The sequence below is a fragment of the Subtercola sp. YIM 133946 genome (assembly GCF_036553535.1).
Classification (GTDB): domain Bacteria; phylum Actinomycetota; class Actinomycetes; order Actinomycetales; family Microbacteriaceae; genus Subtercola.
This window is the reverse complement of record NZ_JAZHPE010000045.1, coordinates 112,061-224,572: the sequence shown is the minus strand read 5'-3', so window position 1 is coordinate 224,572 and position 112,512 is coordinate 112,061. Positions and strand designations below refer to the sequence as shown.

The window sequence follows — 112,512 nt, the reverse complement described above, 5'->3', positions numbered from 1 at the left end:
GCGCGGCATCGACCCAGAGCACGATGCTCGGGCCACCGCCCTCGCTCTTGATGGCCCAGTTGACGACACCGTCGGGGCCGGGGAAGTCGAAGTCGCGTTCATATCCGAACACGTCGTGCCAGAAGGCAAAGCTGCGCTCGAGATTCGACACCGCGATGCGAACATGGTGAATGTTGTCATTTTCGAGAAAAGTGTGGAAGGTTTTCATGAGATGTCTAATATATTGAGACAGCAATTTTCCTGTCAACGATTCCGTCTCGACGAAGAGGCCCCCATGCACGTGTTCGCACCAGGCAGTACCCGATGAACGACTCGACCTTCGCCGAGGGCTACAACGATCTGGCCCGCGTCGCCGCCCGGCGCATGTTTCCCGGTGTGGACCTCGACGCGATGGAGCTGGGCTTCAACCTGATCCGTGCGGCCAACAAGCTGCAGCAAGACCTCGAGAATCACGTGCACCGGCCCGCCGGAGTGACCTGGGCCGCCTTCCGGGTGCTGTTCACCATCGGCGTCTCGGGGGAGATCTCGCCACACCAGATCGCGCGGCTGTCGAGCATCTCACCGGCAAGCGCCACCAGCGTTCTCAACACGCTCGAGAAGTACGGGTACATCCATCGCGTTCCGCATTCTGAAGACGGCCGCTCGAAGGTGTGCACGCTCACCGAACGGGGCGCCGAGGTCGTTGCGCAGCTTTTCGAACGCAACAACCACCGCGAGGCTGAGTGGCGCGCCGCTTTGACAGACCATGAACTGCGCGAGACCGCGCACGGCCTCAAGAAGCTGATCGCATACCACCCGGCCGATCCCGACCCCGACCAGGCGACGGCGTGGGAGAAGATCAGATGAACGAATCGCTCGTCGAGTCGCCCCTCGACACCGTGCTGGCGCTCTACGAGAAAGACGATCTCGTGCGAGGTCTCGGCATCACTATCGTGAGTGTCGATGCGGGCCGTGTCGAACTGGCACTCGAGCCGGGCGCGCACAGCATCAACAGCCACAGGATGGTGCACGGCGGGGTGCTGTTCATTCTGGCCGACACTGCGTTCGCCTACGCCTTCGCAAGTCACGGGCGGGCCGGAGTCACCACACAGGCGGATATTGCCTTTCTCTCACCGGCGACACCGGGTACGCGGCTCTGCGCCGTCGCCACGGAAGTGCACCGCCACGGTTCGCTCGGCATCTACGACGTGCTCGTCAGCGACGCCTCCGGGCGGGGTATCGCCTCGTTCCGCGGCCAGGGGCGAATACCTCGTCAGGCCGCGGCCTGAGACCAACGAGCATCCGCCGCGCCCGGCCGGCACCAGGCTCGGCCGCAACACACCGATACATGACAAACCCGACACGGAGGAGTAACCATGACACTGCTCGACGCAGAAACCTGGCAGGGCAAGATCTATCTCGACGGCTGGATAAGCCCGACCGGCGGCACGCGAGCTGTCGTCTCGCCGTCGACCGGAGCTGAACTCGGCGTCGTCGGCGTTGCCAGCGTCGACGACGTACTGCGGGCCTCCACCCGAGCGGCCGAGGCCCAGAAGGACTGGGCCAGGCGCACCCCTGAAGACCGCGCGGCGGTGCTGCGCCGGGCCGGTGATCTGTGGAACATGCATGCAGCCGAGATCGAGCTGTGGAGCGTGCGCGAGGCGGGATCGATCGCAGCGAAGGCCGCCCTCGAAGTGCACACTGCCGCGAACGAATGCTACGAGGCCGCAGCATTGCCCACCCACCCGAGCGGCTCTGTTCTGCCGTCGAATGACGAACGCTGGAGCTTCGCCCGGCAGCGGCCCGTCGGCGTGGTCAGTGTGATCGCGCCGTTCAACTTTCCGCTCATCCTGTCAATCCGCTCGGTAGCGCCGGCCCTCGCCCTCGGCAACGCCGTGCTGCTGAAGCCCGACCCCCGAACGGCGGTCTCCGGCGGAGTCGCCCTGGTGCGCGTGTTCGAGGAGGCCGGACTGCCCGCCGGCGTACTGCAGCTCGTCAATGGCGGGGTCGACGTCGGCGAGGCCGTCGTGTCGGCTCCCGAGGTGCGGGTGGTTTCGTTCACCGGGTCGACGGCTGCCGGCCGCAAGGTCGGCGAACTCGGCGCCCGTCATCTGAAGCGCACCCACCTCGAGCTCGGCGGCAACAATGCACTCATCGTGCTGCCTGGCGCCGACCTCGCACTGGCGGCATCGGCCGGCGCCTTCGGTTCGTTCATGCACCAGGGTCAGATCTGCATGACGACGGGCCGGCACCTGGTGCACGAGAGCCTGCACGACGACTACGTAGCCGCTCTGGCCGAGAAGGCTCACCATCTGCCGGTCGGCGACCCTGAGACAGGGCAGGTCGCGCTCGGCCCCCTCATCGATGCCGGGCAGCTGCAGCGCGTCGATGCAATCGTGCACGACACCGTCGCGGCCGGGGCGACCCTGGCGGCGGGTGGTAGCTACACCGACCTGTATTACAGCCCAACCGTGCTCGCCGACGTACACACCGACCAGCGGGCCTGGGCCGAAGAGATCTTCGGGCCGGTCGCCCCCGTCCTCGCGTTCGCGTCGGTCGACGAGGCCATCGAGGTGGCACGGGGCGTCGAGTACGGCCTGTCGCTCGGAATCCTCGGCGACGTCGGCGCGGCCATGCGAGTGGCTGATGCCGTGCCCAGCGGCATCGTTCACATCAACGAGCAGACGGTCTCTGACGAGGCCAACGCTCCCTTTGGCGGGGTCGCTGCCTCAGGCACGGGGTCGAGGTTCGGCGGCGCTGCCGCGAACATCGACGCCTTCACCGAGACGCAGTGGCTGACGGTGCGACCCGAGATCGCGACCTACCCGTTCTGAGCGGGAGCCAGCCGTTCAGGCCAGCTCGTAGTCGAGGTCGAAGATCGCGGTGCCGTCGCCCTGGAACGCGATGGTTCCGCTGCCCGAGATGCCCGCGAGCTGCCCCGTGCCGCTGTCGGGAACGATCTTCCAGCTGCCCTCGGACCAGTCGACGGTGCGCATCGCGCAGTGCCGAAGCACGAAGCCCCCAGTTCGCCCTGCCACCGTGACAGCCAACCGTTCGAACGCCAGGTAGGCCTCGGACGTGACGATCGCCGTCTTGTAGCCGAGCATCTGCACGGCCGACTCCCCCGCGATGTCGCCCCAGAACCGCTTGGCCATGACGACACTCTTGAGAATGGTGCCGTCTGTCTGGTCGAGCGGCAGCTCGGTGCGAGTGACGATCTCGAAAGTGCATGTAGCGTTCATGACTCGCTCCTCCGGTGCAATGAGCATCACATTAGTTTTGGTCGTAACGATTGTGTCACATGTTTGACGAACGCACTGGAGGCGCTCGCACACAAGCCCTACTCGCCGACCGTCGGGGTACGTAGCCTGTGCAGGTGCGATGGATCGTGGGCCTCACCGAGTACGCCGGCCTGACCGACTACACCGGCGGAATCGGCACGCACTACGCCGCCCTGCTGCCCGCCTTGGCCGCCCGCGGCGTCGAGATCGACCTGGTGCTGTTCGCCGCCGGGGTCGCGGGGGCGCCCGGCGTGGCACAACCCGGCACTCCCGGCCTGGCACTGCCCGGCACGCCCGGCCGAGCACTGCCTGGCATGGCACTGCCCGGCGTGCCCGGCGCAGGGGCGACGGATGCCCGGGCCGCCGCCGTGCGCCTCGTCGCCGTGCACGACCTCAGCCGTCTGCCGGTGGCCGGGCAGCTCGTGGCGCGGGCGATGCTCTTCCGTCGGTACGTCGCGCGGGCGCGGTACGACGCGGTGTTCCTGCCCGAGTGGGGTGGAATCGGGGCGCTGCTGCCGCGATCTGCGGCGCTGGTCACGAACCTGGCAACGGGCATCCGTCTCGGCGACTGGATCGCGGTGCGGCGCACGCGCGACTTTCCGCTGCGGCTGCGGTTCGGGCGCTGGCTGCAGCATCGCCTCGAAACACGCCAGATCAGGAGCTCGCGCGGTGTGGTGCCGATCTCGCGGGCGGTGCTGGCCTGGAACGAACGGGCGATCCAGGGGCTGCCGCCGGCCCGGGTGGTGCGCAACTGTGTCGACATCGAGGCGGTTCGGCGGCAGGCCACCCATGCGCCGCTGCCGGCGGAGTGGCCGGTTGACGGCCACAGGCCGCTGCGGGCGGGGTGGCCGATTCGAGTCGTAGGGCCGCCGCCCGAGGCATCGCCGGTTGGCGGCGAGGAGCCGCTGCCCGAAGGATCGCTGCGAGGCCGGGAAGCCGGGCCTGCCGAGGTGCGGGCAGCGGGCGGCGAGGGTGCGATCATCCTGTTCGTGGGCCGGCTCGAGCGCCGCAAGGGCGTCATCGCCGCCATGCAGGCCTTCGCGATCGTGGCTGCGTCGCAGCCGACCGCTCGGCTCGTGCTGGCCGGAGCGTCGGGTGACGAGCGGTTCGAGCCCACGCGGTCGCAGCTGCTCGCCCACCTCACACCTGGGCAACGCGAGCGGGTCGTCTTTCTCGGGCACGTGCCGGGCGACCGGCTCGCCGCGGCGATGGCACGTGCGGCGCTGGTGATCTGCCCGTCGCTCTGGGAGGGGTTCGGCAATGTGGCACTCGAGGCGAAGGCGGCCGGGGCGCCGCTGGTCGTCACGACGGGCAGCGGGTTCGACGACTTCTGCCGCGACGGCGAGGATGCCCTGATGGTGCCGCCCGGAGATTCCGCCGCGCTGGCCGGGGCCGCGCTGCGGCTGCTCGAGCATCCCGAGCTCGGTGAGCGGCTCGTCGCGGCGGCAACGGCCTCGCTCGAGCGGTTCACCGTCGGGTCGGTGGCCGCCGATCTCGAGCACGCGGTGCTGGCGCTGGCGCGGTCGCTGCCGAGGCCTGGAGCGCGGCCGGCGAGCGCACCCATCGCCCCTCGCGCCAGCTGATCGCGCCGGCCTCGGCGAAGGCGCTCAGCCAGCCCTCCATCGGCCACCGGCCCCAGCGCCTGAAGTACAGCTCGGCGTTGCGCAGAATATCGTCGAGGTGCTGCCAGGGCGGCGACGAGGTCGGGTGGTACTGGTGGTAGGCGTGGGCTCCGCCGACCCACACGAGGGGTATGCCGCGCTCGGCCAGCGTCGACCCGAAGTCGGTGTCTTCGCCGCCGTAGCCCTCGTAGCCCTCGAAGAAGGCGCCCGTGCGCTGCCAGGTGTAGGCGGTGACCGCGAACGACAGCGACCAGAACAGACGGTAGTCGAGCTCGCCCGCGACGACGGTCTCGCCGGCCGGTGGCGCGGGGCGCGCCGGGTGCGGGGCGGTCGCGGCGGCGAGGCCGGCGGGCCCGGTGTAGTCGAAGCCCTCGGGCAGATACGTGACGGGGCCGCAGAGTACGGCGTCGGGGTGGTCGAGCGAGGCGGCGAAGTACCGGGCGAAGAGGTCGCGGCCGGCAATGCAGTCGGCGTCGAGGAAGACGAGCAGATCGGCTCCGTCGGCGATGGCCGCCGCGGCTCCCGCGTTTCGCCCGGCGGCCAGCCGCAGCCCGTCGTGGCCGGGTGGCACGTGCAGCACGGTCGCGCGGCGCCCCATGGTGGCGGGGGACGTCGCGGGTCTGGCGTCGGGCGCGGCGGCGAGCTCGGCGGGCTCGACGAGGTCGGCGGGCTCCATCAGGTCGGCGGCCTCGGTCAGCTCGGCGGGCTCGACGAGGTCGGCGGGCGGAGCATCCACGTCGAGCCAGACGGCGTACACCGCAGCGTCACCCGCACCGGCGGCGTCGAGGGCCGCCCATTGGGCGCGCGCCCGGTCGAGCCTCGCACCCGAGACGAGCGTCACCACGGCCACCCGGATGCCCGGCGCCCCGGCCGACTCGACGTCGCCCGCGCTCACGCCCACGTTCGCGTTCACGGGGTGCCACCCGGCGCGACTGCGAACGACTCCGCCCCCGCGACCGCGACCGACACCGCCCCCGTGACCGCGACCGTGACCGCGGCCGCCGCCCGAGCCACCCGCACGGCCGTCATGACGCCGCCACCTCGGCGATCGCGTCGGCTGCGCGCCGGGCGGCACCCTCCACGCGCCACTGCGACCAGTCGGGCTGCAGTTCGCGAGCACGATCGAGCAGCTGCGGCCACTCGGCACGGGCGGGCCAGGCCGGGTGGGTGACCGCGAGTCCGGCCGCGGCGAGCACCTGGGCGGTGGCCTCCTGCTCACCGAACGGGCGGCCCTGGGCGATGACGACGGCCGCGGCGTCGACGGCCGCCAGGTCTGCCACGCTGCCGAGCCCCGCCCATGCCACCACGGTTTCGGCCGAACTCAGCGCCTCGAACGGGTCGTCGTGCCAGAGCGGATGCCCGGCGGCGGGCTCAGGGCGGGCGCTGCCGAGCATCCGCCAGTTCGTGCCGGGTGTCGAGGCGACGGCGAGGTCGATGTCGGCGGCAGTGACGCTCGAGCCGCCTGCGCCCATCATCAGCACCACAGAATCGCACTCACGCCGGGCGGTTCGGGGCAGGCCGTCGAAGCGGGAGATTCCGCCCGTGAACCGAACACGGTCGTCGGCCGCGGCCAGCCAGTCGGGGCGGTAGAGCCGCTCGGGCCAGGGCGCGACGACCCGCTCGGCGGCGGCATAGGCCAGCTGGTGGGGGCGGTCACCGCGGCGACCCGGTTGGGCGAAGACTACGGCGCGAACGCCGAGCAGTCGTACGAGCATCGTCACCTCGACCGACACGTCGACCACGAACGCATCGAAGGTGCGCTGGGCGAGCGCCTGCGCGACCGTCGCGAGCCGCCGGGCGTGCCCGCGATGCCCGAGCGGGGCCCAGTGCAGCAGGCCGCCGGCGTCGGGCTCGGCCTCCGCGGGATCGAGCGGTGCGGCATCCGCCGTCTCGACCTCATCGTCACGGGTCAGCTCGACCCACTCGGTGTCAGGCGGCAGCACGGCGGGCCGGCGAGCGCTCGAGAACACCACCACGTCGGCGTCGAGCTGGCGGCGCACCGCCTCGAACCGGCTGGTGTGACCTGCCCCCTGGTGGTGGATGTACCAGCCGACCAGCCGCCGGCGCCCGGTCATGCGGCGAGCTCGCGGTACAGCACCTCGAGCTCGGAGATGCGCGCCTCGAGGGCGAACCGGGCGACGGCCGCCGCGCGGATGTCTTCGCGCCGCAGCGCGCCGGCCCCGATGGCGGCGATGAGGCTCTCGGCCGTGTCGGCGAGCGCCTCGCACTGCCCGATCTCGACCAGGCCGGTTCCGGGCAGGCCCGACACGACCTCGCGGATACCGCCGGCGTCGAAAGAGGCGACCGGTGTTCCGGTCATCAGAGCCTCGGCGATGATGAGGCCGAACGGCTCCTGCCAGGTGGGGGTGACCAGGGCGCAGGCGCTCGCCCCGACGAGGGCGGCGAGCGCGTCGTGTCGCAGGTCGCCCGCGTACACGACATCGTCGCTGAGCCGGGGCCACACCTCGGCGGCGGCGTAGGCGGGGTCGCCGACGCGCCCGGCCAGCACGAGCCGCCGGCCCGAACGGCGTGCCGCGTCGATGGCCAAGTGAGCGCCCTTCTCCACGACGATGCGGCCGAACCACACCAGATCGTCGCCGCCGGGCCCGAGCGGCCAGCGGTCGCTGTCGACGGCGTTCGGCATCACCCGGGAACCGATGCCCGCCCGGCGCCACTCGTTCGACGTGTGAGTGCTGACCGCGACGAACCGGCTGCGTGGCCCGGCGGCGCCGTCGTGCGACGACACGAGTTCGGGAAGAACGGGCGTGTGCAGGGTGGAGATCATCGGGATGCCCAGCGAACCGGCGCGCGCCAGCGGCAGCCCGTGCAGGCTGTGGTTGTGCACGACGTCGAACGAGGCGGCGTTCGCAGCCAGGTAGTCGAGCGCCCGGTCGAGGGCCGGCAGGGCGACCTCGAGGTAGCCGCCCGGATAGTCGACGTCGTTGCCGTCGACCCCCGGCGCCCACACGGCGGCGGGCATGGTGAACTCGGGCGGACTCGACTGCATGAAGTCAGAACCCTCGACCGCGCACAGCACCACGTGGTGTCCGCGTCGACGCAGATGGTTGACCTGGTGCCAGATCGACGACTCGAGTCCGCCGGCGTGCGGTTCGGCGATGGGGTACCGCAGCGGGGCGATGACCGCGATGCGCAGCCGACGGTGTGGGGGCACCGTGCCGGCGGGCAGGGCGGCCGCGGCGGCGGCGGCAGCAGCAGCCTGCCGGGCGTTCGGCGGCGTCATGCGGCCACTCGCGCGAGGGCGCGGCGGTACACGGCGAGCTGCGCGGCCGAGATCTGGCGCGACTGGTGCTGCCGGGCATCCATTCGCTCGTGTGAGAGGGCGCGCCGGCGCGCACGGCGCACCGCAGCGGGTTCGAGCGCGCCGTCGGCGCCCGCGAGCGAACCGACGAGGCCCGTCAGCGCCCTGCAGAACGAGTCGCTCGATCCCGGCACGAAGCTCGTCACCGCGCCCGGCTCGTCGTGCTGCTCGCGGTAGAAGCCGATGGCGGGCGCGAGCACGCGCACGCCGAGATCCCAGCAGAGTTCGAGCCAGCCCGAGTGCGTGCCGTGCCGGTAGGGCAGCACGCTGATGTCGAGGCCGCTGAGCGACTCGGCGAGCTCGTCGTCGGAGAACCGGGAATGCTCGTTCCAGCGCGCGAAGGGGCAGCCGTCGACGAGACGGCGTAGCTGCCGCTTCACCTGCTCGTCGCGCACGTTCTCGTTCACGTCGATCACCGCCTCGATCGCAGTGCCGGCGCCTGCGACGGCCGTTACCCCCTCGAGCAGGCTCTGCACGATGGCCACGGCGTCGATGTTCGGCCGCAGATCGCGCAGATGGATGCCCACCCGCAGCGCCTCGGGTACGCTGGCCCGGTCGGCTCCAGCCGCATCGTCACCCCCACGCACAGTGCTCCCCGCCGCCATCCACGGGTGCGGAATCACCGTCGCCTCCCGCCCCCAGCGCGACCGGATCTCGGCGGCCGCCCCCGGGGTGAGCGTGATGAGTTCGTCGGCGCCGCGCACCAGAACGTCGAGCTGCAGCCCGTACTCGCCCTGATCGAGAAGCTGCGGGTTCTCGAGGTCGTGCACCGTCAGCACGATCGGCCGGCCCAGCCGCTTCAGCACGGCGACGCGGTCGGCAAGTTCTGCCACTGCGAACGACTCGAACCCGAAGTGCACGTGCAGCAGGTCGAACTGGCCGGCGTTGGCCTCGATCCACTGCGCGCCCAGAATGACGGGGGGCCACCACTGCCCGGCCGGCGCTCCCAGGGGTCGGGGGTCGGCCAGCACGTCGACGTACCCGCGGGCGCGCGCGGCGGCCGTGCTGTTCTGCACATAGGTGTGCTGAGCCGGAACACTCGCAACGCGCACTGCGGTGGTGACGCGATCGGTCTGCTGAACTGCCTGTTGCACCACGAGTCGACACCTCCAGATCTGCGGGTCTGCGGGGCGCGCCGGGATCTCCCTCGCGCGAGTAAGGGGTTTCAGCGTATGCCCTCGCTGGGCCGCGCGCGCAGGGCTTGACGGATGCCCGGGCGCCTGTGCATGGTGAAGCAGTGACAGCGCGCCGACGGCCCCCTCTGCAGCTCATCGTGGGAAGCCCGGCGCACGCGGTCGTCGCCTGCGCCACCGGCATCGCCCGGCAGGTTTCTGCGCGGGTCTCCGCAGAGACGGCGCTGCACATCGATGCGCTGCCCGCGCTGTCGCTGCCGGGCCTGTCGCTGCCGGGCCTGTCGCTGCCGGGCCTGCCGATGCCGCCGTCTCCGCCCGGCCTGCCGTCGCCGGTGCCGCTGTCGGCCCGGAGCGCGCACGTGCACTTCACCGACAAGCTGTTCGGCGCGAGCCCAGAAGACGCCGCGGCGCAGTTCGAGCGCCTGGCCGGGCGGATGCCCGTCACGGTGACCCTGCACGATGTTCCCCAACCCTCGAACGGCACCGCGCTCGCACGGCGGGTCGCGGCCTACCTGCGTGTGGTGTCGGCTGCGCGGGGTGTGGTGTGCAACAGCGAATACGAGCGCCAGCTGCTCACCGAGCACACCTGGCCGCGCGGTGGCGCCGGAGTGCACGTCATTCCGCTGCCGGTCGACCCGGCGCACCAGCCGCCGCGACCGGAGGGCTCGAGGCCGGTGGGGGCCGGTCACGGCCTGCCGGGCATCCCTCGCCGGCGCGGCGAGGTCGCGCTGCTCGGCTACTTCTATCCGGGCAAGGGGCACGCAGAGGTGGTCGACGCCGTGAGCCGGCTGCGCATCGGGCTGACCGTGACGGCCATCGGCGGCGCGGCGCCCGGGCACGAACACGACCTGAACGCAGCGCTCGAGAACGCCGGGCGCGCAGGGGTCGACTTCAGAGCGACCGGGCACCTGGGCGACGACGACCTGCTGCAGCGCTGCCGGGAGGCGACGGTTCCGGTGGCGGCGCACCAGCACTTCTCTGCCTCTGCCTCGATCAACACCTGGCTCGCCGTGGGCCGCCGCCCTCTCGTGCCCGACACGGCCTACACCCGCGAGATGCAGCGGCTGCGCCCCGGCACCCTGACGCTCTACGAGCGGCCGCAGCTGTCGCACGCCATCGAGAACGCCGTGCTCGACCCGGCCTCGACGTGGCTGGAGCCCGGCACGGCGCTGGGGCCCGACTCTGGCGCAGTCGCCGACGCCTACCTTCAGTGGTGGGGCGGCGCGCGATGACGGCCGTCGACGATCGCCGCCCGGCGACAGCGGTCGCGGGGCGGCGCGCGCTGCCCGGCAACCGGTGGGACCTGCTCGACGGCCAGGTGCCTGCCGAGCCGCCCACGGTATCGGTGATCGTCGCCCACTATCGCCAGCAGGCGGAGCTCGACCGCACGCTGCTCGCGCTCGGCCGCCAGACCCACCCCGCCGACCGGCTGCAGATCATCGTGGTCGACGACGGATCGCCCGTGGCGCCGACGGTCGCCCCGGGCATCCGGCTGCTTGTGCAGCCCGACCTCGGCTTTCGGCTGGCCGCCGCCCGCAACCTCGGGGCCTCGGCGGCGACCGGCGAGCTGCTGTGTTTCCTCGACGCCGACACCACCCCCGAGCCCGGCTACATCGCGGCGCTCTGCCGTCTGCCGGCCCTGGCACCCGACGTGGTGACGGTGGGTCGGCGGCGGCACACCGACCTCGGCGGCGTGCCGGCCGGCAGCCCGATCGAAGTTGCCGGGCCGCCGCGCGAGTTGCCCGAACCGGGGTGGCTCGTCGACGCCTACCGAGGCAGTCACGATCTGCTCGAGGCGGACGACCGGTCGTACCGCTACGTCATCGGCGCGGTGATCTGCTGCTCCCGCGCGCTGTTCGACGCAGCGGGCGGCTTCGACGAGACGTTCAGCTCCTACGGCGGCGAAGACTGGGAGTGGGCCTACCGGGCCTGGCTGCACGGAGCACTGTTCGCTCACGTCCGGGCCGCTGTGGCTTGGCACGACGGGCCCGCGTGGGAGCAGGGGCCCGGGCGCCGTGACGACGCTCGGCGGCTGAAGAACGCCGAGACGCTACAGCTGGCGCAGCGCGTGGCGGTGCCCGGCGGGCGCGGCGCCGCTCTGCGCACGGCGAGTGCCGATGTGGTGGTGCGCATCCGGGCCGCAGCGAGCCTGGCCGCGCTGGTGGTGTGCGTCGACCGGGTGCTGCTCGCGGCGCCCTCGGTGACGGTGGTGCTGCCGTTGCCCGAACTCTGCGCCTTCGACGAGGCCGACGACCTGCTCGGCGCGGCGTTCGCCGACGACCCGCGGGTGGTCGGCGCGCTGACCGCCGCGGCACCGGCCGAGCACGACCGGCCCGGCGGCCGGCTGCTCGTCGACATCGACGCGCCCGTGCAGTTCGAGGCGCAGGAGCTACAGGCGGCGCTCGACCGCGTCGGTCGCGACGGGCTCGGCCGGCTGCGGGTGAACGACGCGGCGGGCCAGCACATGCTCGATGTGGTCGCACTGCGGGCCGCGCGGCGCGAGCAGCGCTGGGGGCGCCGGCTGTTCGAGCGCGCAGAGACCAGCTGGGCATCCGGCGCCCGCATCACGGCCGAGCCCGACCTCGCCGCCTACTTCGCGGCCGTCTCGGCAGCGCCGTCCGCCGCCGCGGCGCCAACCGAACCACCGAACGCCACCCCGAACGGAGCCTGAGATGACCGACCACACCGCGCCCACCGAGCTCTGGCTGGTGCGGCACGGCGAGAGCGTGGCGAACGTCGCCGCGGCGGCGGCGGAACGCGCCGGCCACGACCGCATTGTCGTCGACTTCCGAGACGCCGATGTGCCGCTCTCCGCCCTCGGCGAGCAGCAGGCCGAGGCGCTCGGCACCTGGCTCGCCGAGCACTCCGCCGCGAATCCGCCGCCCGCGGTGTGGGTCTCGCCCTACCTGCGCGCCCGCCAGACCGTCTCGATCGCCCTCGACCGGGCCGGCCAATCGGCCACCCCACGGGTCGACGAGCGCCTGCGCGACCGGGAGCTCGGCATTCTCGACCTGCTCACGTCGCGCGGCGTCGACGCCCTGCTGCCCGACGAGGCGGCCAGGCGCCGCTGGCTCGGCAAGTTCTACTACCGGCCGCCGGGCGGCGAGTCGTGGGCCGACGTCGCTCTGCGGGTGCGCTCGGTGCTGCATGACATCGACTCTGCACGCGGCCCCATCCTGATCGCCGCCCACGACGCCGTCGTCATGGTGTTCATCTACGTCTGCCTGGGCCTCACCGAGGCCGATCTGGCCGAGTTCGCCCTCACCCACACGGTCAGCAACGCCTCGGTCACCAAACTGGTTCGGGCACCTGGTTCGACCGAGTGGATGCTCGACCTCTTCTCACACGACGAACACCTCGAGGCGAGCGGCGTGACCGTCACAGAACACTCCGGAGACACCCATGACGACGTCCACTGACCCGCAGGGCGCAACGCCCGTCACCCCCGAGCTGTTGCGCGGCTGGCCGCTGCCGCCCGTCGCCGACTCGAAGTACGGCCGCGGCCAGGTCGTCGTTGTGGGCGGACCCCTGCGCTCCCCCGGTGCCGCCATGCTCGCCGGGGTGGCAGCCCTGCGCGTCGGGGCCGGGCGCCTCACGCTTGCAGTGGGCCGCTCGGTCGCCGCCGCGGTGGCCACCAGCATCATGGAGGCGGGCGTGGTGCCGCTCGACGAGACCCCTGACGGCCACGTCGACGGAGCGGGCATCCGTGCCGCAGAGACAGACCTCGCCGGCGCCGACGTGGTTCTGGCCGGCCCTGGCCTCGACGACGCCGACCAGGCCGAGCGCCTGCTGTCGGCGCTGCCCCCGCTCATCGGCGACGACACGCTGGTCGCTCTCGACGCGTTCGCGCTCGGGGTGCTGCCCCGGGTGCCCGCGGTGACGGATGCCCTGCGAGGCCGCCTCGTGCTGACCCCGAACGCGGGCGAGGCCGCTCGCCTGCTCGAACGCGACGACGACGACGAGCTGACCGTGGCCGACATCGTCGGGATCGCCCGGCGCTACGGCGCCACGGTCTCGTGCCAGGGCATCATCGCCGAACCCGGCGGCGACGCCTGGGTGATCGGCACCGGAACGGGCGGCCTGGCCACCTCGGGCAGCGGCGACGTTCTGGCCGGCGCGATCACCGGCCTGCTGGCGCGCGGGGCGACCGGCCCGCAGGCGGCGGTGTGGGGAACCCACGCGCACGCCGTCGCGGGCGACCGGCTCGCGGTCGACGTGGGGCCGCTCGGCTACCTCGCCGGCGAACTGATGCACGAGCTGCCCCGGGTGCTCGTCGAGATCCGCGCCTAGCCGGCTGGCGCAACCCCTACCGCGGGCCACCCCGGCGGCGCAGGATGATCAGACACATCGCGCCCGAAAGGATCACATCATGACCGACTCACCGTCGAAACCGAACCTCGGAGGCGACTCCACCATTCCGAACACCGATGACGGCATCGCGGTCGGCCACGACCCCGAGGGCTCGCACTTCAACCCCGAAGAAGACAACACCGGCGGCGACACCGCGGGCCACGACGCAGGCTCGGCCGACGGGTCTGGCACCACGGGCGGCTCCGACGGCGACCCCGAAGAAGACACCGCTTCGGGCGGCCCGGCCTGACGCTCGCCGCGCGGCTCTGAATTACTTCTCGCCCTCTTTCTTCGGCAGCGCGTCGAATGATTCCTCGAAGATGTGGCGCGGGTGCTGTGTCGCCGCCAGCGACACCGTCTCGCGCCCCGTCAGCACCTCGACCGCCCAGCCCGCGATCACCCTGATCTTGCGCCGCACCGTCGGAATCACGGCCCCGTGGTACGCCCGGTGCGCCAGCCAGGCCGGCGCGTTGCGCAGCTTGACCCCGCGCAGCGGCCCGAGGTTCAGCAGCGCGGCCCCGTGGCCGACCCCGTACCCCGCAACGGTGCCGAGAGACGCGTGCCGGTACTCCTGCAGCTGGTCGCCCCGGATGCTCGCCAGAATGTTCTTCGCCAGAAGCACCCCCTGGCGCAGCGCGTTCTGGGCGTTCGGCGGGTAGTACGCCGGCTGCTCGGCCGCGGTCAGGTCGGGGATCTGCGCGTTGTCGCCCACCGCCCACGCGCCCTCGACGGCCGAACCGTCGTCGCGCACCACCTGCAGCAGCGCGTTGGCCACCACGTGCTTCTTCGGTCCCCGCGGAGCGTTCGTGAGGTCGAGGGCCGGGTTCGGCTGCACCCCCGCTGTCCAGATGATCGTGTCGGCCGGCACGATCTCGCCGGTGCTCAACTCGAGCCGGCCGTCGACTGCCGAGGTGATCGTGGTCTTCAGCCGCACGTCGATGCCGCGATCGCGCAGCTGGTCGAGCGTGAACTTCGACAGCTCGGGCCCGACCTCGGGGGCGACCCGGTCGAGCGCCTCGATGAGCACCCAGCGCAGCTCTGACTCGTCGAGCGCGGCGTTCGCACGCACCGCGAGCTTGCTCAGGTCGCTCAGTTCGCTGAGTGCCTCGACGCCGGTGTATCCCCCGCCGACGACCACGAAGGTCAGGGCTCTGGCCCGGGCATCCGCGTCGCTGCTGGCCGCCGCGAGCGCGACCTGCTCGAGCACCCGGTTGTGCGTGTACACCGCCTCTTCGATGGTCTTGAAGCCCACGGCATTGTCGTGCAGCCCCGGCGTCGGAAAGACCCGTGTGACGGCACCGAGGGCGAAGACGACGTGGTCGTAGTCGAGCTGGATGACCGACCCGTCGACCTGCGTGACCGACGCGGTCTTCGCATCGATGTCGACGCCCGCGACCGACCCCCGCACGACCCGCGAGCCGCGCAGCGTACGCCGCAGCGAGATCGCAACGTCGCTCGGCGCCACGTGGCCGCCGGCCACCTCGGGCAGCAGCGGTTGGTAGGTCATGTAGGCGTTGCGATCGACCACGACGATGTCGAGCGGCGTCTCGCCGCGCTGCCGCTGCAGCCCGAGGGCGACGTAGAGGCCGGCGTAACCGCCGCCGAGAATGAGTACACGCTGCTGGCGAGGAGGCATGCTACGACGCTAGACGCGGCAGGCATCCGGTGCCAGTGCTGGCGTTCGCCGCCCGCAGCGGCGACAATGCGGAGCGGCCGGCGACCGGTTTCTGGCGTGCGCCCTCGCGCGTAGGCCGCCGATCGTGTTCTGTCAATCACTGAATGGCCAGAATCTTTCGACCTACCGTTACCGGCAGAGGAGCGGCACCCAGCACTCGTTCCCCCCGAACCGGCAGTCGGGCATCCGCCTGAGCGCGGTGCCCGACTCGGTCACGACAGAAGGAGACACCGTGTCAACCGAGTACCCCGAAGCAGTAGCGTATCCGCCCGAAGCGTTCGAACCGCTCACCGAAACCGGCGTCGGACAGACCACCACCCCCGGCACCGACGGGGCCTCCGCCTCGGGCGGCGCCGTCGACACCGCGAAGGAGCAGGCCGGCCAGGTTGCCGGAACCGCCGCCGACGCGGGCGCCCAGGTCGCCTCGACAGCCAAGGAGCAGGCGGGCAACGTCGCCGCCGAAGCCAAGACCCAGGCGAAAGACCTCATCGGCCAGGCGCAGAGCGAACTCAAGGAGCAGGCCGCGAGCCAGCAGAAGCGTGTCGCTTCGGGGCTGCGCGCGCTGAGCGACGAGCTCGGCTCGATGGCGCAGGGTTCGGAGTCGGGCGGCGTGGCCACCGACCTGGTGAACCAGGCCGCAAGCAGGTCAGGCGCGATCGCCGCCTGGCTCGACGATCGCGACCCGGGATCGCTGCTCGAAGACGTCAAGCAGTTCGCACGCCAGCGCCCCGGCGTGTTCATCGGAGCGGCGGCGGTCGCGGGCATCCTCGCCGGTCGTCTCACCCGTTCGCTCGCCAGCGCGGCCAAAGACGAGGCAGCGGCCTCCGCCCCGGCCGAGGGCACCTCGGCTCCGACGGTTCCGGAGCCCGACGCCTACGTCGCCCCGACCGCTTTCGTCGAACCCGCCACCTACGTCGAGCCGACCTACGCCGAGACGACCGCGTACGCCGAGCCCGCCACCTACACCGAGCCCACCACGTACACCGAGACGACCACCTACGCCGACGGCGATGTTCTGGCAGACGACACCCTCGACAAGGGCTACCAGTCATGAGCATCCCGACACCGGCCGAAGACAAGGCCGCCAACACGTCGCTTGGCGATCTGCTGGGCGAAGTGACGCGCGACATCTCGACGCTGATGCGCCAGGAGGTCGAGCTCGCCAAAGCCGAAGTGAAGCAGTCGGCCAGCCGCGCCGGAAAGGGCGCCGGCCTGCTCGGTGGCGCCGGCTACGCGGGGCTGATGGCGGTGCTCTTCCTCTCCATCGCTCTGTGGTGGGGGCTCGGGCACCTGATCGACAACGGCTGGTCGGCCGTCGTCGTCGCGGTGCTGTGGGCCATCGTGGGCCTGATTCTGTACCTGGTCGGCCGCAAGCAGCTCAAAGAAGTGAACGGGGCGCCCCAGACCGTGGACTCCCTGAAGAAGATTCCCGAGACACTCAAGAAGAATGAGGAAAACCGATGAGCGACAACCCGGATGAGATCCGCGCACAGATCGAGCGCACCCGCTCAGAGCTCGGCAGTGATGTCGACGCCCTGGCCGACAAGGTGACACCGTCGAAGATCGTGCAGCGCCAGACCGACAAGGTGAAGGGCGCCTTCGGGGGCGTTCGCGACGCCGTCATGGGCGCTGCCTCCGACGCCTCCGACTCGGCGCTCGACCGCGCCGGCTCTGTTGCCGATGGCGCCACCGCCGTCAAAGCCAAGGCCAGTGGTAACCCCGTCGCCGTCGGCCTCATCGCCTTCGGCGTCGGTCTGCTCGCTGCGTCGCTGATTCCGGTCAGTTCGAAGGAGAAGCAGGTCGCCGGCCAGGTGAAAGACGCCGCGCAGCCCCTGGTCAGCCAGGTCACCGACGCCGCCAAAGAGGTCGCCGGCAACCTGAAGGAGCCGGCCCAGGATGCCGCGTCGGCCGTCAAAGACACCGCCACCGACGCGGTCGACGCGGTCAAGTCCGATGCGAGCTCGGCCGCCGACGATGTGAAGTCGCAGGCCAACGAAGCCAAGCACGCCATTCAGGATCAGTGACAGATCGACCAAGCGCAACAGTGTCAAGGGGGCTGTCCTGCGGGCAGCCCCCCGGCCTGTCGCCCGACGCACGCGAATACACTTCTGGCCATGAGACGTCTCTATTTCTCTAGCGGGTACGTCATGGTTGCCGACGTGACGTGCAAAGCGGTTCTCCGCTACGCTCGCGCCCTCGCCAACCACGGCACCGCTGACATCGTCACCATTCCCGTCATCACCGAGGGCGGCAGCCAGGCCGATGCCCATCTGCTGCTCGGCCCGACCAGCCAGCTGTTCTCGACTCCCATCGAGCAGAGCCAGGATGAGCCGATCGACTCGGCGGTCATCGAGGAGCTCGAGCGACTCACCCGCGAGCTGCAGCCCTCGCGGCCCGCGTGGCCGCAGGAGATGACCGACATTCCGAACCTCAGCGACTACGACCTCGACTACCTCGACGCCATCTGACGCCGGTCGCGCGGGTGCCTGACGCGCCGTGAACCATGCCGCCCACGGTACCCTCAGCTGGCCCCGACGCCGGTTTAGGCTGGATCGCATGATCACCCTCGGCACCCTCAGCGGCGTTCCCGCCTCAACTCGCACCGACCTGCTCGCCGCCCCCACCCTGGCTGCGCTCGACGGGCTCGGCCTGCTCGACGAGGTGGCCGTCGTCGAGATCGACCCCGGCATCTCAGACACCGCTGCCACACGCGACGCGTTCGCGCTCGAGCCGAACTGGCTGGCGAACTGCGTCGTGGTCGGCGGGCGACGCGACGGCCTCGAGAAGATCGCCGCCTGCGTCGTGCTGGCCAGCACCCGGGCCGACGTGAACACCGCGGTGCGCAAGCTGCTCGACGTGCGCAAGGCGTCGTTCCTGCCGATGGAACAGGCCGTCGACCTGACCGGCATGGAGTACGGCGGAATCACCCCGGTCGGCCTGCCCGCGGCCTGGCCGATCTTCGTCGACAGCCGGGTGATCGCCGAACCCGCGGTCATCATCGGGTCGGGCGTTCGCCGGTCGAAGATCCTGCTGCCGGGCCGGCTGCTCGAGCGCCTGCCCGGCGTGCAGGTCGTCGAGGGCCTGGCCACCGGTATCTCCCCCGCCTGACACCGGCCTTGGAGTCCCCGACAGCCGGGAAGACCCAGTGCTGTGACGCCCGACAAGAGATCGTCTGCGACGGATTACTACAGTGACGGAAAGGGACCCCGCCAGACGAAGGACACCATGCTCGACACCATCGAAAGACTGCCCGATCTGACGTGCGACATTCTGTTCGTCGGCGGGCGGGTGATCGACCCCGAGACGGGGCTCGACGGCACCCGGAATGTCGGCGTGCGCGGGGGCACCATCACCTACATCGGCCGGCAGCGGCCGCTCGCAGACACGATCGTCGACGTCACCGGACTGGTGGTCTCACCCGGCTTCATCGACCTGCACTCGCACGCGCAGTCGCCGCTCGGGCAGCGCCTTCAGGCTCAAGACGGCGTCACGACGTCGATGGACCTGGAGGCGGGAACCCTTCCGGTCGGGTTGTACTACGAGCGCGCAGAGGCGGAGGGCCGACCGATCAACTTCGGCTTCTCGTCATCGTGGGCGCTGGCCCGCATGAGCGTCGTCGACCACGTGCGGCTGGAGTCGGAGGCATCCACTGATCCCCTCGTCAACGGCGTCGAGATCTTCGAAGACAACCAGACCCTTCCTCGCTGGAACAGCCTGGCGAGCGACTACGAGACCCAGCAGATTCTCGAACTCGTCGAGCAGGGTGTGCACGAGGGCGGCATCGGTATCGGCGTGCTGCTGGGCTACTCTCCCCTGTCGGGCCGCGACGAATACTACCGAACCGCGAAACTCGCTGAACGGCTCGGCGTGCCGGCCTTCACGCACTCACGGCAGATGTCGAACATCGAACCAGGATCGTCGCTCGACGGAGCCCTCGAGATTCTGGCCGCGGCTGCCGGAACGGGGGCCGCCATGCACATCTGTCATATCAACAGCACCTCGCTGCGCCGCATCGACGACGTCTCTGAGGCCGTCGCCCGGTCGCAGGCACAGGGCAACCGGGTCACGACCGAGGCGTATCCGTACGCTCGCTCGTCGACGGGCATCGGCGCAGCCTTCTTCGAGCCCGACAAACTCGACCGCATGGGCATCACTCCCGCGTCGATCGAGTATCTGCCGACGGGCGAGCGGATCGCCGACGTCGAGCGGCTGGTGCACCTGCGCGCCACCGATCCGGGCGGGCTCTGCATCATCGACTACCTCGACGCCGACGACCCCGACGACCTCGCCAAGCTGCTGAGGGGGCTGACACTTCCGGGCGGCGTCATCGCCTCCGACGCCATGCCGCTGGTCAAATCGGGTCACCATCTGCACGACGAGTGGCCGCTGCCCGACGGTGCCTTCACTCACCCGCGCAGCGCGGGGTGCTTCGCCCGCACGTTCGGCTGGCTGGTGCGCGAGCTCGGTGTCTTCTCGCTCAACGAGGCCGTTCGGCGGTGCAGCTACGCCCCGGCCACGATCATCCAGGATGCCGCACCGGCGATGCGCAGGAAGGGCCGGGTGCAGGTGGGCGCCGACGCCGACCTCACGATCTTCGACGCGGCAACGATCTCCGACCTGGCGACGTTCGAGTCTGTTCGGGCTTCGACGGGTTTTCAGCACGTGCTCGTCGCCGGCACCTTCGTCGTGCGCGACGGCGTGTTGATCGAGTCGGCGAAGCCCGGCCGCGGCATTCGCAGCCAGGTCGGCTGAGACGCATGGCAGACGCCGACGACACAACGGGCTCCGTGCTGCTCGACGACCTGCGGATGCTCGTGCGCTGCGAGTCTCCGAGCGACGACGCCGAGGCGATCGACCGGTGCGCCCACGCGGTGGCAGCGCTGGGTGAAAGGGTGCTCGGCAGTTCGCCCGAATGGCACATGGTCGATGGCAGCCCGCACCTGGAGTGGACGTTCGGCGACACCGCGGCCGGCCCCGAGAACACCGTGCTCCTGCTGGGCCATTTCGACACCGTCTGGCCCATCGGGTCGTGGCCGGATCTCTGGCACGTCGAGGGCATAGAGGCCACCGGGCCCGGTTGCTTCGACATGAAGGCCGGTATCGTGCAGATTCTGCACGCGGTCGCTCGACTCGATGATGCGAGCGGCATCTCGATTCTGCTGACCTCCGACGAAGAAGTCGGTTCGCCGAGTGCGCGCGAACTGATCAGAGACCGTGCGGTTGCGGCCGGAGTGGTGCTGGTCACCGAGGCGAGCGCCCCGGGTGGCGCGCTGAAGACCGAGCGCAGTGGTGTCGCCCAGTACTCGATCCGCGCTCACGGAAGGGCGGCCCATGCCGGGCTCGAACCCGAGAAGGGCGTGAATGCCAGTATCGAGATCGCCCGTCAGGTGCTCGCTGTCGCCGAGCTCGGTGCGCGCACGCCGGGAGCTTCGGTCACCCCGACGCTGCTGTCGGCCGGCACCACAGCGAACACGGTCGCGGCCGAGGCGACCCTGATCGTCGACGTGCGAGCCTCGACTCGCTCGGTCTTCGACGAGGTGGATGCGGCCATTCTCGCCCTGCCCGCCCAGGTGCCCGGCTCGCGTCTCGAGATCGACCGGCTGTTCGCCAGCGCGCCCCTGGAGAAAGGAGCGAGTGCTGCACTGTTCGCCCTGGCGCAGCAGGTCGCCGCGGCCGAGGGCCTCGCGCCCCTCACGAGCGCGGCCGTCGGCGGCGCCTCCGACGGTAACATCGCCGCGGCCGCCGGGGCACTTGTGCTCGATGGTCTGGGCGCCGTCGGAGGCAAAGCCCACGCTGTGGGCGAATTCATCGAGATCGACCGGCTCGAAGAGCGCACCGTTCTGCTCAGCGCCCTGTGCCGGGCGATTCAGACCGGCGGGCTCGGCGCAGGGTCTGCCGCATGAGCAAAACGACCATGCACAGGCCGGCTCGAACGATCAGCGACGACGCGTTGAGTGCTGCGTGGCACGCCGCTGACGCGGTGGCCGCCGCCAGCGGCGTCACCGTCACGATCGCACGAACGCCTGAGCAGTCGCATGCCATCTCGACGGTGCTCGCAGAGATCTGGCCGCAGGAGAACGGAGCCTCGCAACTCGAAGCGAATCTGCTTCGGGCGCTGGAGTTCTCGGGCAACTACGTCTCGCTGGCGACCACCACCGACGTCGGCGAACCGCAGATCATCGGTGCCTGCGTCGGATTCTTCGGCCCACCCGCAGAGCACCATCTGCACTCTCACATCGCCGGGGTTTCCGCGCACAGGGAGAGGCACGGAGTCGGGCGAGCCCTCAAGCTGCATCAACGCGCGTGGGCGCTGGAACGCGGCACCGAAGAGATCAGCTGGACCTTCGACCCCCTGATCGCGCGCAACGCGAACTTCAACCTCTCGCGCCTCGGAGTGGAGATCACGGCCTACATTCCCGACTTCTACGGGCCGATGATCGATCTGCGCAACGCCGGTCAGCACAGCGACAGGCTGGTCGCGACCTGGCGGCTGCAGGATGCCCGTGTGGTGGCGCTCGCCCGCGGCGAGAGGCGTCCGTTCGACAGCTCGCGCCACGTCACAGAGGTGGCCGGTGGTGGTCTGGCCGCGGCCGCAGACGTGACCGAGTGGATCTCGGTGAACCGGGGCGAACCCGTTCTGATCGAGGGCCCCGCGTCGACCCGGCTCGCCACCCCTGAAGCGGCGACCCTGGGCATCCTGCGCGTACCGGCGGACTACGAAGGGCTGCGCAGCGACGACGCAGCCCTGGCAGGGCGCTGGCGGGATACCGTGCGGGAGGCGCTGGCCAGAACGGTCGGGGCGGGCGAATCGCGCATCGTCGGTTTTGAGAAGAACGTCGGATACCTATTGGAGGCACTGCCATGAAGTTCACTGGATTCGAAATGCGGCGTATCACGCTGCCGCTGGTATCGCCGTTCACGACGTCGTTCGGCACGCAGACCGAGCGGCACGCGATCGTGCTGCGCGCCGTGAGCGACGGCGCTGACGGCTGGGGCGAATGCGTGGCCCTCGCCGATCCGGTGTACTCGCCCGAGTACATCGAGGGGGCGCACCACGTTCTGAGCACCTATCTGCTGCCCCGACTGCTCGCCGCCGGCGACATCACCGCGCAGCAGGTCACGCCCCTGCTGCACGGCGTGGTCGGCCATCGCATGGCGAAGGCGTCGGTCGAGATGGCCGTTCTCGACGCCGAACTACGTGCCACAGACACCTCTCTCGCCTCCTACCTCGGGGCGACAGTGGATCGCGTGCCGTCGGGCGTGTCGGTCGGCATCATGCCGACGATCGACGACCTGACGCACGCCGTCGGGTCCTATCTCAGCGACGGCTATCAGCGCATCAAGCTGAAGATCAAGCCGGGCTGGGACGTCGAACCGGTGAGCGCTGTTCGCGAGCAGTTCGGTTACTCGTTCGGCCTGCAGGTCGACGCGAACACTGCCTACACGCTGAGCGATGCGCGACAGCTGAAGAAGCTCGACGCCTTCGACCTGCTGCTGATCGAACAGCCGCTCGGCGAAGAAGACATCCGCCAGCACGCCGAGCTTGCGAGAATGCTCGACACCCCGATCTGTCTCGACGAATCCATCGTCTCTGCAGAGGCCGCGGCCGACGCCATCGCGCTGAAGGCCACGACGGTGATCAATGTGAAGCCCGGCCGGGTCGGCGGGTACCTCGAGGCGCGTCGCATCCATGACATCGCCCGCGCCAACGGCATCGCCGTGTGGTGCGGCGGGATGCTCGAGACAGGCATCGGGCGCGCGGCCAACGCCGCCCTGGCCGCACTGCCCGGCTTCACTCTTCCCGGCGACATCTCGGCCTCGGCGCGCTTCTACGAGACCGACATCACCGAGCCGATCGTTCTCGAAGACGGCTTCATCACAGTGCCCCGCGGCCCGGGCATCGGGGTCACCCCGATCGCTGCAGAACTCGATCGGGTGACGACGAGCACGCAGTGGATCACGGCCTGACGCCGGGCCGCTCGGGGCTCACTGCAGGCTGAGAACCCGCAGCTGCAGCATGGCATTGAACCGGGCATCCGGATCGTCGAGATCGAGCCCGCTGATCTCGGTGATGCGGCGAAGCCGGTAGCGGCAGGTGTTCGGATGCACGTGCAGGCGCGAAGCGGTCTTGCCGATGTCACCGAAACTGGCCAGAAACGCGTCGAGCGTCTCCATGAAGTCACTGTCGTGGATGCGGTCGTAGGCCAGCAGCTCGGGCACCGGCCCCGTCATGGCGCTCTGCTCGCGCACGATGCGGTCGTACACCTCGAACAGCACCGTGTCGATCTGCACCTCGTCTGCACGCACCACGGTGCGCCCGTTCGCGGTCTTCGGGGAACGAAGCACGCGCATGGCGCGGTCGGCGTCGCGGCGTGAGTCGGAGAGCCGCGCGGCGTCGTTCACGATCGTTCCGATCGCGACGAGCACCGGATCCCGGCGTTTGCTGCGGTCGTGGAACTCTCGGCCGACCTGGGCGGCGAAGGGCGTCGGCGCAGCGAGGTCGGGCCGCAGCGGCAGGATTCCGTAGGCGGTGTCGCCGAGCACCCCCGCGACACTGCCGGGATGCGAGGCGGTGAGCTGCAAGGCGAGGGTGTTCGCGATGCGCGCCAATCGGGAGGTGTCGTTCGCCGATTGCTGGGCCAGCGCCTCCGGCTCGTCTCCGTGCAGGCACACCGCTATCACGCAGAACGCACCCGCATCGATACGCTGTTCACGCGCGAGCGATCGTGCGCCATTGCCGCCCGAGAGCAGGCCGGTGAGAAGCGCCTGGCGCGAGCGGCGCTGCGAATCGAGCTCGACACGGCCGCGCAGCAGGTAGAGCGCCACGATCTTCGCGGCCTCGACGAAGTTTCGTTCGCGGCTCGCGGTCAGCGGCTCGCGAACGACGGCCCAGATCGAGCCCAGAATCTCGTCTTCTGCGGTCACCCGCATGACGGCGCGAGGCAGCTCGTGCATATCGATGTTCTCGATGTACACCGGCTTCTCACTGGCGTAGATCTCGGTGAAGAACCCCTGCGAGCGCATCATGTCGGTGACGTGGTCGGGCACCCGGTGCCCGAGCACAGACTCCTTGCGAGCCTGGTCGCCACGGTTCTGATCAGACGAGAAGGCGATGATGCGCGAATTCAGGTCTTCGATGGTGATCGGCGCGTCGAGCAGGGTGGCGAGCGCGTCGGCGATGCTCGACAGGTCTCCCGTGTCGACCGGGTTCGTGAGGTCGCCGGATGCCCCGACCGGTGTTGCGGCGGCCTGACTGATGGTGTTCGTGATGATGGCCGAGACCTGGTTCCACGCCACACCGCGTACCAGGCTGAAGATGACGACTCCGCTCGAGACGGCGGCCGCCGCGATCTCGGCGTGGAAGCCGACGGGTTCGCGAAGAACGAGCCCGACGCCCTGGTGCTCGGCGAGGCTCGCCAGAAGGTCGACGATCGTGTCGACACCGTCGATGCCCACGCCGAGCACGAGGGCGTGCGGTGGAATGGCCGGTGGATCGAACGGGTCGACGATGACGACAGAGCTGACCCGTCGCTGCGGGTCGACCCTGCCGTACACGACATCGAGAACGGTGGCACCGACATCGTCGAGAACGAGGCCGAGCGTCGCCGCCCCGCGCGCGGTGACGCTCGGCTCTTCGAGGTTCATTGTCGAGATTTTACCGGTACCTCACTCGGCCCACGCTGCCAGCAGTGCGCTGTCGGCGACCGGAGCGGTACCGGTCTCACCCGGCCACCAGTATTCGGTCAGAGCTCGGCCGATGTAGCCGTTCACCACAGAGCCCTCTGCCTCGGGCAGGAACGAGCGATCGATCGAGCCACGGTTGGCCAGGGAGTAGACGAAACCGCCTCCGGCTGCGAATCGCACGATCGCGCTGTCGACTCGCACGCCGCTGATGAATCCGGTCTTGCTGGCCGACGCGATCTCGGCGGTCGTGCCCAACTCGGCCGCATACGGATTGACGAGAACGTACCGCAGACCCTGGTCGAGGTACTGCTGCGTTCGCATGATGCGCTCGGTCTCGCGGGAGACGAACGGTGAGAAGGCGTTCTCCGTGGCGATGAGCTCGTTCAACACCCGCATGTCGTGGGTGTTCGACAGGGCAAGATTGCTGGCGTCGTCAACGATGATGTCGAAGTCGATGCGATTGATCAACTCGATGCCCGGCAGGTCGAGCGCCGACATCGCCTGATTGACGACCTCGACACCGCCGATCAGATCGATGATCATGTTGGTGGCCGTGTTGTCGCTCAGAGCGATCATCAGCGTCGCCACGTCTTCGACGGTCGGCTGCAGGCCCGCGGCGAAGACCTTCAGAATGCCGGATCCGCCGACCCGGTCATCCGCCGTCATCGTCATGCGCTCGCCGAGGTCGACGCTGCCCGCCTCGGCGGCCCGCAGCAGCGCGACCAGCACCGGCTGCTTGATCACACTTGCGGTGGGCATGACAGAGAAGGCGTTGACCTCGACCACCTCACCCGTGAGCAGGTTCGATGCCGAGACGCTCAGCTCGCCGCTGAAACGCGCGGCGGCCGCCGAGATCACCTCGGTGATGCCGGCGGCCCCCGGTGTGCTCAATTCACACCCTCGACGTTGTCGACGAACTTCAGGTACGGGGTATCTGCGAGAAACTGGTTGTCGGGTACCAGCGCCGGCAGTTTCGCGACCGCGGTGGTCGAATCGGGGTGGTACTGCGCCAGGGTGGTCTTGTCGAGCACCTTCTGCGGCAGCGGGGTGACGGCCGCCGGCGGCTTCACACCTGCCGCGAGAGCCTGCGCCATGGCCGTTGCATACTCGCCCCAGTACGAGACGAAGATGTCACCCTCGGCCACCCAGCGCGGGTCGGTGGCGAGCGCCGTGATGCCAGACGAGTCGCCGCCGAGGCCGCCGATCATCAGCTTGTCGTCGCCGGCGAGACCAGCGTCGGTGAGGGCGCGCAGAGCGCCGTTCGTCGAGTCGTTGTTCACCGTGTAGAGAATCACATTGTTGCCGGCCGGGATGCTCGGGGCCAGGCCCTGCACGGCGGCGAAGCTCGGCTGCAGCGTCGACTGCCCATCGAATTGGATCGCGTTCGCGCCGATGGTCGTAGTCGTCGGGGTGATGGTGGTCGGGTCGATCTCTTCGAGCCCGAGAATCGAGGCGATCGTCGAGTAGAAGTAGCGCACGCAGTCATTGACCTGTTCGCCCGCCGCCGCGTTCTGGCCGAGCAGAATGGTCGTGTTGCTGGCGTTCCAGCCCTTCGCCTTGGCGAGGTTGCCCACGATCGTACCGGTGTCGATGCCCAGCTGCTTGTTGTCGATGTTCAGGAACGAGCAGGCCGGGGTGGCGATGTTGACCGAGACGCACGGGATGCCGCTGTCAGCGAGCAGCTTCGAGATACCGTCGGTTGCCGCCGAGACCGGGTACATGGCGATGGCATCGGGGTTCTCACTGATCATGAGCTGGGTGTTCGAGAGCATCGTCGACGCGTCGCCGTTGTTGTCGTACCAGTTGATCGTGGTGCCGGAGGCAGAGGTGTTCTGCTCGTCGAGCGTCGAGTGGATCACCTTGAACAGCGGAACGCTCTCGGAGTAGTTGGCGAAGTCGAGAGTGAACTGTGAGGCGCCGCCGGAACTGGTGGCACCCGCCGTGCCTCCTGACGAGCATCCGGTGAGTGCGATCGCGGTGGCCGCGAGTACGGCACCGGAGAAAACGAACGACTTCTTCATTTCGGGTTGTTCCTCTCTAGGTCGTGCTGTTGATGGTGCGCCGGTAGACCCGGCCGGGGAAATCTGATGCTGGGGGTCGAGCGCGTCAGCTCTTGCGTCGGCGCAGCACGCGCAGCTGGCTGAGGCCGACCGCCAGCAGCAGCACGACCCCGGTGGCGATGGTCTGGTAGAACGAGGGCACGTGCAGAATCGCCATACCGTTCGAGAGCGTTCCGAGAATGAGCACGCCGATCAGCGTGCCGGGTACACCGCCCACGCCGCCGGTGAGGGCGGCGCCGCCCAGAATCACGGCCGTGATCGACTGCAGATTCGAGTTGATTCCCGCGGTGCCCGATCCGGTGAGCAGCTGGCTGGCCAGCACCACACCGGCGAGCGCGGCGAACGCCGCACAGATCACATACACCGAGGCCGTGATGACATCGACCCGCACGCCGGCCAGCCGGGCCGCCTCCCTGTTGCCGCCGACAGCGTAGATGCGGCGGCCGTAGGAGGTATAGCGCAGCACGAGGAACAACACGATCGACAGCAGCACAAGCAGCCACACGTGGTTGTTGATGTTGAACAGCGACCGGTCTGCGAGCACTCCGGCGTCGACGTTCGTAAAGGGAATCTGCAGCCCATTGCTCAGGGTGAGGGCGATACCACCGGTCACCGAGAGCATGCCCAGGGTCGCGATCATCGGATTGATCTTGAATCGCGTGATGATCACACCATTGACGAGTCCGGCGAGGGCACCGACCACGACCACGGCGACGATGGCTGGGAAGACAGCCCATCCGGCGTTCGTGAGTATGGCGAACAGGATGCCGCCGAGCGGCACGACCCCGCTGACCGACAGGTCGAAGCCGCCAGAGATGACGGTGAGGGCCTGGCCGAGCGAGACGAGACCGATCACGCTGGAGACCGAGATGATCGTCAACACGTTGTTCCCCGTTGCGAACCTCGGATCGAAGCTCGCGAAGAAGATCCACACCGCGACGAGGAAGACGACCAGCAGGATGAACTGCACGCCGTTCTCGCCGAGCAGCCCCGAGCGCCCAGACGGCGTCGCGGCCTTCTTCTCCGTGCCGCCGACAGCTGCGGGCGGTGTTGTTGTCGAGGTCATACGGTTCCTCCGGCGAAGTGAAGTGCCTCGGCCTGCGAGCCGAGAGACGGGTTGACGATTTCATGAACGATGCGGCCCTGCCGCAGGATCAGCAGCCGATCGCTCAGAATGACCGCTTCTTCGATGTCTGATGTGACCAGCAGCTCGGCCATCCCGGCATCGGCCAGTTCGCGCAGCAGCCGGTGGATCTCGAGCCGGGCACCGACATCGACTCCACGGGTGGGCTCCTGCAGCACCAGAACACTGGAGTCGGTGGCCAGCCGGCTGCCGACCAGAACCTTCTGCTGGTTTCCGCCCGAGAGCTCGCCCACCTTCTGGTTCAGCGACTGGCTCTTCACCCGCACGCGGTCGGCCAGACGTCGGGCCGAACGCCGCTCGGCGGCGGCGCGGATCCAGCCGAGTCGGGTGAGGTTCGACAGCGAGGGCAGCGACAGGGCGTGCACGATGGGGTTCTGCAGCACCAGCCCCTGCGACTTGCGGTCGGCGGGCACGTACGAGATTCCAGCACGCCGCGAACCGATCGGCGTGCTGAGATCGCCCACGGGCCGACCGAGCACCTGCGTGTTTCCGTCGATCTCGGCGTGCAGGCCGCCGAGCGTCTCGGCGATGGTTTCGGCGCCGGCGCCCCGCACCCCGTACAGACCGACGATCTCACCCTTCTGCACGCTGAGCGAGACGCCTGTGAGGGCCGGAGCCTCGCTTCGGTTCCAGTCGCTGAGCATCAGGGCCACCTCGGTGTCGGCAGACTGGCGCTTGGCCACGGTGACCTCGTCTGCCGGGCGACCGAGCATCGACGCGATGACCTCACGGGGCGTGGTCTCGGCGATCGGCTGCGACTGTACGAGGCGACCGCCGCGCAGCACGTGCACGGTGTCGCAGCTGCGGAACACTTCGTCGATGCGGTGGCTGATGTACACCACGGCGACGCCACGCCCGGCGAGCTGACGGATGAGCGCCAGCAGGTGGTCGCTGTCTTCTGCCTCGAGCGCGGCGGTCGGCTCGTCGAGCAGTACGACTTTCGAATTGCGAGCGAACGCCTTGAGCACCTCGACCAGCTGCTGCTGCACGAGCGGAATCGAGTCCATCGTGCGGTTCAGCGGCAGATCGAACCCCAGCGCGTTGGCGTCGCGGCGGGCCTGACGCAGGATGCTCGTGGGGCTGGTCAGCCCGAACCTGCCCGTCGACCGGCCGAGACAGATGTTCTCTGCCACCGTCAGCCGTGGCACATAGACGAGCTCCTGCGGAATGAAGGCCACTCCGTGCTCAAGCGCATCGCGGGGGTTCGAGAATCGAGCCGGCTCCCCTGCGACGGTGAGGGTGCCTTCGTCGTGCCCGATCGAACCGGCGATGATCTTCGCGAGGGTGGACTTGCCGGCCCCGTTCTCGCCGAGAAGAGCGGCGGTCTCGCCCGGCACCACCTCGAAGCTGACACCGTCGAGTACCCGGTTGCGCCCATAACTCTTGCCGACGTCGGCGACAGCCAAAGCGGAATGTGACATGGGAACCCTCAGATCGCTGTGTGATCGCGGCACTCCTGCCGCATACAGGTCACGCTAGATTCTGAGCACATTCGAAACTATGGAGCGTCGGCCAACGTTGTTCCGACGCGATTGGCAATTCGCACACGAGCAGGTGAATCACCCCCTCGCATGTTTCGAGTCTGTTTCGGCTCACTCGGTCGGCAGCCACACCCGCATCGTCGACGGCCCCCTGTTGGCCCAGGCGAAGTACGGCGTCAGTTCTGCGCGCACCGTCGTCGACGGCGCGGCCGCGCCGAGCGCGGGCTCGTCATACGGCCATCCGGAGTCTTCGCGCTCGGCATGCAGCCGCACCGACGCCTGGGCTCCCCGAGCGGTCGGCAGCAGCGGCTGCGCGAGATCGATGCCGGCGTTCTCGGTGCTGGCGCCGGCGGGCAAGTCGGGCGACTCGAGAACGAGCACGAGTGGGCCCCGCTCGACGGCCACCGCGCCGCGGGCCGCATCGATGCGCGGGTGCGGGTGCACGACGCGGGGCTTCATCGGCAGCCGCAGCATGATGCTGTCGCCCGCGGCGAAGGCGCGTGCGACGGCCAGCGTCGACCCCGCGAGGCCGAGCGGTGCGCCCGCCGAACCGCCGGGTACCCCGCCACCGAGGCCGGCTGCGCCGGCCGGCGTGCCCGGGTCGGTCGCGGCCGCAGCCGAACCCGCACCCCGACCGGCCGCGACGAACCGCGCCTCGGCCGCCCCCTGCGCCCAGCGCGGCACGCGCAGCACGATCGTCGCGTCGACGTCGGCGAGCACGGTCACCCGCACGTCGCCATCGAAGGGGTACCCCGACTGCACCCGCAACGACACCACCCTGCCGTCGGGCAGCGTCGTCGTCACCGTGTAGTCGCCGTACTGGTGCAGCTGCACCCCGTGGTCGTCGGCCGTGGCGAAGTACAGCCCCACGCTCGCCAGCGTGCGGGCCACATTCGTGGGGCAGCACGACACCTCGAACCAGGGCGCCCGCAGGCTCGCCTCGGCGCGCTCGCTCAGCTGGTCTTCGGCCGGTACGGCGCCCTCGGTGCGCTGCTGCAGCGTGTTCGTGTAGTAGAACGCACGGCCGTCTTCGCGCGGCGAGGCGAGGATGTTGTTGAGCAGGGTACGTTCGATGAGGTCGGCGTAGGCGCTCTCGCCGGTCTCGAGCAGCAGGCGCCAGCTGAGCATCACCGAGCCGATTCCCGCACACGTCTCGGAGTACGCCCGATCGGCGGGCAGTTCGTAGTCGTCGCCGAAGGCCTCGTCTTGATGGTGTGAGCCCATTCCGCCCGTGATGTAGGTGCGGCGCGACACCGTGTTGCGCCACTGCAGGGCGATGGCGTCGGCGAGCCGCCGGTCGTTGGTCTCGGTCGCCACGTCGAGCGCCCCGCTGGCGAGGTAGAGCGCCCGAACGGCGTGGCCGCGCAGCACGGTGGCGTCGCGCACGGGCAGGTCGTCTTGAAAATACTCGTGCCCGAAGAGAATCGTCGTGGCGAGCATCCCGTTGCCGCGTCGCTCGATGAAGAGCCGGGCCATGTCGAGATACCGCGATTCGCCAGTGGCGCGCGCGAACTCGGCGAGGGCGACCTCGATCTCGGGATGCCCGCAGATGGCGATGCGGCCCCCGGGCCCGAACTCGCGGTAGACGTGGTCGGCCACCCGGCGCGCGACGGCGACGATCTCGTCGTCGGCGTAGCCGCCCCTGATGCGGGCGACCGCGGCCTGCATCAGGTGACCGAGGCAGTACAGCTCGTGGCCCCACTCGAGGTTCGAGTACCGCGCCGGCTGCCCGGCGTGGCCGAAGCTCGTGTGCAGATAGCCGTCGTCGTCCTGGGCGGCGGCGACCCGGGCGACCAGCGACCGATAGCGGCGCTCGAGCGCATCGTCGGGGCGTCGCCCGAGCTCCCACGCCATGGCCTCGAGCAGCTTGTAGATCTCGGAGTCGACGAATTCGATGCCCGAGTGGTTGCCGCCGATGACGCCGTCGGCGACGCGGTCGAAGTTGCCGATCCAGCCGATGCGTTCCATCCACGTCTCGCAGTGCTGCAGGATCACGTCGGCGTTCAGCCTCTGGCGTTCGCCCCAGAATCCGCCGTCGACGACGATCTCGTCGGGCCCGAGCGGGCGCAGCCGCGAGCGGCTCGGCGCGACCGGTCCCCCGCGGGCGGTGCGCCGGGGGGCGTCGGCGAGGTCGGCCTCGGGTGAGAGTGCGAGGTCATGAGACAAGAGACACCTGAGATTCTTCTCGAAGGTAGACGGGGATGTGCGAAAGGGGTGCAGCTGCGGTGATGGTCTGACCTGGGGCGAACGAGTCGCCCGTGTAGGCGTCGATCCAGCGCCCGCCACCGGGCGCGCCGGGCAGGTACACCGAACGTTCTCGTTGACCCGGCGCGGTGATCGGGCAGACGAGAATGTCGGGGCCGAAGAGAAACTGATCGTCGACCATCCACGCGCCGGGGTCGTCGGGGTAGTCGACGAACAGCGGCCGCATGGGCGGCAGTCCGGTGGCCGACGCGAGCCGCATCTGGTCGTGGATGTACGGCCGCAGCCGTTCGCGCACCTCGAGCACGTCGCGCAGCAGCGCGAAGGTGTCGTCACCGAACGACCACACCTCGTTCGGGCCTCCGGTCATGGCGTATCCCGTGGGGGTGCGCGGCTCGCGGTCACCGTGCAGGCGGAACAGCGGGCAGAACACCCCGTACTGAAACCAGCGCGTGACGAGTTCCTGGTAGGCCGGGTCGCTCGCGTCGCCGCCGTGAAAGCCTCCGATGTCGGTGGTCCACCACGGAATGCCTGAGATGGCGATGTTCAGCCCCGCACGCACCTGCTCGGTGAGCGAGCGCCACGTCGCCGGAATGTCGCCCGACCACACCGCGGCACCGTACTTCTGCGAGCCGGCCCACGCCGAGCGGCAGAGCAACACGGTGGGCGGCTGGCCGGCTGCGGCCATACCTTCGGCGAACAGGCGCGCGTTGTCGCGCGGATAGATGTTTGCGACCTCGGCTCCCGGCCCTGCATACAGATGCATGTTCGACGGATGCGCGGGGTTCAGCTCAGGCTCCGACGCGTCGAGCCAGAACACCCGGATGCCCGCGTCGAGATAGTTGCGTGAGACCAGCCCCCACACGTACTCGCGTGTCTCGGGGTTCGACGCATCGTAGAAGCCCACGGGCATCGGTGTGGCCATGCCCTTGTCTTGGATGGTCTGCAGAAACTCCACGCCCTGGTCTGTGCCCACGAGCAGCCCGCGGTCGCGGTAGTCGGCGAAGTTCTCCGACAGCGGTGAGACAGTCGGCCAGATCGACACCATGAGCTCGACGCCGAGCGAGGCGAGCTCGGTCACCATCGCGGGCACGTCGGGCCACTGTGTTTCGTCGAAGCGATAGTCGCCCATGGCCGACCAGTGAAAGAAGTCGGCGACGATGACCGACAGGGGCAGGCCGAGCCGTGTGTGTTCGCGCGCGACCTCGAGCAGTTCATCCTGTGTGCGGTACCGCAGCTTCGACTGCCAGAAACCACTCGCCCAGTCGGGCAGAACAGGGGTGTAGCCGGTGGCGTCGGCGTACCGCTCGAGAATGGCGGCCGGGGTGGGTGCCGCGGTGATCCAGTAGTCGATCTCTCGGGCCTGACCGGCCTGCCAGCGGGTGGCGTTCTCGGCGAATTCGACGCGGCCGACGGCGGGCACGTTCCAGAGCAGACCATATCCGCGGTCAGAGAGCACGAAGGGAATGTTCACCTCGGCGTTGCGCTGCACGAGGTCGAGGGCAAGACCCTTGATGTTCAGCCGGCCGTGCGTGCGCTGGCCGAGGCCGAAGAGCTTCTCATCGGGGTAGGAGGCGAACTGCTGGTGAATCTCGTAGGCACCCGATCCGTTGCCGAGAAACACGCGCGCTGCGGGCTGCCAGAAGTGTTCACGGCTCTCGGCCAGCAGTTCGGCGCCGCTCGACGTTCGCGTGAACGTCAGGTGTGGCACCGGATACGGCTCCGACTCGTCGAAGGTCACCGTCACAGTGAGCTCGCCGTTGACGAGCCGGGCGCCGCCGGCCGTGGTCTCGACGATCACCCCGAACCCGCTGTCACCGTCTGCCGCGCTACCGTTCGGCGCATCTGCGCCCCCTCGAGCGGTAGCGGATGCGCCGAACTGTGGCGGTACATCGTCGAGGGCGCCCACGCTCGAGGTCGGCACCCTGTAGAGCGCGGCACGAATGCGCGCACTGTCAGTGCCCCACGCTTCGATGCGCAGCACTTCGTGCCCGTGCCGAACCTCGAGCGAGGTGGGCGACGGAAGGTAGCTCACCATGGTCAGTCTTTGACCGCACCGGCAGTGACCCCGGCGGCGACGTAGCGCTGGGCGACGACGAGCAGTACGGCGGCGGGAATCGACGCGACGACGGCGGTGGCCATGATGGAGTTCCACTCCTGGTTGTTGTTGCCGATGTACTTGTAGATGCCGAGGGTGATCGGCTGCATCTTGCCGCCGCCGTCGAGCGTCGAGGCGAAGATGAAGTCAGACCAGGCCCACAGGAACGCGAACAGTGACACCGTCACGATCGAGTTGCGGCTCACCGGCAACACGATCGACACGAACGTTCGCCAGGTGCTCGCGCCGTCGATCTTCGCCGCCGACATGAGCTCGTCGGGAATGGCCGACATGAAGGCGGTGAACAGCAGCACGCCGAACGGCACCGCGATCGTCGAATCGGCGATGATCAGCCCGGGTATCGAGTTCAGGATGCCCAGGTTGAGGTAGATCGCGTAGAACCCCATCGCCATGATGATGCCCGGGATCATCTGCGAGATCAGGAACACGAAGCTGAGCGCTCCCCCGCCGCGCGGGCGCAGCTTGGCGAGCGCATACCCCGCCGGAGCGGCCAGCACGAGGGTGACGACCACGGTGCCGAGCCCCACGATGAGGCTCGTGCCGAGGTAGGGCAGCTGCTGTGAGAGCACCGCCTGGTACCCCGAGAACGTCGGATCGATCGGAAACCAGTTCGGCGGGTTCTTGCGCATGTCGCTGGTCTGCGTGAGCGAGACGTTGATCATCCAGTAGATCGGAAACAGCATGATCGCCGTGAGCACCACCCCGATCACGGTGATGTACCAGGTCTTGCGCGGCCTGCGGGCCCTCGGCGCGGGAGCTCCGGCAGCCGAAAGCGCGGCACGCGACGGCGTGGCGAAGGCGGTCATCGTCGGGCCTCCCGTCGTTGCATGACGATGTAGAGCAGCCCGAAGACGAGGGCCACGATGATCAGGATGTTGCCGACGGCGGCCGCGGGGCCGAACTTGGGCAGTGTCGAGCCGAAGCCGAGCTGGTACGACCAGGTCGACAGCGTGGTCGACGAGTTGGCGGGCCCGCCCCGGGTCATGATCCAGATGATGTCGAACACCTTCAGCGTGTAGACCAGGCCGAGCAGAATCGTGATCGCCGACACCGGGCGCAGCAGCGGAAAGGTGATGCGCCAGAACTTCTGCCATGCCGTTGCCCCGTCGAGCGACGCGGCCTCGTACAGGTCGGCGGAGATGTTCTGCAGCCCCGAATACAGGATGACGAGGTTGAACGGAATACCGATCCAGATGTTGGCGATTGTCACCGAGACCAGGGCCCACTGGGGTGAGGTCAACCAGTTGATACTGCCGATGCCGAACGATTCGAGCACCGAGTTCACGATGCCCGAATCGCTGTTGAGCATCCACGACCACGTCGACGCCGACACGATCAGAGGCAGCAGCCACGGCACCAGGAACAGCGCCCGCAGTGTGCCCGACAGCCTGAACCGGTTGTAGAAGAACACGGCCAGAGCAATGCCGATGGTGAACTGGAACAGAATCGACACCAGCACGAAGAACCCGGTGTGCAGGATGGCCGGCCAGAAGGTCGGGTCGGTGAACACCTTGACGTAGTTCTCGAGCCCGATGAAGGGCGCGTTGCCCTGCACGAACGACCGAACCGTGTAGTCGCGGATGCTCAGGTCGATGTTCTTGTACAGCGGTACGACGTAGAACAGCGCCAGGTAGACGACCACGGGTGCGAGGAACGCCCACGCCACCCACTGGGTGGAACGGATGCGGCGCTTCGGCGTGTGCTGGTCGACCGGGAAGCCCGGCGAGGTGACGGGTGGCGTCGCCTCGCCGGCCGGGTGCGCAGACGTGCGCTTGGCGTTCCGGGTGATGGTCATGAAGGAGTCCTAGCCTGGGTCGTCTGCGTCGTGAACCTGGGTGCCGGCACGCTGCCGCCTACTGCGTGCCCGCCGCTGCGGCGGTCTGCGCCGCCTGCATGGCTGCCGAGGGCGACTGGCTGCCCGACATGGCGTTCTGAAAACCGCCCCACATCTGCTCGGAGATGATCGGGTACTTGGTGCCCAGGTTGTCGCTGGTGCGGCCCTGGGCGGCGCCGACCGCGGCGACCCACGGGGTCAGCTCGGGGTTCGCGGCGACCTGCTGCTGCTGCACGCTCGCGATGGGGGCGACGTACGACAGCGTCGTGTCGGTGTTCAGCAGATTCTCGTTGCTGGTCAGGCAGGAGATGATCTTCTCGGTGGTGGCGTAGCGCGAAGTGTCTTTCTGCACGGGCGCGGTGACGAACTCGCCACCGGTCGGTGCCGCCGCAGAGCCGCCCGTCTTGCCCGGAATCGGAATGACGCCGTAGTTCAGGCCCGACTTGTCGGCGCCGGCCAGCTGCCACGTTCCGTTCTCGCTGAACGCGAAGTCACCGGTCAGAAACTCCTGCCAGCTGGTGGTCTGCGTGTTGTTGATCACCGAGTTCGGCGCGTAACCCTGCTGCACCCAGTCGGTCCACAGTGTGGCCGCGTCGGCCGCTGCCGGCGAGCTGAGGTCGGTCAGCTCGGCGCCCGCACCCCAGAACCAGGGCAGGAACTGGAAGCTGCCCTCTTCGGTGCCGATGCCGGCATAGGTGATGCCCTGCTTGCCGGCCGCCTTCACCTTGGCGAGCGCGGCGTTCAGCGAATCCCAGTCGGTGACGCTCGCGATGTCGACGCCTGCTGCGGCGAGAACGTCTTTGTTGTAGTAGAGGGCGAGCGTGTTCGCACCGATCGGTACGCCGTAGGTGTCGCCATTGCTCTGGCCGGCGGCCAGGATGTTCGGCTCGAAGTTCGACGTGTCGAGTCCGAGGTCTTTGGTGGTGGTCAGGATGCCCGCGTCGGCCAGCGTCGACACGACGGGGTTGTCGATGAGCAGCACGTCGGGCGAGTTGCCCTGCTGGCCGGCGAGCAGCGCCTTGCTCGTCAGGTCTGACGTGTCGTAGCCGGTGCGCTCGATCGTGACACCGTTGTCGGTGCCGCACTTCGCCACGAGCTTCGACCAGTCTGCCGTCTCGTCGAACTGGGGGTACGGATCCCAGAAGGTGTAGGTGCCGCCGGCGGCCGCAGCCGACGATGAGTCTGTTGCTGTGCCGCCCGACGAACAGGCCGCCAGGCCCGCAACGGCGGCGACGGTGAGAACGGCAGCCCCGGCGAGGCGCCCCCTCTTGGTTGAACTGATCACGATATTCCTCTCTGAATGTGACGTGGCCGTGCAGCTACCGGGTCTCGATTACCGAAAACACCGAAAGTACTTTCGGTCATCACCATAGGCGCCAGGATTCGGCACGTCAAGCGCAAAGTCGGCGCCGAGTGCATGTAACAATCTAGTGAGGGTTTCGTGAGAATCGGAGTGGTGCTGATGGACGGCCGCAAGCGGGGCAAGGGCGCGACCACGCTGACCGACGTCGCCGAACTCGCCGGCGTGTCGCTGGCCACCGCCTCGAAGGCGATCAACGGGGTCAGTCAGGTGCGTGCCGAGACCCGGCAGAAGGTTCTCGACGCCGCGGCGGCTCTGTCGTTCACCCCCAACCCGTTCGCGAAGGCGCTGAACTCGGCCACCACGGGCACGATCGGCATGCTCACCCAAGACCTCGACAACCGTTTCGTGCTGCCTGTGCTGCTCGGCGCCGAAGACGCGTTCGGCGCCGGCTCGACCTCGGTGCTGCTCGCCGACGCCCGCAGCGACTCGATTCGCGAGAACCACCAGCTCAACATGCTGCTGGCAAAACGGGTCGACGGGCTGCTGGTGGTGGGCCGAACGACGAACCCTCGGGCATCCATCACCGCCGGCCTGTCGATACCCGTCGTCTACGTCTACGCTCCGTCAGAAGACCCGGCCGACCTCTCGTTCACGCCCGACAACCACGACGCCGGCCGACAGGCGGTCGATCACCTGCTCTCGCGCGGGCGCAGGCGAATCGCCTTCATCAACGGCGACCCGTCGTACTCGGCGGCCCGAGACCGTGTGGCAGGCGCGGCCGAACGGATGCACGAAGAGGGGCTGTCACTCGTCGGCGGAACCAACCTGTACGGCCCGTGGGGTGAAGGCTGGGGCCGCCGCGCCACCTCGTCTCTGGTCGAGTCGGGCGAGCAGTTCGACGCCCTGCTCTGCGGCAGCGACCAGCTCGCCAGAGGGGCGCTCGACCAGCTGCGCGAGAGCCGGTTGCAGGTGCCCGACGACGTGGCCGTGATGGGCTTCGACAACTGGGACGTGCTGGCCCAGGAGGCCCGGCCGCCCCTCACGAGTGTCGAGATGAATCTGCAGGAGCTCGGGCGATCGGCCGCGCAGGAGCTCGTGCGCGCGATCGGCGGCCAGAGCGCGCGCGGGGTGCGGCTCGGGCCGGTACGGGTGGTTCCGCGCGAGTCGACGGGGGCCTGGGGGCTATAGCGCGCCCCCGAGCTGCGCGTTCGGCGGTTCCGCGCGCGTCGACGGCGCGGGTGGCGGCGAGCGTCTGCCGGTGCGCGGCCCTACGCCTGAGGGCGCAGGCGAGAGACGAGAATCGCGAACAGCTCTTCGGTCAGGTCGTCGCCGTCGTCCGACCCCTGGGAGAGCCGGTAGAGAATCGCGCCGTGCAGCAGCTGGGCGAGCCCCCGCGTCGAGACGTCGGCTGCACCGACCCCGGCGGCCGCCCACTCGGTGAAAGCGGCCTCGAACGGGTCGGCCAGGAGCGCGGCGAGTTGCGCCGCGATGGTCTGGTCTTCGTAGGCGGCGGCGACCAGCCCGCGCAGCAGCGGAGCGTTGTCGTCGACGTAGCTGAGAACGGCGCGGAACCAGGCGGTCGCATCGTCGCTCAGCCCGGCCGCCGAGTCGGTGGTGACGGGGGTCGGCAGCACCTCTCCGCTCAGCACGCACTCGGCGAGAATGGCGTTCTTCGACTGCCACCACCGGTAGATCGTCGGCTTGCCCACCCTCGCTCGCGCAGCGATCTTCTCGATCGTCACGTGCGCATAGCCCTGCTCGGTCACCAGCTCGCGCATCGCGCGCAGCACGGCCCCGCGCGCGTCTTCGCTGCGCTTGCGTCCTGGCTTCTCCACGCCCCGAGCGTACCTCACGGCACATTCACACATTACGTTACGTAGCGTTTTGGTACCATGAGACCCGACGAGGTCGTCCGTGATGAGCATGGGCTTCGTTCGAACCGCCCGGTGATCGACGACGGATGCTCGCACAGCCCGAATCCGAACGATCGAAAGGCTCCTCATGGCCACGCTCCTGCAACGACTGGGGCTCGCCTCAGCGAAGCGCGCCTGGATCGTCATCGCTGTCTGGGCCGTCGTGCTCGGCGGAGTCGGCACCGCCTTCCTCGTCGGCGGCGGCACGCTGGCGAGTACCTTCTCGATCTCGGGCACGCCGGCCCAGAACGTCGCCGACCAGTTGCAGGCCTCACTGCCCGACGCCGACCGCGGCACCGGCCAGGTGGTGTTCTCGACGTCAGACGGCAGCGCGTTCTCGAGCGATCAGCAGGCCGACATCGGTGACGCACTGGCCGCCGCGGCCGCGACCCCAGGGGTGAACTCGACGATCGATCCGTTCGACACCGAGTCCGAGCGCCAGGCCCGGCAGGCCGAACTGACCGCCGCGGCAGCCCAGCTCGCCGCACTGCCGAGCAGTGCCGATGTCGCGGCGCAACAGGCCCAGGTCACCGACGGCCAGCGGTTGCTCGACGCAGCGGCGAAGATCCAGACCGTGTCGAGCGACAACACCACGGCCGTTGCGACGATCGTGTTCGACAAGACCACCGCCGACGTCACGCCCGACGACAAGCAGGCGGCCATCGACGCCATCGACGGCACGTCGATCCCCGGTGTCGATGTGAACTACTCGGCTTCGATGACCTCGGTCACTGTCGGGATCAGCGCGGGTGAGATCGTCGGCGTGCTGATCGCTGCGATCGTGCTCTTCATCATGCTCGGCTCGCTCATCGCCGCCGGACTGCCGCTGCTGTCGTCGTTCATCGGCGTCGGCGTGGGCGCACTCGGCGTTCTGGCCTTCTCGGGCGTGGTGTCGATGTCGTCGGCCACGGTGACCCTGGGCCTGATGCTCGGCCTCGCAGTCGGCATCGACTATTCCCTGTTCATCCTGAACCGCCACCGGCGTCAGCTGCGTGCGGGTGTGCCCGTGCGCGAGTCGATCGGCTTGGCCAACGGCACCTCGGGCAATGCCGTCATGTTCGCCGGCATCACCGTGATCATCGCCCTCGCCGCCCTCAACGTCACCGGCATCGGCTTTCTCGGGCTGATGGGAACCGCCGGTGCCGTGTGCGTCGCCATCGCCGTTCTGGTCGCGCTCACCCTCACTCCCGCCCTGATGTCGCTCGCCGGCCTGCGAGTGCTGCCCAAGAAGCAACGCGCCTCCCTCGGCGGCCAGAAACACGCTGCGACCCCCGATCACGCGCCGGCGGAGCACGCGAAGGGGCAGGCGAAAGAGGGCACGCTCGCCACTCGCCACCCCATTCTCATCCTGGTGGCCGGGGTCATCGCGCTGCTCATCGTTGCCGTGCCGGCCCTGTCGATGCGACTGGCCCTGCCCGATGGCAAGTCGCAGCCCGCCGACTCGACCGAGTACAAGGCGTACAGCCAGATCGACGACGCGTTCGGCGCGGGCATGAACGGCGCCATCATCGTGGTCGCGAACCTGCCGGCCACCACCGACGCAGCCGCCCTCACCGGCCTCGAGGCCGACGTCGCCGACCAGCTGCTCGCCGTGACCAACGTGGTCGCAGCGGCACCGGCCGGCGCGAGCGCCGACAACCGCACCGTGATCTTCCAGGTCATCCCCTCTGACGGCCCGTCGGCGGCCAGCACCGAACAGGTCGTCACCGACCTGCGCGGCCTCTCGAATGCGCTCGACGACCAGCTCGGCGTCACCATCGGCGTGACAGGGCTGACGGCGATCAACATCGACATCTCGGCGAAGCTCGCAGATGCCCTGCCGATCTACCTCGTCATCGTGCTGGGCCTGTCGATTCTCATCATGATCCTGGTCTTCCGATCAATCGCCGTGCCGGTGATCGCCACGGCCGGCTTCCTGCTGACGGTGCTCGCGACGTTCGGCGCGGTGACGGCCGTCTACCAGTGGGGCTGGCTCGGCTTTCTGTTCGGCATCCACGACCCCGCGCCCATCCTGAGCTTCCTGCCGATTCTGCTGATCGGCATCATCTTCGGGCTCGCGATGGACTACCAGCTCTTCATCACCTCGGGCATGCGCGAAGCGCACGTACACGGCATGGAGGCGCGCAAAGCGGTGAATGCGGGCCTGCGCACCGCCCGACCGGTGGTCATCGCGGCCGGCATCATCATGGTGTCGGTGTTCGGCGGCTTCGTGTTCGGCGACCTCGTCGAGGCGCGCACCATCGGCTTCGGCCTCGCCGTGGGTGTTCTGGTCGACGCGTTCGTCGTGCGCCTGCTGCTGATTCCCGCCGCGATGCACCTGCTCGGCGAGAAGGCCTGGGGGCTGCCGCGCTGGCTCGACCGCATCACCCCCGATGTCGATGTCGAGGGCGCACAACTCGAACGGTTCGACGAGCACCCCGAAGAGCGCGATCTGTCAACCCTCGTATCTGTTTAGTGTGCGAGCTGGCCCTGCTCATACGATGAGCGCATGACCGAGCCCTCGCCCCAGACCGCCGCCGTCATCTACAACCCCATCAAGGTCGACCTCGACGCCCTGCGCGAGGCGGTCGAGTCGGCGGCGCGCGACGCCGGCTGGGGCGAGACGGTGTGGCTCGAGACATCTGTCGACGACGTCGGCCAGGGTGTCACCCAGGTCGCGCGCGAACGCGGGGTCGACCTCGTGATCGCGGCCGGCGGCGACGGCACCGTGCGCGCAGTGGCCGAGGCCCTGCGCGGCAGCGGCATCCCGCTCGCCCTGCTGCCCTCGGGCACCGGCAACCTGCTCGCCCGCAACCTGAAACTGACACTGAACGACATGCCCGGCTCGGTGGTGACCGCGTTCACCGGCGTCGACCGGCCCATCGACCTCGGCGTGATCGACATCGAGCGCGAAGACGCCAGCCGCGACCGGCACGCGTTCGTCGTGATGGCGGGCATGGGCATCGACGCCAAGATGATCGCGAACACCGACGACGACCTGAAGGCGAAGGCCGGCTGGGCCGCCTACGTGCAGGCGATCGCCAAGTCGCTGCGCGACCCGAACGAACTGCACCTGCGGTTCAGGCTCAACGATGAGCCGACGAAACGCGCGACCGTGCACACGCTGATCATCGGCAACTGCGGGTCGTTGCCCGCGAACATCCTGTTGATGCCCGACGCGGTGGTAGACGACGGCCTCTTCGACCTGCTGCTGATGCGGCCCGGCGGTGTGCTCGGCTGGATCCGCATCTGGGCGAAGGTCGCCTGGCTGAACGGCATCGTGCGGCGAACGAAGGCGGGTCGCGCCCTGGCCGGCGAGCACCGCAACGACGGCGACCTGCACTACCAGACCGGCACGTCGTTCGTCGCCCGACTGTCGCGCCCCGAAGAGATCGAGCTCGACGGCGACTCGTTCGGCAAGACGACGGCGTTCAACGCCCGCATCGACAAGGGCGCGCTGCTCGTGCGCGTGCCCGCCGAGGCCGAGTGAGCGGTGGCCGGGTGAGCGGTGGCCGCCGGTACCGATCGGTGCGGGTGAGCGCCGCCGACCAGCGGATGCTGCACCGCGCCGTCAGCGCAGGCTGCGCCTGAGCTTCGACGCCGGGTCGTTCGTGACCACCGAGACGACGACGCCGAGCGCGAACGCGGCGGCGGCGTAGAGCGCCACGCGTCGCAGCAGGCCCATCGACCTGCGCTTCGGTGCCTTCTGGTCGAGCTCAGACGGCTGAAGTGCCGTGGTGAACTCGCCGCCGGCCCCCGCCTCGGCCATGAAGGCCAGCCGGCGCAGCGTCTCGATGTTGCGGATGAACAGGGCTGCGTCGAGCAACCTCGAGGGAATCAGCGTGCCGGGGCCCTTCACGGCGTGTTCGTGGATCGTGACCCGGCAGCCCTTTTTGTGCGGCTTCACCTCGACGGTCACCCGGGCCTCGCCGATCGGCCAGCCCTTCGGCTGCATCACGACACGGTGCGGCGGGTTCCACTGCAGTGAGGTGGTCTCGTCGTTGATCAGAACGGGCCACACGCCGAACGAGTGGTGCAGGTGCGAGCCGACGTGCGGCCAGGTCTCTTCGACATCGCGCATGCGGGAGGCGCCGACGACCCAGGTGGGAAAGTACCAGCCGTTGGCGATGACGGCGAACACATCGTCGGCGGAGCAGGTCATGGTGCGGTGATTCGTGGACACGGTGCTCCTTCGGGTTCGACCCCAGACTAGGCGGGTGGGGCGCCTGGCGCATCCGGTTGCGCCCCGCGGCGATTCGTCGTACGCGCCGAGCCGTCCTCGAGATACCGGCGGTGCAGGTCGAACCGCTCGGGGTCTGCTGTGGCGATCGGCCCGAACCCGTCGCCCAGCTGCATCGTGCGCGGACTGCCGTCGGCGGCGGGCCAGACGGGGCGCCCCGGGCCGTTGGGGTCTCCCGTGGTGACGAACGCGACCACGTAGCGGGCCATCGTGTCGGCGATCTCGCGGTCGTGCAGAGTCCACGGACGGTCGGTCGCCGACAGGCTGTCGACGAAGTACCAGATCTCGCTGCCGTGGAACGCGCCCCGCCGCTCGGCGTCTTCGCCGGGTGCCGCGTGGGTCCAGAAGTAGGTGAAGGCCGGGCTCGTCGCGCGGCGCGCCCACAGCAGGGCCCACAACTGGGTGGAGGTTCGCGAGTGGTCGCGCGCGGCCCGGTTCGACATCTCGGCGGCCTCCGCATCGGTCGACGCCGGGTACAGCCGAAGAAACTCGTCGGCCAGATCGCCGTACCGTCGCCGAGCCCGTGAACGGAATGTCTCGAGAGTGACGTCGGGGTGCGGCGAAGCGCCGTCTTCGTCTTTGGTGGTGCCCGTGATGATGGGAACGTCGCTCGGGGCTCCGAGGGCGAGCGACTCGGCGTAGCTGCGGGCGAAGACCCAGCCGTCGAGCACGGGCCGGAACAGGGGTGGGCGCGGCCCGACGGGTCCTGGCTCGTCGGCGTCGTTGCCGACGAGCAGCGCCTCGGCGGGCATCCGCCTCAGTTCGGCGATGGCGGTGGCACCGTGCTGCTCACAGAACAGCTCGCCCTCGGCCTCGGCGACCGGCGGCTCGCGATACGAGGCGGCCAGGTGGGCCAGGGCGGGGTCGAGGGGATGCGAGGCTCCGCTCTCGGCAATGGCGCCGTGCAGCAGGCCAACGGCGAGCGGCGAGTACACCAGCGCCATGACGCTCGCCGCCCCGGCGGACTGGCCCGCGATGGTGACCCGGCTGGGGTCGCCGCCGAACCCGGCGATGTTGTGCTGCACCCAGCGCAGCGCCTCGACCTGGTCGAGCAGGCCGTAGTTGCCCGACGAGCCGTGCGGCGATTCGCGCGACAACTCGGGCGCGGCGAGAAAGCCGAAGACGCCCAGGCGGTAGTTGAGGGTGACCACGACGATGCCGCGGGCCGCGAGCGCCGCCCCGTCGAACTGCGGATCGCGGCCGGAACCCCAGATGAAACGGCCGCCGTGGATCCAGACGAGAACGGGGCGGCCGGTCTGCGGGGGTGTGCGGGTGGTGGGAGTGGTGGGAGTGGTGGGAGTGGTGGGGGTGGTGGGAGTGGTGGGAGTGGTGGGAGTGGTGGGAGTGGTGGGAGTGGTGGGCGTCGACGCGGGCGCCGAGTCGGCGCGCCTGGCCGCGACCAGGGCGTCGGCGGGCGTCCAGACGTTCACGCTGAGGCAGTCTTCACTCATCGGGTAGTCGGTCTCGGCCTGGTTCTGCGGGCAGACCGGCCCGAAGCGCGTCGCGTCGCGAACCCCGCCCCACGGCTGCGGCGGCTCAGGCGGCCGCCAGCGCCGCTCGCCTCCGGTGTCGGCCGCGTACGGAATGCCCCGGAAGACAGCGACACCTTCGACCTGGCTCGGCACGCCCCGAACGGCACCGTACTGCGTGTCGACGACCAGGTCGTTCTCGGCAGCGGCGGTCATGCGCCGCTCGCCTCTGCACCGACCGTGCGGTGCGCGTTCAGGCTGTCTCCGACCGCATGGGCCAGCGTCTCGGCGCCGCCGCGCGCGTACCGCGACGACTGGGCCTCGTAGGTGCCCCGGTCGAACGCCCGCGCGTCGGGCAGGTACTTCGCACCGCCGTTCACCATGGTCATCACGCCTGTGTACGGGAACGGCGAAGCGCTGCGGATGCCGGCGCCGGTGACAGCCGAGAGCTCGGCCTGCACCCCGACCAGGGCGGTGTCGCCGATGCGCAGAATCCAGAACGGTGCGTCGCGCTCTTCTGCGTCGGCGAACTGCGGTGTCAGAGTCGGACGGATCTCGTCGCGGGCGCGTGGCACCTGCCCGGCGAGCCGCACGACCGACGGGAGCACGTCGACGGTCGGGTCGCTGTCACGATCGCCGATGGTCTCGAGCGTGCGCTCGACGGCGTCGGCGACCCGTTCGCCCAGAAGCTCGACCACGGTGAAGGCGGCATCGCCCGCGTCTGACCGAGCGTCTGTCTGCCCGTCGGGGGCTGCGAGTATGTCGGGGCCTGCGAGTATGTCGGGGCCTGCGAGCACATTGGGGCCTGCGAGAACGTCGGCGGCCTCGCCGAACCGCGGTTCGGCCGGCCGGCGTCGAACCGCGACGAGGGCCGGCGACTGGTCTCCCGCCGCTCCGATCAGGAAGAGCGCGACCGCACCGGGGCACCGCGACTCGACCGACGCCATCGCCGCTCCTGCCAGGTCGGCCGTCACCCAGCGGTCGCCTGCGGCCGAGACCGAGCCGTGCATGACCGACGGCTGCACGGCGAGATTGACGAGCAGCGCAATGGGCACCTCAGCCGAGTCGAAGAGGGCGGTGACGAGCAGGGTGTCGTCGGTGTATCCGGCCTCGTCGACGCCGAGGGTCCAGCCGGCCGGAGTCTGCACGTCACGATTCACCGCGACCGCGCACCGGCCGTAGGCGCTGCCCGCCGCCGCCGGGCGGAGGGCGGCGGTCGCGTCGCGGGCCGCCGACCGGGTCGCGTCGAGCACCGCGCCCATCGCCGCGGCGGAGCCCGCGTCGCCGCGGGCGGGCCCCGAGGCGTGTGAGCCCGAAACGTGTGGAGCCGTGACGCGTAGGGCCGTGACGTGCGGAGCCGAGAACGTGTGGCTCACCGAGACCAGAACGTCGGCCGCAACCGCACCCGTGACCTCGACGAGCACGCGACGTACCGCCTCGAGCGGCTCGGGAGCAAGCGAGGTCTGGTCGAGCACCGCGAGCACGATGCGTCGGTCGCGCTCGAACACCAGCACGCGCACCTGCAGGGCGTCGTGCTGACCGGTGAACCCGTCGAGCGGCCAGCCGTCGGCCGCGAACCGCACCTCGGCGCGGCCCGCCCCGGCCAAGAGGCCCCCGGTCACGGGCGGCCCACGGCGGGCTCGGTCGCGGTGGTGGGCTCGGTCGCGGTGGCGGGCTCGCGCTCGGTCGCGGTGGCGGTGGCGGGCTCGGTCGTAGTTGCGGGCTCGGTCGCCTCGTCGGCAGCCGCGAACTGGGCGGCCAGGGCACGCGCGACGGCCGTGTCCCAGCCGGGCTGCACCGGGCATCCGCGCGCTGCGAACGTGCCCCTTGCGAAGGCGTCGTCGTCGGCCAGGTAGCCGATACGCTCGTTCGCGATCGAGACGAGCACGGTGTTCGCACGCGGCGAGGCCGAGGTGATGAGTTCGGCCGCCGGCGTGGTGACCTCACCGCCGACCCCGACCAGCGCCACATCGCCCACGCACAGCAACGTGAGCCGCACGTCGACGCCGGCGACATCGTCTTGCGTCATGTCGGCCTTGAGCCCGCTGCCGCGGCGCGCGGCGCAGGGCACCGCGACCTCGCTGCCGCCCAGCCGGGCCTCGCTCTGCCACGACGAGATCTGCCGCGTCGTGCCGACGATCTGCTCCGCGACCTCACGCCCCAGCGCATCGACCCAGCCGAACACCTCGGCGGCGCCCGGGGCAAACCCGTCGCCCCGGTGCTCCAGCCCGAGCCGCGGCGCCTGGTCGCCGATCGATCCCGGCAGCCACAGCACGACGCCGCCCAGCTCGCTCTCGGCGGCGGCCGCGGCGGCCCCGGCGAGGTCTGCCCCGAGCAGCGTCGTGCCGAGGCTTACGGTCGGATGCACGGCATAACACGCGAGCGTGGCGATCGGCGAGCCGTCATGCGCCCGAAAGGCGATCACGCGCAGCGTCTTGTCGCTTGCGCCGTCGGGGTTCTGGCCGAGCATCCATTCGCTGTCGCGCAGCTCGTCCCGGTTGACATTCACGTCGACCCGGCCGCGACCGAACCCGAGCGACGCCGACTGCAGCCTCGACTGGGCCTCGCGTACGGTCGCCACGATCGCGTCGAAGACGACGGCGGTGTAGGCGAGCGACTCGAGTGTCGGTGGCCGCGACAGGCCGCCGGCGGGCGTGCGGCCCACTCTGGGCGCGGTGTGCGAGTGGCTCGCGGCGATCAGGATGCTCTGCGAGCCGATGCCGAGCTCACGCTCGATGCGCGAACGCAGGTCACCCGAGCTGCCCACCTCCAGCAGGTCGAGCGACACGACCGCGATCGACCGCACACCGTCGTCGACGACCACCGCTCGGCAGAAGAGCGCATCGTGCACCCCCGTGAAGCCGCCGGTCATCGCGTCGAGGCCGCGAAGGTCGGCCGGGGTGATGTCGGTTCGGGCTGCCCCCGCCCGCAGCTCCCCCACACGCGGCTCGCCCGCGCGCGGCTCGCCCGCGACCAGGTCCCCCGCGACCGGCTCCCCGGCCCGGCCCGTCACGCGCTCTCCCGCTCTGACTCGGCCGACTCGGCGGGCTCTGCGACGCTGCGTTCGAGTTCGCGCAGCAGGTGCCGCAGGGCATCCACGCTCGACCGAACCTGCTGCTGCTGGTCGGCGGGCAGCCGCGAGAGAGCAGACCGCAGCGCCTCGGCACGGTCGCGCCGAAAGGCCTCGAGCACCTCGCGCCCCTCGGCCGTGGCCGAGATCACCACCGAGCGGTTGTTTCCGTCGAGGGTTCGGCGTTCGACGAGCCCGGTGTGCAGCAGGTCTTTGATGAGGTTGCTGACGGTGGGGCGCGCGATGTGCAGCTTCGTGGCCAGCTCCGACGGCGACAGGCCGCCGCCCTGAACGACGAGCCGCAGAATGGTCACCTGCGATTCGTTCGCGGGCAGCCGCTCGGCCGCGCTCGACGCCCGGCGCATCGTTCGCCAGAACGCCGGAACGAGGTGGGCGAGCTGTTCGACGGGGTCGACCTGCGGGCTGGGCAGGGGCTCTTCGCCCTCGGCGTCGTCGACGAGCACGGGTTCGGTTGGCTGGTCGGTCATTCTTCTCCCCTTGGAATTGCCGGTCATCCGGTCACACCGCCTTCGGTGAGCCCCGACAGAATTCGCTTCTGCAGCACGATGTACGCGATGAGCAGCGGCAGGCTCGTCAGAATCACGTGCGCGAACACGAGGTTCCACCGAACTCCATACTGGCCCGCGTTGGCGAAGTTGTAGAGCGTGAGCGGCAGGGTCGCGTTCGCGGCACCCTTGATCATGTAGAGCGCGAACAGAAAGTCGTTCCACACATTGATGACGGTCATGATGGCTGCCGTGAACAGAATCGGCCGCAGCAGGGGCAGGATGATGTGCCAGTACACCTGCCAGCGGTTGGCGCCGTCGATCTGGGCGGCCTCCTCGAAGTCGATCGGCAGCGCGCGGATGTAGCCCGTCGTCAGAAACACGATGACGCCCACGCGGGTGCCGAGCAGGGCCAGAATGTAGCCCAGCTCTGACCCCGTGAGACCGGCGCGCGTCAACAGCACGACGGTCGGCACGATGGCCGGCGGCAGCACGATCGAGAGCGCCATGACGTAGTACGCGCCGCGCAGCCAGCGCGACGAGGTGCGCGCGAACGTCCATGCCGCCATCGAGCCCAGGATGAGCACGCCGAGCACCACCGGAATGGCGACGAGCAGACTGTTGCGCAGCCCCGTGAAGTACTGGCCCTGGGTGATGACTGTGCCGAAGTTGTCGAGAACGGCCCAGTGCTGGGGCAGCCAGACGCTCGGCGTCGATGCCTCGCTCTCGGTCTTGAACGAGTTGACGAGCAGAATCCAGAACGGCAGCACCACCCACGGAATCGCGACGATGGCCAGAACGACGTAGCGCACCCGGCCGGCCAGCCGGGGGCGGCCCGTCACCCACGTGATGTTGCTCATGCGTGCACCTCTCTTCTGCGCAGCCACCAGATCAGCGGCACAGCCGTGATCATGACGAGCAGCGCGATCATGAAGCTCAGGGCGCTCGACGTGCCGAACAGCCCCTGGCCGTACTGATTGAACACCGCCACGTTCAAGACCGACGTGGCGTCACCCGGGCCGCCCTTCGTGGTGGCGAAGATCACGTCGAGGGCACTGAACGACCCCACCAGCGTGAGCACCGTGTTGAAGGTGAAGGCGGGCGCCAGCAGCGGAAACTCGATCGACCGGAACCGGCGCCATCCGCTCGCCCCGTCGAGCACAGCGGCCTCGACGACCGACCGGTTGATGCTGTTCAGGCCGGCGATGTAGACCAGCGTCACGAGCCCGCTCCACTTCCAGCCGTCGATGAAGCCCACCAGCAGCAGGGCCGACGACGGCTGGCCGAGCCAGGAGAAGTCGAACCCCGGCACGAACAACGAGATGAAGCCGTTCAGCGGCCCGTTCGGAGCGAGAATCGCCGCCCAGATGTAGCCGGCGGCGAGGGGTGAGATCAGCACCGGAATGAAGAACAACGAGCGGAACACCGAGTTGACCCGGTCGGTGTGCTGAAGCGCCTTGGCCAGCGACAGCCCCACCACGTTCTGAACGACCATGGTGATCAGCGCGAACAACACAGTCACGAGCGTCGCATGGCCCAGGATGCCCAGCGACATGAGCGACGTGAAGTTGTCGAATCCGGTGAACCGTATGACGCTGCTGAAACCCGTCCACTTGGTGAAGCTCAGTATGCCGTTGGCGACGAACGGAATGGCGAAGAAGAACGCCACCAGCGCGATCGCCGGCAGGGCGAACCACAAGCGGTACGTCTTGCGCCCGCCGGTACGTCGCCGCCGGGCGCTGCCGCGGGGGCCGGCCGCCTTCAGGGCCGCACGGCGATGCGATCGATCGTCGCGCGCGGCCCCGGCGGGAAGGCTCTCGTCGGCCTTCGTGAGTGTCATGGTCTCGGTGTCCTCTCGGCGGGGATCACTGCTGGGCCGCGATGGCCTGGTCGACGAAGGTCTGGAACTGGTCTGCCGCGCCTTGCGGCGTCGCCTGGCCGACCAGCACCGAGACCGCGATCTTGCCGTAGTTGCCGAAGCCCGGCAGCGACGAGTTGAACGCGAGCGTGGCGTCGGGCGACGACAGCAGAGTCTTCATGTCGGCCGACAGCCCCGTCAGGTCGGGTGCCGTGGCGGTCGACAGCGTCGGAACGATCTTCGCTTCGTCGACGTACGACTGGTACCCGGTCGAGGTCACCCACTGGATGAAGTCGGCGGCCGCACGCTCTTTCGTCGTGTCTCCCGTCTTCGGCACGAAGTAGCTGCCGTAGGCGTTCGGCGAGTACGACGCGATGCCCTTCTGGGCAGAGATGGCGCCGAGCCCGATCGCGGAGTCGACGGCGGCCGTGTCACCGTTGCCGGCCGTGTAGAACTGCGTGATGAAGTCTGATGGCAGCACCGTCATGGCCGCGCTGCCCGTGAAGACCGCCTGGACGGCGTCGTCGAAGGTCGCCGTGGCGGCATCGCCGTTGAGGCAGTTCGACGAGCGCAGCGTGTCGAGCACCGTGAGACCGGCCACGAGCGGCCCGCTCGGGTCGTTCACCTTCGTCGTGCCGTTCTTCACGGCCTGGCCGTAGCTGTCGTTCTGGTTGAAGTCGGCCATGTAGGTGAAGCCAGGAATCATCATGGCCGGAAACTCCGAACCGCCGCCGACGAAGACCGGGGTCGCCCCCGCCGCCGAGATCGCGCTGCAGTCGGCCTCGAGTTCGGTGTAGTTCGTGGGCGCCGAGATGCCGGCCTCGGCCAGCACCTTCTTGTTGTAGAACACGCCGTAGGTCGCGTTGGGGCCGAGCACGGCGCCGTACGTGGTGCCGTTCAGCGACCCGGCGCTCTGGGCGAGCGACCCTTCGGCCTTCACGAAGTCCATGCTGCTCAGGTCGACCATGTTCTCGGCCATGTTGAGCTGGAGCATGTCTTGCGAGGTGGGCAGGTACTCGAGGATGTCGGGGCGGTCGCCAGTCGACCACTTCGTCTGCACGGCGTTCGTGAAGGTGTCGGAGGGCAGGTCGACGAGGTCGATGGTGTTGCCCGACGCCTTCTCGTAGGCCTTGTAGAGGTCGAGCAGGGCAGGCGAGTCGCCGGTGTTGTGCCAGAGAGTCAGCGTCACACCGGTGGGCGGGGTGCTCGTGAGATCGAGAGCGTCTGAGCCGCTCGATCCGCCCGAGCAGGAGGCGAGCAGCACGGTGGCAGACACGGCGGCCGCACTGGCGAGCGCGAGCCGGCGGCTGTGTCGGAATCGAATGTTCATCGCAGTTCCTCGTCGTTGAGATGGTCGTCGCCGGATTCGTCTGTCGACCCGGCAGGGTGTGCAGCCTCGCCGTGTGCGACGCTGTCGTGTACAGTTTTAGCAGCAAAACTGTTTTCCCACCAACATTATTTTTGTGGCAACATGGGGTCTCGACGAAGGGGTTGTGGTGACCGATACTGAAGCAGCGACATCGATCGATGCAGAGACAGAGCGCACGCTGTTCCAGCTCGTGCGTCGCGAGCGTCTGGCTCGCGACACGAACGACTGGGGCGGGCTGACCGCCGCCTACTGGCCGGGTTCGCGCGTGCGGGTCACGTGGTTCGACGGCTCGATCGAGGAGTTCGTGTCGTCGTCACGCGACTCCGTGCATCCGGGCCGGGTGCGCGGATTCCACGCGATCGAACCCGTCTGGGCCGAACAGAACGGCGACCGGGCCCTCGTCGAGAGCCGGGGCCAGATTCTGCTGCGGCCGACGGTCGAGGGCGTCGAGTGCGACCTCACGAGCTGGTGCCGCTTCGTCGCCGGCCTCGAACGCCGAGACGGCGAGTGGCGCATGGCCTTCTTCGACAACATCTACGTCAAAGACCGTATCGACCCGGTCGAACCCGGCGCCCGCATCGAGGTCGACGCCGGTCTGCTCGCCTCGTCTCGCGTCTCGTACCGCTGGCTCGCCTACACCAATGCGCGCCGCGGCATTCCGGTGCCCGACGACCTGCCCGGCGACGACCGCGACGACCTCGTCGACGGCCTGTGGGCGGATGCCCGTTCCTGGCTGGCCGCGGTCACTTGAGACCCCACAGTCGTCTGAAGTCATCGGTGAAGGTGGTCGCACCGAACCACTCGCCGGACTGCTGGGCGGCGTCCGACACCGTGATGCTTCCAATCGTGTCTCGAGTGAAGAGACGCACGGGGATGGAGTAGTCGGGCACGGGCACCGCAAGCATGAGCCGAATCGATGCATCCGCGTCGACCCAGCCTTGGAACGCGAGTGCCGGCGCCGCGGCGGCGTAGAGGAAGTTGCCGCTCGCCAGTGCCTGCAGGCTGCCGAGACCGGCGGCGCCCGTCATTCCTTTGATGTCGGTTCGGCCCGCCTGTTGAGTCCCCGCCTGAGTCGGTTGAAGAAACTGGTCGTACTGCGACTCGACGTAGCCGATGCTCGGGTTCTGCAGCAGGGCCGAGCTCGTCGAAGAGGGCACGAGCGAGAAGCTCGACGCCGAGACGGGGTTGATGGTCACGGTGCACGCTGGGCAGTCCGACCTGGTCGCAGCTTGCGCTTGGGTGACGTAGGCGGCGGGTGAAGGGCCGTCGGCGTTCTGATTGATCAGCATGCTGCCCGACCCGTTCGAATCGAGCGCGAACCATTGCGACAGCGCAGTCTCCAAGGCCACTCCGGTGCCCGGAATGGTCACGAGCTTGGGCGTATCAGGATGCGCGGGGTCTGCGCTCTGGTTGCTGATGATCACCGGAATGTCTGCAGCGCGAGCGGCATCGAACGCGTTGCTCGCCAGATCATACGAAATGGCATCGGTCACGATCACCGCGGCTCCGGCCAGCGTCGCCTGAGTCAGGCAGCTCCCGATGTCGGTGGGCGTTCCTTTGCCGTCGCACACCTGCACCTGAATCCCTGCAGCGTTCAGACCTGCAGTCAGCCCGGTGCCCGTCACGGTGAACGCAGGAGCCTGAAGGCTGATCGGTATGTAGAACACCGTCTTGCCGCTGAGCGAGCTCACATTCGCAATCGGATCCGTGGGCACCGGATACGCGGCCAGCGGCTGTTCGGAGAGAGACACCGCTGCTGCGAGGGCAGAACTCGCGCCAGCGTTCCCACTCGCGCTGGCGCCGGTGGTCGAGCCGGTGTCGCCGCTGCATCCCGTGAGCGCGACCGCTGAAACAGCGATGACACCGAAGACGAGCGTGCGAGCACGCGGAGATGGGCAGAAGGCTTTGTTCGTCATGGCTGTTTCCTCTGTGACGGCGTTGTCGGGTGAGTTGTTCTTGAACAGCATATAGTGCGATATATATATAGCAATATGTTATTTTCAACCAGGATGCGAAGGATGATGACAATGACTACAGGCACAGTGCTCGTGATAGGCGGCGGAATCGGTGGACTCTCCACCGCAATCGCCCTCCGTAACGCCGGCTTCACCGTCACCGTGGTGGAGAAGCACGCCGACGTGCACTCCTCGGTCTACGGGGTGGGCATCATCCAACCCATCAATGCGCTTCGGGCACTGGAGACCATCGGATGCGCAGAAGCCTGCATGGCAGTGGGCTACCCGGCAACGGCGTGGGGCAGCATGTATGACGCGGAGGGAAACTTCCTGTTCGCCATGCCGGGAACACAGATCGAAGACAGTGACCTCCCACCCCTGAACGGTCTCACTCGACCCCAGCTGCACGAGATTCTGACGAACCGTGCACGACAGGTGGGCGTTGCAATCCGCTATTCGGCGGTCTTCACCGACCTCGACCAGGGAGGTGACGACGTCACCGTCACCTACTCCGACGGCGCGACAGAGACCTGTGACATCGTCGTCGGAGCTGACGGGGTGCGATCGCAGGTGCGATCTCACGTGCTCGGCGCCGAGTTGCAGCCCCGCTACATCGGTCAGTCGGCGTTCCGGGTCAACATTCCGCGGTTGCCAGAGATCGACCGCATCATCTTGCAGGAGGGGCCAGACGGGATGGCAGGTTTCGTGCCGATCGGGCCAGACCTGGCGTACCTGTTCTACAACGCCCAGATGGAGCGCTCAGAGCGCATACCCGACGCCGATCTGCCCCGCGTGCTGCGCGAGCACCTCTCCTCGTTCGAAGGGTTGACCGGCAGGGTGAGAGATGAATTCATCACCGACGACAGCGTCGTCGTTCTGCGACCGGAAGAGGCCCTCATCGCAGACGCACCCTGGCATCGGGGTCGGATCGTTCTCATCGGCGATGCGGTTCACGCGATCACTCCTCACCTGGGACAAGGCGCCGCGCAGGCAATCGAAGACGGCGTGGTGCTGGCGGAGTGCCTCGTGAAGCACAGCGACGTCGAGGCGGCCTTCACCGAGTTCACCGACCGTCGATTCGAACGATGCAAGCTCATCGTCGACACGTCTCTGGCGATCGGCGAATGGGAGATGGGTCGGCTCCCGGGGTTCGACAACGTTGCCGCGACCAACCATGTGCTTGCCGTGATGGCGCAGCCCATCTAGTTCGAACGATGACAGCTCTGGCGGGCAGCGCGGCGATGGGCGACCCGGGCGCCTGTGCCCGTGCCAGTGCGCGACGGATTGATAGACTGACCGCCCCATGGACACTCCTCCCTCGAGCCCCACCCAATCGGAGCTCGCGATCACGCTTCGGGAACTGGCGTGGACTGTGCATCGGCGCGCGCCGGAGCGAGCAGGCGTCGGCCCCATCCCGACAACTGAGCTGGTGCTGCTCAAGCAGGTCATGGAGACGCCCGGGGCCACCGTCGGTGAGTTGTCGCAGACGCTCGGTCTGCACCAGCCCAACACGAGCGCCGCTATTCGCATACTCGTTCAACGGGGCCTGGTCGCCCGAGAGACAAGCGATGAAGACCGTCGGGTCTCGAAGATCGTGCCCACCGAACTCGCCGCGACCGAACACGGAGCGATCGCCGAGGAATGGGCCGGTTCCGTCGACGCCGCGCTCGAGAATCTGAGTGTCGAACACAAGGTGGCACTCAACCGGGCGCTCGACGCGCTGCAAGCCCTCGATCGGGCGCTGCGCGATCGCTGAGGTCTGCCAGATGCCCGTTCGTTCTGCGCTGGCCGGCGACGACGGGCCTGCTCGGGCCGGCTCGGGCCTGCCCCGTGGCGACGAGCTAGCCCTGGCCGCCGACCAGAGCCGCCGAGACCTCCCAGAGCCGCTCGGCACGGGCGGGGTCGAGTGCGTACGCCGCCACACCGCGACGGATGCCCGGCTGATGCGCAGCAGCTTCGGCGCAGTCTTCGAAGTACCGGCCGCCGACGCCCGCCAGCGCCGGAGAGGACGCGAGCAGAACGCTGGTCGCCGCACCCTGCTCGATCGTCTTCACCGAGACGCCGGTGCTGCTGGCAACGCCGGGGGCGGTCGCCGCTGGCGTTGCAGCCGGTGTCGCACCCGGTGTCGCAGCCGGCACGTGCCGCATCAGCCCGGTCGTCGGGATACGCCCCGGGTTCAGCGCATTGATCGTGATGCCGTCGCGAGCCCAGCGCCGCGAGCCCTCCACCGCGAAGAGGATGTTCGCGGTCTTCGACTGGCCGTAGGCGACCCACTCGCCGTAGGGCCGCCGCTCGAACATCAGGTCGTCGAAGTCGACATCGCCGTCGATGTGGCCGACTGAGCTCACCGACACGATGCGCGCGTCGCCGGCCGCTGCGAGCTGGTCGTGCAGCCCCGTCGCGAGCGCGAAGTGGCCGAGGTGATTCGTGGCGAACTGCAGCTCCCAGCCGTCGGCGGTGAGGCGTCGTTCGGGCAGCGCCATGACTCCGGCGTTGGCCACGAGGATGCCGAGCGGCTGTCTCCACGAAGCGACGAAGCCGCGTACCGAACTCCGGTCGGCGAGGTCGAGGTGGCGCGTGGCGACCGCGGCACCCGTGCTGCGCCTGATCGTCTCGGCGACACGGTCGCCGGCACGAACATCCCGAACCGCCAGCGTCACCTCGGCCCCCGCCGACGCCAGGGCACGCGCCGTCTCGACCCCGATGCCCGACGAGCCGCCTGTGACGATGGCGCTGCGGCCCGCGAGGTCGATCCCCGCGATCACCTCTGCGGCCGTCGACGTGGCACCGAATGGGGAGGTGATGTGCGGGCTGGTCATGGCTGCCTCGATCTCTGCGGCGCGTCAGGCGTAAGCTATCCGGAACGCGTTCCGCTCCTGTCATCGTAAGCGGAACGCGTTCCGAATGCAAGCCCTGCCGAGGAGGACAACACGTGCCCGACACGCCTGCCGTAGAACCGCGCTCCCTGCGCGCCGACGCCCAGGGCAACCTCGACCGTCTGCTCGAGGTCGCCGCTTGCACTTTTCAGCGCGACGGCGCAGACACTTCGATGCGCGCCATCGCCAAAGCCGCCGGCGTCGGCGTCGGCACCCTGTACCGCCACTTCGCAACCCGCGACCGCCTGATCGAGGCGACCTACCGCAGCGAGATCGCCCGGCTCTGCGCTGCCGCACCCGAGCTGCTCGAGTCGAGCCCAGCGCTCGACGCCCTGCGCACCTGGATGAATCTCTTCGTCACCTTCATGGCCACGAAAGACGGCATGGGCGAGGCCCTGCGTGCGATTCTCGTCGACGACGACGAGAAGATGACCACCCGCCACCTGCTCGCCGATGCGCTCGGCGAACTACTGTCGCGCGGAGTCGTCGAGGGCACTTTGCGCGACGACATCGCCCCCTACGACGTGCTGCTCGGCATCGGCGGCATCACTCTGATCGCCGGCGGCGCCGCGCAGTCGGCGACGAGGAACCGCCTGCTCGACCTGCTGGTCGACGGGCTGCGCACCGACGGCCCGCGGCCCCGCGACGCCTGAGTCGGAGGGTTCAGGCGTTCAGGGGTTAAGGCGTTCAGGGGCGGTGGCCCGTGAACCTCAGGCTTCGAGGGTGACGGTGTCGGCCGCCTCGTGCTCGGCGGCGACGGCGGGCTGCGTGCGCCAGCGCCCGCTCGCGATGAAGGTGACCATCACGTTCAGCACGGCAATCGTGGGCACGGCGAACAGCGCGCCCGGGATGCCCGCGAGCAGGGTGCCGGCGGCAACGGCGAAGACCACGGCGAGCGGATGCACCTTCACGGCGGATCCCATCACGAGGGGTTGCAGCACGTGGGCCTCGAGCAGGTGCACGAGCAGCACACCGCCCAGCATGATGACGGCCTGAACGGGGCCCACGTAGACCAGCGCGACGGCGACGGCGATGATGCCGGTGGCGATCGCACCGACCACGGGGATGAACGAGGCGAGAAAGACGATGATCGCGATGGGGATGGCGAGCGGCAGGCCGAGGAAGAAGGCGAACAGGCCGACGCCGACCGCATCCACGGTGGCGACGAGCAGCTGCACCCTCACGAAGGTGGTGAGGGTGAGCCACCCCGCGTGACCGGCGCCGTCGATGGCTGCGCGGGCCCGGCGCGGGAAGAGCCGGGTCGTCCAGCGCCAGACGCCGCCGCCGTCGATCAGCAGGAAGATGGTGGCGAAGAGCGTGAGCAACGCGCCGGTGAGCACGTGCACGGCCGACGATCCGACGCTCAGCGCACCAGAGAGCAGCTGGTTGCTGTTGTCTTGGATCGCCTTGCCGATCTGGCCGATGTACGACGAGAACTGCGAGTCGTCGATCTGCAGCGGGGAGGTGCTGAGAAAGTCTTTGAACCTGTTGTACGACGACACCGACTGCGACTCGAGATCGGGCAGACCGGCCCTGATCTGGGTCTCGACCAGAAAGACGAGGGCGCCCAGAATCACGAACGTGCCGACGAGAGCCACGACGATGGCCAGCCAGCGCGGCCAGCGGTGCCGCACGAGCAGGGCCACGAACGGAATCAGCAGGGCAGAGATGAGCAGCGCGACCAGGAAGGCGACGACGATCTCTTTGAACGTGGCGATGATGTAGAAAACGACAGCAGCCACGGCGGCGATGGCCAGGAGGCGCCACGCCCACTGGCCGGCGACGTCGACCGACACCGGCAGGGCCCGCTGCAACTGCTGCGTGCGCGTTCCGGCGGGTGCGGCATCCGTCACGGCGTCGGGCATCGGCTCGGGCGAGGTGGGGTGGTCGGGGCGTGCAGGGTCGGTCATGGGGTGCTCGTTTCGATCGGGGCCGGCGGCCGGTTCAGAATGGCCATCAGTAAGACGTAGCAACGACCGGTTTCGTCACGCCGGAGATCGAAGTGTGTCCGTAGCCACCCCTAGGGGTGTATCGGTCGACGCCGATCAGTGCTGAAGTGAGAGCGGATCCAAACGGAACCCACTTATCGCAGAGAAGAGATTCCCATGAACATCCTGCTCGTCATCATCGCTGTCATCGCTGTCGTGCTGCTCATCACCGGCGGCATCTCGTCGTCGCTCAGCTTTCTCATCTGGGTGGGCGTCGTGCTGCTCGTCATCGCGCTGATCGTCTTCCTCGTTCGGCTGCTCACGGGCAGCCGCCGCGTCTGAGCCGGCGCGGCATCGTAACGGTCCGCTCCCCCTCCGGGCGGAGTACGGTGGGTGCCATGACTACCACGTCGACCACCCCGTTCACGGTGGCCCTGGTCGACGACTACGACATCGTGCTCACCGGCCTCGCCCACATGTTCGACCACTACCGCGACCGTGTGGTGGTGGCCGAGATCGATGCCAATGCGGCCCTGGCCGACGACATCGACATCGTGCTGTACGACTCGTTCGCGCAGCCCGAGTCCGACCACCACGAGATCGGTGAGCTCGTCACCAATCCGAAGGCCAGGCGCGTGGTCGTCTACACCTGGAACTTCCACCCCGAGCTGGTCGCGAGTGCGCGGCGGCTCGGGGTGCACGGCTACCTCTCCAAGGCGCTGCCGGCGCGCGACCTGGTCGACGCGCTCGAGGCCGTGCACTCGGGGGCCACCGTCTTCAACGACGCCCCCCGCCGCGCCGCCAGTTCGGTGGGCCTCGACTGGCCGGGCCGCCGCGAGGGCTTCACCGACCGCGAGTCTGAGATTCTCGCCCTCATCACGCAGGGCAAGAGCAACCAGGAGGTCGCTGCCCTCACCTACCTGAGCCCGAACACCGTGAAGTCGTACATCCGCAGCATCTACCGCAAGATCGGCGCCGGCAGCCGAACGCAGGCGGTGCTCTGGGGCGTGGCGCACGGCTTCACGCCCGACCACCGCCGCATCGATCACTGGCTCGGCGGCCCCTGACGGTGTGACTCCGAACCGACGGCACCCGCGAACCCGATGATGCGGGCGGCCACGTCGAATGGATGCGAGTGCAGCACATTGTGCCGCCCGGTCGCCGTGCTCTCGGCCCGCCCCCGGGCGACCTGCCCTGCCAGCCGCTGCGTGAACTCGTTCACCGCGATCGGATCGCGGGCACCGCGCAGCACGAGCAGCGGCTGCTGCAGCCCCGCGATGCGCTCGTGCGTGGGGTAGTCGAGCATGGCGCGGCTCTCGGTCACGAACCAGCGCAGCCCGCACCGGGCGTAGTCGAAGGTGACCATCGCGTTCGTGCGCAGCGGCTCGAGTGCGGCATCCCGCAGCAGTCTCAGCCCCTGCTGCAGCAGGGTTCGTGCGCGCGGGTCGACGACGGGGCCGATCATCACGACGGCGCTGACCAGGTCGGGCCGGCTGAGCGCCAGTTCGAGAGCGAATTGGCACCCCATCGAGTGACCGACGACGACCACGGGGCCCGCGTCAGACCGATCGAGCACGGCTGCTATTCCGCGGGCGTACTCAGCGACGCTGCGCGGCCCCTGCGGTCGGCCGGTGCCGCCGAACCCGGGCAGGTCGATGGCGATGACGCCGCCCGCCCCGGCGAGAACCGCCGCCATGCGGGTGAATGAACGGTGCGAGAGGCCGACTCCGTGCAGCAGCAGAAAGGTCTGCCGACGGATGCCCGGGGGCCCGGCCATGCTGAACACGCCGTACTCGTCGCCCACCCTCCCCGCCCGGGCGGCGCTCACCACGGCGGGGCGACCCGAGCTGGCAGCGGGGCGGCCCCCGTCACCGCCCAGACGCGCGATCGCTGGACGCGCCCTCGCCGGAGGCACCGTCGGCCGGCTCGCCGTCGTCTGACGACCCCTCTGCCGACCGGCGGATTCGCGCTCCCGCCTCGACGTCTTCGCGCTCCTTCTTCTCGGCCTTGTCGCTCTTGCGCGTGTCGCGCGGCGGCAGCTGCAGGGTCTCCTCGGCCGCAATGCCGGCCTGCAGCTGGCGACCGCGCTCGAGTTCGGCATCGAATTCGGCGCCGAACAGCAGCGCCATGTTGGCGATCCACAGCCACAGCAGAAACACGATGACACCGGCCAGCGACCCGTAGTTCTTGGAGTAGTTGGCGAAGGTCGTCACGTAGAACGCGAACGCGGCCGAGGCGACGACCAGCACGATGAGAGCGAGCAGCGCCCCCATGCTCATCCAGCGGAATTTCGGCTGTTTGGCGTTGGGTGTCGCGTAGTACAGAATCGCGATGATCAGCACGACGGCTGCGGCGAGCAGGGGCCACTTCACGATCGACCAGACCACCTTGGCCACATCGTCGAGGCCGAGGGCCGAGCCCACCGAGTCGGTGATGGGGCCCGAGACGATCAGGATGATGGCGATGACGGCGATCAGCACGATCGCGATCACCGTGACAAGCAGCTGAACCGGCTTGAGCTTCCAGAAGGGCCGGCCCTCCTGGATCTCGTAGATGCGATTCATGCCCCGGCTGAACGCGGTGACGTAGCCCGAGGCCGACCAGATGGCGATGACGATGCCCGAGACCAGCGCGAACCCGGCGGCCGGTGAGCTGGCGAACTGTTCGAGCGGGCCGCGGATGGTGTCGAGCGTCGACGCCGGCGCGACGGTGCCGAGCGTGCCGAGCAGGCTGTCGATGGCCTGCTTGCCCTGGCCGATGACACCGAGTATCGACACCAGCGCCAGCAGCGCGGGAAAGATCGAGAGCACCGCGTAATACGTCAGCGAGGCCGCGATGTCGGTGCACTGGTCAGAGCCGAACTCGCGCAGCGTCTTGCGGAAGACGTACTTCCATGACCGCTTCTGAATGTCGGTGACGTCGTCTGGCTTGCGCTCGTCGTCGGGATCGGGCGCTTCGGCGGCCTTCTGGCTGTTCGCGGTGTCGGTGTCGGTCATGGCCTCTGCTCGTTCGTGCGCTCGGTGGTGCCGTAGGGGTGGCGTGTGAGTGGGGTGCTGATGTGGTCGGGATGCCGGTGTGGCGGTGCTGGCGTGGTGCTGGTCGCGGTGCGTGGCGCCGGGCTAGCGGTGCCCGAGTTCTGCGGCATGGTCGGGCACATACCTGAACTTCTCGCGCGGCGGCCGGTCGTAGTCGTCGGCCGCCGGGCGGGGCGGAATGGTGACCTTCTCGGGTTCGCGCGGCTGGTACGGCACCTGCGTCAGCAGGTGGTTGATGGTGTTGATTCGGGAGGCCCGCTTGTCGTCGCTCTCGATGGTGTACCACGGCGCATCGGCGTGGTCGGTCGCCTCGAACATGGCGTCTTTGGCTCGGGAGTAGTCCTCCCACTTGGTGATCGACACGACGTCGGTCTCCGACAGCTTCCAGCGGCGCATCGGGTCGTTCAGGCGCGAGTGGAACCGCTCCTCCTGCACCTCGTCAGACACCGAGTACCAGTACTTGATCAGAATGATGCCGTCTTCGACGAGCATCCGTTCGAAGGTCGGCACCTGGTGCAGAAACCGGCGATACTGCTCGGGCGTGCAGTAGTCCATGACGCGTTCCACCCCTGCGCGGTTGTACCACGAGCGATCCATCAGCACGATCTCGCCCGCGGTCGGCAGGTGCTCGATGTAGCGCTGGAAGTACCACTGCCCCTTCTCACGGTCGTTCGGCGTCGGCAGCGCGACGACCCGCGCCGCCCGCGGGTTGAGGTACTGCACGATGCGCTTGATCGCCCCGCCCTTGCCGGCGGCGTCGCGACCCTCGAAGATGACTACGACGCGAGCGCCCGTCTCGATGACCCACTGCTGCATGCTGACCAGCTGAACCTGCAGGCGCTCGAGCTCCTCCTCGTAGACGTGCTTGGGCATGCGTTTGACGAGGGGTTTGTGCTTCGAGTGCGACATGGGGCGGGGCGCCTAGAGGGCGGGCAGCTTGGCGAGCGCGGCGTCGGCGGCAGATTCGCTCACGCCGAGGCTGTCGATAAGCAGGCTGCGCGCCGGGCCCTGGTCGCCCCGCTTCAGGGCCTCGTAGGCCGCATCGGCGGCGCTGCCGAGGCTGGGGTCGGGCCGTTTGGTGACGCCGAGCTGGTCGGCGAGTTCTTGCGCGGTGGTGACGCCGTAGGCGGCAGTGAGCGCTGACGGGAGGCGATAGCTGCCGAGGTGGCCAAGATCCATGGGGTGCCCTTTCGCTGGCGTGGAGTGGCCAACGATACGTCGCGCGCGTGCCGGTGGAACGGGGTCGACAATCCCCCGACCCTGGGGTAGGCCGGGTCGGCGCCGTCGGCTCAGGGCGAGGTCGGCGCCGACGGCTCAGGGCGAGGTGACCACGAAGATGCAGAACGGATGCCCGGCCGGGTCGGCGAACACGTAGAGGGGCTCTTCGGCATCCGTCGACAGGTCGTCGAGCACCCGAGCGCCGAGTCCCAGCGCCCGCTCATGCTGCTCGGCCAGCTCATCGGCCGTGTCGACCGAGAAGTCGAGGTGCATCATCTGCGGCCGCGGACCCTCTGGCCAGGTCGGCGCCGGCATGCTCGGCACCTGCTGGAAGGAGTAGCGCCAGCTGCTCGTGGGGTCGAGCAGGGTGACCCAGTCGGCACCGTTCACGTCGGGCGACCCGTCGGTGGGCGGTTCGTCGCCTGCGCGGTACTCGAGACCGAGCAGCTCGCGGTAGAACTCAGCCAGCCCCCGGGCGTCTTCGGTGTCGAGCACCACCTGCCGAATCGTGGGCGTCAGTCTCTTCGTTGCGGCCATGATGCATTCATACGCGGGCGCCGGCGACGACCACAAGCCCCCGCTGTCGCCGGCGGCCACGATAACCAGCACGGTGTTGGTGACAAATGTGCTGAACGTTCAATCAGACGGCTTCGTGTACGTTAATCGTGAACTGGCCCGTTCGCGATTGTCCATTGTAGGTGGCTGTGAAACCAATGACCACAGGCCCATCGTGCGTCGGATCGGGCGTGTATGTGGCGACGCCCGCGTCAGCGTTGAAGTCGGTAAGAGAACCCGATGGCGGGCCGCTCACGATGCTGTACGTGAGGCTCGCACCGGGCAGCTGATACCAGCCCGTCGGCGCGTCAAGCCAGCAGAGCAGGTCGATATGCACTGGGGTTCGCGAATCGGTCTCGGTGCCGCCGGTGCTGCAGCCGGGAACGACGTCTGAGACGGTGATCGGAATCACCGATTCGGCAGAGCTGAAGCCGAAGCGATCGGTCGCCTGAACGGTGATCGAATCGGTGAACGTTCCGGCCGTCAGGCCGTCGGGCAGATAGTGCAGATCACCGGCACCGTCGATCCACGCTACGCCGTGCGCCGGCGGAGCGGTGATGCGATTGGTGACATGGTCAGCGCTCTCGGCGGCATGCAGGGCGACGTCTTGATCGATGAACAGGCTCTCCGAATCGATCACCTTTTCGACCGACCGGATGGCATCGACCCGCGCGACGGGGAGGGCAGTCGGCGCATTTCGATTTCTGAAGACGACGTAGAAAGGCCACGAGTACGTACCGTCGGCCGTCACCGCCCAGGCGCGAGCGGTCACGTAGGAACCGCCTGCTGAAGCCGTCGGGGTATAGACGATGCTGCCGTCGCCCGAGTCGGTTGACGGTATACCGAGTTCGCTTGTCGCGTCTGTGCGGTCGAATTCGAGGTGCACGGGCTGGTTGTCGGCGCCAGAGGCGCAACCGGCATTCGCGAGGGTGAAACGGCTCGTCGTGCCGAAGCCGGCGTCCATCACGCCGCCCATGCAGACGGGAATCGCGCGATCGTCGCTCACGTCGGGTGCTAGTTTCGTTGCCGGTAGCGGACCGGTGACTTGCACAGTGGGCTGGTTGTAGAACGTGCAGGTGTACAGGCCGTGATTGCCGGTGCACGTGCTGAGGTCGCCATTCGAGAGTTGGAAGAGTCCGTTGGCTATATCGGCAGACGACCCGAGGAACGGTGTCGTGAATGCGATATTGATGGCGATGATCGACGTGTTCAGGTCTTTGTCCATCAGGGTGGTGTACGTGATGTTTGCGTAGTTCGCCAGATCGCGCAGGGTGCTCAGCTTTGTGAGCTTGAACGTTGCGTCCCACGAGTCCCAGATTCGAGCGTTCCACGATGGCAGATCTTCTGGTCGCGTCGCATGTTTGCCGGCATCAGCGTTCTTGAAGGTATTCGTCTTCGAAGCGTCTTTAGAAATGCCCGATGCGTCACCCCCGGTCTTCGCAGCATTGTCATGCTCGGTTGGCGTCTGACCGGGCATCCAGCTGTCGAACTGCGGCGGATCCAGCGGGATACCTGAGGGGTCGGCATACTCGGTATAGACGTTTTTCATGGGGTTGGTGCCGAATGGGGAGACGGTGACGTCGAATTTGCTGAGGTCGATCGGCCCCGTCGCAGGGGTGCTGTGCCAGTCGGGGTCGACCCAGCCCGTCGGCCCGGGAGCACTGCCGGTGCCGTCAGCGGGTGGGCACGATATCTCGACGTCGGAGTAATCGCCTGCGGCGTGGTCATGCGTGGTAGTCGGATCGGTCGCTCCACTCGCCGAGCCGGCCGGATCGGTCGGGCAGTAAGCCAGGGCCGGCGTCGCACCGCCTGCCAGAACACCTCCGGCTATGAGAGCGGCGCAGGCGAGTGCGCTGAGTGGTCGAGTGAGTTTCATTAGGCATACCTCGTTCGTCGAGCGAAGCCCATGTGGGCCATAACGATGTTAGTTGATTAATTCTCGGTTATCGAGTCAGATGATCCCACGCGCATCCACCCCTCTGCTGGGTCGGCGTCGACCCAGAGGTAATAGTGTTGAAGCGGCCCACATCGGGCCCGCGCCAATCGCGGGCCCCGTATCCCACCGGCGTCTTGGAGAGCACAGTGACCGAATCCGTTCCCGTCGATTCCACCTCGACGGATGCCTGGAAGAAGCTCGAGGGCATCGCCGGCGGGTTCACGCCCGACCTGCGCGGCTGGTTCGACTCCGACCCCGCCAGAGCCGAGCGCTACACCTTCCAGGCAGCCGATCTGACGGTCGACCTGTCGAAGTCGTTCCTCACCGACGACGTGCTGGCAGCGCTGCTGCAGCTCGCCCGCGACGCCGGCGTCGCCGGCCGCTACCAGGCCATGATCGAGGGCCAGCACATCAACGTCACCGAAGACCGCGCCGTGCTGCACACCGCCCTGCGGCGACCGGCCGACGGCGCCGACCTGGTGCCGCCGGCCGGCTTCGTGGTCGACGGCCAAGACGTCGACCACGACGTGCACGCCACGCTCGACAAGGTCTACGCCTTCGCCGAGAAGGTGCGCTCGGGTGAGTGGAAGGGTGTCACCGGCAAGCGCATCGAGACGGTCGTCAACATCGGCATCGGCGGGTCTGATCTCGGCCCGGTCATGGTCTACGAGGCTCTCAATCCCTACGTGCAGGCGGGCATCCAGTGCCGTTTCGTGTCGAACATCGACCCGAGCGACATCTACGAGAAGACCGCGGACCTCGACCCCGAGACCACGCTCTTCATCGTCGCATCGAAGACCTTCGGCACCCTCGAAACCCTGACGAACGCGCGCCTGGCCCGCCAGTGGCTCTGGGAGCGGCTCGGGGCATCCGGAGCCATCTCCGACTCTGAGGATGACCGCACGAACGCGGTGGCGAAGCACTTCGTCGCCGTGTCGACCGCCCTCGACAAGGTCGCCGCGTTCGGCATCGACCCCGAGAACGCCTTCGGCTTCTGGGACTGGGTGGGTGGCCGCTACTCGGTCGACTCGGCCATCGGCACGTCAGTGGTCATCGCCATCGGGCCAGACAACTGGCGCGACTTCCTCGCGGGCTTCCATGCGATCGACGAGCACATGCGCACGACGCCGCTCGAGCAGAACGTGCCCGTGCTGATGGGGCTGCTGAACGTCTGGTACACGAACTTCCTGAAGGCGCAGAGCCACGCCGTGCTGCCCTACGCCCAGTACCTGCATCGTTTTCCCGCCTACCTGCAGCAACTCACGATGGAGTCGAACGGCAAGAGCGTGCGCTGGGACGGCTCGCCCGTCACGACCGACACCGGTGAGATCTTCTGGGGCGAGCCGGGCACCAACGGCCAGCACGCCTTCTACCAGCTCATCCACCAGGGCACCCGGCTCATTCCGGCCGACTTCATCGCCGTCGCGAACCCCGCGCACCCGCTGAAAGACCTCGGCGGAGACGGCCACGCCGTCGCGCCCGGCCAAGACGTGCACGCCCTCTTCATGGCCAACTTCTTCGCCCAGACCAAGGCCCTCGCGTTCGGCAAGACGGCCGACGAGGTGCGGGCCGAGGGTACCGCCGAGGCCGTCGTGCCCGCGCGGGTGTTCACCGGCAACAAGCCGACCACGAGCATCCTCGCCCCCGCGTTGACGCCCAGCGTCGTCGGCCAGCTCATCGCACTCTACGAACACATCGTGTTCACCGAAGGCACGATCTGGGGCATCGACTCGTTCGACCAGTGGGGCGTCGAACTCGGCAAGCAGCTCGCACTGCAGGTCGCGCCGGCCGTCGACGGCGACACCGCGACCCTCGAGTCGCAGGACTCGTCGACCACGTCGCTGATCGCGAAGTACCTGCAGCTGCGCGGCGAGTAGCGGCCGGGGGCCGGCGGGGCGGCGCAGTTCGGCGCCCGCGCTGACCGAGGTGCCGCCCGGCCCCGCTCAGCCGCGAACGAGGCCGATGAGACGATCGAGCACGTCGCCGCCGCTCGTTCGCAGCCCGTTGTGCAGGTGCTCGTCGGTGACCCAGCGGCGCAGCGACGGGATGAGGTCGGCCGTCTCTTCAGAGAACGCCCGGTCGACGAACGGGTCGTTCACATAGATGGCGGCCGCGCAGGGCACGTCGACTCTCGTGAGCGCGTCAGCGTCGTAGAGCCTCGGCCATTCGTGCTCGGCCAGCGCCTGAGCCACCGCACGGTAGGGCCTCAACCCGGCGACCTCGTCGAAGTGCCACGAGAACAGGTGCTCGCCGGTGAACAGCAGGGGGTCGTCGCGGTACTCGACCGGCTGCATACGCTCGGACGACCACCTCGTGCTGCCGCCGTCGGCGTAGCTCGACTCGTGCAGCACGGCGTACAGCGGGTCTCGTGCGGTGAACGGCAGCATCGCCATGAGGTCGTGGCTGAAGACGGATGAGTCGGGCTGGTGCTCGAGCAGATAGTGCAGTTGCTCTGCGCCGCCGTTCATGCCCAGGTGGTTGCCGAGTGTGCGCAGCTGCCGGGCCGACACCGGCGCTCCCGCCGGAGTGCGCAGCCGGCCCGCGTCGCCCGCGTCCACCAGCCGGGCGAACCTGTCGCGATCGCCGGGGTAGCGCTCGTAGTACTCCGCCGAGAGCCGGCGCATCGTTCGGAAGGTGGTGGAGTAGACGTCGTCGACGGGGCGACCCACCGGCGGCAGACCGCCCGTGAAGAACACCTCACTCAGGCTCTGCGGCGCCACCGTCAGGTAGTGCAACGAGCAGAATCCGCCGAACGACTGGCCGAGCAGGCTCCACGTGGGCACCCCGAGCGCTTCGCGCAGCAGCTCGGCGTCGCGCACGATGGCGTCGGCGCGAAAGTGGGTGAGCCGCTCGGCGTCGGCCCGGGCATCCGGCCCCGCGGCGCCGTACGGCGTCGACAGTCCGGTGCCACGCTGGTCGAGCATCACGACCCGGTAGTCGAGCAGCGCCCGCTCGAGCCAGCCGGGCGAGCTCGGCCTGCCGACCGGGCGGGGTGCCTCGTGGCCTGGGCCGCCCTGCAGAAAGAGCAGGTAGGGGCGGTCGCGGCCGTCGGGCGCCGACACCACACGGGCGAACACCTCGAGGGTGCGGCCGTCGTCGTGCTCATGGTCGAGCGGCACCACCAGGCGGTGGGTGGTGAGTTCGATCGACGGGTTCGTCGGCATGCGGGTTCCTCTCGCTCGTGTTCCCCCGCCCCGAATCTACGACCTGCCGGCGACCACGGCACCGGCGAATCTGCTCTCAGCTGATTTCGTCTGAATTCGTCTCGGCCGCCGGCCCGACGACCTACAGTTGCGACATGAACGTGATCTTCGTGCACGGCGCCCTGGTTCGAGACGGTGCGTGGTGGTGGCAGAAGTCGGCAGAACTGCTCTACGACCGCACGGGCATCCGCAGCACCGCGCTCGCCCTGCCCTCGTGCGGCGAGACGGCACCCGACGAGACCGGCGGCGGCCTGGTCGCCGACGCGGCGGCTCTGCGGGCAGAACTCGACCGTCAGGGCGAAGGCGGGGCGATCGTGGTCGGTCATTCGTATGGCGGGACCGTCATCGCCGAGGCCGGCTCGCACCCCGCGGTCGCGCACCTCGTCTACGTGTCGTCATACCTGCCCGACATCGGGCTGTCACAGGGCGCGATCATGAGGGGCGAGAGCGACCCCGTCTCGATCGGAGACAACGGCGATGGAACGCTCGGCGTGACCGGCTACGACGCCGCCTCGTTCGGCGCACGCTTTCTGAATGACGCCGACGAGCAGACCCAGCAGCAGGCCTGGCAGCGGGTGACGGCACAGGCCGCCGTAGCGTTCATGACCCCGACGACCGCGGCCGGCTGGCAGGGGGTCGACTCGACCTACCTCGTCTGTGGCGACGACCGCAGCACGTCGCTCGACCTGCAGCGCTGGCACGCAGCCCGCGCCACCCGATCGGTCGAGCTGCCGACGGGGCACCACCCCTTCATCACGCGCCCCGACCTCGTCGTCGGCCAGCTGCAGGCGCTGCTGGCGGGCTAGGCGCCGAGCCGTGCGTCCGGTGCGGTGGCACCCTGCGCGGAACGCGGAACCGGTGGTCTGCTGGCCCGCGAACGGTGCTAGCGTCGCCAGTGTCCACTCGAGGAGGAGAAGCAGATGACCGACATCACCCTGGAACAGGCCCAGACCGTCGTCGAGGCCGCGCGAGCCGCCGCCGTCGCCAACGGAACCCGCATGAACATCGCCGTCGTCGACGCCGGCGGCAACCTGAAGGCGTTCGTGCGCATGGACGACGCGTGGCTCGGCAGCATCGACATCTCGGTCAAGAAGGCACGCACCGCCCGCTTCTTCGACATGGAGAGCGGCGACATCGGCACCCTGTCACAGCCCGGCGGGTCGCTCTACAACATCGAAGTCTCGAATGGCGGGCTGATCAGCTTTCCCGGCGGCATTCCGCTGACGGTCGACGACAGCATCGTCGGTGCCATCGGCGTGAGTGGCAGCACCGTCGAAGACGACCGCGCGGTGGCCCAGGCCGGGGTCGCCGCCCTGTAGCCCACGGCGGCATAGACCTAGGTCTGTTGCCCGCCAGAGCGCGTGCGGGCGACAATCGTTGTGCGGCGCTGCGAGCGCCGCGCACCATCCGGCTCACGACAGAAGGTCGCACCGATGCGCACACGTCTCCTCGCCCTGCCCGCCCTCGTCTGCGGCGCCCTCCTGGTCTTCGCCGCCGCCCCCGCGGCCGGCGCCGCGACTGCCCCGTTGCCACGGGTCGTCGAGACATTCTCCGCCCTGCCCGGCGGTACCTCTGCCCTGGCGCTCTCGCCCGACGGCCAGACGCTCTATACCGTGCAGGCGGGTGGCAATGACCTGTGGATGCTCGACACCGACACGCTCGCGGTGTCGAACTCGAGCTGCTCGACGTGCGCTCCGCTGACCTTCGACCCGACGTCGGTGACCACCTCACCCGACGGCTCGACCGTGTACATCGGAAACCATATCGGCGATCGCTACTTCTTCAACCAGACCGCGGCCGATGGAACCGACCCCCGGTTCACCGAGCTGGCGCCGGGCAGGCTACTGCACTCGATCGTGGCGACCACCGACCCCGACTTCGTGGTGTCGACAGGCGGTGACGAACTGCTGCGCTTCGACCTGGGCGGCAACACCGTCAGCCCGATCACGTTCGAGCAGCCGTTCAGCACGACACCGACCTCGGTCGATGCCGCGGCCGCACTGCCCGGCGGCGGAGTGGTGGTGACCGGGTCGAGTGATGCCGGCACGTCGCTCTACGTGTTCGGTGCCGGCCCGGCGTTCGAACCGCTCGCCGAGCTGCAGCTCTCCACCGATTCGTCGGCGGATGCCTCGGCCGTCGCCGTGACGACGTCGGGCAGCCAGGCGATCGTGACCGCACAGGCCGAACAGAAGGCGTACGTCGTCGACCTGACGGGCGCAGCCCCCACTCTGCTCGGAGCGTTCAGCACCTCGGCGGCGCCCGTCGCGGCGGCATATTCACCGGCCGATCCCGACACGGCCTACGTCGGCACGGTCGGCGGCGGAGTCGACGTGGTCGACCCGGCGAGCCTCAGCCTGCTCGGCACCGTGCGGGTCGGTACCGGCGACGTGCAGGGTCTGGCCGTCGCGTCGTCTGGCGACGTCGTCTACGCGGCAGGCAACGCCCCGGGCGACAAGCCCGTGATGCTCTCGGCGTCGACAATCACGACGTCGGCTGCGCTGACCACGGTCGATGTCGACCAGCCCGTGAACGCCGTCTTCGCCACAGCCGGATTCGACCTGAGCGTCTCGTACGCGATCAGCCCCGCGCTGCCCGACGACCTGACCCTCGACCCGGCGACCGGAGTCGTGTCGGGCACGCCCACCGAGGTACTGCCGGCGACCACCTACACGGTCAGCGCCGAGTCGGCCGACGGCAACGACGCGTCGACCGCCTGGCAGCTCGAGGTCGACCCGGCCGCCGCGACCGTGACCCCGACGCCGCCAGCCGGTTCGGGCGCCGTCGCCGTCACGACGCCCCCGGCCACGACCGCTCCTGCCGCGCTGGCTTCGACCGGTGTCTCTGCGGTCGGCCCGCTCGTCGCAGCCGGCGGAATCCTGCTCGCCGGAGCGATCGCCCTCGCCGTCTCGCTGCAGGTGCGCTCCCGGGCCCGCCACACGCGCCGTGACTGAGTCGACCTTCGGCGCCGACTCCCCCGCGGGTCGTCGATCGCCGCTCTGCCCGACGGCGGTGACGAGACAGTGAGCCTGCTCGCCCTCCCGTCTGGCGCCGGCTGGATGCACGTGGGCAGCCGCACCGGGTTCGAGGTGCTCTTTGCAGAGCAGAACGGCGGTCGGCGTGTCGACTACGCTCACCTGCGACCGCAGCGGTCTCGTCGTCGACTATCCCGGCATTGCCCGCCGCAGGCACCAGGGGGCGGCACACTCTACCCGCTCGTGCTTTGCCGGGCCCGCCAGCCGTCGTCGTCGCGCACGGCCTTCTGGATGCGCCGGCCGATCTCGCGCAGCTGCCTCGCCTGCGCCCGGGTGAGCGGGTCGAGCACGAGCCGGTGCACCGTCTCGACATGCCCCGGGGTGGCCTGCTCGAACCCTGTTCGCCCGTCGCCGGTGAGGCTGGCCAGCGTGTAGCGACCGTCGGCCGGATCGGGTTGCCGCGTCACCCATCCGCGCGTCTCGAGCCGGGCGACGGCGCGCGAGAGCCGCGAGAGCGAACTGTTGGCATACCCCGCGAGAACGCTCATGCGCAGTGTGGCATCCGGAGCGTCGGCCAGCGCGAACAGGATGCCGTACTCGAAGTGCGTCAGCCCCGCGTCGCGCTGCAGCTGCGCATCGAGGGCCGCGGGCAGCCACTCGAGCACGGTGGCCAGCGTCGCCCAGGTCTCGAGGTCGTCGCCCGCGAGGGCCGCAGTGAGAGGGGTCTCTGGCATGCCGGCAGACTACCCGGAATGACTTGCCTGGGCAAGTTATCGTGCTAGTTTTGACTTTCCTGAGCAAGTGAATGGAGAACCATGGATCTCGAGTTGGGCGGCCAGCGCGCCTTCGTGAGCGGCTCGACGCAGGGCATCGGCTACGCCATCGCGCGCGCCCTGCTGGGTGAGGGTGTGTCGGTCGTCATCAACGGGCGGCACGAACGCTCGGTGCAGGCAGCGGTGCTCGGGCTGCGGGCGGCAGTGCCCGGCGCGCAGGTCGCGGGCATCGCGGCAGACTTCGCGCGGCCCGACGAGGTCGACCGTCTGCTCGAGTCGCTCGGCGACGTCGACATCGCAGTGAACAACGTCGGCCTGTTCGGTCTGGCCCCGTTCGGCGACGTCACCGACGACGACTGGCACCGCTACTTCGACGTCAATGTCTTGAGCGGAGTGCGCGTGTCGCGGCACGTGCTGCCGGGCATGCTCGCGCGAGACCGCGGCCGCATCGTCTTCATCGGCAGCGAGTCGGGGGTGAACGTTCCGGCCGACATGGTGCACTACGGCATGACGAAGGCCGCGATGCTGGGCGTGGGCAACGGCCTGGCGAAGCTCACCCGTGGTACGGCCGTGACCGTGAACACGGTGCTGGGCGGGCCGACGTACTCCGACGGGGTCGCGCAGGTGGTCGACCAGCTGGCGACGGCCCAGGGGATGCCCGCGGCCGAGCTCAAGGCCACGCTCGCCGGCGCCAACCGCACCTCGCTGCTCGAGCGTTTCATCGAGCCGCGCGAGATCGCCGACCTCGTGCTCTACCTCTCGAGCCCCCGCGCCTCGGCGACGAACGGAGCCGCTCTGCGCGCCGACGGCGGCGTGCTCACTGCGCTGCTCTGAGTCCGTCGGCGGCCACCACAGACCCCTTCCTCCTCGCTGCGACACCGGCATTCGCTGACACAACGACCCTCGCGCCGTCGGCGACCTGAACGCCTTCGTGATCACCTACACCTACGGCGCCGACGCGGATGCCGCACAGTCGGTGACCGTCACGGGAACGCTGAACGGCGCTGACCTCAACACGGTGAAACGATCGTTCACCCTTCCCGACCAGAACCTGCCCGCCCCGGTCATCACGGCTCCGGTCGCCGGGTCGACGGTGTACGGAGACCAGGTGACGTTCACCGGTACCGGAACTCCGGGCACGAACGTCATCGTCGTCGCGGTACCGACCGCGGCACTGCAGGCTGCCGCGAACGCCCGTGCGGCCCAGACACCGCCAGCCGACCCTGCCGACCCGATCGTCGTCGGCACCGACGGCACGTGGACAGTCACCCTCTCAGCACAACCCGACGACTACACCGTCACGGCAGTGCTGGCCGACATCGGCGCCGACGGCACGATCGTTTCACTGCTCTCACCCCCGTCGGCTCCTGTCGAATTCATTCTCGCGGCGACGCCCGTGGCGCCTGTCGTCGTCACCACACCCACCCCCACTCCGACGCCGACCGCCGTGGCGGCCGCGTCGAAGAGCGAGCTGGCCGACACCGGGCTCGGTGTCACCGGCGCAGCTGCAGTGGCCGCGTTCTTCGGCCTCGCCGGTGCGGGTCTCGTTCTTACACGCCGTACGAAGGCGGGCAACCGCACCCCGACGCGCTGACGTCGCTCCGACCACACGCGCAGGTGAACGCCCGTCGTCGCGGCGGTGGCCGACACCGCGAACGCAACCCCGTGCGGCCCCGGCCCGGCGGCCGCATAGTGGGGTGATGCAGATGTATTCGCACTACCGCACAGGCCGAACCCTTCAGGCCGTCTCTGATGTGGTTGCCGTCGCCGTCGTGGCTCTCTCGGTGTGGGCCGGTGCCACCGTTGCCGGGGTTCTGCTCGGCCTCGCCAGAATCGGCGGGAGTCTGGCCAGCTCAGGTGCCGGCTTTCAGAGCACGATGACCGACGCGGCGCGCAACCTGGGCGGCATTCCGCTGATCGGGCCGTCGGCGAGCGCGCCGTTCGTCGTGGCGAGCAGTGCCGGGTCGATGCTGCAGGCCACCGGCGAGAACGCGCAGTCGCTCGTGGGCAGCATCGCCGTGGTCACAGGCGTGCTGGTGGCGGCGGTGCCCATCGCCCTGGTGGCGTGGCTGTGGTTGCGGCGGCGGGTGGCGTTCGTGCGCGAAGCCGCCGAGACGCGGATGCTCGCCGGCACCCCCGCGGGCCACGAACTGCTGGCACTCAGAACGATGCTCACTGCCGAGCCCGCCGCGCTGCTGCGGGTGGCGTCGAACCCGGTGGCCGAATGGCGCCGGAGCAACCCGGCCGTCATCCGCGAACTGGCCGTGGCCGAACTGCGGCGAGCGGGTGTGCGCCCCGAGAGCATCGGGCGCTGACTGTGCGACCCGACCCCGACAACCATGCAGAATCGAAGCAGGCCCGGCCGATCATCCGTCGACCGACCCCACCCGAACGGAGAAGCACATGCCCACTGACAGCGACAAGTCGAGCATCGGTGAACGCCTGACCGGCGAGCACGACGCCCGCGACCCAGACGGCCTGCTGACCGTCGACCAGGCGGCGAACCCGCCCAGCCGCACCGCCTACGGCCACGACGAGACCGACACCCTCGACGTCGAGAAGGTCGATGAGGTCGAGACTGCCCAGAACGCCGGCGCACCGGCCCCGGCGGTCGCCGTGCCCGACCAGAACGGCATCACCGCGGCAGACACGACCGGCGGCCGCTGACCGGGCACCGTCTCGCGCGGCGGCACCGGGCCGGCGCTGCCCGGCCCGGTGCACCGCCGACGCCTGCGCGCCCGCGTGGTGCCTCAGCGGGCTTCTGTCGCGAGCTCCTCGAAGTCGTCGACCCCGGCCTCGGCGGCCTCACGGCGGCGAGCCCGCACGCCCGGTGCGACCAGGGCGGCGATGATCGCCAGAACGCCGACTCCGGCCGACACCCAGAAGCCGATCGTGAACGCCTGGTCGAGCGGCGCGCCCTGGGCCGACACGTTCGACGAGATGAGCGCCGCGATGACCGCGGTTCCGATGCTGCTGCCGACGGTACGGATGACCGTGTTCGCGCTGATCGCCTCGCCGGTCTGTTTGGCTGGCACGGCCTCGACGATGGCGTTCGAGCAGGCGGCGAGCGCCATGCCGATACCGATACCGGTCAGCACACCCGAAAGCAGAATCTGCCAGCTCTCGTTGTGCCCGAGCGCGGGGATGAGAAACGCGACCGTCACCGAGATGCCACCGATGATCATCGGAATCTTCGGGCCGATGCGGCGGATCAGAATACCCGCCACGACACCGGCGATGACCATCGCGACGACCGTCGGCAGCAGGTAGAGGCCGGCCTCGCTCACGCTCTTGCCGAACCCGTAGCCGAGAACGGTGGGCAGCTGCAGCAGGGTGGGCACCAGGATGAACGTGCCGAACATCGCGAAACCGAAGGCCAGGGCGACCACGTGCGCGGTCCACACACCGCGGTGCTTGAACAGGCGCACATCGATGAGTGGCTCTCTGACGCGCAGTTCGACCAAGACGAACACGATGAGCGCGACCGCGCCGAGCACGATCAGACCGATCGTCTTGCCGTCGCCCCAGCCCCACTTCTCGCCCTCGCTGATGGCCAGCAGCAGCGCGACCAGACCGATCGAGAGGATGCCCGTACCCACCACGTCGAGGCGGCCAGGCGTGCGCACGGGTGATTCCGGAATGCCGAAGATCGCACCGAGCAGGGCGATCACCACGAGAATGGCGGGCAGCCAGAACAGCCAGTGCCACGACAACGCCTCGACGATGGGGCCGGCAGCCACGATGCCGACACCGGCACCGATGCCGAAGATCGCCGACAGCAGACCGATGGTGACGCTGACGCGGTCACGCGGCAGCTCGTCGCGCACGATGCCGATCGACAGCGGCATCACCGCGCCGGCGGCACCCTGCAGGATGCGCGCCACGATCAGCACACCCAGGTTCGGGGCGAGGGCCGCGAGCACCGTGCCGACCAGCAGCAACGAGAGCACGATGATCATGATCTTGCGCTTGCCGACCATGTCGCCGAGGCGGCCGAGAATCGGGGTGAGCACCGACGCCGACAGCAGGTATGCGGTCAGCACCCAGCTGGCATCGCTCGTCGTGACACCCAGGTCGTTGCCGATGGTGCTCAGCGCCGGCGCGACCAGCGACTGCAGAACAGCGAACGACAGGCCACCGAGCGAGAGGAACAGGATGATCGCGGTGCCGCGCGAGCGCGGCGCCCTCTCGGCCTCGCCGATGCGGGTCGATACGGAGCCCGTGGTGGGGCTCTGCGCGGTTGCAGACATGGTTCTCCTCGTGATGTAAGCAGACGCTGACTTGTAGATTCTGCCCGAACCGTGCAACGATGTCAACACGGGTTTACACGCGCCGAGCACGCTGCGGTGCCCGGAGGAAGTGAGCTATGGGCAACGAGACACAAGGGTCGACGATGACACTCTCTGAGACCACGGCCGACGCTGATCTCGAACTGATCCGCTCAGGCAGAGACGCGGCGGCGACGAGGCGCGCCCTGATTCGCGCCGCCCGCCGGCGATTCGCGACCGACGGCTACCGCGCCACCACCGTGCGCCAGATCGCTTCTGACGCGAACGTCAATGTCGCACTGATCAACCGCTACTTCGTGTCGAAGGAGGGTCTGTTCGAGGCGTGCATGCTGCGCACCTCTGACGAGCTCGACACCCAGACCCCGGCCCGGGCATCCGACATCGACGACGTCATCGGCCGGTTGATCGCCCACGTCGTGAACGCCCCCGACGGCGACGACCCCCTGCAGTTACTGTTGTTGCTGCGCTCGTCGGGCGACGAGAATGCCGACCGCATCCGCCGCCGCACTATGGAGCATTTCGCCCAGCGGCTGGCTGCTGCCGCGGGCTGGAACGCCGACGACCCCGCCACCGCCCCGATTCTGCTGCGCGCCCAGCTCGCCATCGCGACGATGCTCGGCGTCGTGATGCTGCGCACGTCGGCCGCGGTCGAACCCGTGTCGTCGGCCGGCTCCGACGACCTGACAGAGCCGCTCGACCAGGTCTTTCGCGCCCTGCTCACGTCGACGCCGCCCGCTCAGCCGCCCGCTCAGCCGCCCGCGCGGTAGGCCCGCAGAAACACGTCGGCGCCGGCCAGCGCCGCTGCATCTCTCGCTCGGGCATCGATCGAGGTGGGGTCGAACAGAGCGTGGTCGAGGGCCGCCCCGAGCACCAGGTACGCGAAATGCTCGGCGGCGGCGAGGGCGTCGGGCAGTGCGAGGTCGCCCGACCGGGCGTAGTGCTGCAGGCGCTCGGCCACCGCCTCGATGACGGCGCGCGGAACGCGCTCGAAATACTCGGTCGCGAGCTCAGGAAAGCGGTGCGCCTCGGCGATGAGCAGGCGGCGCGTAGCGACGACTCTCGGCGTGACCACCGCCGCCGCGTGTGCGACGGCGAATTCGCGGATCTCGTCGTCGACCGGCCGCAGGTTGGTGTCGGCGCCGACCTGGGCCTCGACGAAGTTCTCTGCCGTCGCGGTGGCGCGGCCGATGACGGCGCGAAAGAGGTCGTCTTTGCTGCCGAACAGGTTGTACACCGTGCGCTTGGCGACTCCAGCCTCGACGGCGATCGCGTCGACGGTCGCCGCGAGAAAGCCATGCTTGAGAAAGTGGTCGAGCGCCGCGTCGAGAATCAGCTCGCGTGATCGGGCGACGCGCGGGTCGACCCGCGGGTCGGTGCTTGCGGATGCGGCGGTCATGATGTCATTATGCACTGGTGAGTGCAGAAGTGCACTCACCAGTGCATGAGGGAGAGCATCATGGCGACGACGGCCGAGACGGGTTTCGACAGAAGCGTGGCCGTCACGCGCTCCATGCTCGGCTGGGGCGTGGTCGCCGGGCCGTTCTACCTCGTCTTCGGGGTGATTCTCGCACTCACACGGCCGGGATTCGACTTCGGGCACGACGCACTCAGCATCCTGCTGCTCGGCGACAAGGGATGGCTGCAGGCGACGAACCTCGTACTCTCGGGTCTGATGACCATCGTCGCGGCGACAGGGCTCTGGCGCACGCCGCGCTGGCCGAGGCCGGCGGCGGTGCTCGTCGCCGTGTACGGCGCAGGCCTCGTGCTCAGCGCGTTCGTCGCACCCGACCGGGCAGGCAGCGGCACAGCGACGGTGCCGGGGCTGCTTCACCTGGCGTTCGGCGCCGTCGGGTTTCTCGCTCTGGGCGTAGCGGCGTTCATCGCGGCACGGTGGTTCCGCCGGCCGGCCTGGTCGGTCGTCGCCGGCGTGGTGATCATCCTGGCGTTCATCGCGGGCGGTGCGCTGTCGCAGGGCACGGCGGGCGTGGTGCTGCTCTGGGTTGCGGTCATCGTGGGGTGGGCCTGGCTGGCGCTGGCGTCGGTCGCCGCCTACCGGGCGGTGCCGCATCCGCTGCTCTCGCGGCGCTGACCCGAGCCGCGCGCCGCCGACCGGGGGCGCAGGTGCCCATCGGTCGGCGGCGATCGCGGTCAGCGGATGCTCGCCCGCAGATCAGCGCACGGTCAGCGGGCGGCACCGACCAGTCGCGACGCCTCGGCGATGGCACGGCCGGCGTCGCGGGCCTGCTGCTCGGCGGTCTGCCGCAGCTCTGCGGCCATGTCGGCGAACGAATCGAGGGCGGGGTTCACCCCGACCAGGGTGAACGGACGCTGCACGACGTGCAGGTCGAGCTGCCACACGTCGGCGAGAACGCGGCGAAGCCAGTCGGTCGAGTGGTCCCAGCCGTCGCGCGGGGTGCCGGGCGAGTAGTTGCCGCCGAGCGTGGTGTTGAGCACGGCGGGCTTCCCTGCCAGCGCAGAGCTGCCGCCCGCACCGATCTCGGGCACCGTGTAGGCGAGGTCGAACCAGAGCTTGAAATGCTGCGAGACGCCGAAGTTGTACAGCGGCACGTCGAACAGCAGCGCGTCGGCGGTGAGCATCTCGTCGGCCAGGGTGCGGGCGAGCGTGGTGGCGGCATGCTGGTCGGGGGTACGGCCCTCGTCGGGGATGAAGCCCGCCGAGACGGCCTCCTGCCATGCGGTCGCAGGAATCGGGTCGGCGGTCAGGTCACGCCTCACGATGGTGTCGCCCGGCGACGCAGCGAGCCATTCGCTCTCGACGATGTCGCCGAGCGCCGAACTGGCAGAAGAGGCCGGCATGATGCTTGCATCGAGTCGGAAGAGGGTCATCCGAAGTGCTCCGTTTCGTCTATGTACTCTGTAATTCAGAGCGCGTAGCTTTAACCTAGCAGGTAGAGTGGTCACATGGAGAACACCTCGCTCCACCGCTGCGATGCCGCGGTGACCCTGGCGTTCTCCCTGCTCGGCAAGCGCTGGGTCGGCATGATCATCAGCACCCTCGGGGCCGGTGAGATGTCGTTCACCGACGTTCGGCGCGCCGTCACCGGCATCAGCGACGCCGTGCTCTCCGACCGCCTCGCCGAACTCACCCGGCTCGGCCTCGTCGAACGCCGCGTGAACGACGGGCCCCCGGTGTCGGTCGTCTACCGCCTCGCTGCGAGCGGTGAGCAGCTCGTTCCGCTGCTCTCCGAGCTCGGCGTCTGGGCGCAGTCGAACCTGCCGGCCGAGTAGCCTACCGGGGGTTCAGCGGGCGCCGTGGCCGCGGACTGCCCCACCCCAGGGCGCTGCGACGAGGGCGATCGTGAGGTGAAACTCGCAATCGAGCGTCGACTCACAGGAGAACAGGGCGGCCAACCGTGCATCGGTCGCTCGCACCGACGAAACGTCGCCACGGGCGACCATCAGCCTGGAGGGGTCGGCTCGTCGGGCGCTCGAACAGCGCGCAGACCGACGCGCGCGCGTCATTCGCGGTCCGTGGTGTACATGTCAGTGCCCGTCTCGCCAGGCAGATCTTCGACTGGCAGACCCTTGCCGTCGAGATTCGAAGCAAGCTGCTCGGGAGCCACTCTCTGATGCGCCGCATCCGGCCAACCCCAACTGCCGGATGAGGTCACCGGCGAATCAGGCTCGACCGTCGAGGCCGCCCAGTTCGGGTCGCTCTGCGTCAGCGCGATGAGCCCTCCCACCGCGAGCATCCTGAGCAGGAAGGGAGCCGCCGGGGCAGCCCGGCGCTCGATGCTTCTGGTTTCGTTGCGAAAGTATCCTTGCGCGATGTCGACGATCACGTGGTCGCCATCTTCGACAAGATCGCTCACCCCCTCGACTTCGAGCGAAGGGAGCGCGACTTCGAAGCAGTTTCGAAAGAACGTGCGCGAGAAGGTCTCTGCGACGACGCAGCCGATGCCCGTAGCCTTGAGCGCCTTGGTGGCGATCGCCCGGCCAGATGACTGGCCGAAGTGCTTGCCCGCCACCACGATGTCGCCCGGTTGAACCTCTGCGGGGAACCTCGGGTTCTGATCCTCGAGAACGTGCGCGACGATCTCGGCCATCGGGTCGAAGACGTACCTGGATTTGACTAGGGCGTCGGTGGGAATGTTGTCACCGAACTTCCAGCACCGTCCCTCGAACCGGGTCGTGAATGCCTCGCTCATGCGAAGACCTCTCTTTCTCCGACGAATCGACGGGGGTCGGCGATCTTACCGTCGACCGCAGATGCTGCGACAGTCGCGGCAGAGGCCAAGTACATCGACGCTTCCGGGCTGCCGTTACGGCCCGGAAAATTACGGGCGTGAGTGGAGATCATTGCTTCGCCTGCTGTCATCGCGCCCATGTTGGCGGTCTGATTGGAGCCAGTACTCGGAGGGAACCACGTCGCACCGGCGGCGTGCAGCTCCGCGACGAGCCCGAGCGCGAGAGCCTCGGCGAACACCTGTCGGCTGCCGGGAACGATGTTGAAATTCAGTCCCGCATGCACGTGGCGGCCGCGCAGGATGTCTGCTGCGATGACGATGTCTTCGAGCCGGCCACCGCCATGCCCGCCGAGCTCTGCCCAAAGCAGGGGCGTGCCGGTGATGTCATCTACAGGATGCACGTTGCCAACCGTCGGCGGACACGCGACCTGCGGCGGCAGCGAGCTGACGTCGAACCGGCGCACATCGGCAACCGGGTCACCATCCCCATTGACCATCAGATCGAGTCGTGCGTCCGGAAGGTTGGCGACGAATTCACGAGTGATGTCGTCGGGCTCGATGTAACCGCATTTGGCGCCGAGATCGACGCAGAGCAGGGGGAAGAGCCAGCGGTCCCAGAATGAGAGCGACTTGATGTACGGCCCGGTGAACTCGAGAGCCTTGTAGATCAGCGAGCCTTCACCCAGTTCGCTGACGAGCCAGAGCGCGACGTCGCGTGCGCTCGTACCGCGTGGGGGCTCGCCCGTGATCTCGATCTGAACGAGCTCGGGCACTCGGAACCATGCCTTACCGAACGGCATGACTGTTCCCGCATGCGAGTCGTTGCCGAGCGCCACTGCCAGCGCGCCGACCGCACCGTGCACGGGAGTATGGCTGTCAGACCCGACCACGACTGTGCCCGGCTGGGCGAGCCCGTTTCGCATGAGCACGTGGTGGATGTTGCCGTTGCCGCAGTCGAAGAGCTGCACCCCGCGCTTATGTGCCCAGGCCCGGTTCGAGTGCAGCACCGTCGCCTGCTGTTCCGTCGGCGGCGAGAAGAGATGGTCGAACACGATGACAACACGGTCGGGATAGGGCAGCGGCTTTCCGATCCGCTCTTCGTACACTCGGGAGGTCAGATAGCTACTGAGGTCGTGCATCACCAGGCGATCGACGTCTGCGACGACGACGTCGCCCGGTGCGACAGACTTTCGTCCGCTCGCACGTGCAAGGATCTTCTCTACGAGGTTCACGGCGTCGTCCTTCCGGCGTTCATCGCCTGTTCTTGAGCGGGGCCCGTGGCATTCATGCGAGAACCAGCGTCGGGTCGGTGATCACTCCACTGATCGCCGATGCCGCCGCGACTGCTGGACTCGAGAGGTAGATGCTCGACTCGTAGCTGCCCATCCGGCCGCGGAAGTTGCGGTTAGCTGTCGACAGAGTCACTTCGCCGTCGGCCATCGCGCCCCCGCTGCCTGCACAGGCCCCGCACCCGGGGTTCGTGATCATCGCGCCGGCCTCGATCAGCGTCGTCACGATGCCATCCGCTGCCGCCTTCGCCATGATGTCTGCAGACGCCGGGGTGACGACCAGCCGCACACCCGGGGCGACAGTGTGGCCCTTGAGATACTTGGCTGCGATCGCCAAGTCGTCATACTTGGCGTTGGCACACGAGCCGATGAACACCTGGTCGAGTCTGGTGCCGACCACCTGGCTGATCGGCACGACATTGTCGACGTTGTGGGGAACGGCGATCTGGGGTTCAAGTGTTCGCGCGTCCAGATCGATGCGGTGCTCATAGATGGCGTCTGCGTCAGGCAGAATCGGCTCCACCGTCGAGAGGTCGACACCGTGTTCCAGCAGATACCTCTCGGTCTCAGCGTCTGGCGGAACGACAGCGTTCTTGGCTCCCATCTCCATCGCGAGATTACAGAGGGTCATTCTCTCGGAGGTGCTGAGCGACTCCACCCACGAGCCATGGAACTCTACGGAGTAGTACGTCGCCCCATCTGCCGTGATATCGCCGATGAGCTTGAGCATGACGTCTTTCGGGTACACGCCATCTGGCAGCGGCCCGGTAACGTTGATGTACATCGATTCGGGTACCTTCATCCAGAGCTTTCCCGTCACCCACGCGGCAGTGATCTCGCTGAAACCGACACCGGTGCCGAGCGCGCCGAGTGCACCGTAGATGGTGGAGTGCGAGTCGGTGCCGATGATGAGGTTGCCGGGCTTCACCAGCCCGTGCTCCATGAGCACCACGTGGGCGATGCCGGCGTTGACGTCGAAAAAGTTCTTGATGCCGTGACTGACAGCGAATTCCCGCGAGAGCCGGTGATCGCCGGCAATCTTCGACGTCTGTGCCGGCGAGATGTGGTCCATTACCATCGCGATCCGATTCGGATCGAACAAGTCGGGGTCGCCCATGCGCTCGAGCGTCTTGATGCACCGCCACGTCGCGGTGTGACTCATGTACAGATCCGGATAGGCGTCGACGATCTGGCCGGCGACGAGACCGTCTATTCCCGATGCGCGCTCCAACGCCTTGATAGCAAATGTCTTGCCCATTATTTCTTCTCCTTCGCAAAGTTCTTCATGAGGTGCTCGACAAGGCCGCCGGCCTCGAGAATCTCGCGCAGCACCGGCGGGAACGGCGCGAACTGGTACGACGACTCTCCGACTGTGACTGTGCCCGCAGCATGGTCGACCCAGACTTCGTCGCCTTCTCTGATCGCGTCGACCGCCGACGGGCACTCGACCGCGACGAGACCGGTGTTGATCGCGTTTCGAAAGAACACGCGCGAGTACGAGCGCGCGACCACGGCCTTCACTCCGACTCCGATGAGGCAGGTGGCTGCCTGCTCGCGTGCGCTGCCGCATCCGAAGTTCTTGCCGGCGACCACCACCGGGCTCTCGGCGAGCTTGGCCTGCACCTCGGCGCCCAGCGGTTCGAACGCATGCGTGCCCAGTTCGACGGGATCGATGCTGACGAGGTAGCGCCCCGGAATGATGACGTCGGTGTTGACGCCGTCTCCGAAAACGATGCTGCGGCCGCCGAGGCGGGTGTCTGATGCGGTATTCACTCTGTGTCCTCCAAGAACCAGTCGGTGGGGATGACATGCCCCAGGTCTCTCTGCTCGGCGAGCCGGAAGATCTTCGATCCGACCGCTGCGAACTGGATGCCCATACCCGTGTTGTTCGCGAAGACCGTGATGTCTTCTTTGTCTTTTCGTGCCGGGTGCGGGTCGATCAAGATCTGCCCGAGGTCGTTGATGTCGTCCCAACAGACGCGACCCTTCTCGACTGGCCCGAGAATGTCGACCTGCCTGTCGTGGTGCACCTGCTCGCGGGAGAGCACTGCAATGCGCGCCGCCCTGTCGAAGGTGGTCTCGTCGAGCTCACGCCTCATGGCGGTGCCATCCGGGCTGGTGATGCACGTGACGTGGGTTCCAGGCTCGATCCAGTCGCCGTCGAACACAGGATCCATGGCGGCCGTTGCTGTGGTGATAATTCTGCAGCCTTCGACCGCGCCCCTGGGATCGTCGACCGCGATGACTCGGCGACCAGTCTTCGCACTCCAGGTTCGGGCAAATTCTTCTCGGCGCTGCCTGGTTGGACTGTAGACGCGGATCTCTTCAATCTCGGGGCGCACGAGAAGCAAGGTCTCGAGATGCGCCGCTGCCTGCCAGCCCGCACCGAACATCCCGGCAACAGTGACACCCGGATTGGCCAGCTCCCTGATCGCCAGTGCCGAGGAGGCGCCCACCCGGTACTTCTGTATCACCGAGTCTTGGATGATGGCCAGAGGCTCGAGCGTCTTCAGGCTGAATAGGGTGATCAGACCGACATAGCGCCCACCAGGAGCCAGCGGAAGAACCCGGCGACGCTGCTCTCCTGTGGCCATCGTCTCGACGCCGACAATGTCGGAGTTGATGCGCGTGGCCCAGACGCCACTAGAGACGTTGCCGCCCTCCTGGGTCTTGAATCGAAAGTGAAAACCAGGATGGTCGTCGTCTTCCACCGGGAAGTATGTGTGATTTCGTGGTTGGTTACCGCCCAGGTCGAGCGCGAGCTCTCGGTATGCCACCTCGAGCGCATCGATCACGTCTTGCGGATCGAGTACCTGCTCGACATCGGCGTTCGAGAGCACTCTCACCGCTCGTCTCCGTCACGAGCACCATCGACGTACTCAGAGTCTGGTCCGGTCAGCTCCTCGACGCCGCGCTCCGTCAACAGCACCGTGTCGGTGAGTACGCTGCGAACGTCTGTCGGGCTGATCACCTCGACGACGATGCCGAACACCTCCCCGGTGGCGGGCGTGGGCGACGGCCCCACCAGCTCTCCCCCGGTCGCGAAGTCGGCCTGGCTGATCCAGCGCACGCTCCGCACCGATCCCTCAGGAACCTCGTCGAGGGCCCGAAGCGCGGCCGCCTCAGCGCCGGGCCAGGAGACACCGGAACGAAGAGTGTCAAGAGCCGCCTTCTGCGCGGAATTCAGAGCGGTCAGCCACCCCGCCTCGCCGAAGGTTCGACCTGCAAGCAACCAACCGTGCCTGTACTCACCTGCCACCTCGATGGTGCTGTGTCCGTCAGCATCAGAAGCTCGAACCAGCGCATCGGCGAAACCCCCGTGCCGCGTGACGAGATCGATCGTCGACAACCTCTGCACCGCACTCAGGCCAGGACCGGTGGCATCGTCGAGGGCGCGACGCAGAACGGTGGCACCCGCACGCAGGAGATCCACCTCGGCCTCCGACGGCAACGATCGAGCGTTGCGAACGAGCGGGCCGAGGTCTCTCGTCGTCCACCCGGGCACGGCCGAGATGATCTCTTCCCTGACGGCTGCGGGCCACAGGTCGGCATCGACGAAGCCGATCGTGCCGGCAGGCGAATCGGCCACATAACCCGCCACCAGGTCACCGAAGCTGCGCCCACTGCGAAGGTCTTCGAGTACCGACGTCTTCTGCATCCACGAGAAGACCCGTCGAGACAGTTTCGTGAGGAGCGTGGGCCGGCCTTTGGCAGGAACGGCCAGCACACCCTCGTTCCAGTAGATGACGAGGTTCGTCAGGTAGCCGATGTCGTCGCCGCGCGAGACATCGTTGTAGATCAGGGCGACATCGACTCCTACAGACCCGAGCTGCGTCTGCAGCGCGTCGACTCGATCAGTCCACTCCGTGTCGTCGATCTCCGCCGGGTCGAGAACGACAAGCCCGCGCTTCATTTGCCACTCCTTTCGTCTGACGAGAAGAGCCGTCTCTCTGTGGAGACCAGCACTTCGCAGCCGGTCGCGGTGACGACGACCTGGTCGCCGAACACGTGATAGCCCGCAATGGGAGTGAAGGTGTTGGGATGGATGATAAACGTCGCACCCTCCGGCAGCACGGTGTGATTGCCCTCGATGACGGGCCATTCGTCAAGATGCAGGCCGAGCCCGTGTCCACGCACCCTCGTCCATTGCTCTGTGCAATAGTCGCCGAGCCCGTATTTGCGGAACACATCGTTCTCGGCGACGGCGACCTCGTGAGCCGTGACTCCGGGTCGCACGACCGCCATTCCCGCATCGGCAGCCTCGCGAAACAGGTCTGCCGACTTCTGCTGCGCCGCCGACGGAGGGCCCACTGTCGCAGATCGGCAGATCTGCAGCCAATAGCCGTCTGTCTGAGGGGTCAACTCGGTTCGCACCAGGTCACCCTGCTCGAGGATGCGCCGACTCGGCGGAGTCATGCCGAGCACCTCATCTTTTCCCGAGGCGATCAACATGAAGTTGTCTTCCGCGCCCAGCCGTTTGATCTCGCTCTCGACCTCGGCCACGATGTCGTACTCCGTGACGCCTGGCTCGAGTGCGTTTACGAAGCTCTTCCAAGCCGCATCCGAAACAGCCGCAGCTTTGCGCATTCTGGCGAGCTCCCACGGGCTCTTGACCATGCGAGCCTCGTCGAAGAGCTTCGTGGCAGAAACAAGTTCGACACCTGGGAGGCCGGAGAGAAGAGCCCGGTAGAGAACCGTCGGAAGCAGTTCGAGATGACCGATACCGATGCGCCGCGCACCGAGCGCTCTGATCTCGGAGATCACGGGGTCGAGGTTTGCAATGGAGATCAGCTGACCGGAGACCACCCAATCGCGCTCACGCAGGGGAATGAGATCTGCGCGACGAGTCGAGAACGCGGTCGCCTCTGCATCGAGAGGCAGCACGGCAAGAGTCGCCGCGCCCCCCAGCGACGTGTCTGTCAGGTAACGCACGTTCTCCCGCCGCCAGGCTGGTGCGTAGGCGACCAGGGCATCGAGGGCGCGTTCCGCCATCGCCGTGCGTAATTTCGCCTGACGCAGCGAACGCTCGACTCTGTCGGCATCTCCTGGGTCAATCGTCACGACGCGGGTCGCACTTTCGGTCGAGAGGCTGTTCATAGTGCGCCCACCCGCTCCTTCTCTTGTTCTGCCTGCTCTTCCATGCGCATGAAATCGTGAGTCACCGACTTCTCGAGTTCGAACAGCCGGTCATCCTCCGGCTTGCGCGGGTGGGGCACGTCGACCGTGAGGTCGAGGTACGTGTGCGTCGGCCGAGCGGTGATGACGAGCATCCGGGTCGATAGGAACACCGCTTCGCGAATGCTGTGGGTGACGAACAGGATGGTCGTTCCGGTCTGATCCCAGATGCGAACGAACTCCTGCCTCAGTTTTCTCGCCGAGAATTCGTCGAGAGCAGAAAAGGGCTCGTCTGCCAGAAGCAGGTTGGGTTCGATCGCCAGTCCCCTGGCGAGGGATACACGCTGTTGCATGCCACCCGAGAGCTGAAGCGGGTAATAGGCGGCGAACTCGCTGAGCCCGACGAGATCCAAGTATTTATGCACCCTGAACTGGATCTCGTCGTGCGGAAGGCCGAGCTCGCGTAACGGCAGCGCCACGTTGTCGGCAACTGAACGCCAGTTGAGCAGGCGTGGTTGCTGGAAGACGACGCCGATCTTCACGTCGGAACGCGTTTTCGTCGTCACCGTCTTGCCTGCGAGAGTGACCGTGCCCGACGTTGCGTCATCGAGACCGTTGATGATGTTCAACAGTGTCGACTTGCCGCAGCCCGAAGGACCGAGGATCGAGAGCAGCGCCCCCTCCTCGACTTCCACGTCGAGGCCGCCCAGTACATTCAGCGGAGTGAGTCCAGGGCGCGGATACGACTTCTTGACATTGTCGAGCACGAGATAGGACTGAGTCACGACTACTCCTCCTTCTGACTCTGAGAAACAGGGCGCCACCGCGTGAGCCGGTTCTCGATCGGTTTCAAGATCGCGAATTCGATGATGAGCAGCACTGACGTGAACAGCAGCGTCCAGGCGAGCACCTGCGTCATGCTGAAGTTGCCGAACCAATAGCTCAGGGTGTAGCCGACACCACTCGAGAGGCCGAGCAGTTCGACGACCGTCACGATCTTCCATGAGATGCCGAGGGCATAGCGCAACGCGGCCAGGATGAATGGAACGAGTTGAGGAACGACGACTCGCAACAGAATCGAACGGCGAGAGAATCTGAATGCCTGGGCCATATGGATCACGTCGTGGTCTATTGCTTTCGTGCCCTGCCAGATGTTGATGGCGATCGCCGGTGTCGCCCCCACTCCGACAGCGATGATGGCCGCGAAGTCGTTGAGTCCGAACCAGAGGATGCACAGAATGCCGTAGACGATGGCCGGGATGGTGAAGAAGATGAGCACCCATGTGTCGAGAAGATCTTCACCCAGCTTGGACAGCCCCATGATGAGCCCGATGATGATGCCGAAGGTGATGCTGATGGCCATGCCCCCAAGCACCCGCAGCATCGTCACACCGATCTGGTAATAGGTGTTCGGAAGGGTGAGGTTCTGGCCGATCTGCGCGAATACGGCAACCGGACCGGGCAAGACGGTCGGCTTCAGGAAAAGCGAGACTATCTGCCAGACCAGCAGCAGCACCAGCACCGATAGGACCCGCCGCCAGAAGCCCCGGAGAAATCGATGGCGTGATGCGCGCGCCACCGAGGCGTGGTCGAAGATCACCTCTGTCTGAAGCGCTTGAATTGTGGACAACTTTGTGCACCTTTCGCTTGCTTGTTCTGTTTCCCCCGCGCCGATGTGCGGCGTGAGGTGACTAGCTGTCTGCGTCACCCTTCTCGTTGAAGTAGACGGTGGCGCGCTGGTACATGCTCTGCATTGCCGTGACAACGATCGGCAGGGTTTCTGCCGGAATGTCGGCCATGACGTGCTGAACGATGTCTCTCAGCGCTTCATCGGCCACTCCAACCGCAGCACGACCCTCGTCGGTCACGCTCAGAATGATCGCCCGCCGATCTGCCGCACTTTGCACCGTTGTCATCAGGCCTCGTTTTACAAGACCGTCGACGTTCTCTGAGACAGTAGGCAGCGAGAGGCTGCCTCGGGCAGCGAGCTGGCTCAGCGATGTGTAGCCGTTGGCAACTCGTTGAAGCGTGCGGTACTGCCGAAACGTGAGTCGCGGATCGAGACCACCGAGGGTCGCCGCAAAGAGACGATTGAGGCGAACCGGCACACCGAGCATGAGCTCCAGCGTCTCTGGCTCGACGGACACAACCGCTGATGTTCGTTTCGTCATGATTCATCTCCTTCGGTATCCTACTAGTTGGATACACGATACATTAGGCACCCTAACTAAGCAACAGTGCATCGGGCAGGCCAGCCGGCCCCCGTTGCAGGCTTACTGCGACGGCAGAGGGGGGTAGTTCAGCGTGAACAACGAGTCGGGAATGTCTTGCGGGAACGACGGATCGAGGTACGGCAGCAGATCTTTGATGAGCTTCTTCATCGCATCGATCTCTGTCTGCGTCCACGTCGTCACGAACGAGCTGGTGTACAGCTTCTGGAAGGACGCCGCAGCTTCAGGCTGACCTAGCGACGCGGCGTAGTCCGTCCACACCGATGAGTTGCTGAGGATGTACTGCACGGCATCGCGAAGGGCACTGTTGTACGCCCGAACCGCCGAACAGTTCTGCTGAGCGTAGCTGTCGGTGGTCACCGGACCGAGATACAGCGGACTGTATCCAAGCTTGGCGTTGTAATCGGCGGTCAGGTCGACGAGTTCGGTGTAGTTGCCCGCATTCACCTGGTAGGCCGTGCCTGCCGCGTCGAGCACAATGGCGTCGAGCTGGCCCTGATCCATCAGACCGTACAGTTCGGCGTCTGGAGCAACATGAACCTGGCCGTCGAGGTCGGTCAGCAGGTCGACTCCGTAAGCCTTTTTCGCCAGCGCCTGCAAGACGGCAGTCGTCGCTCCGTTCAACGCGGTGAACGAGCCGACCCGCTTTCCCTTGAGGTCGCTCAGGCTCTTGATCGATGAGCCTTTCGGAACGAACACCCCTGCAGTCGGAACGGAGAGCGCTCCGATGAAGACGACGTCAGACCCGCCGGCCCGAGCCTGGTCCATCGTTGTCAGACCACCGAAGCCGAAGTCGACGGCGCCTTGCGTGATCGCTTGGGCAGAGGCCGGAGGGTTGAGAAACGACTTGACGTCGAGGTTCAGGTTGTATTTCGTATCGAGCCCCTGAGACTTCACGGTCTTGATGACCAGGTCTTGATTGCCCGGATTTGTCGCGACCGTGGCTGACGTCATTGTCGTAAGGGGCCCGCATTGCGCGCCGTCTGTACTCGTGGCCGCGGCGTTCGACGTCGATGCGCCGGCAGAACTACACCCGGCGAGCGCCAGGCTGGCGACGGTCAGCAGCGCCAACGTCGCGACGGTGATCTTCTTGTGCATTTTCTCTCCTAATCGGAAACCGTGCCTTGTCGGTGCTTCACTGCACCGACACGAGTACGCCGAGTGCAGTGACTGTGCGTACGAGGAGCGTCTCAAGAGCTCTGCTAGCGGGGAGACCGGGGGGATGCAGACCGTGAATTGCGCCGCATCCTGTCTCAGCGTCTTCGCTAATCAGGGACCCTAAGCTTTTGCCGACCTTACGGTTAGCACCCCTAAGCTGTCAAGGAAAATGTGCCGGCCCAGTCAATTGATGCCAGATGAAAAGCGTTGATTCACCAGCCGAACTGCCTCGTCGACGTACTGTTCGACGTGCCATGGCAGCAGTTGGTCGACGTGCGCCCGAGCCGTTGCGGCTTCCCGCACGCGCTCGACATATGCTGTCGGATCCTGATACCGGCCGAGCAGCGATTCGCGAGGGAGAGGTGTTCGGTCGCCCCACATGAGCGAGACCGCCGAGCTGTAGACCGCGGTCGGAACTTCGATCTCGGGCATGCGCACTCCGCCGACAACATTGCCGACGTCGTCGAGCTCGAGCTCGACTCCCTGCCCGCGACGACGAAGGCGTGGCTGACTTGCCAATGGCCTCCCGCCCCCCGCCCACTGGGCAAGGGGCCGCGCGGCCGCAGCGATCGTCGGCGAGAAGCGCACCATGCGCTGCGCCTGCCCGGCGAAGGGGTCATCCCATCCGTCGCGCTCAGAGATATCAGGTCGGTAACCGCCATCGCAGGCCGAACGGTGCACAGACCCGGCGAGCTCCCATACCCTGATCCACTCGCTGTCGCCCGGGGATGGAACTCGCGCCGCTCGAGCCTCTGTCTCAGACTGAAGCAGCAACACGGGGACGCCAGCATCGGCTCTAACGGTCGTTGCGATCAACCGACGCAGCTGTTGCTCGTTGAAATCGCTCTTGCTCTGCCCCGGAACGACTGGCGAGTCGTCGAAATCGGTCGCTCCTCCGAGCAGCACACTCAAGATGAAGGCGGAGAAGACTTGGTGATGCCGGTGCACGGCATTGACGTAGCTGACAAGCCGCGACGCAGACTGGGATTCGCCGATTGCGACGCAGTCGTGCGGTGAAAGACCCGGCAACAGCCTCGCGCCGACACCATGCGTAGCCATCAGACATCGGGCGACGGCCGCGAAGATATCGAACGAGCAACTGTCGCCCGGAATCTTGAGACGGCCGTATCTCTGCGGGTCGAGTCGGCGCAGGCCCGATCGTTCGACACCGTCGAGACCATCCACTCCCACCGTCTGAGCCGACACCGCCGCATACACGTATCCGGATCGGTGAAAGTTCTCATTGACCGCCCACGAGATCTCATTGAGTGACGAGACGTTCGACCACTCGCAGAGCACGATGCCGTTGAACCGCGACGGGTCGATCGGTCGGTGCACAATCACGCGAGTCCTGAAAGGTCGCGTGTCGGTGGCCTCGACGCTCCATTCTCCGCTCACATCGAGTCGACCCGCGGGCCGGTAGGTGCGTGCCAGACCCGACACGAAGTACTCCTCCTCGACATAGCCGAAGATCGTGAGGTCGCCGGCGTATCCGCCCATGACATGGCCCGGGCCGCGTATCGGGCCCTCGATCTGCACAGAGAGCGCCATCACACACCCTTCCCGGGAGCACGCCGATGCATCGTCATGGCCGCTCGCCTCGGAGCGGGGTCACGGCGTCGTCTCTTCGAGCAACCATTCGGTCGGAATCACGTGACCAAGATCCTGCTCCTCAGCCAATCGCAGAATGCGGGAGCCGACGGCGGCGAATTGAATGCCCATTCCCGTGTTGTTGGCGAAGATCGTGATGTCATCGGGATGCTTTCTCGCTGGCGCCGGGTCGAGAAGCACGTCTCCGATCTCCTGGATGTCGTCCCAGGCGATCCGGCCCCTGTCGACGGGCCCCAGAATGTCGATCTGATTGTCGTGGTGCACCTGCTCGCGCGAGAAGACGACGATTCGGTCCGCACGGTCGAATGTCACGTCATCGAGTTCGCGCCGCATCGCCGTGCCGTCAGGACTGGTGATGCACGTCACGTGCGTTCCCGGCTCCAGCCAACGTCCGTCGAAGACCGGCTCCATGGCGGCGGTCGCCGCTGTGATGATGCGGCATCCTTCCACTGCCAGGCGGGGATGATCTACGGCAACCACCTTTCGACCGGTCTTCTCGCTCCAGGTCGCTGCGAACTCCTCTCGGCGAGCGGCGGTCGGGCTGTAGACCCTGATCTCTTCGATGCCAGGCCGTACCAGCAACAGTGTCTCGAGGTGTGCTGCCGCCTGCCACCCCGCACCGAACATCCCCGCGACGGTCACGTCATCATTGCTCAGTTCTCGAACACCGAGGGCAGACGTCGCTCCGACTCGGAACTTCTGGATCACCGAGTCGTGCATGATCGCGAGTGGCTCCAGAGTGTCGAGGCTGTACAGCGTCACGAGACCAACGTAGCGGCCCCCCGGAGCCACGGGCAGCAGACGACGGCGACTCTCGCCCGTGGGCAGCGTCTCGGTTCCGACCATGTCGGAGGTGATGCGAGTGGCCCACACCCCGCTCGACAGATTGCCGCCCTCCTGCGACTTGAAGCGGAAGCGAAAGCCGGGATGCGCCGCGTTCTCGACGGGGAAATACGTGTGGTTGCGCGGCCTGTTCGCACCTTTCTCATCGGCGAGTTCGCGGTATGCGACCTCAAGTGAATCGATGACGTCTTCGGCGTCGAGCAACTGCTCGACATCGTCATTCGAGAGGATTCTCATCGTTGGGTCTCCTGACAGGTACTTCAGTGACGCGAACCAGGTCTCTGGCCCGCGGTGGGTGCGCCGTGCACCCCGGACGAGCTCCTTAGGGACCCTAAGGATGCTCGACGCAAGAGTAGAGTTCGCGACCATGCCGCGTCAATGACGACGTGGAGCTGCAGTTCTCGATGTTGCGCCAGTGCACGCATACAGTTAGCATGCCTAATGAGAAGGTACCCTAAATAAAAGTGACGTGAATTGGGAACCGCATTTGACTCATTGACACGCACAAGGAGGTCTGCATCATGAACAATTCTTATGATTTCTCAGGAAAGGTCATCCTCATCACAGGTGGGGCCAGCGGAATCGGCGCCGCCGGGGCGCGTGCAGCAGCAGCAGCCGGCGCCCGCGTCGCCATTCTCGACGTCAACGAAGAATTGGGAGCAGCCGTCGCAGCAGATGACGCGAATATCTCTTTCTACTCGCTCGACGTGTCAGACCATGACTCTGTGCAGGGCGTCATCGGCGACATCGTGAAGAACCATGGCCGTATTGACGGGCTCGTGTGCTGCGCCATCGTGCAGCCACTGATTCCCGTAATCGAGATGACACCTGACAGGCTAAGAAAGGTACTCTCCATCAATGTCGAGGGCGTGGTGTGGGCATGCAAGGCTGTCGCGCCAGTGATGATGAGGCAGAACAGCGGTTCCATCGTCATGTTCGCCTCGGGTACCGCCGACTTCGGAAAACCGTTCTCATCGCCCTACACCGCGTCGAAAGGCGCTGTGAGCGGGTTCGCCCACACCTTCGCGAAGGAGGTGCAACCATACGGAGTACGTGTCAATCTACTGCGGCCTGGAATCATCGACACACCCCAGTACCGAGCTTCGAATCCCGATGCAGACTACGACAAGATGGACAAGCCGCAAGACGTCGTCGGGCCCTTGATGTTCTTGCTCTCCGACGATGCGACAATGACCAACTCCATGGTTACCCGAGAAGGGTCCCTGCCGCGCTCCCCCAAGATCTACTCGTGAACCCCAGGGCGTCGGGAGCGACGGCGGTGTCAATCGATTCACTGCGTATGCCGGTACCACTCACGCATGCGTTCGTCATCGCTGAGGGGAGCCGACTGGTCTTCATCAGCGGGCTCACGGCGAAAGACGGCGAGGGAAAGACGGTGGCCCCGGGTGATGCTGGCGCGCAGGCCGACCATATCCTGGGGGCCATCGACGACATTCTGCGAGCGGCCGGAGGCAGCATCGACGACGTGATCAAGGTGACCGTGTATGTGGCCGACCGCGCGTTGGCTCCAGCGGTCGGAGCTGCACGGGCGCGATACTTCGCAGATTCACCGCTCCCCGCCTCCACAATGATCCAGGCGACGCTGATGTCGGAGGACCAGCTTGTCGAAATAGAGGCGATCGCTGCGATCCCCGCCGCGTCCTAGCGGAGTGACTCAGAGATGGTGTCGGCCGGTTCGTCCGCGATCCGTTCGAGAAAAACCCTGACGACCGCGCTACGACCGTTGCGCACTGCCGCAATCGCCGCGGCCAGGGCAGGCTCAAGATCTGTAGCTTGCTCGACGGTCAGTGAGAGCGCACCGCCTGCTGCCGCGGCGATTCCCCCGAGATCAGCCGACTGGCCAAGATCGACCCAGTAGCGGTGGAGCGAGTCGGCCACACCGCCTGAGTATTGCCTGATGACGTTACGCTTCGTAGCGTTCCATCCGCCGTTGTCGAGAATGACCGTCAGGAACGGTGCCTTGTACCGTTGCGACATCCAGTACGCCGAAGCGGGCGAGCTGAGGAAGAACGCGCCGTCTCCGACAATCGCGATGACCTCAGCGTGAGGCTTAGCGAGCTTGATTCCGACGGCCGCGCCGGCGAACCACCCGAGCGACGACCCGCCGCTGGCGAAAAGCGTGCCGGGCTTGTTCCGAGGCAGATGCCGGAAGACGGTCTCAGCATTACTGATCGCCTCATTGAGCACGATCGTGTCGTTATCAATGACCGCAGCCACTGCGCCCGCGACGAGGGGAACGGTGAGGCCGTCGCTCCGACGTTCAACCTCCCATCTCGTGCGCTGGTTCCGATGCAGGTCAGCGACGTCTTTGCGACGGCCCTCGACGCCGTTCGATTTTGCGTTCTGTGCCGCTGCCAGCAGTTGGTTCACGACAGTGGCCGGGTCAGCCCGGACGAAGCGCTGCGACTCGAGATACCAGAGGGGCATGCCCTCGTTGAGCGGGTCAGCGTCGACGACGTAGAGGGCAGCATCCGGCCGTGGTGCCGATAGAGCAGGCATCCACGGCGCATCGCTGTCAATGACGATGATGACATCGGCATGCTCGAGAATGGGGCCAGCTGCGAAGCCGAGATGCAGTTCGTGATCGGCCGGAAAGCCCATCGCTGCGGCCACCGGCTGAACGACGCCGATACCGAGCATCTCAGCGAGCTGCACGAGCGGCCCGACCGACTCGGGCTCGCGCCCATAGCCTGACGTCACGATCACCGGGAATCTGGCGGCTGAAACGGCGGCGAGCATCTCGGCGATGACAGCGCCGGAGGCTGGAATCGGCTCAATCGGGCGCCAGAGAGCAGCATCGACAGAACGACCTTCACTGACGGCAGCGAGCACCTCTCGCGCGGCGGTGAGGTATACCGGCCCTCGAGGCGCACTGTTTGCGATCTGAACTGCTCGCAGCACGACCTGTCGCGCGTTGGCTCCCGTGCGGAGGTCATAACTCCACTTCGAGTACGGCCGAACCAGTGCGTGCTGGTCTTGCACGTCCTGAAGGTGATTGGGGTAGCTGTTCCTCGTGCCGGCGAACTCGCCCTCGAGCGTGTAGGGCGTAAGCCCAGCGAACAGCAGCACCGGGACGTGGGCCCGCGCAGCATTGTGCACGCCGCCACCGAGATTTGCTGTGCCGACGTCGACGTGCACGAAGACGGCCTGGGGTCTTCCCGAGGCCAGTGCATAACCGTGGGCGGCGGCGATCGCACTCGCCTCATGCGGAGCAAGAATCACCGCGGGCGTGTCGTCGCCCTGCTGGCGCGCCCGCGCGAGCGATTCAATGATGCCCGGGTGATCGCTGCCCAGATTGGCGAAGACAATGTCGATGCCGGCTGCCCTGATGCCTGCCAGAAGGGCGTCTGCGCCCGTTTCGTGCGGGCTCATTGTGCTGGCTGAACGACGTGCACGCTGTGGTATTCGAGATATTCGCCGAGCCCTGCGCGCGAATTCTCCCACCCCATGCCGCTCTGCTTGACGCCGCCGAAGGGAGCGTACTGCTGCGCCACGGGGGTCAGGGCATGGCCGTTGACGAACGTGATTCCGGCCTCGATGCGGCCCGCGACCTCGCTCGCTCTCGAGACATCCGAAGACCACACTGACGACGCCAAGCCGAACTCCGTATTGTTCGCCAGAGCCACGGCTTCATCGAGGTCGTCATAACCGACTATCGGGAGAATCGGGCCGAACTGTTCTTCGAGAACAACCGCCGACAGCGGCGGCGCGTCGACGACCAGGGCCGGCAGCAGGTAGAAGCCCTCATCCCACGACTCGGGATCGACCTTGCGTCCCGCCGTCACAACAGGTACCTCTGCAGCCGAGAGCTTGCGATGCAGAGACCTGATCCTCTCGAATTGAGCACGATTGTTCACGGGCCCCATCGTCGAACGACTGTCGAGGCCGTGCCCCACGCTTATCTCCTCAATGCGAGAGACCGCAGCGTCGACGAACTCAGACAGCGAGTCGCGAGGAACGTAGACCCGCTTGATGGCGTAGCAGACCTGGCCCGCCCGGCGAAACGCATGCTCGACGATTGAGCATGCAACGCCGGGTATGTCTGCGTCGGCCAAGACGATCGCCGGGTCGTTTCCCCCTAGTTCGAAGTGCAGATGCACGAGGGTTTCGGCCGCACTTCGCATGATCGCCTTTGCTGTCGACCCTCCGCCCGTGAACGAGACCATCCGCACACCGGGGTGCATGACGAGCGCGTTTCCAACGTCGGCGTCACCATGAATCACGCTCACCAGCCCAGCCGGCAGCAAGGATGCCATGCGCTCGATCAACGCTGTGACGACGAGTGGCGAGAACGGCGACGGCTTGAGGATGACCGCGTTTCCTGCGGCAAGGGCCGGGGCGAGCTTCTGGGCGGCGAGAATTACCGGCGCATTCCAGGGCACGATGCATCCGACCACCCCGAACGGCTTGCGTTGGAGGTGGAGCTCGACTCCGCCTGACGAGTGGAACTCGGGCGACGAGAGCGCGGCCCGCGTGTGCTCTGCCGTGTACCTGAAGATTCGGGCGGCGGCGAGCAGCTCGTTTCGGGAGACGCCGAGGATAGAACCGTTCTCGCGAGTCAGGGTTTCGACGAGGCCGATCTCGACGTTGTCGAGAAGATCAGCGATTCTGTCGAGAATGTCGGCTCGATAATCGGGCCCGAGCCGCTCCCAGGCCGGCTGGGCACGCGTTGCAGCGCTGACCACAGCATCGAGAGTCGAGGGAGCGATCATTCCGGCCAAGCCGACGATCTCCGTACGTCGGCCGGGATCGCGCACCTCGAATCTCGACGCCGACGGCAGTGGCCCAGAGCCACCGATGAAGGAGTCCGCATCACGGACGCCGCTTGGATGCGGATCGAACACAGTTTCCTCCTCAACCGATTGACGAGACCGACAATACTGTTAGGGTTACTAACTAGTCAACTGTTTAGGGCTGCTAACTAATCATCTTCGCTTGGCGACCGAGGTGTTCCGACGCAGCCGCGCCGAAGGTAGGCCTCCATGGAGAAAACGCACACCGCTGTCGACACCGACGTCGTGATCGTGGGTGCCGGCACCGCTGGCGCGATCATCGCGGCACGTCTCGCCCAGGCAGGGCGAGACGTCGTGCTGCTTGAGGCGGGACCTGATTTTCCGACCGCAGACGCGACTCCCGATGTCGTGCGGTACGGCTCCTACAGCGAGGGCAGGCTGACGACCCGAGATTTCTCGTGGCACTGGGCAACCGCACTCACTGAAGCCGGTGGCGAGCCGTACATCCTGTACAGCGGCCGAATCACCGGCGGTGGGAGTTCTGTCAACGGCCAGGTCTGGTTGCATGGTCTGCCTGGCGACTTCAACGGCGCATGGTCGACTGCCGCCGGCGCTGACTGGAACTGGAACGCGGTGGAGCCTTGGTACCGTCGCACGGAACGCGACCTGGACTATCCAACCGCAGGGGAATCGGGCGAGATACCGGTGCGGCGAATCCCGGAGGCGGCCTGGCATCCTCTGCATGCCGCCTTCGTGCAAGCATGCCGTGACAGCGGATTCGCCCTCTGCGCCGACTTCAACGCGGTCGGCGCCGAAGGGGTCGGTGCCCAGCCTTTCAACAACGTCGACGGAGTTCGTGTCAGCTCCGCGCTCTCGCACCTTTCCTTGGTGCGCGAGCTCCCGAATCTCCGAATCCTTGGTGGTCATACCGTCGAGCGGATTCTGTTCCAGGGAACCAGGGCGGCAGGAGTCTTGGCGAAGACGTCGGATGGTGACGTCACGGTGGGTGCCCGCGAGGTGATACTCGCTGCCGGTGCGATCGGCACACCCTGGCTTCTGATGCGCTCTGGCGTCGGACCAACCGAGCAGCTCGACCGATTCGACGTGCCGATCGTCGCAGATGCGCCAGGCGTCGGCACTGGGCTTCGCGAGCACCCGCAGTTCGCACTTCGCTGGCGGTCGCAGAGCGAGCGGCCGCTCGATCTGACCTCAGCTCGCTCTCCCGTCGCGCTACGAATGACCGCACCCGGATCGTCTGTGCGTGACGACATCAAGATCTCAATCTCGGCCTTTCACGACGACGCAGGATTCGGCGTGCAGGTTGCCATATTCCTGATGCTTGCACTCAGCCGCGGAGACGTCACCCTCTCGGAGGATGGACCCGACAGCCGACCTGTCATCGACTTTCAATACCTCGAGCATCCCGAAGATCGCCGGCGCCTTCGCGAAACCGTGCGCTTCGCCGTTCGACTCGTCGAAAATTCAGGACTGTCGAGCTTCGTGGCCGAACGAGACGACCTCAGCGATGACGTGCTCTTCGACGACGATCAACTCGATGGCTGGCTACGACGGAGGGTGCAGGGCACCTACCACCCATCGTCGACCTGCGCCATGGGTGATGTCATCGACGCAGATGCGCGGGTGCGCGGTGTCGATAACCTCCGCGTCGTAGATGCAGCAGCAATGCCCGAGAGCGTTCGCGCGAACCTGAATGCGACAGTGAGCATGATGGGCGAGCGGTTTGCCGCCATGATCTCGGCTGAGGCTGCCGACTGAACTTCACCAGGCTACAGAATCTCCGCCGCTTTGGGCTCTCGGATGGTTGCACAAAGCACTGTCCGAGCTCGTCGTCGGTGGCACGACGGTCGCGACGGTGCCTGCGGGCACGGCGCTCGCGGCGGCACGAGCGGGGCGACGGTCAAGGTAGCGCACGCCGCCGCTCCGACAGATGCGTGATGCAGTGGCCGGGGACGCGGTTGGTTCGCTTCACCGACCGAGCGCTTGTCAACGCCTGCTGCGGCCGACGCCCGGAACCGACGTGACCTGGCGCATCCAGCCCGCGACCTGGAAGGCGTCGAGGTCGGCCAGACTCTCGAGTTCGACACCACGCGTCGCCTTGCCCATGCCCGTCGGGGTCACGGGCGGCACCGGGTCGAGCAGGGTCGCGGCGTTGATGAACATGAGCTCGACATGCCCGTCGAGGGCGCCGCAGCTGAAGCACCACCCGTCGCCGACGCCGTAGTACGCCATGCCCCACTTCACCGACCTCTGCAGGCCGGGCAGGGTCTCGGCCGCGAGCGCGTCGACGGCCTCGGCGATGCCGCGCTGCGGCTCGGGAATGCTGGCGATGTAGTCGAACACGGGCTGGTCGCCCACCGCCGCCTTCGCCGGGCTCGCCTTGCCGTGCATCTCGAATCTCCCATCACACCGGGTCGGCCCCGGTAAGTGAACAGCGTACACATCGGCAGTCGCCAGGGCGACCCCACGAGAGGCTTGACAGCTGCGGGTTGGGCCTTGGTATCGTCCTACTGATCGGCCCAGACCCCGCTGACCACCCACCCGCGGCCGGGCGGGGTCAGTACCCAGGCCCCGCCCTGTCGCAAGGCCTGGGTGACAGGGCGACCACAGCTATCATGCGTTCACCACAGCGGTTCACTCAGCTCGGCGATCGTCTCCGCCATCAGCCTTCCGTAGACAGACGGGTCGGCCGGCGGATGCTGTTCCCATTCGCCCAGTTGGCGCGAGTTCTGCACGACCAGACGGCAGCGATCGAAGCGAAGCCGCATAAAGGCAGCCAACAGCGCGTCGACATCGTCCCCGTACACTCTCAGCAACTCGGCCAGCACGATGCCGTCTTCGATCGCGATACCCAGACCGTAGGAGATGTGGGGCGTGCTCGCATGTGCGGCGTCACCGATCACGAGAATCCGCCCTCGGTACCAGGGGTCGTCGAGCAGCAGCCACTTGAGCGAGCGGAAGTCGATATCGGGTTCGAGGCGGCCCGCGATCTCCGGCACCATTCCGCCGAACGGTGCCAGGGCACGGTGGAGCTCGGCGAACCGGTCATCCGACTCGTCGCGGTGCTGCCCGTCGCCGCTGGCGGTCTCGCGAGACTCGAGCAGGTAGAGGTACATGCGGGTGTCGGAGAGCGGCACCAGCCCCACCTTGCTGACAGGCCCGTTGTACAACTGGTATTCAGTCAGGTCGCCCCGCGCGGCGCTCGCCCGCCAGATCGACTGCCCATTGTGCTGCGGCTTCGGAGCCGAAGACCCCATCATGAGGTCACGCACGCGGGAGTTGATGCCGTCTGCCCCGATGACGAGGTCGTATCGCCCGGCCCCTCCGTCGCTGAAGGTGACGTCGACTCCAGAACGGTCACTGCGCAGACCGTCGACGGTCAGACCGAACCTCAAGACCACCCCGCTCGTACCCACAGCCTCCGACAGGATCCTGCCCAGTTCCGCGCGCCCGATGGCGATCGACGCAGGGCGACCAGGTACCAGCGACTCGGGCCGCAAGGGGGGCATCAACGCGGCGCCGGTGGCGTCGAGCATGTTCACCACCCCGGTCGGATAACCGGCGCGCTCAATGGCGTCGAGCAAGCCGAGCGAGTCGAGCGCCCTCAGCGGCGAGTTCTGGAGGTTGACACCGATTCCGGCAGCGGTGTGGCTGCTCTCGAGCTCGACGACGTGAGCGACAGCCCCTGTGCGAGCGAGCGCGAGAGCAGCGACCATCCCCGCGGGTCCGGCACCCACGATGAGAACGCGAAGGGGCGTCATCGATCCACCGCTCCCGCCACAGGCGCTGGCCTCGTCATCGCACGCGCCTCAGTCGGCCAGGCGTTCAGCTGCGGCTCGAGCTCCGCGTACCGCGAGCGCGACACTCATCAGCGTCGGGTTCATCGACGTCGCAGTGGGAATGACCCCGTTTCCTCCGACCACCAGGTTCTCGTAGCCCCAGACCCGCGACCATGGATCGGCCACCGAGGTTCCGTCGTCAGATTCACCCATGCGCATCGTACCCTCGTAGTGCAGGCTCGACCCGGGCGGCAGCAGCCGCGGCTCGGCGATCGCCTCACCGAGCGTGTCGGCGACGCGGCGCAGCCGCTCGGTTCCCTCTGCTATCTCGGCGAGCTCAGACTCGGTCAGCTCGTAGCGTACGGTCATGTTCGGAAATCCGCGGTAGTCCAGCTCGTTGTCATCGAAGGTCACGCCGTCATCGAAGCGGGGCTGTTTACGCATGCCGTAGCCCATGTTCACATATCCCCAGCGATTGCCCGAGTGCTTGGCCTCGGGCGGCATCTCCCACGGCGCGGTCTCTGCGTACATCACCTGCAACGAGAATGGATGGCCAGGCTCTGAGAACGGGATGCGGTTGACCGCCGCGACCGGGTCGACGGGATTCAGTGCACGGCGAGCGAGTTCTTCGTCGAGCTGCTCCTCGGTCGCCAGCCTGCTCATCTTCTCACCGTCGAGGGCCACGGTCGTCACCACGACAGGGTGCTCGGTCAAGTAGTGCCCCAGCGCCCGCGGCCGAATCCCGGATGCCCACAGCAACTGTGGCGAACGGAATGCGTCTGCCGCCACCACCACCAGGTCGGCTTTCACCGAGCTCACCTGCCGTGTTCGCAGGTCTTCGACCGTCACGCCCACCACCCGGTCACCGTCGAGGTCGACCTTTCGAACCAGGTGCAGGTCACGCAACTCGAACCTTTTCGACAGCGGGGACTCCGGGTCGATCAGCGGGCCGAGCACGACATCCGCCCCCGCCCAGCGCATACTGCCGTCAGGCTGTGGATCACCCGCCACCGGCAGCGTGCTGGGGCCGAAGCCCTCCGGCAGCTCGGCACCGAACTCGTCGTCGAGCAGGGATCGAATCGCCGCGCCGACAGCGGAGTCGGCGAACGCAGCATGCTGCACGTGCAGCAGGCCCTCCGCGACCTCCATCAGCTCGCTCCACTCTGCGTCGTCGATGAAGGCAACCCGCTCGCTGAACGATGGCGCCGGAGTCGCGCAGGTCCAGTGCGCTCCCATGCCGCCGACGTTCGTCGATGCGGCGCCGGCCGGAAACGTTTCAGCGTGCCCGCTGCCCTCTCCCCCGAAATCGATCAGATGGGTGCCCTGGCGTGCCGTGAACATGCCCTCGACGACGGCCGATGAGGGAATTCCGAGGGTCTCTCTCAGCGCGCCCGCCTGCGGCCCCTGCGAGAGTTCCCGCGCCCGCTCCTTCTCCTCCGGATCGGCGATGTTGCGTACGCTCGCACCGGGGGTCTCGGTCAGCTGCGGCCCGGCCTCGAACATGATGACCCGGGCATCCGGAACACTCTCGACGAGCACCCGGGCGTAGGCCGAGCCGATGGGACCGCTGCCGACGATGGCAATGGTGTGCTGGGGTGACATGTCGTTACTCCTTTGTGGTTGATCCTGGTTCAGACGCTGAGTGTCTCGACGTCGGCAACGCGCTCGTCGGAGAGCCGGCCGGGCGGGAGCAGCACGCTCGCGACGATTCCGACAGCGAAGACGAGCGCAGTCGCGGCGAAGATCGGAACGAACACCGTGCTGTAGACCTCTGCGACCTGGAGCTGAACGGCCGGCGAGGCAGCGCGCACCAGCTGAGGGGTCAGAGTCTGAGCATCCAGTCCGCCGGGAAGCAGAGCCGCCACGCCGAACCCGATGACGCCCCCGATCAGCGCCGTCGCCACGGTGGCGCCCACCTGGCGCGCGAGGTTCACGGCCGCCGTGATCGAGCCGGTCTCGCTCGAAGGAACGGCGCTCTGCACAACCGCGACGATCAGGCTCATGAACGAGCCCGTGCCCACACCGACGATCGCCATGGCCACCATCGGCACCCAGATCGGCAATCCGACGGGCAGCGCGGCCATCGCCAGCAGCCCCGCTGTGCCGAGTGACGTGCCGATGATCGGGAACAGCCGGTACTCGCCCGTGCGACTGGCGAGGATGCCCGTGGCGACGTTGCTCACCAGCATCCCGAACACGGTCGCAATCGGTACGAGCCCCGAGAGGGTCGCGCTGAGCTGGTAGGCCATCTGAAAGTAGGTGGGCAGATACGACGTGAGCGAGAACACACTGATGCCCACGATCGCCGAGAGCACGGTGCCGGCGGCCACCGTGCGATCGGCGAAGAAACGCAGTGGCACGATCGGTTCGGCGACGCGCAACTCGATCACGAAGAACACCGCGGTGGCGACGGCGCAACAGCCGAAGGCGAGAACAGTCTGAAGACCCTGCGAGGGGTCACCGACCCAGGTGACGGCGAGCACCACGGCGACGAGTGCGACGGTCAACGAGATCGTGCCGGCGAAGTCGAACGGGGCACGTACTCCCGGTTCGATGTGAGGAACCGCGAAGATCGCCAGCGCGAAGGCCACGGCGCCCACGGGCAGATTGATCCAGAACACCCACGGCCATCCCCAGTAGTCGGTGATCAGCCCGCCGAGAACAGGCCCGATGAGAATGGCGATGGGAAAGGCCGCCCCCACGATCGACAACAGCTTGGGGCGCTGCCGCGGCGTGGCCACACGGGCGATGATGGTCTGCGACATCAGTTGCAGACCAGCGGAGCTCATGCCCTGCACCACTCGAGCGGCGACGAGCCAGAGCATGCTCGACGAGAACCCGCAGGCGAGCGACGCGGCGATGAACACGACCAGCGAAACCAGAAAGACGCTGCGCGGGCCGAGCAGATCGGCGAGCTTTCCGATGACAGGAAGCGTGACAGTACTGGCGAGGGTGTACCCGACGATGACCCAGCCCATGTTCTGCAGTGCGCCGAGATCACCCGCGATCGTGGCGAGAGACGTGGACACGACCGTGTTGTCGAGCGCCCCGATGAACGAGACGGTGAGCAGGGATACAACGAGAAGACGGAGTCGCAGTGCAGACAGTTGCATAGTGTTCGCATCACCCGAACGATCGGGCCGTCGACGCGACTTTTTGCGCCCCTGCCGCAACGTCACGGTAGGGAACAGGCCGGCGGGCCTCGACGTCAACGCCAGCATACGCCCGCTTTAGTCGAATATCAACATAAGTAATGGCTGTAGTCACCGATCCCGACCGCGAGCGACAGCGCTCAGAATCTCGGCGGTCACGGCAGCGTCAGCGGAATACTCTGCCAGGTCGGCCGGGCTCGAGCGGCCTTCACTCGCGATCGCCGCCATCGCACGCCGGAGCGCCAGGCGCTGGGCCGACTCGAAGCGCTGGGCCGCCGTCGCGACGCCTCCTCGCGTTGCGGTCTGGATCTCCGTACACCCGGCCACCCCGTCGACCGTGACCTCCGTGCGTGTCTCGCCGAGCGCCGACACCCTGACCAGACCGCCCGCGCCGGCCGACGGCAGAGTCGAGAACGAGAGGGTGACGGGCAGTGCGTCCGGCCCCTCGAGCAGCACAATGGTCGCAGCGCCCGTCGACCCCACCGACGTCACCCGAAGCCGCCCGCCCGCGAGCACTCGCGCCCAGCCGACACCGTCACGCACCAGCGCCTGGTTCTCCGCCGCCAGCCCCGCACACTCGACGATGACGGCTCTGACCGTGTCACCTGCGCGCGCTGCGCTCGCATCGGCCGCGACATCCGGCCGCAGCCACCGACGGTCGAGCACGACGGCGATGCCGGGGCCACCAAGCGCCTGGTGGTCGGGCTCGCCGACGCCCTGCGGTTCGAAAACGACCACCGCGCGGGCACCGCTCGCAGCCGCAGCGTGCATTCGCGTCACCCAGCCGTCTGCGCCGTCGAGCACCACGACCGAACCCTCCGCCCGAGTCGACACGACCACGTCGGGCTGCAGCTCGCCGAGCACAGCCAGATAGGGCGGCTCGTCTGTCACGATGCGGGTCGGGATCATCGTCGCGCCTCCTGGAGAATGAATTCCGCGGCGCCGTTGGCGATCAGCATGACGTAGATCGCGTCGGCCTCGAGGGCGCCGTAATCGACCGACGTGGGGTGCGACAGCAGGTCGCCCAGCGCCATCCACTCCGTGAGATACCCGTCCTCCCTCCCCCGCGTGTACTCCGTGCGAAGCCCGTCACCGCCGCGCACCCGCACGCGGCCACCGCCCGGATGAACGAACGCCGGCGGAAACTCGACTTCGACGCGTTCGTCGGTGGTGGTGAGCGCCATGCGCCACAGCACATCGGCACCGCCCGGCACCATGACGCCCGTCAGCTGCACCAGCACACCGCTCGCGAGGTAACCGACCGCATAGCCGACGGGCGGCAGCGCACGAGCATAGACGACCCGCTCGAAAGCTGGTGCGATCTCGCGCAGGGCGGGCAGATCGTGTACGGCCAGGCCGGTGAGGAGCAGGCCGACAAGGTGCGCTGCAATGGCCGGGTCGGAGAGATCGGGCCGAGGCGGCCTCGTCGCTGCAGCCGCCGCGCTCGCCGCGGCCAGAAGGTCTGCCTGCTGAGACACCACCTCGTGGTACCGGTGATTCGGTGGCACCGCAACCGTCACCGAGACGGCCTGAACCCCAGACGCCGACTCTGCGAGGTGCTTCCTGGCCTGGCGCCAGGCAGGGTCGTAGTAGTGATTGGTGCCCACCATCAGCACGGTTCCGGATGCCCGGCAGTCGTCGATCACCTCGCGCACCTCGTTCGGTGACAGCGCAAGCGGTTTCTCACACAGAACGGCGCGCTTTCCCGCGGCCGCGGCCGCCCGCACCTGACGGGAGTGGTGTTCAGGCGAGCTGCACACGAGCACCACATCCACGTCGGTGTCGGCGAGAAGCTCGGTTTCACCGATCGACACGCGGGCGCCTGTCGCCGCGGCCAGTCCGCGGGCGCGGCCACTGCCGCCGTCAGCAATGTGCACGACCTGAAACTCGTTTCTGAGGTGGCCGAGCGTCGGCAGGTGCAACGCAACCACGCCTGGCCCGGAGCCCAGGATTCCCACTCCATAGGTCATCGTCATCGTCCGTCCCTTATGTCTGTATTATGCCTAAGTTGGCACGATGTCGTCTATAGACGTCGAGTCGCAGACGACGATGCCACGTAGTGTGTCAAGATCAGAGCGTGGCTACAGAATCACTACTTCGCTTCGGTGCGCAGACTGACGAGGTCACCAGTCTGTTGCGCATCGTCAACCTGGTGCGCACCGGTGAAGCGGTCACCCGCCCCGAGATCGGTCGCGTCACGGGGCTCGGCCGAGGCGTCGTGGCCCAGCGGGTAGACGCCGCCACCCACGCCGGATTCCTGGAAGACGGCGACTTCGGTTCGTCTTCGGGCGGGCGTGCCCCCCGAACCCTTCGGTTCCGGTCCGATCAGGCCCATATCGTCGTGTGCGCGCTCGGTGCGCTGCACATCAGGGTCGGCATCGCCGGGCTCGATGGAGTCGTGGTATCGCAGAGCCATCGGGAGTGGGACATCGCAAACGGCCCGGCAGCGACACTCGATGCCGCAGTCGCGATGATCGACGAGCTGCTCGCCGCCGACCCCGGGCACCCGGTCTGGGCCGTTTCGGTCGGTGTTCCCGGCCCCGTCGACTTCCAGCGCGGCGCGCCGGTCGCACCGCCGATCATGCCCGGATGGAACGGGTTCGACGTGCGCGGTCGTTTCGAAGAGCGCTTCGACGCCCCCGTGTGGGTCGACAACGATGTCAACCTTCTGACCCTGGCCGAGCGCTCCCACCGTAGCGATGAGACGATCGACCTCATCTACTGCAAGATCGGCAGCGGTATCGGTGCCGGGCTGCTCTCGCAGGGGCGACTCCACCGAGGCGCGAATGGAGCGGCGGGCGACATCGGTCACGTTCGTGTGGGTGACTCGGTCGAGCCGTGCCGGTGCGGCAAGATCGGCTGCCTCGAGGCCGAGGCCGGTGGCTGGGCCCTCGTTCGGCGGGCCCAGCGCGAGCTCGACGCAGGCGGGGGCGGAGTGCTGCGCCAGCGTGTGGCCGCCGACACACCGCTCACCCCAGAGCTGATCGCGACCAGCGCAGCCGACGGTGACGCGTACTGCATCTCACTCGTGCTCCACTCCGCCGGGCTCATCGGCGAATCGATCGCCGCCCTCGTCAATATGTTCAACCCGAGTGTCGTCGTACTGGGCGGTGCCCTGACGACCGCAGGCGAGATCTTCTTGGCCGAGGTGCGCCGACGGGTCTACGAGTTGTCTCTGCCCCTCGCAACCCGCGACCTGAGTATTGTGCAGTCTGTCGGCGACGCGCAGGAGCCACTTCGGGGAGGTGCCGAGCTCGCCATCGAGCAGCTTTTCGACACCACCTTCGCGCGGTGGTTCGCCGACGGCAGGCCCACCATCGACGGGGTGAAAGTCGTTTCCTGAACTTCTTACGAATTTAGACATAAGCGTGTATCTTTTGGTCTAATCACACGAAGGAGTGTCATGCCTGCGCCCATCCGTACCTTGATCATCACCGGAATGACCGACGTGCACCACGACTGGCGGGCGACGACACCGGCTTTGAAGCAGGTGCTCGAGCAGACTGGCCGGTTCGAGGTGCGGGTGACCGAGGAGTTCCGGGGCGCCAGCGCCGAAACGCTGGAACCGTATGACCTGGTGGTTCTGAACTACTTCGGACGTCGCGATCCGTGGCGCGACGTTCCCGAGGAACGGTTCGGCGAACAAGCCGAACAGGCGCTCTTCGATTTCGTCAAGGGTGGCAAGGGCCTGATCGCCTATCATCCGACATTGGCCGGTGGGGTCGGCTGGGATGCCGAATACGAACGCCTGCTCGGCGGCGTCATGCGCGAGACGACTTCGCGCCGCGCACCGAACAACGACTTCATGATCCATACCGCCGAGCAGCACCCGATCACGGCCGGCTGGCCTGCGGAGTTTCCGCACTACAACGACGACCTCTACGTCGGCCTCAAGTGGCCCGAGGGAGTGAAGAAGACCATCCTGCTGACGGGATGGGACAACCCTCTGCGGTACACCCAGGTACCGTCTCAGTGGCGAGCGCTGCCCGGCATGGGCGAGGAGCACCCGGTTGCCTGGAGCGTCGAGTACGGGTCCGGCCGCTCGGTGTCGATCGGTATCGGCCACAACGTGCAGGCGATCGGGCATCCCGCCTTTCAGGCGCTCTTCCCGCGCAGCGCAGAGTGGGCCGCTACCGGCGATGTCACGATCGAGACCCCCGCGAATCTCGGTGATGCGGTCGAGGGTGGCGACTGGTGGCCGACGACGCTCGAGCCGATGGTGCGCACGATGTTCGACGAGTGGGTTGCTGCGGGCGAACCAGACTCCCAGAAGTAGCGCGCGTGACTGTTTCGGCGCTTCGACACGACGCCCTCTCGACTGTGCCAGGCGGTTTCGAGCTGCGGATGAGCCTACCGTGGATTCGCTCGATGCCGCTGTCGAGCGTGAGTGACCTCGTCGTCTCCATTGACGGCAGCCCGCGAACTGTAGCTGTCGCTCTGGCCGGGCGTACCGTGCCGCCGGATCGGCTCGCCGACGAGACCGGATGGTGGTTCATCCAAGATCGACTCGCGCTTGTCGGCACCGACCCTGTCGAACCGGGCCCGCGTGAGGTGGCGGTGTCATTCGTTCTGATGGTGCCCTACCTGCACTCGGGGCCCGGAGTACCGCTTTCTCTGCCAGTCGAAGTGACCCACACTCTCGAGCCGGGCGCCCTGGCCGAACCGACCGTTCCCCCCGTCGTGCGCGACGTTCTCTGACCCCACTCGTACGAAAGACCCATCTATGACTGACGATTCAGAACACGAACGCACTGTGCCCGAACGGTGGCTGCTCGGTGCGAGTTCCTTCAGCTGGACACCCGACATCATGCGAGCCGAGAAGACCGCCACCGCGATCGTTCGCGGCATCGCCGCAGAGAGGGTTGCATCGACGCTCGAGCTCGAGCCCGGTTCGGTCTGGCGGTCGTTCCCGGTGCCGACAGACGCCGAGGTAGACGACCTTCGCAGCTCTCTCACTGCAACGGGTGGCGCAGTCAGCATCGTCGGGCTGTACATCGACGAGTTCACTGGTGCGGGGCGTCGGCGCACCGAGGCAGAGCGACTCGCGTTCGTACTGCCTCAGATTCGCGCTGCTCACCGGCTCGGCGCGACGGGGGTGCGTCTGCCGATCGGCCAGGCCGGGTCGCCGCTGCTGCGTGAATTGCAGCCGGTTCTGCACGAACTCGACCTGACCCTCTACGAAGAGATCCAGGGGCAGCAGACGCTCTCCAACCCGACCACGGCCGAGGCGCTCGAGACCATCGACGGCATAGCCGACCCGCGCATCCGAGTGATCTTCGACATCAGCATTCTGATGCCAGCACTGCCTGTCAGCTACCTCCAGCTCTTGGCCGAGAGCGGGCTGCCTGCAGAGTTCGTCGACCGCGTCACCAACGAGTGGCGTGATCCTGACACACAGATCGCGGTCGTCGCCCTGCTGCACTCCGGTCAGGTACCGCCGTCGGCGCTCATGATCTTTATGAACATGATCGTACGGTTCGGGCGCTCCGACATCGCCGCTGTCGAGGAGGTGTGGCCTCTGGTGGGCGGCTTCCATCTGAAGTTCTGGGATCTCGATGATGCCGACAAGCGAGTCAGCCGACCGGTCGAAGCGCTCGGCCGGCTACTGCGCCGACGCGGGTTCACGGGAACGTTGACCAGCGAATGGGGCGGGCACGAATGGCTCGAGCGCGAACGGCCGACCCAGATGACCCGCGACCACCTTGCTCTGGTGCGACGGGCGCTCACCGCCTGACCGGTGCAACCCAGTCTCAGTGACGGCGCGCCCCTCCCTGGGAAAACTGGTCGCTTCTCAGCCGACCGTGACGACCTTGTTGTCGTGATGCGCCGGAATGAAGGGCAGATACGAGACCCGCAGGTGTTCGGTCAGATCGATCGTGTGCTCGCCGGGCGCCAGCCCGCCTGGCCGTAGCACGGTGATGATGGCGTCGTCGACCATCTCCCAGCGCACGTCTGCGCGGGTCTCCATCTCTTCGTAGGTGAACGTCTGGCCGGCGACGGTGAAACGAATCTCGCTGCCGTCTATGGCGACGCCGTCGACAACGACATCGAACGGCTCGACCATCGAGATGGCCAAGCCGCGGTAGTAGCCGATGCGCACGGCGAATTCGAAACCGTTCACGACACCGTCGGTCGTGATGTTGCGAACACTGGTCGCGTCGATGAGGTATTTGTCGAACATGGTCGTCTCTCCTACTCGCTGTCGATCAGCCGGCGCAGCATCTGCTGCTGGCGAGAGACCTGCTCGACGCTGTCGACGGGGAACACGTCTTGAATGTGCCGATTGCCTTCGTATTCGCTCGAGATGTAGCCGGTGTAACCCGCCGTCTTCAGGGCGCGCACGATCTCGTCGTACGGGATGCTGTACTCGACCCCTTCGTCTGTCATCTCGTAGAACTTGCCGTGGATGTGCACGATGTACTTCGCCCAGGTGATCAGCTCCGACGGATCGAGGTCGATCGTGTGTGTGGCCTGCCAGGCGAGACCACCGTCGACACCGTTGCCGCCCTGAGCGGCGATCGATTCCTCGAGCCCAGTCAGATCGGCCTTCGAGTCATAGGCCGAGACGATCTGCTCGACGAGGGCAGGAGTCGCGCCGTCTCGAAGAGAGCGATTCCACACCACGCGAGGCAGCTTGCGGGTGAAGATTCCCATGTCGGGAATAATGCCGACGGCATCCAGTCCGGCCCGGTCGGCGACCGCGATGTGCTCCTGGATCCAGGGATGCTCGAAGCTCCACGGTGCGTGCACTTCGACCGCGAGAACCACTCCGTATTCACGGGCAAAGGGGGCGGAGGCTTCGATCACCTCCGGAGGAGTATTGACGATGACCCGGATGATCTGGGCCCCGAGCTTCTCGGCATGGATGATGTCACGCTGCACCGACTCGACCATCTCATCGTGTGTGAGCAGCCGATCTTTGAACCTCTTCGTGTCGAGGAACATGTCGTGCGCCGTCGGCGTAGTGCCGTACTTCTTCATCCAGCGGTGCCAGTCGGCGTAGAACTCGTCGGAGAGGGCGGGGAACCCCGGCATCATCTGCTCGGCGAGCGTTTCGATGCCCAGGGCACCGATGCGACCGGCGGTGGCGACGATTTCTTCGAGGCCCAGCTTGCGCAGAAAATACTCTTCCTGAAACGAGTAGAGACTCGCTCCCGTCTTGATGTCGTGACTCATGCCACCGGTGCTCCTTGCGCTCATGTCCTCTTCGACCGATTTTCGATCAATCTAGCTACTAAAATGGTCGAACGCAAGCGGAACGGGATCACGCAACTATGGTCGGCAGAGAGTCACACGTCGGTTTCACGACGAACCCCCACGCGCTCTCCGAGAGCATCGTGCGCCTCGCGCGGCAGCAGACCGCGACGACTCGCACCGAGATAGCTGAAGCCACCGCAGCCGGAAAGAGCATCATCACCCAGCGTGTCGCCGAGCTCGTCGGGGCCGGAATCCTCATCGACGAAGGCACTGCTGCCTCCACAGGCGGCCGGGCGCCTCGGGCGTTGCGGTTCAACCGCGGCGGCGCCCTGCTGATCGGCGTCGAAATCAATGCCGCACGAATAGATGTCGTTGCGACGGACTTCACCGGCACGATCGTGTTGCAGACATCGGAGGAGCACGACGTGCGCGACGGCCCGGTGGCCACCCTGGCCCGCGTGATCGACCTCATCGACCGGGTGAAGCACGCGCTGCCGCCCGGCTCGCCCCCGGTTCTGGGCGTCGGCGTGGGATTGCCTGGTCCGGTGGACTTCACCGCGGGCAGCATGGTCTCTCCGCCCAGCCTGCCCGCGTGGAACGCGTATCCGTTCCGCGCACGGCTGGCACGGGCGCTCGGCACAGAGGTCTGGGTCGACAACGACGTGAACGCGATGGTCGTCGGCGAGAGAGCCCTCGACGACGACCGGTCGCTGCAGAACGTGATCGTCGTGAATATCGGCCTGGGAATCGGTGCCGGCCTCTTCATCGACGGTCGCCTCTACCGAGGCAGTGACGGCGGTGCCGGCGACATCGGACACGTCGCCTAC

General features: G+C 67.5%; 109 protein-coding genes (2 of these 109 only partly in view). 46 read left to right on the top strand and 63 right to left on the bottom strand.

Annotation, left to right across the window (positions count from 1 at the left end):
* On the bottom strand, positions 1-208 hold the beginning of the coding sequence (locus V3W46_RS15130) for a VOC family protein (protein WP_331783963.1). The gene continues 236 nt to the left of window position 1, outside the view; only the first 208 of its 444 coding nucleotides appear in the window; the start codon lies at positions 206-208; its stop codon lies beyond the left edge, outside the window.
* Positions 209-303: 95 nt separating this feature from the next.
* Here V3W46_RS15130 and V3W46_RS15125 point away from each other — a divergent pair, with 95 nt between their 5' ends.
* The 3 genes from V3W46_RS15125 to V3W46_RS15115 all read left to right on the top strand — a co-directional run bounded on the left by V3W46_RS15125 (position 304) and on the right by V3W46_RS15115 (position 2,813).
* Positions 304-846 carry a MarR family winged helix-turn-helix transcriptional regulator gene (locus V3W46_RS15125; RefSeq protein WP_331783962.1) on the top strand — a complete coding sequence of 181 codons (543 nt, stop codon included), beginning with the start codon at positions 304-306 and terminating at the stop codon, positions 844-846.
* Complete coding sequence (locus V3W46_RS15120) at positions 843-1,268, top strand: PaaI family thioesterase (protein WP_331783961.1); 426 nt, start codon at positions 843-845, stop codon at positions 1,266-1,268. The genes V3W46_RS15125 and V3W46_RS15120 overlap by 4 nt, the downstream gene beginning before the upstream one ends.
* An 87-nt stretch (positions 1,269-1,355) precedes the next feature.
* The gene (locus tag V3W46_RS15115) at positions 1,356-2,813 is read left to right on the top strand and encodes a benzaldehyde dehydrogenase (protein WP_331783960.1); all 1,458 of its coding nucleotides are present in this window, start codon (positions 1,356-1,358) and stop codon (positions 2,811-2,813) included.
* A 15-nt stretch (positions 2,814-2,828) separates the two neighbouring features.
* On the opposite strand, the gene V3W46_RS15110 is transcribed toward V3W46_RS15115, so the two are convergent.
* Positions 2,829-3,221, bottom strand: coding sequence for a DUF3224 domain-containing protein (locus tag V3W46_RS15110; protein ID WP_331783959.1), 393 nt, complete (start codon positions 3,219-3,221; stop codon positions 2,829-2,831).
* A 134-nt stretch (positions 3,222-3,355) separates the two neighbouring features.
* On the opposite strand from V3W46_RS15110, the gene V3W46_RS15105 reads away from it, so the two are divergent.
* Entirely contained in the window at positions 3,356-4,843 is a 1,488-nt protein-coding gene (locus tag V3W46_RS15105; RefSeq protein WP_331783958.1) for a glycosyltransferase family 4 protein, read from the top strand.
* On the opposite strand, the gene V3W46_RS15100 is transcribed toward V3W46_RS15105, so the two are convergent.
* From V3W46_RS15100 to V3W46_RS15085, 4 genes are all read right to left on the bottom strand, one after another.
* Positions 4,728-5,795, bottom strand: a complete 1,068-nt coding sequence (locus tag V3W46_RS15100) for a glycosyltransferase family 2 protein (RefSeq protein WP_331783957.1) — start codon at positions 5,793-5,795, stop codon at positions 4,728-4,730. The two genes, V3W46_RS15105 and V3W46_RS15100, sit on opposite strands and share 116 nt — an antisense overlap.
* A gap of 112 nt (positions 5,796-5,907) precedes the next feature.
* Positions 5,908-6,957: a hypothetical protein gene (locus V3W46_RS15095; protein WP_331783956.1), complete on the bottom strand. Its 1,050-nt coding sequence runs from the start codon at positions 6,955-6,957 to the stop codon at positions 5,908-5,910.
* On the bottom strand, positions 6,954-8,123 hold the full coding sequence (locus V3W46_RS15090) for a glycosyltransferase (protein ID WP_331783955.1): 1,170 nt from the start codon (positions 8,121-8,123) through the stop codon (positions 6,954-6,956). The genes V3W46_RS15095 and V3W46_RS15090 overlap by 4 nt, the downstream gene beginning before the upstream one ends.
* Positions 8,120-9,298: a glycosyltransferase gene (locus tag V3W46_RS15085; protein WP_331783954.1), complete on the bottom strand. Its 1,179-nt coding sequence runs from the start codon at positions 9,296-9,298 to the stop codon at positions 8,120-8,122. Before V3W46_RS15085 ends, V3W46_RS15090 begins: the two co-directional genes overlap by 4 nt.
* 140 nt (positions 9,299-9,438) lie before the next feature.
* On the opposite strand from V3W46_RS15085, the gene V3W46_RS15080 reads away from it, so the two are divergent.
* From V3W46_RS15080 to V3W46_RS15060, 5 genes are all read left to right on the top strand, one after another.
* Positions 9,439-10,566, top strand: coding sequence for a hypothetical protein (locus V3W46_RS15080; RefSeq protein ID WP_331783953.1), 1,128 nt, complete (start codon positions 9,439-9,441; stop codon positions 10,564-10,566).
* Positions 10,563-12,005: a glycosyltransferase gene (locus tag V3W46_RS15075; protein WP_331783952.1), complete on the top strand. Its 1,443-nt coding sequence runs from the start codon at positions 10,563-10,565 to the stop codon at positions 12,003-12,005. Before V3W46_RS15080 ends, V3W46_RS15075 begins: the two co-directional genes overlap by 4 nt.
* Before the next feature lies 1 nt (position 12,006).
* A complete protein-coding gene (locus V3W46_RS15070; RefSeq protein ID WP_331783951.1) occupies positions 12,007-12,753 on the top strand; it encodes a histidine phosphatase family protein in 747 nt (248 codons plus the stop codon).
* Positions 12,737-13,624 (top strand): ADP-dependent NAD(P)H-hydrate dehydratase, encoded by an 888-nt coding sequence (locus tag V3W46_RS15065; RefSeq protein WP_331783950.1) that lies wholly within the window; start codon positions 12,737-12,739, stop codon positions 13,622-13,624. Before V3W46_RS15070 ends, V3W46_RS15065 begins: the two co-directional genes overlap by 17 nt.
* 79 nt (positions 13,625-13,703) lie before the next feature.
* The gene (locus tag V3W46_RS15060; RefSeq protein ID WP_331783949.1) at positions 13,704-13,934 is read left to right on the top strand and encodes a hypothetical protein; all 231 of its coding nucleotides are present in this window, start codon (positions 13,704-13,706) and stop codon (positions 13,932-13,934) included.
* 21 nt (positions 13,935-13,955) lie between these two features.
* Here the strand turns inward: V3W46_RS15060 and V3W46_RS15055 are convergent, their stop codons facing one another.
* Positions 13,956-15,320, bottom strand: a complete 1,365-nt coding sequence (locus V3W46_RS15055; protein WP_331783948.1) for an NAD(P)/FAD-dependent oxidoreductase — start codon at positions 15,318-15,320, stop codon at positions 13,956-13,958.
* 271 nt (positions 15,321-15,591) lie between these two features.
* Between V3W46_RS15055 and V3W46_RS15050 the strand changes: the two genes are divergently transcribed.
* From V3W46_RS15050 to menC, 9 genes are all read left to right on the top strand, one after another.
* A complete protein-coding gene (locus V3W46_RS15050) occupies positions 15,592-16,413 on the top strand; it encodes a hypothetical protein (protein ID WP_331783947.1) in 822 nt (273 codons plus the stop codon).
* Positions 16,410-16,823, top strand: a complete 414-nt coding sequence (locus V3W46_RS15045; RefSeq protein WP_331783946.1) for a phage holin family protein — start codon at positions 16,410-16,412, stop codon at positions 16,821-16,823. The genes V3W46_RS15050 and V3W46_RS15045 overlap by 4 nt, the downstream gene beginning before the upstream one ends.
* Positions 16,820-17,383, top strand: a complete 564-nt coding sequence (locus V3W46_RS15040; RefSeq protein ID WP_331783945.1) for a DUF3618 domain-containing protein — start codon at positions 16,820-16,822, stop codon at positions 17,381-17,383. The genes V3W46_RS15045 and V3W46_RS15040 overlap by 4 nt, the downstream gene beginning before the upstream one ends.
* Positions 17,384-17,473: 90 nt before the next feature.
* Positions 17,474-17,827, top strand: a complete 354-nt coding sequence (locus V3W46_RS15035) for a hypothetical protein (protein WP_331783944.1) — start codon at positions 17,474-17,476, stop codon at positions 17,825-17,827.
* Positions 17,828-17,915: 88 nt separating this feature from the next.
* Positions 17,916-18,467 (top strand): YbaK/EbsC family protein, encoded by a 552-nt coding sequence (locus tag V3W46_RS15030; RefSeq protein ID WP_331783943.1) that lies wholly within the window; start codon positions 17,916-17,918, stop codon positions 18,465-18,467.
* Positions 18,468-18,584: 117 nt separating this feature from the next.
* A complete protein-coding gene (locus V3W46_RS15025; RefSeq protein WP_331783942.1) occupies positions 18,585-20,111 on the top strand; it encodes an amidohydrolase family protein in 1,527 nt (508 codons plus the stop codon).
* A 5-nt stretch (positions 20,112-20,116) separates the two neighbouring features.
* Entirely contained in the window at positions 20,117-21,262 is a 1,146-nt protein-coding gene (locus V3W46_RS15020; protein WP_331783941.1) for a M20/M25/M40 family metallo-hydrolase, read from the top strand.
* Complete coding sequence (locus tag V3W46_RS15015) at positions 21,259-22,224, top strand: hypothetical protein (protein WP_331783940.1); 966 nt, start codon at positions 21,259-21,261, stop codon at positions 22,222-22,224. Before V3W46_RS15020 ends, V3W46_RS15015 begins: the two co-directional genes overlap by 4 nt.
* Entirely contained in the window at positions 22,221-23,327 is a 1,107-nt protein-coding gene (gene menC, locus V3W46_RS15010; RefSeq protein ID WP_331783939.1) for an o-succinylbenzoate synthase, read from the top strand. The genes V3W46_RS15015 and menC overlap by 4 nt, the downstream gene beginning before the upstream one ends.
* An 18-nt stretch (positions 23,328-23,345) precedes the next feature.
* On the opposite strand, the gene V3W46_RS15005 is transcribed toward menC, so the two are convergent.
* The 10 genes from V3W46_RS15005 to V3W46_RS14960 form a co-directional block, all read right to left on the bottom strand.
* Positions 23,346-25,004 (bottom strand): PucR family transcriptional regulator, encoded by a 1,659-nt coding sequence (locus V3W46_RS15005; RefSeq protein ID WP_331783938.1) that lies wholly within the window; start codon positions 25,002-25,004, stop codon positions 23,346-23,348.
* A 21-nt stretch (positions 25,005-25,025) separates the two neighbouring features.
* The gene (locus V3W46_RS15000; protein ID WP_331783937.1) at positions 25,026-25,934 is read right to left on the bottom strand and encodes a serine hydrolase; all 909 of its coding nucleotides are present in this window, start codon (positions 25,932-25,934) and stop codon (positions 25,026-25,028) included.
* Positions 25,931-27,064, bottom strand: a complete 1,134-nt coding sequence (locus tag V3W46_RS14995; RefSeq protein ID WP_331783936.1) for a sugar ABC transporter substrate-binding protein — start codon at positions 27,062-27,064, stop codon at positions 25,931-25,933. The genes V3W46_RS15000 and V3W46_RS14995 overlap by 4 nt, the downstream gene beginning before the upstream one ends.
* Before the next feature lie 85 nt (positions 27,065-27,149).
* Positions 27,150-28,169: an ABC transporter permease gene (locus V3W46_RS14990; protein ID WP_331783935.1), complete on the bottom strand. Its 1,020-nt coding sequence runs from the start codon at positions 28,167-28,169 to the stop codon at positions 27,150-27,152.
* On the bottom strand, positions 28,166-29,668 hold the full coding sequence (locus V3W46_RS14985) for a sugar ABC transporter ATP-binding protein (protein ID WP_331783934.1): 1,503 nt from the start codon (positions 29,666-29,668) through the stop codon (positions 28,166-28,168). The genes V3W46_RS14990 and V3W46_RS14985 overlap by 4 nt, the downstream gene beginning before the upstream one ends.
* Positions 29,669-29,839: 171 nt before the next feature.
* Positions 29,840-31,894, bottom strand: coding sequence for a glycoside hydrolase family 127 protein (locus tag V3W46_RS14980; RefSeq protein WP_331783933.1), 2,055 nt, complete (start codon positions 31,892-31,894; stop codon positions 29,840-29,842).
* Positions 31,884-33,968, bottom strand: coding sequence for a glycoside hydrolase family 31 protein (locus V3W46_RS14975; RefSeq protein ID WP_331783932.1), 2,085 nt, complete (start codon positions 33,966-33,968; stop codon positions 31,884-31,886). Before V3W46_RS14975 ends, V3W46_RS14980 begins: the two co-directional genes overlap by 11 nt.
* Before the next feature lie 2 nt (positions 33,969-33,970).
* The gene (locus V3W46_RS14970; RefSeq protein WP_331784102.1) at positions 33,971-34,732 is read right to left on the bottom strand and encodes a carbohydrate ABC transporter permease; all 762 of its coding nucleotides are present in this window, start codon (positions 34,730-34,732) and stop codon (positions 33,971-33,973) included.
* 119 nt (positions 34,733-34,851) lie between these two features.
* Positions 34,852-35,844: a carbohydrate ABC transporter permease gene (locus V3W46_RS14965; RefSeq protein WP_331783931.1), complete on the bottom strand. Its 993-nt coding sequence runs from the start codon at positions 35,842-35,844 to the stop codon at positions 34,852-34,854.
* Positions 35,845-35,902: 58 nt separating this feature from the next.
* On the bottom strand, positions 35,903-37,168 hold the full coding sequence (locus tag V3W46_RS14960; RefSeq protein WP_331783930.1) for a sugar ABC transporter substrate-binding protein: 1,266 nt from the start codon (positions 37,166-37,168) through the stop codon (positions 35,903-35,905).
* A gap of 156 nt (positions 37,169-37,324) precedes the next feature.
* Between V3W46_RS14960 and V3W46_RS14955 the strand changes: the two genes are divergently transcribed.
* Entirely contained in the window at positions 37,325-38,374 is a 1,050-nt protein-coding gene (locus V3W46_RS14955; protein WP_331783929.1) for a LacI family DNA-binding transcriptional regulator, read from the top strand.
* A gap of 80 nt (positions 38,375-38,454) precedes the next feature.
* Here the strand turns inward: V3W46_RS14955 and V3W46_RS14950 are convergent, their stop codons facing one another.
* Positions 38,455-39,021, bottom strand: coding sequence for a TetR/AcrR family transcriptional regulator (locus V3W46_RS14950; protein ID WP_331783928.1), 567 nt, complete (start codon positions 39,019-39,021; stop codon positions 38,455-38,457).
* Between the two features lie 166 nt (positions 39,022-39,187).
* Between V3W46_RS14950 and V3W46_RS14945 the strand changes: the two genes are divergently transcribed.
* Both V3W46_RS14945 and V3W46_RS14940 read left to right on the top strand, forming a co-directional pair.
* Positions 39,188-41,554 (top strand): MMPL family transporter, encoded by a 2,367-nt coding sequence (locus V3W46_RS14945; RefSeq protein WP_331783927.1) that lies wholly within the window; start codon positions 39,188-39,190, stop codon positions 41,552-41,554.
* A gap of 33 nt (positions 41,555-41,587) precedes the next feature.
* Positions 41,588-42,568, top strand: coding sequence for a diacylglycerol/lipid kinase family protein (locus V3W46_RS14940; RefSeq protein WP_331783926.1), 981 nt, complete (start codon positions 41,588-41,590; stop codon positions 42,566-42,568).
* An 81-nt stretch (positions 42,569-42,649) separates the two neighbouring features.
* Here the strand turns inward: V3W46_RS14940 and V3W46_RS14935 are convergent, their stop codons facing one another.
* From V3W46_RS14935 to V3W46_RS14900, 8 genes are read right to left on the bottom strand one after another with little or no spacing between them, the layout of a single operon-like run.
* Positions 42,650-43,261 (bottom strand): SRPBCC family protein, encoded by a 612-nt coding sequence (locus V3W46_RS14935; protein WP_331783925.1) that lies wholly within the window; start codon positions 43,259-43,261, stop codon positions 42,650-42,652.
* Between the two features lie 26 nt (positions 43,262-43,287).
* Positions 43,288-45,003, bottom strand: a complete 1,716-nt coding sequence (locus V3W46_RS14930; RefSeq protein ID WP_331783924.1) for a carboxylesterase/lipase family protein — start codon at positions 45,001-45,003, stop codon at positions 43,288-43,290.
* Positions 45,000-46,409 carry a hypothetical protein gene (locus V3W46_RS14925; protein WP_331783923.1) on the bottom strand — a complete coding sequence of 470 codons (1,410 nt, stop codon included), beginning with the start codon at positions 46,407-46,409 and terminating at the stop codon, positions 45,000-45,002. The genes V3W46_RS14930 and V3W46_RS14925 overlap by 4 nt, the downstream gene beginning before the upstream one ends.
* On the bottom strand, positions 46,406-47,800 hold the full coding sequence (locus V3W46_RS14920) for a neutral/alkaline non-lysosomal ceramidase N-terminal domain-containing protein (protein WP_331783922.1): 1,395 nt from the start codon (positions 47,798-47,800) through the stop codon (positions 46,406-46,408). Before V3W46_RS14920 ends, V3W46_RS14925 begins: the two co-directional genes overlap by 4 nt.
* Positions 47,797-48,345 (bottom strand): MarR family winged helix-turn-helix transcriptional regulator, encoded by a 549-nt coding sequence (locus tag V3W46_RS14915; protein WP_331783921.1) that lies wholly within the window; start codon positions 48,343-48,345, stop codon positions 47,797-47,799. The genes V3W46_RS14920 and V3W46_RS14915 overlap by 4 nt, the downstream gene beginning before the upstream one ends.
* A 23-nt stretch (positions 48,346-48,368) precedes the next feature.
* A complete protein-coding gene (locus V3W46_RS14910) occupies positions 48,369-49,223 on the bottom strand; it encodes a carbohydrate ABC transporter permease (protein ID WP_331783920.1) in 855 nt (284 codons plus the stop codon).
* Positions 49,220-50,203, bottom strand: a complete 984-nt coding sequence (locus V3W46_RS14905) for a carbohydrate ABC transporter permease (RefSeq protein WP_331783919.1) — start codon at positions 50,201-50,203, stop codon at positions 49,220-49,222. Before V3W46_RS14905 ends, V3W46_RS14910 begins: the two co-directional genes overlap by 4 nt.
* 25 nt (positions 50,204-50,228) lie before the next feature.
* The gene (locus V3W46_RS14900) at positions 50,229-51,551 is read right to left on the bottom strand and encodes an ABC transporter substrate-binding protein (protein WP_331783918.1); all 1,323 of its coding nucleotides are present in this window, start codon (positions 51,549-51,551) and stop codon (positions 50,229-50,231) included.
* A 166-nt stretch (positions 51,552-51,717) separates the two neighbouring features.
* Between V3W46_RS14900 and V3W46_RS14895 the strand changes: the two genes are divergently transcribed.
* The gene (locus tag V3W46_RS14895; RefSeq protein WP_331783917.1) at positions 51,718-52,341 is read left to right on the top strand and encodes a nuclear transport factor 2 family protein; all 624 of its coding nucleotides are present in this window, start codon (positions 51,718-51,720) and stop codon (positions 52,339-52,341) included.
* On the opposite strand, the gene V3W46_RS14890 is transcribed toward V3W46_RS14895, so the two are convergent.
* Positions 52,334-53,506, bottom strand: a complete 1,173-nt coding sequence (locus V3W46_RS14890; protein ID WP_331783916.1) for a sugar ABC transporter substrate-binding protein — start codon at positions 53,504-53,506, stop codon at positions 52,334-52,336. The genes V3W46_RS14895 and V3W46_RS14890 overlap by 8 nt on opposite strands.
* A 111-nt stretch (positions 53,507-53,617) precedes the next feature.
* On the opposite strand from V3W46_RS14890, the gene V3W46_RS14885 reads away from it, so the two are divergent.
* Entirely contained in the window at positions 53,618-54,751 is a 1,134-nt protein-coding gene (locus tag V3W46_RS14885) for an FAD-dependent oxidoreductase (protein ID WP_331783915.1), read from the top strand.
* 97 nt (positions 54,752-54,848) lie between these two features.
* Positions 54,849-55,301 carry a MarR family winged helix-turn-helix transcriptional regulator gene (locus V3W46_RS14880; protein ID WP_331783914.1) on the top strand — a complete coding sequence of 151 codons (453 nt, stop codon included), beginning with the start codon at positions 54,849-54,851 and terminating at the stop codon, positions 55,299-55,301.
* An 85-nt stretch (positions 55,302-55,386) separates the two neighbouring features.
* On the opposite strand, the gene V3W46_RS14875 is transcribed toward V3W46_RS14880, so the two are convergent.
* Positions 55,387-56,364 (bottom strand): SDR family NAD(P)-dependent oxidoreductase, encoded by a 978-nt coding sequence (locus V3W46_RS14875; protein ID WP_331783913.1) that lies wholly within the window; start codon positions 56,362-56,364, stop codon positions 55,387-55,389.
* 113 nt (positions 56,365-56,477) lie between these two features.
* Here V3W46_RS14875 and V3W46_RS14870 point away from each other — a divergent pair, with 113 nt between their 5' ends.
* Positions 56,478-57,074, top strand: a complete 597-nt coding sequence (locus tag V3W46_RS14870) for a TetR/AcrR family transcriptional regulator (protein ID WP_331783912.1) — start codon at positions 56,478-56,480, stop codon at positions 57,072-57,074.
* Positions 57,075-57,131: 57 nt separating this feature from the next.
* Here the strand turns inward: V3W46_RS14870 and V3W46_RS14865 are convergent, their stop codons facing one another.
* On the bottom strand, positions 57,132-58,331 hold the full coding sequence (locus V3W46_RS14865; RefSeq protein ID WP_331783911.1) for an AI-2E family transporter: 1,200 nt from the start codon (positions 58,329-58,331) through the stop codon (positions 57,132-57,134).
* Positions 58,332-58,526: 195 nt separating this feature from the next.
* Here V3W46_RS14865 and V3W46_RS14860 point away from each other — a divergent pair, with 195 nt between their 5' ends.
* Both V3W46_RS14860 and V3W46_RS14855 read left to right on the top strand, forming a co-directional pair.
* Entirely contained in the window at positions 58,527-58,691 is a 165-nt protein-coding gene (locus V3W46_RS14860; RefSeq protein ID WP_188673751.1) for a hypothetical protein, read from the top strand.
* A 56-nt stretch (positions 58,692-58,747) separates the two neighbouring features.
* Positions 58,748-59,416 (top strand): response regulator transcription factor, encoded by a 669-nt coding sequence (locus V3W46_RS14855; RefSeq protein ID WP_331783910.1) that lies wholly within the window; start codon positions 58,748-58,750, stop codon positions 59,414-59,416.
* On the opposite strand, the gene V3W46_RS14850 is transcribed toward V3W46_RS14855, so the two are convergent.
* From V3W46_RS14850 to V3W46_RS14825, 6 genes are all read right to left on the bottom strand, one after another.
* A complete protein-coding gene (locus tag V3W46_RS14850; protein ID WP_331783909.1) occupies positions 59,395-60,180 on the bottom strand; it encodes an alpha/beta fold hydrolase in 786 nt (261 codons plus the stop codon). The genes V3W46_RS14855 and V3W46_RS14850 overlap by 22 nt on opposite strands.
* A gap of 37 nt (positions 60,181-60,217) precedes the next feature.
* Positions 60,218-61,345, bottom strand: a complete 1,128-nt coding sequence (locus V3W46_RS14845) for a YihY/virulence factor BrkB family protein (protein WP_331783908.1) — start codon at positions 61,343-61,345, stop codon at positions 60,218-60,220.
* Positions 61,346-61,468: 123 nt separating this feature from the next.
* On the bottom strand, positions 61,469-62,293 hold the full coding sequence (ppk2, locus tag V3W46_RS14840) for a polyphosphate kinase 2 (RefSeq protein ID WP_331783907.1): 825 nt from the start codon (positions 62,291-62,293) through the stop codon (positions 61,469-61,471).
* 12 nt (positions 62,294-62,305) lie between these two features.
* Positions 62,306-62,563 (bottom strand): hypothetical protein, encoded by a 258-nt coding sequence (locus V3W46_RS14835; RefSeq protein WP_331783906.1) that lies wholly within the window; start codon positions 62,561-62,563, stop codon positions 62,306-62,308.
* Between the two features lie 135 nt (positions 62,564-62,698).
* A complete protein-coding gene (locus V3W46_RS14830) occupies positions 62,699-63,139 on the bottom strand; it encodes a VOC family protein (protein ID WP_331783905.1) in 441 nt (146 codons plus the stop codon).
* A 103-nt stretch (positions 63,140-63,242) separates the two neighbouring features.
* Entirely contained in the window at positions 63,243-64,706 is a 1,464-nt protein-coding gene (locus tag V3W46_RS14825; RefSeq protein ID WP_331783904.1) for a hypothetical protein, read from the bottom strand.
* 533 nt (positions 64,707-65,239) lie between these two features.
* Here V3W46_RS14825 and pgi point away from each other — a divergent pair.
* The gene (gene pgi, locus V3W46_RS14820) at positions 65,240-66,970 is read left to right on the top strand and encodes a glucose-6-phosphate isomerase (protein ID WP_331783903.1); all 1,731 of its coding nucleotides are present in this window, start codon (positions 65,240-65,242) and stop codon (positions 66,968-66,970) included.
* Positions 66,971-67,036: 66 nt separating this feature from the next.
* Here the strand turns inward: pgi and V3W46_RS14815 are convergent, their stop codons facing one another.
* A complete protein-coding gene (locus V3W46_RS14815; RefSeq protein WP_331783902.1) occupies positions 67,037-68,257 on the bottom strand; it encodes an alpha/beta fold hydrolase in 1,221 nt (406 codons plus the stop codon).
* Positions 68,258-68,391: 134 nt separating this feature from the next.
* Here V3W46_RS14815 and V3W46_RS14810 point away from each other — a divergent pair, with 134 nt between their 5' ends.
* The 3 genes from V3W46_RS14810 to V3W46_RS14800 all read left to right on the top strand — a co-directional run bounded on the left by V3W46_RS14810 (position 68,392) and on the right by V3W46_RS14800 (position 71,247).
* Positions 68,392-69,102: an alpha/beta hydrolase gene (locus tag V3W46_RS14810; protein WP_331783901.1), complete on the top strand. Its 711-nt coding sequence runs from the start codon at positions 68,392-68,394 to the stop codon at positions 69,100-69,102.
* A gap of 114 nt (positions 69,103-69,216) precedes the next feature.
* Positions 69,217-69,615, top strand: a complete 399-nt coding sequence (locus tag V3W46_RS14805) for a GlcG/HbpS family heme-binding protein (RefSeq protein WP_331783900.1) — start codon at positions 69,217-69,219, stop codon at positions 69,613-69,615.
* A 114-nt stretch (positions 69,616-69,729) separates the two neighbouring features.
* Entirely contained in the window at positions 69,730-71,247 is a 1,518-nt protein-coding gene (locus V3W46_RS14800) for a putative Ig domain-containing protein (RefSeq protein WP_331783899.1), read from the top strand.
* Positions 71,248-71,501: 254 nt separating this feature from the next.
* Here the strand turns inward: V3W46_RS14800 and V3W46_RS14795 are convergent, their stop codons facing one another.
* Positions 71,502-72,002 (bottom strand): MarR family winged helix-turn-helix transcriptional regulator, encoded by a 501-nt coding sequence (locus V3W46_RS14795; protein ID WP_331783898.1) that lies wholly within the window; start codon positions 72,000-72,002, stop codon positions 71,502-71,504.
* 81 nt (positions 72,003-72,083) lie between these two features.
* On the opposite strand from V3W46_RS14795, the gene V3W46_RS14790 reads away from it, so the two are divergent.
* From V3W46_RS14790 to V3W46_RS14775, 4 genes are all read left to right on the top strand, one after another.
* Entirely contained in the window at positions 72,084-72,875 is a 792-nt protein-coding gene (locus tag V3W46_RS14790; protein ID WP_331783897.1) for an SDR family NAD(P)-dependent oxidoreductase, read from the top strand.
* 97 nt (positions 72,876-72,972) lie between these two features.
* A complete protein-coding gene (locus tag V3W46_RS14785; protein WP_331783896.1) occupies positions 72,973-73,635 on the top strand; it encodes a hypothetical protein in 663 nt (220 codons plus the stop codon).
* A 106-nt stretch (positions 73,636-73,741) separates the two neighbouring features.
* A complete protein-coding gene (locus V3W46_RS14780; protein ID WP_331783895.1) occupies positions 73,742-74,356 on the top strand; it encodes a hypothetical protein in 615 nt (204 codons plus the stop codon).
* 88 nt (positions 74,357-74,444) lie between these two features.
* A complete protein-coding gene (locus tag V3W46_RS14775) occupies positions 74,445-74,708 on the top strand; it encodes a hypothetical protein (protein WP_331783894.1) in 264 nt (87 codons plus the stop codon).
* A gap of 83 nt (positions 74,709-74,791) precedes the next feature.
* Here the strand turns inward: V3W46_RS14775 and V3W46_RS14770 are convergent, their stop codons facing one another.
* Entirely contained in the window at positions 74,792-76,291 is a 1,500-nt protein-coding gene (locus V3W46_RS14770; protein WP_331783893.1) for an MFS transporter, read from the bottom strand.
* Between the two features lie 143 nt (positions 76,292-76,434).
* Between V3W46_RS14770 and V3W46_RS14765 the strand changes: the two genes are divergently transcribed.
* Complete coding sequence (locus tag V3W46_RS14765; RefSeq protein ID WP_331783892.1) at positions 76,435-77,097, top strand: TetR/AcrR family transcriptional regulator; 663 nt, start codon at positions 76,435-76,437, stop codon at positions 77,095-77,097.
* Here the strand turns inward: V3W46_RS14765 and V3W46_RS14760 are convergent.
* Complete coding sequence (locus V3W46_RS14760) at positions 77,079-77,726, bottom strand: TetR/AcrR family transcriptional regulator (RefSeq protein WP_331783891.1); 648 nt, start codon at positions 77,724-77,726, stop codon at positions 77,079-77,081. The genes V3W46_RS14765 and V3W46_RS14760 overlap by 19 nt on opposite strands.
* A 60-nt stretch (positions 77,727-77,786) precedes the next feature.
* Here V3W46_RS14760 and V3W46_RS14755 point away from each other — a divergent pair, with 60 nt between their 5' ends.
* A complete protein-coding gene (locus tag V3W46_RS14755) occupies positions 77,787-78,419 on the top strand; it encodes a DUF998 domain-containing protein (protein ID WP_331783890.1) in 633 nt (210 codons plus the stop codon).
* Between the two features lie 92 nt (positions 78,420-78,511).
* Here the strand turns inward: V3W46_RS14755 and V3W46_RS14750 are convergent, their stop codons facing one another.
* A complete protein-coding gene (locus V3W46_RS14750) occupies positions 78,512-79,177 on the bottom strand; it encodes an FMN-dependent NADH-azoreductase (RefSeq protein WP_331783889.1) in 666 nt (221 codons plus the stop codon).
* A gap of 75 nt (positions 79,178-79,252) precedes the next feature.
* Here V3W46_RS14750 and V3W46_RS14745 point away from each other — a divergent pair, with 75 nt between their 5' ends.
* Complete coding sequence (locus V3W46_RS14745) at positions 79,253-79,579, top strand: winged helix-turn-helix transcriptional regulator (protein ID WP_331783888.1); 327 nt, start codon at positions 79,253-79,255, stop codon at positions 79,577-79,579.
* Positions 79,580-79,809: 230 nt separating this feature from the next.
* Here V3W46_RS14745 and V3W46_RS14740 read toward each other — a convergent pair whose 3' ends face one another.
* From V3W46_RS14740 to V3W46_RS14680, 13 genes are all read right to left on the bottom strand, one after another.
* Entirely contained in the window at positions 79,810-80,499 is a 690-nt protein-coding gene (locus V3W46_RS14740) for a LeuD/DmdB family oxidoreductase small subunit (protein WP_331783887.1), read from the bottom strand.
* On the bottom strand, positions 80,496-81,677 hold the full coding sequence (locus V3W46_RS14735; protein WP_331784101.1) for an aconitase family protein: 1,182 nt from the start codon (positions 81,675-81,677) through the stop codon (positions 80,496-80,498). The genes V3W46_RS14740 and V3W46_RS14735 overlap by 4 nt, the downstream gene beginning before the upstream one ends.
* Positions 81,678-81,822: 145 nt before the next feature.
* A complete protein-coding gene (locus V3W46_RS14730) occupies positions 81,823-83,085 on the bottom strand; it encodes a 3-isopropylmalate dehydratase large subunit (protein ID WP_331783886.1) in 1,263 nt (420 codons plus the stop codon).
* On the bottom strand, positions 83,085-83,600 hold the full coding sequence (locus V3W46_RS14725) for a LeuD/DmdB family oxidoreductase small subunit (protein ID WP_331783885.1): 516 nt from the start codon (positions 83,598-83,600) through the stop codon (positions 83,085-83,087). Before V3W46_RS14725 ends, V3W46_RS14730 begins: the two co-directional genes overlap by 1 nt.
* A complete protein-coding gene (locus V3W46_RS14720) occupies positions 83,597-84,667 on the bottom strand; it encodes an ornithine cyclodeaminase family protein (protein WP_331783884.1) in 1,071 nt (356 codons plus the stop codon). Before V3W46_RS14720 ends, V3W46_RS14725 begins: the two co-directional genes overlap by 4 nt.
* Before the next feature lie 2 nt (positions 84,668-84,669).
* On the bottom strand, positions 84,670-85,740 hold the full coding sequence (locus V3W46_RS14715; protein ID WP_331783883.1) for an aminopeptidase P family N-terminal domain-containing protein: 1,071 nt from the start codon (positions 85,738-85,740) through the stop codon (positions 84,670-84,672).
* Positions 85,737-86,924 (bottom strand): M24 family metallopeptidase, encoded by a 1,188-nt coding sequence (locus V3W46_RS14710; protein ID WP_331783882.1) that lies wholly within the window; start codon positions 86,922-86,924, stop codon positions 85,737-85,739. Before V3W46_RS14710 ends, V3W46_RS14715 begins: the two co-directional genes overlap by 4 nt.
* Positions 86,921-87,709 carry an ABC transporter ATP-binding protein gene (locus V3W46_RS14705; RefSeq protein WP_331783881.1) on the bottom strand — a complete coding sequence of 263 codons (789 nt, stop codon included), beginning with the start codon at positions 87,707-87,709 and terminating at the stop codon, positions 86,921-86,923. Before V3W46_RS14705 ends, V3W46_RS14710 begins: the two co-directional genes overlap by 4 nt.
* Positions 87,710-87,729: 20 nt before the next feature.
* Positions 87,730-88,650, bottom strand: a complete 921-nt coding sequence (locus V3W46_RS14700) for an ABC transporter permease (protein WP_331783880.1) — start codon at positions 88,648-88,650, stop codon at positions 87,730-87,732.
* Entirely contained in the window at positions 88,634-89,113 is a 480-nt protein-coding gene (locus V3W46_RS14695) for a MarR family winged helix-turn-helix transcriptional regulator (RefSeq protein WP_331783879.1), read from the bottom strand. Before V3W46_RS14695 ends, V3W46_RS14700 begins: the two co-directional genes overlap by 17 nt.
* Before the next feature lie 102 nt (positions 89,114-89,215).
* Positions 89,216-90,271 carry an ABC transporter substrate-binding protein gene (locus V3W46_RS14690; RefSeq protein ID WP_331783878.1) on the bottom strand — a complete coding sequence of 352 codons (1,056 nt, stop codon included), beginning with the start codon at positions 90,269-90,271 and terminating at the stop codon, positions 89,216-89,218.
* 243 nt (positions 90,272-90,514) lie between these two features.
* Positions 90,515-91,882, bottom strand: a complete 1,368-nt coding sequence (locus tag V3W46_RS14685; RefSeq protein WP_331783877.1) for an alpha/beta hydrolase domain-containing protein — start codon at positions 91,880-91,882, stop codon at positions 90,515-90,517.
* Between the two features lie 60 nt (positions 91,883-91,942).
* Entirely contained in the window at positions 91,943-93,022 is a 1,080-nt protein-coding gene (locus V3W46_RS14680; protein WP_331783876.1) for an ornithine cyclodeaminase family protein, read from the bottom strand.
* A 284-nt stretch (positions 93,023-93,306) separates the two neighbouring features.
* Between V3W46_RS14680 and V3W46_RS14675 the strand changes: the two genes are divergently transcribed.
* Both V3W46_RS14675 and V3W46_RS14670 read left to right on the top strand, forming a co-directional pair.
* Positions 93,307-94,038, top strand: coding sequence for an SDR family NAD(P)-dependent oxidoreductase (locus V3W46_RS14675; RefSeq protein ID WP_331783875.1), 732 nt, complete (start codon positions 93,307-93,309; stop codon positions 94,036-94,038).
* Between the two features lie 47 nt (positions 94,039-94,085).
* Entirely contained in the window at positions 94,086-94,451 is a 366-nt protein-coding gene (locus V3W46_RS14670; protein ID WP_331783874.1) for a RidA family protein, read from the top strand.
* Here the strand turns inward: V3W46_RS14670 and V3W46_RS14665 are convergent.
* Positions 94,448-96,178, bottom strand: coding sequence for a thiamine pyrophosphate-requiring protein (locus V3W46_RS14665; RefSeq protein ID WP_331783873.1), 1,731 nt, complete (start codon positions 96,176-96,178; stop codon positions 94,448-94,450). The genes V3W46_RS14670 and V3W46_RS14665 overlap by 4 nt on opposite strands.
* Positions 96,175-97,563: an aldehyde dehydrogenase family protein gene (locus V3W46_RS14660; RefSeq protein WP_331783872.1), complete on the bottom strand. Its 1,389-nt coding sequence runs from the start codon at positions 97,561-97,563 to the stop codon at positions 96,175-96,177. Before V3W46_RS14660 ends, V3W46_RS14665 begins: the two co-directional genes overlap by 4 nt.
* A gap of 261 nt (positions 97,564-97,824) precedes the next feature.
* Here V3W46_RS14660 and V3W46_RS14655 point away from each other — a divergent pair, with 261 nt between their 5' ends.
* Positions 97,825-99,315, top strand: coding sequence for a GMC family oxidoreductase (locus V3W46_RS14655; protein ID WP_331783871.1), 1,491 nt, complete (start codon positions 97,825-97,827; stop codon positions 99,313-99,315).
* A 228-nt stretch (positions 99,316-99,543) separates the two neighbouring features.
* Here V3W46_RS14655 and V3W46_RS14650 read toward each other — a convergent pair whose 3' ends face one another.
* From V3W46_RS14650 to V3W46_RS14625, 6 genes are all read right to left on the bottom strand, one after another.
* Positions 99,544-99,948 (bottom strand): DUF1801 domain-containing protein, encoded by a 405-nt coding sequence (locus V3W46_RS14650; protein WP_331783870.1) that lies wholly within the window; start codon positions 99,946-99,948, stop codon positions 99,544-99,546.
* Positions 99,949-100,178: 230 nt separating this feature from the next.
* The gene (locus tag V3W46_RS14645) at positions 100,179-101,318 is read right to left on the bottom strand and encodes an FAD-dependent monooxygenase (RefSeq protein WP_331783869.1); all 1,140 of its coding nucleotides are present in this window, start codon (positions 101,316-101,318) and stop codon (positions 100,179-100,181) included.
* Between the two features lie 48 nt (positions 101,319-101,366).
* The gene (locus V3W46_RS14640; RefSeq protein WP_331783868.1) at positions 101,367-102,938 is read right to left on the bottom strand and encodes a GMC oxidoreductase; all 1,572 of its coding nucleotides are present in this window, start codon (positions 102,936-102,938) and stop codon (positions 101,367-101,369) included.
* Positions 102,939-102,967: 29 nt separating this feature from the next.
* The gene (locus V3W46_RS14635; RefSeq protein ID WP_331783867.1) at positions 102,968-104,449 is read right to left on the bottom strand and encodes an MFS transporter; all 1,482 of its coding nucleotides are present in this window, start codon (positions 104,447-104,449) and stop codon (positions 102,968-102,970) included.
* Positions 104,450-104,599: 150 nt separating this feature from the next.
* Positions 104,600-105,397, bottom strand: coding sequence for a hypothetical protein (locus V3W46_RS14630; RefSeq protein ID WP_331783866.1), 798 nt, complete (start codon positions 105,395-105,397; stop codon positions 104,600-104,602).
* Positions 105,394-106,464 (bottom strand): Gfo/Idh/MocA family protein, encoded by a 1,071-nt coding sequence (locus V3W46_RS14625; protein WP_331783865.1) that lies wholly within the window; start codon positions 106,462-106,464, stop codon positions 105,394-105,396. The genes V3W46_RS14630 and V3W46_RS14625 overlap by 4 nt, the downstream gene beginning before the upstream one ends.
* 101 nt (positions 106,465-106,565) lie before the next feature.
* Here V3W46_RS14625 and V3W46_RS14620 point away from each other — a divergent pair, with 101 nt between their 5' ends.
* From V3W46_RS14620 to V3W46_RS14605, 4 genes are all read left to right on the top strand, one after another.
* On the top strand, positions 106,566-107,831 hold the full coding sequence (locus V3W46_RS14620) for an ROK family protein (RefSeq protein ID WP_331783864.1): 1,266 nt from the start codon (positions 106,566-106,568) through the stop codon (positions 107,829-107,831).
* A 60-nt stretch (positions 107,832-107,891) separates the two neighbouring features.
* Positions 107,892-108,764, top strand: a complete 873-nt coding sequence (locus tag V3W46_RS14615) for a ThuA domain-containing protein (RefSeq protein ID WP_331783863.1) — start codon at positions 107,892-107,894, stop codon at positions 108,762-108,764.
* Between the two features lie 68 nt (positions 108,765-108,832).
* Positions 108,833-109,186: a hypothetical protein gene (locus V3W46_RS14610; RefSeq protein WP_331783862.1), complete on the top strand. Its 354-nt coding sequence runs from the start codon at positions 108,833-108,835 to the stop codon at positions 109,184-109,186.
* Positions 109,187-109,211: 25 nt separating this feature from the next.
* A complete protein-coding gene (locus V3W46_RS14605; RefSeq protein ID WP_331783861.1) occupies positions 109,212-110,222 on the top strand; it encodes a restriction endonuclease subunit R in 1,011 nt (336 codons plus the stop codon).
* A 57-nt stretch (positions 110,223-110,279) separates the two neighbouring features.
* Here the strand turns inward: V3W46_RS14605 and V3W46_RS14600 are convergent, their stop codons facing one another.
* Together V3W46_RS14600 and V3W46_RS14595 are read right to left on the bottom strand one after the other, a co-directional pair.
* Entirely contained in the window at positions 110,280-110,669 is a 390-nt protein-coding gene (locus V3W46_RS14600) for a C-glycoside deglycosidase beta subunit domain-containing protein (RefSeq protein ID WP_331783860.1), read from the bottom strand.
* 11 nt (positions 110,670-110,680) lie between these two features.
* Positions 110,681-111,664: a sugar phosphate isomerase/epimerase family protein gene (locus V3W46_RS14595; RefSeq protein ID WP_331783859.1), complete on the bottom strand. Its 984-nt coding sequence runs from the start codon at positions 111,662-111,664 to the stop codon at positions 110,681-110,683.
* 98 nt (positions 111,665-111,762) lie between these two features.
* On the opposite strand from V3W46_RS14595, the gene V3W46_RS14590 reads away from it, so the two are divergent.
* A protein-coding gene (locus V3W46_RS14590) for an ROK family protein (protein ID WP_331783858.1) crosses the window boundary here: on the top strand, positions 111,763-112,512 show its 5' portion. Its footprint extends 555 nt past the window's final position; only the first 750 of its 1,305 coding nucleotides appear in the window; it begins with the start codon at positions 111,763-111,765; its stop codon lies beyond the right edge, outside the window.

What these genes read in the sequence shown, in the direction of transcription:
- V3W46_RS15125 (WP_331783962.1), top strand. Translation starts at nt 304, where the DNA reads ATGAACGACTCGACCTTCGCCGAGGGCTACAACGATCTGGCCCGCGTC.
- V3W46_RS15120 (WP_331783961.1), top strand. Translation starts at nt 843, where the DNA reads ATGAACGAATCGCTCGTCGAGTCGCCCCTCGACACCGTGCTGGCGCTC.
- V3W46_RS15115 (WP_331783960.1), top strand. Translation starts at nt 1,356, where the DNA reads ATGACACTGCTCGACGCAGAAACCTGGCAGGGCAAGATCTATCTCGAC.
- V3W46_RS15110 (WP_331783959.1), bottom strand. Translation starts at nt 3,221, where the DNA reads ATGAACGCTACATGCACTTTCGAGATCGTCACTCGCACCGAGCTGCCG.
- V3W46_RS15095 (WP_331783956.1), bottom strand. Translation starts at nt 6,957, where the DNA reads ATGACCGGGCGCCGGCGGCTGGTCGGCTGGTACATCCACCACCAGGGG.
- V3W46_RS15090 (WP_331783955.1), bottom strand. Translation starts at nt 8,123, where the DNA reads ATGACGCCGCCGAACGCCCGGCAGGCTGCTGCTGCCGCCGCCGCCGCG.
- V3W46_RS15075 (WP_331783952.1), top strand. Translation starts at nt 10,563, where the DNA reads ATGACGGCCGTCGACGATCGCCGCCCGGCGACAGCGGTCGCGGGGCGG.
- V3W46_RS15070 (WP_331783951.1), top strand. Translation starts at nt 12,007, where the DNA reads ATGACCGACCACACCGCGCCCACCGAGCTCTGGCTGGTGCGGCACGGC.
- V3W46_RS15065 (WP_331783950.1), top strand. Translation starts at nt 12,737, where the DNA reads ATGACGACGTCCACTGACCCGCAGGGCGCAACGCCCGTCACCCCCGAG.
- V3W46_RS15060 (WP_331783949.1), top strand. Translation starts at nt 13,704, where the DNA reads ATGACCGACTCACCGTCGAAACCGAACCTCGGAGGCGACTCCACCATT.
- V3W46_RS15055 (WP_331783948.1), bottom strand. Translation starts at nt 15,320, where the DNA reads ATGCCTCCTCGCCAGCAGCGTGTACTCATTCTCGGCGGCGGTTACGCC.
- V3W46_RS15045 (WP_331783946.1), top strand. Translation starts at nt 16,410, where the DNA reads ATGAGCATCCCGACACCGGCCGAAGACAAGGCCGCCAACACGTCGCTT.
- V3W46_RS15040 (WP_331783945.1), top strand. Translation starts at nt 16,820, where the DNA reads ATGAGCGACAACCCGGATGAGATCCGCGCACAGATCGAGCGCACCCGC.
- V3W46_RS15035 (WP_331783944.1), top strand. Translation starts at nt 17,474, where the DNA reads ATGAGACGTCTCTATTTCTCTAGCGGGTACGTCATGGTTGCCGACGTG.
- V3W46_RS15030 (WP_331783943.1), top strand. Translation starts at nt 17,916, where the DNA reads ATGATCACCCTCGGCACCCTCAGCGGCGTTCCCGCCTCAACTCGCACC.
- V3W46_RS15025 (WP_331783942.1), top strand. Translation starts at nt 18,585, where the DNA reads ATGCTCGACACCATCGAAAGACTGCCCGATCTGACGTGCGACATTCTG.
- V3W46_RS15020 (WP_331783941.1), top strand. Translation starts at nt 20,117, where the DNA reads ATGGCAGACGCCGACGACACAACGGGCTCCGTGCTGCTCGACGACCTG.
- V3W46_RS15015 (WP_331783940.1), top strand. Translation starts at nt 21,259, where the DNA reads ATGAGCAAAACGACCATGCACAGGCCGGCTCGAACGATCAGCGACGAC.
- menC (WP_331783939.1), top strand. Translation starts at nt 22,221, where the DNA reads ATGAAGTTCACTGGATTCGAAATGCGGCGTATCACGCTGCCGCTGGTA.
- V3W46_RS15005 (WP_331783938.1), bottom strand. Translation starts at nt 25,004, where the DNA reads ATGAACCTCGAAGAGCCGAGCGTCACCGCGCGCGGGGCGGCGACGCTC.
- V3W46_RS14995 (WP_331783936.1), bottom strand. Translation starts at nt 27,064, where the DNA reads ATGAAGAAGTCGTTCGTTTTCTCCGGTGCCGTACTCGCGGCCACCGCG.
- V3W46_RS14990 (WP_331783935.1), bottom strand. Translation starts at nt 28,169, where the DNA reads ATGACCTCGACAACAACACCGCCCGCAGCTGTCGGCGGCACGGAGAAG.
- V3W46_RS14985 (WP_331783934.1), bottom strand. Translation starts at nt 29,668, where the DNA reads ATGTCACATTCCGCTTTGGCTGTCGCCGACGTCGGCAAGAGTTATGGG.
- V3W46_RS14975 (WP_331783932.1), bottom strand. Translation starts at nt 33,968, where the DNA reads ATGGTGAGCTACCTTCCGTCGCCCACCTCGCTCGAGGTTCGGCACGGG.
- V3W46_RS14970 (WP_331784102.1), bottom strand. Translation starts at nt 34,732, where the DNA reads ATGCTGTTTCCGATCTACTGGATGATCAACGTCTCGCTCACGCAGACC.
- V3W46_RS14965 (WP_331783931.1), bottom strand. Translation starts at nt 35,844, where the DNA reads ATGACCATCACCCGGAACGCCAAGCGCACGTCTGCGCACCCGGCCGGC.
- V3W46_RS14945 (WP_331783927.1), top strand. Translation starts at nt 39,188, where the DNA reads ATGGCCACGCTCCTGCAACGACTGGGGCTCGCCTCAGCGAAGCGCGCC.
- V3W46_RS14940 (WP_331783926.1), top strand. Translation starts at nt 41,588, where the DNA reads ATGACCGAGCCCTCGCCCCAGACCGCCGCCGTCATCTACAACCCCATC.
- V3W46_RS14930 (WP_331783924.1), bottom strand. Translation starts at nt 45,003, where the DNA reads ATGACCGCCGCTGCCGAGAACGACCTGGTCGTCGACACGCAGTACGGT.
- V3W46_RS14915 (WP_331783921.1), bottom strand. Translation starts at nt 48,345, where the DNA reads ATGACCGACCAGCCAACCGAACCCGTGCTCGTCGACGACGCCGAGGGC.
- V3W46_RS14910 (WP_331783920.1), bottom strand. Translation starts at nt 49,223, where the DNA reads ATGAGCAACATCACGTGGGTGACGGGCCGCCCCCGGCTGGCCGGCCGG.
- V3W46_RS14905 (WP_331783919.1), bottom strand. Translation starts at nt 50,203, where the DNA reads ATGACACTCACGAAGGCCGACGAGAGCCTTCCCGCCGGGGCCGCGCGC.
- V3W46_RS14900 (WP_331783918.1), bottom strand. Translation starts at nt 51,551, where the DNA reads ATGAACATTCGATTCCGACACAGCCGCCGGCTCGCGCTCGCCAGTGCG.
- V3W46_RS14890 (WP_331783916.1), bottom strand. Translation starts at nt 53,506, where the DNA reads ATGACGAACAAAGCCTTCTGCCCATCTCCGCGTGCTCGCACGCTCGTC.
- V3W46_RS14885 (WP_331783915.1), top strand. Translation starts at nt 53,618, where the DNA reads ATGACTACAGGCACAGTGCTCGTGATAGGCGGCGGAATCGGTGGACTC.
- V3W46_RS14880 (WP_331783914.1), top strand. Translation starts at nt 54,849, where the DNA reads ATGGACACTCCTCCCTCGAGCCCCACCCAATCGGAGCTCGCGATCACG.
- V3W46_RS14875 (WP_331783913.1), bottom strand. Translation starts at nt 56,364, where the DNA reads ATGACCAGCCCGCACATCACCTCCCCATTCGGTGCCACGTCGACGGCC.
- V3W46_RS14865 (WP_331783911.1), bottom strand. Translation starts at nt 58,331, where the DNA reads ATGACCGACCCTGCACGCCCCGACCACCCCACCTCGCCCGAGCCGATG.
- V3W46_RS14860 (WP_188673751.1), top strand. Translation starts at nt 58,527, where the DNA reads ATGAACATCCTGCTCGTCATCATCGCTGTCATCGCTGTCGTGCTGCTC.
- V3W46_RS14855 (WP_331783910.1), top strand. Translation starts at nt 58,748, where the DNA reads ATGACTACCACGTCGACCACCCCGTTCACGGTGGCCCTGGTCGACGAC.
- V3W46_RS14845 (WP_331783908.1), bottom strand. Translation starts at nt 61,345, where the DNA reads ATGACCGACACCGACACCGCGAACAGCCAGAAGGCCGCCGAAGCGCCC.
- ppk2 (WP_331783907.1), bottom strand. Translation starts at nt 62,293, where the DNA reads ATGTCGCACTCGAAGCACAAACCCCTCGTCAAACGCATGCCCAAGCAC.
- V3W46_RS14835 (WP_331783906.1), bottom strand. Translation starts at nt 62,563, where the DNA reads ATGGATCTTGGCCACCTCGGCAGCTATCGCCTCCCGTCAGCGCTCACT.
- V3W46_RS14830 (WP_331783905.1), bottom strand. Translation starts at nt 63,139, where the DNA reads ATGGCCGCAACGAAGAGACTGACGCCCACGATTCGGCAGGTGGTGCTC.
- V3W46_RS14825 (WP_331783904.1), bottom strand. Translation starts at nt 64,706, where the DNA reads ATGAAAAACGTCTATACCGAGTATGCCGACCCCTCAGGTATCCCGCTG.
- V3W46_RS14815 (WP_331783902.1), bottom strand. Translation starts at nt 68,257, where the DNA reads ATGCCGACGAACCCGTCGATCGAACTCACCACCCACCGCCTGGTGGTG.
- V3W46_RS14810 (WP_331783901.1), top strand. Translation starts at nt 68,392, where the DNA reads ATGAACGTGATCTTCGTGCACGGCGCCCTGGTTCGAGACGGTGCGTGG.
- V3W46_RS14805 (WP_331783900.1), top strand. Translation starts at nt 69,217, where the DNA reads ATGACCGACATCACCCTGGAACAGGCCCAGACCGTCGTCGAGGCCGCG.
- V3W46_RS14800 (WP_331783899.1), top strand. Translation starts at nt 69,730, where the DNA reads ATGCGCACACGTCTCCTCGCCCTGCCCGCCCTCGTCTGCGGCGCCCTC.
- V3W46_RS14795 (WP_331783898.1), bottom strand. Translation starts at nt 72,002, where the DNA reads ATGCCAGAGACCCCTCTCACTGCGGCCCTCGCGGGCGACGACCTCGAG.
- V3W46_RS14790 (WP_331783897.1), top strand. Translation starts at nt 72,084, where the DNA reads ATGGATCTCGAGTTGGGCGGCCAGCGCGCCTTCGTGAGCGGCTCGACG.
- V3W46_RS14780 (WP_331783895.1), top strand. Translation starts at nt 73,742, where the DNA reads ATGCAGATGTATTCGCACTACCGCACAGGCCGAACCCTTCAGGCCGTC.
- V3W46_RS14775 (WP_331783894.1), top strand. Translation starts at nt 74,445, where the DNA reads ATGCCCACTGACAGCGACAAGTCGAGCATCGGTGAACGCCTGACCGGC.
- V3W46_RS14770 (WP_331783893.1), bottom strand. Translation starts at nt 76,291, where the DNA reads ATGTCTGCAACCGCGCAGAGCCCCACCACGGGCTCCGTATCGACCCGC.
- V3W46_RS14765 (WP_331783892.1), top strand. Translation starts at nt 76,435, where the DNA reads ATGACACTCTCTGAGACCACGGCCGACGCTGATCTCGAACTGATCCGC.
- V3W46_RS14760 (WP_331783891.1), bottom strand. Translation starts at nt 77,726, where the DNA reads ATGACCGCCGCATCCGCAAGCACCGACCCGCGGGTCGACCCGCGCGTC.
- V3W46_RS14755 (WP_331783890.1), top strand. Translation starts at nt 77,787, where the DNA reads ATGGCGACGACGGCCGAGACGGGTTTCGACAGAAGCGTGGCCGTCACG.
- V3W46_RS14750 (WP_331783889.1), bottom strand. Translation starts at nt 79,177, where the DNA reads ATGACCCTCTTCCGACTCGATGCAAGCATCATGCCGGCCTCTTCTGCC.
- V3W46_RS14745 (WP_331783888.1), top strand. Translation starts at nt 79,253, where the DNA reads ATGGAGAACACCTCGCTCCACCGCTGCGATGCCGCGGTGACCCTGGCG.
- V3W46_RS14740 (WP_331783887.1), bottom strand. Translation starts at nt 80,499, where the DNA reads ATGAGCGAGGCATTCACGACCCGGTTCGAGGGACGGTGCTGGAAGTTC.
- V3W46_RS14735 (WP_331784101.1), bottom strand. Translation starts at nt 81,677, where the DNA reads ATGCACGACCTCAGTAGCTATCTGACCTCCCGAGTGTACGAAGAGCGG.
- V3W46_RS14730 (WP_331783886.1), bottom strand. Translation starts at nt 83,085, where the DNA reads ATGGGCAAGACATTTGCTATCAAGGCGTTGGAGCGCGCATCGGGAATA.
- V3W46_RS14715 (WP_331783883.1), bottom strand. Translation starts at nt 85,740, where the DNA reads ATGAAGCGCGGGCTTGTCGTTCTCGACCCGGCGGAGATCGACGACACG.
- V3W46_RS14710 (WP_331783882.1), bottom strand. Translation starts at nt 86,924, where the DNA reads ATGAACAGCCTCTCGACCGAAAGTGCGACCCGCGTCGTGACGATTGAC.
- V3W46_RS14695 (WP_331783879.1), bottom strand. Translation starts at nt 89,113, where the DNA reads ATGACGAAACGAACATCAGCGGTTGTGTCCGTCGAGCCAGAGACGCTG.
- V3W46_RS14690 (WP_331783878.1), bottom strand. Translation starts at nt 90,271, where the DNA reads ATGCACAAGAAGATCACCGTCGCGACGTTGGCGCTGCTGACCGTCGCC.
- V3W46_RS14685 (WP_331783877.1), bottom strand. Translation starts at nt 91,882, where the DNA reads ATGGCGCTCTCTGTGCAGATCGAGGGCCCGATACGCGGCCCGGGCCAT.
- V3W46_RS14680 (WP_331783876.1), bottom strand. Translation starts at nt 93,022, where the DNA reads ATGAGAATCCTCTCGAATGACGATGTCGAGCAGTTGCTCGACGCCGAA.
- V3W46_RS14675 (WP_331783875.1), top strand. Translation starts at nt 93,307, where the DNA reads ATGAACAATTCTTATGATTTCTCAGGAAAGGTCATCCTCATCACAGGT.
- V3W46_RS14670 (WP_331783874.1), top strand. Translation starts at nt 94,086, where the DNA reads ATGCCGGTACCACTCACGCATGCGTTCGTCATCGCTGAGGGGAGCCGA.
- V3W46_RS14665 (WP_331783873.1), bottom strand. Translation starts at nt 96,178, where the DNA reads ATGAGCCCGCACGAAACGGGCGCAGACGCCCTTCTGGCAGGCATCAGG.
- V3W46_RS14650 (WP_331783870.1), bottom strand. Translation starts at nt 99,948, where the DNA reads ATGCACGGCAAGGCGAGCCCGGCGAAGGCGGCGGTGGGCGACCAGCCC.
- V3W46_RS14645 (WP_331783869.1), bottom strand. Translation starts at nt 101,318, where the DNA reads ATGACGCCCCTTCGCGTTCTCATCGTGGGTGCCGGACCCGCGGGGATG.
- V3W46_RS14640 (WP_331783868.1), bottom strand. Translation starts at nt 102,938, where the DNA reads ATGTCACCCCAGCACACCATTGCCATCGTCGGCAGCGGTCCCATCGGC.
- V3W46_RS14635 (WP_331783867.1), bottom strand. Translation starts at nt 104,449, where the DNA reads ATGCAACTGTCTGCACTGCGACTCCGTCTTCTCGTTGTATCCCTGCTC.
- V3W46_RS14630 (WP_331783866.1), bottom strand. Translation starts at nt 105,397, where the DNA reads ATGATCCCGACCCGCATCGTGACAGACGAGCCGCCCTATCTGGCTGTG.
- V3W46_RS14625 (WP_331783865.1), bottom strand. Translation starts at nt 106,464, where the DNA reads ATGACGATGACCTATGGAGTGGGAATCCTGGGCTCCGGGCCAGGCGTG.
- V3W46_RS14615 (WP_331783863.1), top strand. Translation starts at nt 107,892, where the DNA reads ATGCCTGCGCCCATCCGTACCTTGATCATCACCGGAATGACCGACGTG.
- V3W46_RS14610 (WP_331783862.1), top strand. Translation starts at nt 108,833, where the DNA reads ATGAGCCTACCGTGGATTCGCTCGATGCCGCTGTCGAGCGTGAGTGAC.
- V3W46_RS14605 (WP_331783861.1), top strand. Translation starts at nt 109,212, where the DNA reads ATGACTGACGATTCAGAACACGAACGCACTGTGCCCGAACGGTGGCTG.
- V3W46_RS14600 (WP_331783860.1), bottom strand. Translation starts at nt 110,669, where the DNA reads ATGTTCGACAAATACCTCATCGACGCGACCAGTGTTCGCAACATCACG.
- V3W46_RS14595 (WP_331783859.1), bottom strand. Translation starts at nt 111,664, where the DNA reads ATGAGTCACGACATCAAGACGGGAGCGAGTCTCTACTCGTTTCAGGAA.